General features: G+C 36.7%; 99 protein-coding genes, 5 pseudogenes and 1 riboswitch (2 of these 105 cut by a window edge). Of the genes and pseudogenes, 34 read left to right on the forward strand and 70 right to left on the reverse strand.

Translation table 11 applies throughout. The features are described 5' to 3' along the window. The 4 genes from pstA to MUA90_RS07930 form a co-directional block, all read left to right on the forward strand. Positions 1-498: the 3' portion of a phosphate ABC transporter permease PstA gene (gene pstA, locus MUA90_RS07915; RefSeq protein WP_262586157.1), read on the forward strand. It extends 435 nt beyond the left edge of the window; only the last 498 of its 933 coding nucleotides appear in the window; the start codon falls outside the window, past its left edge; the stop codon is at positions 496-498. A gap of 50 nt (positions 499-548) precedes the next feature. Then, complete coding sequence (gene pstB, locus MUA90_RS07920) at positions 549-1442, forward strand: phosphate ABC transporter ATP-binding protein PstB (RefSeq protein WP_262586158.1); 894 nt, start codon at positions 549-551, stop codon at positions 1440-1442. After that, positions 1442-2089 (forward strand): phosphate signaling complex protein PhoU, encoded by a 648-nt coding sequence (gene phoU, locus MUA90_RS07925; protein WP_262586159.1) that lies wholly within the window; start codon positions 1442-1444, stop codon positions 2087-2089. The genes pstB and phoU overlap by 1 nt, the downstream gene beginning before the upstream one ends. Before the next feature lie 245 nt (positions 2090-2334). Further along, positions 2335-3657, forward strand: coding sequence for an ISL3 family transposase (locus MUA90_RS07930; RefSeq protein WP_262586160.1), 1323 nt, complete (start codon positions 2335-2337; stop codon positions 3655-3657). Between the two features lie 108 nt (positions 3658-3765). On the opposite strand, the gene pepF is transcribed toward MUA90_RS07930, so the two are convergent. Beyond that, positions 3766-5583, reverse strand: coding sequence for an oligoendopeptidase F (gene pepF, locus MUA90_RS07935; protein WP_262586161.1), 1818 nt, complete (start codon positions 5581-5583; stop codon positions 3766-3768). Between the two features lie 181 nt (positions 5584-5764). Here pepF and MUA90_RS07940 point away from each other — a divergent pair, with 181 nt between their 5' ends. The 9 genes from MUA90_RS07940 to MUA90_RS07980 all read left to right on the forward strand — a co-directional run bounded on the left by MUA90_RS07940 (position 5765) and on the right by MUA90_RS07980 (position 13533). Then, a complete protein-coding gene (locus MUA90_RS07940; protein WP_262586162.1) occupies positions 5765-6112 on the forward strand; it encodes a hypothetical protein in 348 nt (115 codons plus the stop codon). A 206-nt stretch (positions 6113-6318) separates the two neighbouring features. Next, positions 6319-7803 (forward strand): nickel ABC transporter substrate-binding protein, encoded by a 1485-nt coding sequence (nikA, locus tag MUA90_RS07945; protein ID WP_262586163.1) that lies wholly within the window; start codon positions 6319-6321, stop codon positions 7801-7803. Then, the gene (nikB, locus tag MUA90_RS07950; RefSeq protein WP_262586165.1) at positions 7800-8789 is read left to right on the forward strand and encodes a nickel ABC transporter permease; all 990 of its coding nucleotides are present in this window, start codon (positions 7800-7802) and stop codon (positions 8787-8789) included. The genes nikA and nikB overlap by 4 nt, the downstream gene beginning before the upstream one ends. Continuing rightward, entirely contained in the window at positions 8786-9601 is an 816-nt protein-coding gene (nikC, locus tag MUA90_RS07955) for a nickel transporter permease (RefSeq protein WP_262586166.1), read from the forward strand. Before nikB ends, nikC begins: the two co-directional genes overlap by 4 nt. Beyond that, positions 9594-10385: an ATP-binding cassette domain-containing protein gene (locus MUA90_RS07960; protein ID WP_262586168.1), complete on the forward strand. Its 792-nt coding sequence runs from the start codon at positions 9594-9596 to the stop codon at positions 10383-10385. Before nikC ends, MUA90_RS07960 begins: the two co-directional genes overlap by 8 nt. Further along, positions 10372-11067, forward strand: coding sequence for an ABC transporter ATP-binding protein (locus MUA90_RS07965; RefSeq protein WP_262586170.1), 696 nt, complete (start codon positions 10372-10374; stop codon positions 11065-11067). Before MUA90_RS07960 ends, MUA90_RS07965 begins: the two co-directional genes overlap by 14 nt. Before the next feature lie 626 nt (positions 11068-11693). After that, positions 11694-11990 (forward strand): hypothetical protein, encoded by a 297-nt coding sequence (locus MUA90_RS07970; RefSeq protein ID WP_262586172.1) that lies wholly within the window; start codon positions 11694-11696, stop codon positions 11988-11990. Between the two features lie 125 nt (positions 11991-12115). Then, entirely contained in the window at positions 12116-12601 is a 486-nt protein-coding gene (locus MUA90_RS07975) for a hypothetical protein (RefSeq protein WP_262586174.1), read from the forward strand. A gap of 410 nt (positions 12602-13011) precedes the next feature. Next, positions 13012-13533, forward strand: coding sequence for an HdeD family acid-resistance protein (locus tag MUA90_RS07980; RefSeq protein WP_262586176.1), 522 nt, complete (start codon positions 13012-13014; stop codon positions 13531-13533). Positions 13534-13622: 89 nt separating this feature from the next. Here MUA90_RS07980 and MUA90_RS07985 read toward each other — a convergent pair whose 3' ends face one another. The 10 genes from MUA90_RS07985 to MUA90_RS08030 all read right to left on the reverse strand — a co-directional run bounded on the left by MUA90_RS07985 (position 13623) and on the right by MUA90_RS08030 (position 24410). Further along, positions 13623-14882, reverse strand: coding sequence for an aminoacyltransferase (locus MUA90_RS07985; RefSeq protein ID WP_262586178.1), 1260 nt, complete (start codon positions 14880-14882; stop codon positions 13623-13625). A gap of 26 nt (positions 14883-14908) precedes the next feature. Next, positions 14909-16165 carry an aminoacyltransferase gene (locus MUA90_RS07990; RefSeq protein WP_262586180.1) on the reverse strand — a complete coding sequence of 419 codons (1257 nt, stop codon included), beginning with the start codon at positions 16163-16165 and terminating at the stop codon, positions 14909-14911. Between the two features lie 299 nt (positions 16166-16464). Beyond that, complete coding sequence (gene trpA, locus MUA90_RS07995) at positions 16465-17220, reverse strand: tryptophan synthase subunit alpha (RefSeq protein WP_262586181.1); 756 nt, start codon at positions 17218-17220, stop codon at positions 16465-16467. Further along, a complete protein-coding gene (gene trpB, locus MUA90_RS08000) occupies positions 17213-18442 on the reverse strand; it encodes a tryptophan synthase subunit beta (protein ID WP_262586182.1) in 1230 nt (409 codons plus the stop codon). The genes trpA and trpB overlap by 8 nt, the downstream gene beginning before the upstream one ends. Further along, the gene (locus MUA90_RS08005) at positions 18432-19067 is read right to left on the reverse strand and encodes a phosphoribosylanthranilate isomerase (RefSeq protein ID WP_262586184.1); all 636 of its coding nucleotides are present in this window, start codon (positions 19065-19067) and stop codon (positions 18432-18434) included. The genes trpB and MUA90_RS08005 overlap by 11 nt, the downstream gene beginning before the upstream one ends. Before the next feature lies 1 nt (position 19068). Then, positions 19069-19848, reverse strand: a complete 780-nt coding sequence (gene trpC / locus MUA90_RS08010; protein ID WP_262586186.1) for an indole-3-glycerol phosphate synthase TrpC — start codon at positions 19846-19848, stop codon at positions 19069-19071. Next, positions 19832-20848, reverse strand: coding sequence for an anthranilate phosphoribosyltransferase (gene trpD, locus MUA90_RS08015; RefSeq protein ID WP_262586187.1), 1017 nt, complete (start codon positions 20846-20848; stop codon positions 19832-19834). Before trpD ends, trpC begins: the two co-directional genes overlap by 17 nt. Next, positions 20814-21416, reverse strand: coding sequence for an anthranilate synthase component II (locus MUA90_RS08020; RefSeq protein WP_232167465.1), 603 nt, complete (start codon positions 21414-21416; stop codon positions 20814-20816). Before MUA90_RS08020 ends, trpD begins: the two co-directional genes overlap by 35 nt. Further along, positions 21413-22822 carry an anthranilate synthase component I gene (locus tag MUA90_RS08025; protein WP_262586189.1) on the reverse strand — a complete coding sequence of 470 codons (1410 nt, stop codon included), beginning with the start codon at positions 22820-22822 and terminating at the stop codon, positions 21413-21415. Before MUA90_RS08025 ends, MUA90_RS08020 begins: the two co-directional genes overlap by 4 nt. A 547-nt stretch (positions 22823-23369) precedes the next feature. Next, the gene (locus tag MUA90_RS08030) at positions 23370-24410 is read right to left on the reverse strand and encodes a M42 family metallopeptidase (protein ID WP_262586191.1); all 1041 of its coding nucleotides are present in this window, start codon (positions 24408-24410) and stop codon (positions 23370-23372) included. A gap of 139 nt (positions 24411-24549) precedes the next feature. Here MUA90_RS08030 and MUA90_RS08035 point away from each other — a divergent pair, with 139 nt between their 5' ends. After that, positions 24550-25647, forward strand: a complete 1098-nt coding sequence (locus MUA90_RS08035; RefSeq protein ID WP_114603404.1) for a prephenate dehydrogenase — start codon at positions 24550-24552, stop codon at positions 25645-25647. A gap of 51 nt (positions 25648-25698) precedes the next feature. Here the strand turns inward: MUA90_RS08035 and MUA90_RS08040 are convergent, their stop codons facing one another. Then, positions 25699-26961: a Y-family DNA polymerase gene (locus MUA90_RS08040; protein WP_114603405.1), complete on the reverse strand. Its 1263-nt coding sequence runs from the start codon at positions 26959-26961 to the stop codon at positions 25699-25701. A 154-nt stretch (positions 26962-27115) separates the two neighbouring features. Here MUA90_RS08040 and MUA90_RS08045 point away from each other — a divergent pair, with 154 nt between their 5' ends. Beyond that, positions 27116-27301: a 2-hydroxymuconate tautomerase gene (locus MUA90_RS08045; protein ID WP_262586194.1), complete on the forward strand. Its 186-nt coding sequence runs from the start codon at positions 27116-27118 to the stop codon at positions 27299-27301. Between the two features lie 131 nt (positions 27302-27432). On the opposite strand, the gene MUA90_RS08050 is transcribed toward MUA90_RS08045, so the two are convergent. Beyond that, positions 27433-28446 carry an LCP family protein gene (locus tag MUA90_RS08050; RefSeq protein ID WP_262586196.1) on the reverse strand — a complete coding sequence of 338 codons (1014 nt, stop codon included), beginning with the start codon at positions 28444-28446 and terminating at the stop codon, positions 27433-27435. Between the two features lie 141 nt (positions 28447-28587). Here MUA90_RS08050 and msrA point away from each other — a divergent pair, with 141 nt between their 5' ends. Next, complete coding sequence (gene msrA, locus MUA90_RS08055) at positions 28588-29103, forward strand: peptide-methionine (S)-S-oxide reductase MsrA (protein WP_262586198.1); 516 nt, start codon at positions 28588-28590, stop codon at positions 29101-29103. Positions 29104-29198: 95 nt separating this feature from the next. On the opposite strand, the gene MUA90_RS08060 is transcribed toward msrA, so the two are convergent. From MUA90_RS08060 to parE, 10 genes and pseudogenes are all read right to left on the reverse strand, one after another. Further along, entirely contained in the window at positions 29199-30101 is a 903-nt protein-coding gene (locus MUA90_RS08060) for a homoserine O-succinyltransferase (RefSeq protein ID WP_262586200.1), read from the reverse strand. Between the two features lies 1 nt (position 30102). After that, positions 30103-31383: an O-acetylhomoserine aminocarboxypropyltransferase/cysteine synthase family protein gene (locus tag MUA90_RS08065; protein ID WP_262586201.1), complete on the reverse strand. Its 1281-nt coding sequence runs from the start codon at positions 31381-31383 to the stop codon at positions 30103-30105. A gap of 59 nt (positions 31384-31442) precedes the next feature. Further along, positions 31443-31540, reverse strand: a riboswitch (SAM riboswitch). A gap of 169 nt (positions 31541-31709) precedes the next feature. Further along, positions 31710-34235: a bifunctional lysylphosphatidylglycerol flippase/synthetase MprF gene (gene mprF, locus MUA90_RS08070; protein ID WP_262586202.1), complete on the reverse strand. Its 2526-nt coding sequence runs from the start codon at positions 34233-34235 to the stop codon at positions 31710-31712. Positions 34236-34381: 146 nt separating this feature from the next. Next, a complete protein-coding gene (locus MUA90_RS08075; protein ID WP_262586204.1) occupies positions 34382-35608 on the reverse strand; it encodes an AI-2E family transporter in 1227 nt (408 codons plus the stop codon). Positions 35609-35771: 163 nt separating this feature from the next. After that, positions 35772-37846, reverse strand: a pseudogene (gene ptsG / locus MUA90_RS08080) (glucose-specific PTS transporter subunit IIBC). A 118-nt stretch (positions 37847-37964) separates the two neighbouring features. Then, positions 37965-39992 (reverse strand): glucose-specific PTS transporter subunit IIBC, encoded by a 2028-nt coding sequence (gene ptsG, locus MUA90_RS08085; protein WP_262586206.1) that lies wholly within the window; start codon positions 39990-39992, stop codon positions 37965-37967. 131 nt (positions 39993-40123) lie between these two features. Beyond that, entirely contained in the window at positions 40124-40984 is an 861-nt protein-coding gene (glcT, locus tag MUA90_RS08090) for a glucose PTS transporter transcription antiterminator GlcT (protein WP_262586207.1), read from the reverse strand. Positions 40985-41194: 210 nt separating this feature from the next. Further along, the gene (locus MUA90_RS08095; RefSeq protein WP_262586208.1) at positions 41195-42658 is read right to left on the reverse strand and encodes a glutamine transporter AlsT; all 1464 of its coding nucleotides are present in this window, start codon (positions 42656-42658) and stop codon (positions 41195-41197) included. 284 nt (positions 42659-42942) lie between these two features. After that, positions 42943-45366 (reverse strand): DNA topoisomerase IV subunit A, encoded by a 2424-nt coding sequence (gene parC, locus MUA90_RS08100; protein ID WP_262586209.1) that lies wholly within the window; start codon positions 45364-45366, stop codon positions 42943-42945. Continuing rightward, positions 45363-47363: a DNA topoisomerase IV subunit B gene (parE, locus tag MUA90_RS08105; protein ID WP_105992867.1), complete on the reverse strand. Its 2001-nt coding sequence runs from the start codon at positions 47361-47363 to the stop codon at positions 45363-45365. The genes parC and parE overlap by 4 nt, the downstream gene beginning before the upstream one ends. Positions 47364-47654: 291 nt before the next feature. Here parE and plsY point away from each other — a divergent pair, with 291 nt between their 5' ends. Both plsY and MUA90_RS08115 read left to right on the forward strand, forming a co-directional pair. After that, a complete protein-coding gene (plsY, locus tag MUA90_RS08110) occupies positions 47655-48263 on the forward strand; it encodes a glycerol-3-phosphate 1-O-acyltransferase PlsY (protein ID WP_262586211.1) in 609 nt (202 codons plus the stop codon). A 207-nt stretch (positions 48264-48470) separates the two neighbouring features. Next, positions 48471-48782, forward strand: a complete 312-nt coding sequence (locus tag MUA90_RS08115; RefSeq protein ID WP_262586212.1) for a HesB/YadR/YfhF family protein — start codon at positions 48471-48473, stop codon at positions 48780-48782. 57 nt (positions 48783-48839) lie between these two features. Here the strand turns inward: MUA90_RS08115 and menI are convergent, their stop codons facing one another. From menI to MUA90_RS08130, 3 genes are all read right to left on the reverse strand, one after another. Continuing rightward, a complete protein-coding gene (gene menI / locus MUA90_RS08120) occupies positions 48840-49301 on the reverse strand; it encodes a 1,4-dihydroxy-2-naphthoyl-CoA hydrolase MenI (RefSeq protein ID WP_114603416.1) in 462 nt (153 codons plus the stop codon). Positions 49302-49421: 120 nt separating this feature from the next. Then, positions 49422-52127: an aconitate hydratase AcnA gene (acnA, locus tag MUA90_RS08125; protein WP_262586215.1), complete on the reverse strand. Its 2706-nt coding sequence runs from the start codon at positions 52125-52127 to the stop codon at positions 49422-49424. A 261-nt stretch (positions 52128-52388) separates the two neighbouring features. Continuing rightward, positions 52389-54023, reverse strand: coding sequence for a BCCT family transporter (locus tag MUA90_RS08130; RefSeq protein ID WP_262586217.1), 1635 nt, complete (start codon positions 54021-54023; stop codon positions 52389-52391). 377 nt (positions 54024-54400) lie between these two features. On the opposite strand from MUA90_RS08130, the gene mscL reads away from it, so the two are divergent. Then, the gene (gene mscL / locus MUA90_RS08135; RefSeq protein WP_262586218.1) at positions 54401-54808 is read left to right on the forward strand and encodes a large conductance mechanosensitive channel protein MscL; all 408 of its coding nucleotides are present in this window, start codon (positions 54401-54403) and stop codon (positions 54806-54808) included. Positions 54809-54852: 44 nt separating this feature from the next. Here the strand turns inward: mscL and sbcC are convergent, their stop codons facing one another. From sbcC to sosA, 7 genes are all read right to left on the reverse strand, one after another. After that, positions 54853-57888 (reverse strand): exonuclease subunit SbcC, encoded by a 3036-nt coding sequence (gene sbcC / locus MUA90_RS08140; RefSeq protein WP_262586220.1) that lies wholly within the window; start codon positions 57886-57888, stop codon positions 54853-54855. Further along, positions 57885-59012 (reverse strand): exonuclease subunit SbcD, encoded by a 1128-nt coding sequence (sbcD, locus tag MUA90_RS08145; RefSeq protein ID WP_262586221.1) that lies wholly within the window; start codon positions 59010-59012, stop codon positions 57885-57887. The genes sbcC and sbcD overlap by 4 nt, the downstream gene beginning before the upstream one ends. Positions 59013-59259: 247 nt before the next feature. After that, a complete protein-coding gene (locus MUA90_RS08150) occupies positions 59260-59727 on the reverse strand; it encodes a CcdC family protein (protein ID WP_262586223.1) in 468 nt (155 codons plus the stop codon). 180 nt (positions 59728-59907) lie between these two features. Further along, positions 59908-60138 carry a YneF family protein gene (locus tag MUA90_RS08155; protein WP_023015255.1) on the reverse strand — a complete coding sequence of 77 codons (231 nt, stop codon included), beginning with the start codon at positions 60136-60138 and terminating at the stop codon, positions 59908-59910. Between the two features lie 185 nt (positions 60139-60323). Next, positions 60324-62312, reverse strand: coding sequence for a transketolase (gene tkt / locus MUA90_RS08160; protein ID WP_262586224.1), 1989 nt, complete (start codon positions 62310-62312; stop codon positions 60324-60326). Between the two features lie 197 nt (positions 62313-62509). Next, positions 62510-62752 (reverse strand): DUF896 domain-containing protein, encoded by a 243-nt coding sequence (locus tag MUA90_RS08165; RefSeq protein ID WP_105992878.1) that lies wholly within the window; start codon positions 62750-62752, stop codon positions 62510-62512. 153 nt (positions 62753-62905) lie between these two features. Further along, positions 62906-63139, reverse strand: coding sequence for a DNA damage-induced cell division inhibitor SosA (gene sosA, locus MUA90_RS08170; RefSeq protein ID WP_262586226.1), 234 nt, complete (start codon positions 63137-63139; stop codon positions 62906-62908). A gap of 144 nt (positions 63140-63283) precedes the next feature. On the opposite strand from sosA, the gene lexA reads away from it, so the two are divergent. Both lexA and MUA90_RS08180 read left to right on the forward strand, forming a co-directional pair. Then, a complete protein-coding gene (gene lexA, locus MUA90_RS08175; RefSeq protein WP_262586228.1) occupies positions 63284-63907 on the forward strand; it encodes a transcriptional repressor LexA in 624 nt (207 codons plus the stop codon). 320 nt (positions 63908-64227) lie between these two features. Beyond that, positions 64228-64911 (forward strand): phosphoribosylaminoimidazolesuccinocarboxamide synthase, encoded by a 684-nt coding sequence (locus tag MUA90_RS08180; protein ID WP_262586229.1) that lies wholly within the window; start codon positions 64228-64230, stop codon positions 64909-64911. A gap of 47 nt (positions 64912-64958) precedes the next feature. Here the strand turns inward: MUA90_RS08180 and MUA90_RS08185 are convergent, their stop codons facing one another. The 5 genes from MUA90_RS08185 to rpsN form a co-directional block, all read right to left on the reverse strand. Further along, positions 64959-65480, reverse strand: coding sequence for an NAD(P)H-dependent oxidoreductase (locus MUA90_RS08185; protein WP_262586231.1), 522 nt, complete (start codon positions 65478-65480; stop codon positions 64959-64961). 223 nt (positions 65481-65703) lie between these two features. Beyond that, on the reverse strand, positions 65704-66639 hold the full coding sequence (locus tag MUA90_RS08190; RefSeq protein ID WP_398577339.1) for a CAP domain-containing protein: 936 nt from the start codon (positions 66637-66639) through the stop codon (positions 65704-65706). Between the two features lie 98 nt (positions 66640-66737). Beyond that, positions 66738-67715: a GMP reductase gene (guaC, locus tag MUA90_RS08195; protein WP_262586232.1), complete on the reverse strand. Its 978-nt coding sequence runs from the start codon at positions 67713-67715 to the stop codon at positions 66738-66740. 215 nt (positions 67716-67930) lie between these two features. Next, positions 67931-68524 (reverse strand): immunodominant staphylococcal antigen IsaB family protein, encoded by a 594-nt coding sequence (gene isaB / locus MUA90_RS08200; protein ID WP_114603431.1) that lies wholly within the window; start codon positions 68522-68524, stop codon positions 67931-67933. Between the two features lie 174 nt (positions 68525-68698). Next, positions 68699-68968 (reverse strand): 30S ribosomal protein S14, encoded by a 270-nt coding sequence (rpsN, locus tag MUA90_RS08205; protein ID WP_105992886.1) that lies wholly within the window; start codon positions 68966-68968, stop codon positions 68699-68701. 258 nt (positions 68969-69226) lie between these two features. On the opposite strand from rpsN, the gene rpmG reads away from it, so the two are divergent. The 3 genes from rpmG to MUA90_RS08220 all read left to right on the forward strand — a co-directional run bounded on the left by rpmG (position 69227) and on the right by MUA90_RS08220 (position 71544). Then, complete coding sequence (gene rpmG, locus MUA90_RS08210) at positions 69227-69376, forward strand: 50S ribosomal protein L33 (protein ID WP_001265708.1); 150 nt, start codon at positions 69227-69229, stop codon at positions 69374-69376. A gap of 262 nt (positions 69377-69638) precedes the next feature. Beyond that, positions 69639-71096: an amino acid permease gene (locus MUA90_RS08215; protein WP_262586234.1), complete on the forward strand. Its 1458-nt coding sequence runs from the start codon at positions 69639-69641 to the stop codon at positions 71094-71096. Between the two features lie 133 nt (positions 71097-71229). Further along, positions 71230-71544 (forward strand): hypothetical protein, encoded by a 315-nt coding sequence (locus MUA90_RS08220; protein WP_262586236.1) that lies wholly within the window; start codon positions 71230-71232, stop codon positions 71542-71544. 50 nt (positions 71545-71594) lie between these two features. Here the strand turns inward: MUA90_RS08220 and MUA90_RS08225 are convergent, their stop codons facing one another. Genes MUA90_RS08225 through MUA90_RS08240 form a run of 4 tightly spaced genes read right to left on the reverse strand, consistent with a single transcriptional unit; the run spans position 71595 to position 75723 of the window. Beyond that, the gene (locus tag MUA90_RS08225) at positions 71595-72398 is read right to left on the reverse strand and encodes a Cof-type HAD-IIB family hydrolase (RefSeq protein WP_262588822.1); all 804 of its coding nucleotides are present in this window, start codon (positions 72396-72398) and stop codon (positions 71595-71597) included. A 56-nt stretch (positions 72399-72454) separates the two neighbouring features. After that, a complete protein-coding gene (gene thrB, locus MUA90_RS08230) occupies positions 72455-73369 on the reverse strand; it encodes a homoserine kinase (protein ID WP_262586238.1) in 915 nt (304 codons plus the stop codon). Further along, the gene (gene thrC / locus MUA90_RS08235) at positions 73369-74436 is read right to left on the reverse strand and encodes a threonine synthase (RefSeq protein WP_262586240.1); all 1068 of its coding nucleotides are present in this window, start codon (positions 74434-74436) and stop codon (positions 73369-73371) included. The genes thrB and thrC overlap by 1 nt, the downstream gene beginning before the upstream one ends. A 6-nt stretch (positions 74437-74442) precedes the next feature. Next, positions 74443-75723, reverse strand: a complete 1281-nt coding sequence (locus MUA90_RS08240) for a homoserine dehydrogenase (protein ID WP_105992892.1) — start codon at positions 75721-75723, stop codon at positions 74443-74445. A 192-nt stretch (positions 75724-75915) separates the two neighbouring features. Here MUA90_RS08240 and MUA90_RS08245 point away from each other — a divergent pair, with 192 nt between their 5' ends. Continuing rightward, the gene (locus MUA90_RS08245) at positions 75916-77292 is read left to right on the forward strand and encodes an aspartate kinase (RefSeq protein ID WP_262586242.1); all 1377 of its coding nucleotides are present in this window, start codon (positions 75916-75918) and stop codon (positions 77290-77292) included. 90 nt (positions 77293-77382) lie between these two features. On the opposite strand, the gene MUA90_RS08250 is transcribed toward MUA90_RS08245, so the two are convergent. Together MUA90_RS08250 and MUA90_RS08255 are read right to left on the reverse strand one after the other, a co-directional pair. Next, positions 77383-77967, reverse strand: a complete 585-nt coding sequence (locus tag MUA90_RS08250; protein WP_262586244.1) for a hypothetical protein — start codon at positions 77965-77967, stop codon at positions 77383-77385. 98 nt (positions 77968-78065) lie between these two features. After that, a complete protein-coding gene (locus MUA90_RS08255) occupies positions 78066-78530 on the reverse strand; it encodes a sugar phosphate isomerase family (protein WP_262586246.1) in 465 nt (154 codons plus the stop codon). 195 nt (positions 78531-78725) lie between these two features. Here MUA90_RS08255 and MUA90_RS08260 point away from each other — a divergent pair, with 195 nt between their 5' ends. The 3 genes from MUA90_RS08260 (at position 78726) to MUA90_RS08270 (ending at position 81687) form a co-directional block, all read left to right on the forward strand. Then, positions 78726-79100 carry a transcriptional regulator, SarA/Rot family gene (locus tag MUA90_RS08260; RefSeq protein ID WP_262586247.1) on the forward strand — a complete coding sequence of 125 codons (375 nt, stop codon included), beginning with the start codon at positions 78726-78728 and terminating at the stop codon, positions 79098-79100. Positions 79101-79342: 242 nt separating this feature from the next. Further along, positions 79343-80203: a hypothetical protein gene (locus tag MUA90_RS08265; protein WP_262586249.1), complete on the forward strand. Its 861-nt coding sequence runs from the start codon at positions 79343-79345 to the stop codon at positions 80201-80203. 164 nt (positions 80204-80367) lie between these two features. Further along, complete coding sequence (locus MUA90_RS08270; RefSeq protein ID WP_262586250.1) at positions 80368-81687, forward strand: ISL3 family transposase; 1320 nt, start codon at positions 80368-80370, stop codon at positions 81685-81687. Between the two features lie 78 nt (positions 81688-81765). Here MUA90_RS08270 and MUA90_RS08275 read toward each other — a convergent pair whose 3' ends face one another. Continuing rightward, complete coding sequence (locus MUA90_RS08275) at positions 81766-82299, reverse strand: thermonuclease NucI (RefSeq protein ID WP_398577340.1); 534 nt, start codon at positions 82297-82299, stop codon at positions 81766-81768. A gap of 126 nt (positions 82300-82425) precedes the next feature. Here MUA90_RS08275 and MUA90_RS08280 point away from each other — a divergent pair, with 126 nt between their 5' ends. Further along, positions 82426-82620, forward strand: a complete 195-nt coding sequence (locus tag MUA90_RS08280) for a hypothetical protein (RefSeq protein WP_105992898.1) — start codon at positions 82426-82428, stop codon at positions 82618-82620. A 50-nt stretch (positions 82621-82670) separates the two neighbouring features. Here the strand turns inward: MUA90_RS08280 and cls are convergent, their stop codons facing one another. Continuing rightward, entirely contained in the window at positions 82671-84149 is a 1479-nt protein-coding gene (gene cls / locus MUA90_RS08285; RefSeq protein ID WP_262586251.1) for a cardiolipin synthase, read from the reverse strand. A gap of 299 nt (positions 84150-84448) precedes the next feature. Here cls and MUA90_RS08290 point away from each other — a divergent pair, with 299 nt between their 5' ends. The 3 genes from MUA90_RS08290 (at position 84449) to MUA90_RS08300 (ending at position 86787) form a co-directional block, all read left to right on the forward strand. Then, complete coding sequence (locus tag MUA90_RS08290) at positions 84449-84721, forward strand: hypothetical protein (protein ID WP_262586254.1); 273 nt, start codon at positions 84449-84451, stop codon at positions 84719-84721. A gap of 338 nt (positions 84722-85059) precedes the next feature. After that, a complete protein-coding gene (locus MUA90_RS08295; protein ID WP_105992901.1) occupies positions 85060-85425 on the forward strand; it encodes a MerR family transcriptional regulator in 366 nt (121 codons plus the stop codon). 21 nt (positions 85426-85446) lie between these two features. After that, a complete protein-coding gene (locus MUA90_RS08300) occupies positions 85447-86787 on the forward strand; it encodes a glutamine synthetase family protein (RefSeq protein ID WP_262586257.1) in 1341 nt (446 codons plus the stop codon). A 135-nt stretch (positions 86788-86922) separates the two neighbouring features. Here the strand turns inward: MUA90_RS08300 and MUA90_RS08305 are convergent, their stop codons facing one another. The 3 genes from MUA90_RS08305 to hflX all read right to left on the reverse strand — a co-directional run bounded on the left by MUA90_RS08305 (position 86923) and on the right by hflX (position 89742). Further along, a complete protein-coding gene (locus MUA90_RS08305) occupies positions 86923-87099 on the reverse strand; it encodes a hypothetical protein (protein WP_262586258.1) in 177 nt (58 codons plus the stop codon). A 141-nt stretch (positions 87100-87240) separates the two neighbouring features. Continuing rightward, on the reverse strand, positions 87241-88479 hold the full coding sequence (locus MUA90_RS08310) for a methionine gamma-lyase family protein (RefSeq protein ID WP_262586259.1): 1239 nt from the start codon (positions 88477-88479) through the stop codon (positions 87241-87243). Between the two features lie 6 nt (positions 88480-88485). Further along, positions 88486-89742 (reverse strand): GTPase HflX, encoded by a 1257-nt coding sequence (gene hflX / locus MUA90_RS08315; protein WP_262586260.1) that lies wholly within the window; start codon positions 89740-89742, stop codon positions 88486-88488. Positions 89743-89887: 145 nt separating this feature from the next. Here hflX and MUA90_RS08320 point away from each other — a divergent pair, with 145 nt between their 5' ends. After that, entirely contained in the window at positions 89888-90361 is a 474-nt protein-coding gene (locus MUA90_RS08320; protein WP_114603443.1) for a glutathione peroxidase, read from the forward strand. Between the two features lie 241 nt (positions 90362-90602). Here the strand turns inward: MUA90_RS08320 and hfq are convergent, their stop codons facing one another. The 10 genes and pseudogenes from hfq to mutS all read right to left on the reverse strand — a co-directional run bounded on the left by hfq (position 90603) and on the right by mutS (position 104320). Next, positions 90603-90818: an RNA chaperone Hfq gene (gene hfq, locus MUA90_RS08325; protein ID WP_105992906.1), complete on the reverse strand. Its 216-nt coding sequence runs from the start codon at positions 90816-90818 to the stop codon at positions 90603-90605. Further along, the gene (miaA, locus tag MUA90_RS08330) at positions 90815-91768 is read right to left on the reverse strand and encodes a tRNA (adenosine(37)-N6)-dimethylallyltransferase MiaA (RefSeq protein ID WP_262586262.1); all 954 of its coding nucleotides are present in this window, start codon (positions 91766-91768) and stop codon (positions 90815-90817) included. The genes hfq and miaA overlap by 4 nt, the downstream gene beginning before the upstream one ends. Before the next feature lie 10 nt (positions 91769-91778). Further along, positions 91779-92705 carry an alpha/beta fold hydrolase gene (locus MUA90_RS08335; RefSeq protein WP_114603445.1) on the reverse strand — a complete coding sequence of 309 codons (927 nt, stop codon included), beginning with the start codon at positions 92703-92705 and terminating at the stop codon, positions 91779-91781. 241 nt (positions 92706-92946) lie between these two features. Further along, positions 92947-94234, reverse strand: a pseudogene (ltrA, locus tag MUA90_RS08345) (group II intron reverse transcriptase/maturase). A gap of 558 nt (positions 94235-94792) precedes the next feature. Then, positions 94793-96463, reverse strand: coding sequence for a glycerol-3-phosphate dehydrogenase/oxidase (locus MUA90_RS08350; protein ID WP_262586266.1), 1671 nt, complete (start codon positions 96461-96463; stop codon positions 94793-94795). Between the two features lie 180 nt (positions 96464-96643). Next, a complete protein-coding gene (gene glpK, locus MUA90_RS08355) occupies positions 96644-98143 on the reverse strand; it encodes a glycerol kinase GlpK (protein WP_262586268.1) in 1500 nt (499 codons plus the stop codon). Between the two features lie 79 nt (positions 98144-98222). After that, complete coding sequence (locus MUA90_RS08360; RefSeq protein ID WP_262586270.1) at positions 98223-99038, reverse strand: MIP/aquaporin family protein; 816 nt, start codon at positions 99036-99038, stop codon at positions 98223-98225. Between the two features lie 166 nt (positions 99039-99204). Beyond that, on the reverse strand, positions 99205-99738 hold the full coding sequence (locus tag MUA90_RS08365) for a glycerol-3-phosphate responsive antiterminator (RefSeq protein WP_262586272.1): 534 nt from the start codon (positions 99736-99738) through the stop codon (positions 99205-99207). A gap of 13 nt (positions 99739-99751) precedes the next feature. Next, the gene (gene mutL, locus MUA90_RS08370; protein ID WP_262586274.1) at positions 99752-101683 is read right to left on the reverse strand and encodes a DNA mismatch repair endonuclease MutL; all 1932 of its coding nucleotides are present in this window, start codon (positions 101681-101683) and stop codon (positions 99752-99754) included. Between the two features lie 12 nt (positions 101684-101695). Further along, complete coding sequence (gene mutS / locus MUA90_RS08375; RefSeq protein WP_262586276.1) at positions 101696-104320, reverse strand: DNA mismatch repair protein MutS; 2625 nt, start codon at positions 104318-104320, stop codon at positions 101696-101698. Positions 104321-104601: 281 nt separating this feature from the next. Between mutS and MUA90_RS08380 the strand changes: the two genes are divergently transcribed. Beyond that, on the forward strand, positions 104602-105570 hold the full coding sequence (locus MUA90_RS08380; RefSeq protein WP_262586278.1) for a glycerophosphodiester phosphodiesterase: 969 nt from the start codon (positions 104602-104604) through the stop codon (positions 105568-105570). A 77-nt stretch (positions 105571-105647) separates the two neighbouring features. Here MUA90_RS08380 and thiW read toward each other — a convergent pair whose 3' ends face one another. The 11 genes and pseudogenes from thiW to MUA90_RS08435 all read right to left on the reverse strand — a co-directional run. After that, positions 105648-106145, reverse strand: coding sequence for an energy coupling factor transporter S component ThiW (gene thiW, locus MUA90_RS08385; protein ID WP_262586280.1), 498 nt, complete (start codon positions 106143-106145; stop codon positions 105648-105650). 31 nt (positions 106146-106176) lie between these two features. Next, positions 106177-106533 carry a YlbF/YmcA family competence regulator gene (locus MUA90_RS08390; protein WP_105992917.1) on the reverse strand — a complete coding sequence of 119 codons (357 nt, stop codon included), beginning with the start codon at positions 106531-106533 and terminating at the stop codon, positions 106177-106179. After that, the gene (miaB, locus tag MUA90_RS08395; protein WP_262586283.1) at positions 106533-108074 is read right to left on the reverse strand and encodes a tRNA (N6-isopentenyl adenosine(37)-C2)-methylthiotransferase MiaB; all 1542 of its coding nucleotides are present in this window, start codon (positions 108072-108074) and stop codon (positions 106533-106535) included. Before miaB ends, MUA90_RS08390 begins: the two co-directional genes overlap by 1 nt. Positions 108075-108195: 121 nt before the next feature. Beyond that, positions 108196-109093 (reverse strand): annotated as a pseudogene (gene opp4C, locus MUA90_RS08400) (oligopeptide ABC transporter permease). Between the two features lie 12 nt (positions 109094-109105). Further along, positions 109106-110071 carry an oligopeptide ABC transporter permease gene (gene opp4B, locus MUA90_RS08405; protein WP_262586285.1) on the reverse strand — a complete coding sequence of 322 codons (966 nt, stop codon included), beginning with the start codon at positions 110069-110071 and terminating at the stop codon, positions 109106-109108. Beyond that, a complete protein-coding gene (locus tag MUA90_RS08410; RefSeq protein WP_262586287.1) occupies positions 110068-111054 on the reverse strand; it encodes an ABC transporter ATP-binding protein in 987 nt (328 codons plus the stop codon). Before MUA90_RS08410 ends, opp4B begins: the two co-directional genes overlap by 4 nt. Before the next feature lie 12 nt (positions 111055-111066). Then, positions 111067-112046: pseudogene (locus MUA90_RS08415) on the reverse strand (ABC transporter ATP-binding protein). Positions 112047-112114: 68 nt separating this feature from the next. Then, positions 112115-113835: pseudogene (gene opp4A, locus MUA90_RS08420) on the reverse strand (oligopeptide ABC transporter substrate-binding protein). Positions 113836-114011: 176 nt separating this feature from the next. Beyond that, the gene (locus MUA90_RS08425) at positions 114012-114302 is read right to left on the reverse strand and encodes a thiamine-binding protein (RefSeq protein WP_114603454.1); all 291 of its coding nucleotides are present in this window, start codon (positions 114300-114302) and stop codon (positions 114012-114014) included. An 81-nt stretch (positions 114303-114383) separates the two neighbouring features. Next, the gene (locus MUA90_RS08430; RefSeq protein WP_262586288.1) at positions 114384-114902 is read right to left on the reverse strand and encodes a type II toxin-antitoxin system YoeB family toxin; all 519 of its coding nucleotides are present in this window, start codon (positions 114900-114902) and stop codon (positions 114384-114386) included. Between the two features lie 199 nt (positions 114903-115101). Then, positions 115102-115343: the 3' end of a 2-oxoacid:ferredoxin oxidoreductase subunit beta gene (locus tag MUA90_RS08435; protein WP_105992926.1), read on the reverse strand. 625 nt of this gene lie beyond the right edge of the window; 242 of the gene's 867 nt are visible here — the last part of the coding sequence; the start codon falls outside the window, past its right edge — the gene reads right to left on this strand; its stop codon occupies positions 115102-115104.

Below are 115343 nucleotides of genomic sequence, written 5' to 3' on the forward strand. Positions count from 1 at the left end.
CTTACTATCTTCGTACGTGGTATGGGAATTGACGCATTATCACTAGGAAATTCAGTAATTGCGGCAGCATTGACAATGTCATTACTGATCTTGCCGGTTATTATCGTATCAAGCCAAGAGGCAATTCGTGCAGTACCTAAATCAGTACGTGAAGCAAGTTATGGACTTGGCGGCAACAAATGGCAAACAATTTACAGAATTGTATTACCAGCTGCTTTACCTGGTATCTTAACAGGATTCATCTTATCTCTTTCACGTGCATTAGGTGAAACAGCACCATTAATCTTAATCGGTATTCCAACAATCTTATTAAAATTACCAAGCAGTATTTTCGATCATTTCCAAGCAATGCCGATTCAAATTTACAACTGGGCAAAATTACCGCAAGAAGAATTCCAGCACGTTGCATCAGCAGGTATCATCGTATTACTTGTATTGCTTCTAGCAATGAACGGATTAGCTATCTTCTTAAGAAATAAATTCAGTAAAAAATATTAAGTCAACACTTATAAAGCTCACGAATATTTTTAGCAAAGGAGTTTTGAAACATGGATAAAGTTCAAGACAAAAAACAAGGACAAGACAAGGCAGAACTTAGCAAAGAGTTGCAAGGACATGAAAATGACAACCACATTAGTGTCTCAGCAAATGTTAAGCCGCACGATTCAGGTATTGCTCAGCAATCTAAAGAAATCGTGTACTCTACACAAAATTTAGATTTATGGTATGGCGACAACCACGCATTAAAAAATATCAACTTAGATATTTTAGAAAACAATGTAACTGCAATTATCGGACCTTCAGGTTGCGGTAAATCTACTTACATTAAAACATTAAACAGAATGGTTGAACTTGTACCGGTTGTAAAAACTGCTGGTAAAATCCTTTACCGCGGCAACGATATTTTCAGCAGCAAACAATCTGTTGAAAAATTACGTACTAACGTAGGTATGGTGTTCCAACATCCGAACCCATTCCCTAAATCAATCTATGACAACATCACTTACGGTCCGAAAATCCACGGAATCAAAGACAAAAAAATCTTAGATGAAATCGTAGAAAAATCATTACGCGGCGCAGCAATTTGGGATGAATTAAAAGACAGATTACACCAAAACGCATATGGTTTATCAGGTGGTCAGCAACAACGTGTATGTATCGCTAGATGTTTAGCTATTGAGCCTGATGTTATCTTAATGGATGAACCAACATCAGCACTTGACCCGATCTCAACTTTAAAAGTTGAAGAATTAGTTCAAGAATTAAAAGAACAATACTCAATCATCATGGTAACGCATAACATGCAACAAGCAGCACGTATTTCAGACAAAACAGCATTCTTCTTAAATGGTTACGTTAATGAATATGATGATACTGACAAGCTTTTCTCTAATCCTTCTGACAAACAAACAGAAGACTATATCTCAGGACGTTTCGGTTAATGACTGTTATTCGTCAGCATTACGAAGAGCAGTTAAAAGACTTAATCCAAGATTTGCAAAATCTTGGTATTAAAGTCTACTACAGTATCGACAGTGCAGTGCAATCATTAAACAAAGATGATCGCAATTTCGCACGTCAAATCATTAAACGTGACTTAGATATTAACCAATTAGAAGATGAAATTAACGAAAAAGTAATTATGCTGATTACGAAACAACAACCTATTGCAACAGATTTAAGAATGATGATTGCAGCACTTAAAATTGCATCAGAATTCGAGCGAATCGGAGATAATGCAACAAGCATTGCGAGAATCCGCAAACGTGTTAAAATCACTGACCATTACATTTTGACACGTCTGAAAACAATGGGTGACTTAGCTTTACTCATGTTAAAAGATTTAAACACAGCATTTAAAAATAAGGATGTTACACTCATCCTAGAAATCATTGAAAGAGATAAAGATATTGACGACCTTTATAAAGATATCGTCAATACGACTTATCTGATTGATAATGATCCATTCGTTGCTGGTCAAGCACATTTAGCAGCAAGACACTTAGAACGCATGGGAGATCATATCGCAAATATCGCTGAAAATATTTATTACTATATTACAGGCGAAACTTACGAATCTTACGTCTAAAAATAAACAACTTTCAAATACAAACAGGGATACTGCTTACTCCGGCAGTATCCCTGTTCTTTTATGCTTATATTCTATTCAACAAATCATTTATGCTTATGCGTGTTCAATTTCTTTTGGCTCTATAATAAATTCGGTTGATGAGATAACCTAGCGGTTATTTCTCAATCGAATTTTTTGCATAAAAAGGGCGCAACCCCCTAATATTTAAGTTACCAACACAAATAAAGAGAGGAATTGCGCTTATGACACATTGTATAGCAAAAATACTTGATTATAAAGGGAAAAATATTACTTTTTCTGATGATGTTCAGGAAGTTTACTTTAACTTGGTAAGAACTTTACTATTTAAAGGCACTTTGACATACACACCAGATTGTTGTGAAAACTGCGGAGCAGTAAATGAAAACCATAGAATAGTAAAGAATGGTAAAAGAAAAACGATGATAAAGCTTATGAAGATTCAAGGTAGTCCCAGTTATTTAGAGCTCAAAAAACAAAGGTTCTTTTGTCGTTCATGCCATTCATCATTTGTAGCAAAGACGAATTTTGTGAAAAAACATCATAATTTCTGTAATAAATTAGCGCTGCATATTCTGTATCAAAGCCATGAGAATAGGTCTTGCAAAGGCATTGCTTACGATAACGATGTTAGTTCTGCTTCTGTAATACGTTATATTAATAAAACTGCAAATAGTGTTAAGTTAGGTCCATTTAATGAACTGCCCAAACATATCATGGTGGATGAATTCAAAAGTGTTAAAAATGTAGTAGGTAAAATGAGTTTTATATTTTGTGATGGTGATACGCATCAAATCGTAGATATTTTACCTGATCGTAGAAAGCGTGCATTATTTGCTTATTTTATCCGGTTTGATAGAGAAGTAAGAAAAAGAGTTGAAACAGTTACAACCGATATGTACAGCCCATATATTTCTTTATTTAAGCAGTTATTTCCAAATGCGAAAATCATTTTAGATCGATTTCACCTTGTTCAAGCATTAAATAGAGAACTCAATAGAGTTCGTATCAGGATAATGAATGAAAAAAGACATAAGGATGGCAAATACTATAGAAAACTTAAACATTATTGGAAGCTTATTCTTAAACCTTCCGAATCCTTGAATAGTACGCTTTATAAAGATAACAAGCTTTTCCCTGGATTAGAATCAGAAAAATCAATGATAAATTTTATTTTGGGTGAAAGCCCAGAGTTAAAGGATGTCTATGACAAAGTAAATGCGCTTCGTACATCAATAAAGACCAATGAAAATCATAAATTAACTCATCAAATTCTTAAATACCTTAAGGATAGAAATACTGATGGCGGACTTAAAAGAGTACTTAAAAGCTTTAGAAATTTTTTACCAGAAATTATGAATGCATTAAATCATCCTGGTCGCTCAAACGGCCCTATAGAAGCTATAAATAACAACATTAAAGTACTAAAAAGAATCGCTTATGGATACAGAAATTTCTATAACTTCAGAAATAGAATTCTAATCAAATTCAAGCTATTAGCTAAGAAAAAACATCGCTTCCATACCCCATTGCCTAAAGCAGCTTAAAATAAAAAATGCTCAGTTAGTAATACTAAATTCCATAGGAATTAAAGCAATACTAGCTGAGCGACATAGTTTATGGTAACTATAATATTTGATTTCAAATTTTATGCATCAACCGAATTTGACATAGAGCCTTTCTTTTGTTAAAGATTCTAATTCATCTACGAGACTGCTGATATAACTGATTGTTTCACGCAGCGGCGCATCTGTAGTAATGTCGATGCCTGCTGTTTTCGCTAAATCAACCGGTGATAAACTTCCGCCTGCTTTAAGTGTATTCAACCAATCTTCAACTGCCGGTTGGCCTTCATTTTTAATACGTTGAGACATCACTGTACCGATAGTTAAACCAGCTGAATATGTGTAAGAATAAAGGCCCATGTAGTAATGCGGCTGACGCATCCAAGTTAATTCTGCACCTTCAGAAATTTCCACAGCATCTCCGAAGAAGTCTTGATAGACTTTGCGAGTAATTTCATTTAACACAGGTGCTGTTAATGATTCGCCTTGATCCACTAAACGGTAAACTTCTCTTTGATATGCGGCTTCTAATAAGTGTGTAACCATATTATGATAATACGTTCTGGAAATGATAGATCCGATTACCCAGCGTTTGAATTTCGGATCATCGCTGTTTTTAAAGAGGTAATTCGACATTAGCATTTCATTTGTTGTAGAAGGTGCTTCTACAAAGTACATAGAAGCTTCTGACTCTAAGAAGTTTTGGTGCTGCTGTGCAAGATTAAAGTGGCCAGCATGTCCTAATTCATGTGCAAGCACAAAGGTTTCATTCATTTTGCCTGTCCATGAAATAAAGACATAACTATGAGAAGCAAATGGACTGGCACAATATGCGCCTGTTTCTTTGCCTTTATTTTGAGCAAAATCAATCCAGCGGTCTTCATAAGCTGCTTGTACCATTTTAAGATAATCGTCGCCTAAAATACCTAATGCATTATAAATATACTGCTTAGAATCTTCGATTGATATTTCAGGTTCAAAATCAGGGTCAATCGATACTTTCAAGTCTTCAAATTTCATATGGTCAAAGCCATGTACTTTTTGAAGCAATTTGGCATAGCGCTGCATCACCGGTGCTAAATCACTCATGATGACATCGATTTGACGGTCATACATTTCTCTTGTTACTTCTTGTTCTTCTAATAAATAATCAATAACTGAATCGTAACCTCTTAAGTCCGCTTCAATTTTCTCTTGTTGTACATGTGTATTATAAATTGCTGCTGTTGTATTTTGATATTTACGCAATGCATCGCTGAAGTATTTGAAGCTTTTACGTCTGAATTTTGTATTCGGATTATCTTCATATTCATTTTCGAAAGTAGGGTAGTCCAACGGATAAGTTTGACCATCTACTTCAAACGGTTCGAAATGAATATCCAGCATTTTAGTAATACCGTACATATCATAAGCCGCACTGAATGTCGGTGATAATGAAGCTAGTGTTTTTTCAACTTCATAAGAGAGTTGATAAGGTTTGCGATGTTTTAATTTTGTAAGGTAATGCGGATAAGGTGTTTCTGCTATTAATGTATCGAGCTGTTCATCAGATAACGCTAAAATCTCTGATTCCACAAATGCAAGCTGACTTGCAATTTTACCGTATGAAGTGCTGAGTTTCGCACTGAGCTTTTGTCCATCAGTATCAGTAGTATCCACACTTAAACGCATTTCTGCATAATTGCCTAAACGATCGATTTGAACTAAAAGCTCCACAAATTCAGGCAAAGCTGCTTTCACTTGCTCGACTGAAGATAGCTGATTTTCGTAAGATTCATTAAATGATGCTGTTGCTTGTAAGACTTTGTCTAGTGTTTGATAGAATGCTTCGTCATTCTCAAACAGATCGGATAAATCCCATTTCTCTTGCTTAGGAACATCTTTTCTTAATGGTAATCCTTGACTCATATAGAATTCCCCCTGCAAATAATATTTGATATAAGTTTATATAATAAAGTATACAACAAGCAAGATATGAACGCATCTGGTGCCCATTGTCTTTTAATTCACGTTCTTAACACTTTACTGTACAATAATAATAAGATAGACGATTGAATTCTCATTCGATTGAATTGAGAGGAGTTAGATTATGACGATTTTTGATATGCCGAACTTTCTATGGATAACGATTGCACTGGTACTCATCATTACTGCTTTCGGCGGATTAGCTTTAGGCAAATGGGTAGCACCTGCAGTCTTAACCTTTATTGTACTGGGCGTACTTGCATTCTTTATACCAAACTTTACTAAGATTACTTATCAGCCGTTATTAGGCTATGCTGCATTTATGGCCATTATCAGTTTGATTGAAAGTTTCTTGATTTGGTATTTCACACGCGATTTCAGACGCCGCAGATTAGAAAAACGCATGCAGAAGGAACTGCGCGAGCAAGAAGAGAGAGATTCGCGTGTTCATAGATCCCGCAGAAATAAATAACTATTTGTATTCTTTAACAAGTCTGGTTCATAACAGGCTTGTTTTATTTTATATTCTTATACAGTAACAACTAACTTACTTTCAAAATTATTGATGAAGTATTATAATTGAGCAGTAAATTAACATAGAGAGAGAAAGGAAGTGAACAGCATCTCAGTAAATAGCGCAAGTCTATTACATATCATGATTTCATCTGAGATGTCGCCATGAAAAAGTTATTTTCTTCAGTAGCCGTCGGCGCACTGCTGCTCTCAGGATGCAGCAACGGCGGAGGACATTCCGCTTCGAATACGGAACAATTAAATGTAGAACTTCCATTAAAAACTACTACACTCGCACCTTATGATACTGATGTTCCAGTTACAGTAGGGGCAGCTGAAACCTTATTTAAAACTTCAGCTAAAGGGGAAATCCAACCGCTTTTAGTAAAATCATATGAACAACCCTCTGATGACACATTGAAGTTGACTTTAAAAGATAATATTAAATTCCAAAATGGGCACAAGCTGACAGGGGAAGCTGTCAAAAGCAGCTTAGAACAAGGCTTGAAAAAGAGTGAGCTGCTGAAAGCGACATTGCCGATAAAATCTATTCAAGCTCATGGGCAAGAAGTTACAATTCAAACGAAAGAAGCTTATCCGGAACTTGTTTCAGAACTCGCAAGTCCCTATACAGCTATCTATGATACAAAAGCAGATACAGACATCAAACAAACGCCTGTAGGTACAGGTCCTTATGCCATTAAAGACTTTAAACGTACGCAGCAAATCAGCTTAAGTCAAAATAAAAATTACTGGCATGGCAAGCCGAAACTTAAGCAAATCAAAGTCACATTCAATGAAGACGGCAGTGCACGTACTGACCATGTATTATCTGGCAGAACAGATCTGACTAAAGATGTGCCTACAGATAAAATCAATTCTGTGAAAAAATCAGATAAAGCAAAACTTGAAACTGCATCCGGCTACAGAACTTCTTTCTTGCTTTATAACCATACAAGCAAGAAAATGACGAAAGACGTTCGAGCTGCACTTGATGCAGTGATTGACCGTAAACAAATCACTCAAAAGGTTGCACATAATTATGCCAAACCAGCAAATGGACCATTCAATACCAACTTAGACTTCATTCAAGACCAATCTGTACCATCGCAAGATATTGAAAAAGCTAAAAAATTAATGGAAAAAGCAGGCTACTCTGATAAAAAACCATTAACCTTGCGTGTATCATCCTATTCAGGACGTCCAGAATTAACAAAAATCCTGCAAGTGATTCAATCTGATGCAAAACAAGCACATATCAACATCAAGATACAAAACGTAGATGATATAGAAGGCTTCTTGCAAAACAAAAAAGACTGGGATGCTTCGATGTATAGTTTCGGCACATACCCACGAGGAGACAGCGGCTACTTCTTTAATATGGCCTACAAAAAAGACGGAGCTGTAAATAAAGGGGCTTACCATAACGCACAAGTAGATCAATTAATCGAACAGTTGAATCATACTGTAGATAAAAGTGAACGCGACCGTTTAACAAATGAAATACTGAAAGTCTCAAAACAAGATATTCCGAATAGTTATATCACTTATAACGACCAAATCAGCGCTATGAATCAAAAAGTCGAACATGTGAAAGTTTCACCAGAAGACATCTACTTAATAGATGAAAAGGTGGATAAGCAAGAATGATAATTAAACAAATTCTATCTAGAATAGGACAAATGATCTTAGTATTGTTTGTCCTTTCTACTATTACGTTTATTTTGATGAAATTGTCTCCAGGCGATCCGGTGAATAAACTGCTGCATTTAGATGTTGCGAATGTCTCATCTGAGCAAATCGAACAAACTAAAGCACAACTCGGATTGAATCAGCCTTTACTTGTGCAATGGTGGACATGGTTTTCACATATCCTTCATCTAGACTTCGGCACAAGTATACAGACACAAGAACCTGTACTGAGTGAATTGATTTACTTTACACCGCCGACATCGGTAATCGCATTTGGGACGTTATTTATTACACTCGTACTATCATTAACGTTAGGGACATTAGCTGCGGTATATTACCGTACATGGATTGATCGTGTGATTCGTGTTGTAACTTCAGCGTTTGTCAGTATCCCGTCATTTTTCTTAGGGATGTTGTTCATTTATGTATTCGCACAGAAACTTGAAATCCTTCCTGCAGCCGGTATTGATACACTTGCAGGTTATATCATGCCGATTATTGCATTAAGCATAGGAATGAGTGCTTATCACATAAGATTGATGCGTTCGACACTGATTGATTTATATAGAAGCAGAGAAGTAAAAGCTTCTCGTGCCAGGGGAATGTCTGAAAGCTATATTTTATTTAAAGACATATTCAAACCTGCTTTAATCCCGGTTATTTCAATTATAGGGATGTCGATTGGCGGATTGATCGGCAGTTCCGTTGTTATTGAAAACCTTTTTGATATTCCCGGCATCGGTTACTTTTTAGTAGAAAGTATTCGTTCTAGAGATTACCCGGTTGTACAAGGTGCTGTATTGATGATAGGTGCTTTTGTCGTCATCGGTAATACGATAGCAGACATCATTATTTTATTCTTAGATCCGACACAGCGTTATCAGCATTTAAAACACAAGCCGTTATGGAAGAAGAAAGCAGAAAGGCGCGTGAAGCAATTATGAAATTAACGAAAAAGAACAGCATCTTTTATGTTTTTGGCGCCTATTTAATATTGCTTATCATCTTGCAGTTTACTGTTACAACAAACCAAGCATTGACTGTACATTTAAATGAAGCTTTAGAAGGACCAAGTTTGAAGCACCTCTTAGGTACAGATGATTATGGCAGAGATTTATTTGCACGTCTTGTAATCGGTGCGCGCTATACATTGGCTATTACGTTACTTACAATTTGCATGATTGTACTTATCGGTGTCCCATTAGGTTTGATTGCCGGCTATCGCAAAGGCTGGATAGATACGATTATTATGCGCATCATCGATATTGGATTAGGTATACCTGACTTTGTGCTAATGATCGCATTTGCCAGTTTCTTTAAACCAAGTATTTGGAATTTGGTTATAGCAATCACTATGATTAATTGGATGACTTATACACGTGTTACACGTGCAATTGTCAATACTGAGATGAATAAGAACTATATCAAATTGGCGCGTTATTTCCATACGCCTAGTTATATCATTATTTTCAAACACTTGTTACCGCAAGTTGTGCCTTCATTATTTGTCTTAATGATAGTAGATATCGGTAAAATCATTCTCTATATTTCATCTTTATCATTCTTAGGTTTAGGTGCACAACCGCCTTCACCAGAATGGGGTGCTATGTTAGCTGCAGGCAGAGATTTCTTTACGGAACATCCGATTATGTTATTAGCACCTGCTGCACTGATTTCAATTACTATTTTATTATTCAATTTGGCAGGCGATGCATTACGTGACAGAATAGCAGAAAGAAGGGATATTCATGGCTGAACCATTAATGGAAATTAAAAATTTGAATATCACCGACAACTTACAACACACATTGATTAATCAGTTAAATCTTACTGTCAATGAAGGGCAAGTGAATGTGTTGATTGGAGAAAGCGGTTCGGGTAAAAGTTTGACCGCAAGTACATTGATTGGTCAAACTCCACCGAATCTGCATGTCAGTTATGATCAGTTTCTATTTAAAGGCGAACCTGTCACTGCATTTAAACATTTATTAGGCCATAAAATCGGTTATATCTCACAAGATTACGCACACAGCTTTACACAACATACATTACTCGGCAAACAACTCGTCGCAATTTATCGCACGCATTATAAAGTCTCTAAAAAAGAAGCACTCAGTCAAATCAAAAAAGCGTTAAGCTGGGTCAATTTAGAGCATACAGAAATACTGTCAAAATACCGTTTTATGTTATCAGGCGGACAGCTGGAACGTCTATATATTGCCAGTGTCTTAATGTTAGAACCGGATTTTATTATTGCTGATGAACCTGTCGCATCACTAGATGTGTTGAATGGACAACGTATTATGAAGTTGATTAAACATCTGGCAGAGGAACACGATACCACGTTACTGTTGATTACACATAACTTAACCCATGTCATACAGTATGCGGATACTATTAATGTAATAAGAAACGGTACGATTATTGAAAGCGGTGCTTTGAAGCATTTCAGAGAAGGGCAGACACATCCTTATACACAACAACTATTAAATGCGAGAAGCCGTTTAGTCAGAAAGGATGAAGTGCATGATCAAAATTAAGCATCTAAGTTTTGCGTATGATAAACAAAATGTCTTGCACAATATCAGTTTAAATATTCAAAAGGGCGAACTAATCGGAGTAATTGGTGAATCAGGTTCAGGAAAATCCACATTAATGAATTTAATCCTTGGCGATTTGCGGCCTGATCAAGGCGTCATTGATGTGAATACTGAACGTGTTTTACCGATTTTCCAACAAGCCACACAAAGCTTCAATCCGAAGTTAACACTCAGAACATCATTGAAAGAACCTTTAAAATACTATGCACACGCTGAATCCTCCTTTGATGCGATAGTATTGCCGTTGATGAAACAATTAAATCTCGAACAAAGACTGTTAGAGCGTTATCCAGATCAAGTCAGCGGGGGACAATTACAGCGTTTTAACGTCCTTAGAACAGTTATGTTGCAGCCAGATGTATTGATTTGCGATGAAATTACATCGAGCTTAGATGTAGTTGCTGAACAAAAGCTCATTTCACAATTAAAAGCTATTCACCAGCAGCAGCAAACTACAATGGTGATTATTTCTCATGATATCGCCATGCTGAATCAGATTGCTGATCGCATGATTGTATTGCAAAATGGTCATATTGTAGATGATTTTAATACACAAGATTTATTTGCGTCAACACGTCATGCATATACAAAAGAACTTATCCAAGCTTATGATGAAAACTAAGTCATAGTTCACATATATCCGGAGGCAAAAGGCCATCCGGATATTTTATTTTAATATTTTGGATTATGTAAACTAAAATCTCAGATACTAATCTCTATATACAACTTCTAATATTCAACTCAAATTATGCCTATAATTATTATCGTTAAACTTCATAACTGTAAATATGTCCGATATGTACGAAATGAAATACATAAAATACGTATTTTGGTTCAGAAGTCAGAACTATAATTTCTAAAACTGAATCACGTAACAAAGCTGCAGTATATGAATTACAAACCGCAGCAAAATTTATACAAACATATATAAGAGAGTATAGGTAAAAGGCACTTCTTCTGCTCAATACATAACTTCCTATAATATATATTATGTAAACTAAAAGAACGAAAATAAGATTTACATAGAGCTCTCTCGATTTTATGCCTATTTTCGACATCTGTTATACATTACTGACTTGCAATGTTTTAGTTACCATTAGCGATTCATTTATATGTTCAATTGAATTCTAGAACCTGATTCACAATTATCTCAGCAACCTCACTCGTTATAAACATGCTAATACTTAATCTGAGCTGGTAATAAAAAATCATAATCCTAAATTTGAAAAGCGTATTGATAGTCAATTTATGAATTTAAATGAAAAAATTGATGCATTAGACGCAAAAGTAAATGATATTCATCAATCACTGGATACTAAAATAGATGAACGCTTTAACACACTTGATGCTAAGATCGATGAACGTTTTAACACACTTGATAGAAAGTTTGACTATAAATTTAATACATTAGACGGTAGAATGACTAAGCTTGAAACTAAATTTGATGATTTCCAAAAAAATTCGAATACTCAATTCAAATGGCTTATCACAACAATGCTCAGCATGATTTTGGTCGTACTCGGTGTGTTAACTTATTTCATATAATGTTTTTTCTCCATTATATACTTATTTAAAGTCGCATATTTTCTCTTCCATTATTAATGGCAGGAAATGTTTCTAGCGAAACAATCAAACATTTTGTATAAAACTAAAGAAAAAAGGTGACAACTTTGAGCCAAGCATTAATAGTTAAAATCATTTTAGATCCTAACAAAAAACAACTAGAATTAATCAAACAATCATCACGCTTATATATTGATACCGTTAATACACTCGTTGCTGAAATGGTTGAAGTACAGACACAAACAATGAAAACCGCCAAGCATATTCATGTACCTTTAAACAACAGTGTCAAGAATCAAGCAATTAGAGATGCTAAGTCAGTTTTTAAACAAGCTAAGAAAACACAATATCAAAAGATACCTGTTTCAAAAAGACCTATTATTGTATGGAATAACCAAAACTATACAATTAATCATACAAGTATAAGCGTTCCATTTATTATAAAGGGAAAGACTCAAATAATTGAAATTAAAGCTCACATTTCGGACTACGAAAGAAATATAATTGAAAAAGCCAGTAAATTAGAAACGTTGCGTATCACCCGAAAAGGAACTGACTATGTCGCACAAATTGCAGTTGAAACACCTTTTTAAACTACCACTTAGGCATTAAAGTCATGGGTGTTGATTTAGGTATTAAAATTCCTGTCAACACAATATAGAAATCATCAAATTAGAAAAATTGGCCAACATCATATTATGAACTAGGATGGGGTATTGGCATACCCTCAGCTTTAGGCAAGTACAAACTAGAAATAGATGCGTACGTTTTGCACTAAAGAATCCCACTGCTTTAGCTATGGGAGTGTCAAATTTTAGTAATATTTCTCCCTTTTTCAGTAAAATATATTCCATTTATAATTACTTTAAACACCCTTCTATTATACAATTCATTTATTTTGTTGATTATCACCTTTTTATATCTATTTATAAGCGTTAAACACACAATTTTTCGCTAAAGGTTATATACTATTGTATATATTTCATGAAAGAGGTGTTAGAATTTGTCTACAAATCACATTAGATGGTCAAGTGTAATCATCGGCTTATTATTCTCATTAATTGGTATTTTAAGCGTAAGCTTCCCTATGAAAAATTTAGCAGTCATCACTTGGTTATTTGGTATTTTCTTCATTTTTAATGGGATTGCAGAATTATTCTTCAGACGTTTAACTAAATCCTTTGTTGGGGTTTCTAGCGGATGGTTAATGATACTTGGTATTCTAAATATTATTTTCGGTATTTTGTTCATAGTTTTTACTGATGTCGGCCAAGTCGCGATCGTGTACATGCTTGCATTCTGGTTTATCTTTGCTTCTATATTAGGTATCTTCACTGTGACACCGGCAGAGCAAACGAATAACGTATATCACTTTTTCTCAATACTCGTTAATATCATTGGTATTATCGCAGGTATCATCTTGCTGTTCAACCCATTCATAGGCGCTTATATCATCGCATTCTTTGTGGGTATCACTTTCCTCTTAATCGGACTGAACTATATCTTCGATGCATTTGCACACTAATTTAATCATAATAAAAGCGTGCTTTCCTCATAATTTTGAAGAAAGCACGCTTTTTAATTAACTTTAGTTAGTACTCTAATCCTTACTAACTATTTTTTTACTTTTTGGCGGATATTATTCAATGTATTGAAAATCCAGTATTTTACTTTTTGGATTGGTTTATAGAAATCTCCGATTAATTCTTCGATTTGAACATTGAAACCGCGTTTGAAACGATATACACCATAGTCTTCACTATCTTCAGTGAAGTCTCCAGATAAACCATAGAAGTTATAACGATCATAACCATGTTCGAAGCAGTAATTAATCATATACCAATGCATCATATAAGGTCCCATGTATTGGTTATATTTCTCTGAAGAACCGCCTGAGAAGTAGTTCACTTCATAAGCATTCGCAAAGTATACCCCAGCAGCTAAGTCTAATACAGAGCCGTCTGTTTGACGTAATTCGCTTGCTTTAAGCAATTCTTTTTGGTCATGTTCGATTTGTTTGTCTAACTCAGAGATTTTCTTCAATTGCTTATCTGACTTATTTTCTTTCGCCATCATTTGATCACGACGACCTTCTTTGTCATTGAGTGATTCTTGTAATGATGTAATATACTCATCTAAATCAATATAAGCTAATGGAATAAGTACTTTATCACCGTAATGTTCAATAAAGTTTTTAAAGTACTCGTCTGTTTTAGAAACAAAGCCTGCACGCTCTTCTGTTTCACGGTAAAGTTTAAGGAATTTATCTAATTCGTCTTCACCTAAGAATCTCACTTTAACGCCATAATTAATAGCTTTATTAATGTTACGTTTACGTTGGCTGTCGAATTGTTTCTTAAGCGATGCTGGTGTTTCATCTTTTAAGTCTAAAACCCCCATCCAACGTACTTGGCTTGATGTATCGTATTTTGTTGTAAAGCCATGGTGGTGATAACCATGTGATTTGAACAAGTTCACAATCGCATCATTTTTAGTACTGTCCGGCAGCGGATTAACATCTTTATCATAGATTTGATAAATCCAATAAGGGTCTATTTTAACGTATAAGCATTGATGCTGGCGCAAGTACTTCTCTAACTCGCGCAAGTAAAACTCAACCAAACCTAAATCACTGTAATCCATCACAGGTCCGCGGTTGGAATAATATACGTAACTACCCATTGTTGGAATTTTAGAAAATAAACTTGCTACTACGACACGATTGTCAGTGTCTTTAATTCCAAGTAACACAACTTCGAAACCATCTGCCTCTCTAGTTCCGATGTTTTCCTTTGTTTGGAAATAATGACTTTCGAGTGATGGATTCTGCACAAAATTGTCATATTCTTTAACTGTCAACTCTGTAAATTTCATTTCTTTATTTCCCTTCTACCTTATGTTTATCTATCTTTGATTTTCTTCAATGTTGTATAGAGTTTGTACATTGGCTTATTAATAGGTGCAATAAAGTCTCCTACATACTCAATCACATCTGCGTTAAATCCTTTTTTGAACTTAACTACTCCTGCATCTTCAGCATATTCTGTGAAATGACCGCTGATACCGTAGAAATTATAGCGGTTGATACCGTGTTGAATCGCATAATTAATCATTTCCCATTGCACTGCATAGCTGCCTGCAAAATGACGGTATTCATTAGATGTTCCGCCTGCGTAATACACTACTTCAAATGGATTGATAATAAAGAAGCCTGCTGAAATCGGTAATTCATTACCATGTTTCTGCTGCAAGTCGCGTGCTTCAGCAACTTTTTGATGATGTGCTTTCAACTGTTGTTCCAAGTTTTCTTTTTTACGTGCTGCTTTTTGATTATCAGGATTTTTATTTAAATCTTTCTCCGCTTTATTGATTTCTTTTTCTAAATTCTTCTCTTCAGAATTCAACTCATTAATATATTCCTCGAAATCAATATAAGCTAGCGGTACAAGCACACGGTCTTTATAATGTTTTAAACGATGGTAATAGAAGTCATCTTCACGATCATCGAAATCTTTCGCTTCTGCAGTATCTTCCATAAACTTACGGAAAATATGCATTTCATCTTCCCCTAAGAAACGTACTTTGACACCGTTGCGTTTTACTTTTTTAGTATTACGCTTACGCAAGCTGTCCATGCCTTTTAATACGTCTTGCGGTGTTTTGTCTTTTAAATCTAATACTGAGTGGAAACGAATTTGAATGATCGGATCGAATCCTGTTGTAAAGCCTTGGTGTTCGTAACCGAGTTGCGCCATTTTATCGAAAATCCAATCATTTCCTGCATTCCCTGTAATTTCCCCATCATGATTGCGGTATTGATAAGGTAAATATGGATCGACACGCAAATACAACGCATTATATTGTTTCACATATTTTTTAAGTTCTCTAAAGAAGTAATGAACTAATTCTTTATTTTCATAATCAATGACCGGGCCGCGGTTTGAATAGAAATATTTAAAGAACTTCATCACTGGCACAGCTGTGAGTAAACATGCTGCGATAACATTGTCATCATTATCTTTAACACCTACTAAGTGTGTTTCAGTACCTTCTGCAACTTTTAACTCATAATTGCCGACCATTTGTGTAAAATGGCTATAAGTCATTTTATCTGTAAATTCTCCAAATTCAGCTGTAGTTAGATTGGTAAACTTCATAATTTCAATAACTCCTAATTTGTATTCTCTATCTTTTATTTTGCTTCTAATTTCTAATTTCAATCTTCATTATTATACAATACCCAAAACGAAAACTAAAATTGAAACCTCTGTATCTGTTTCTTTATTATGTATGTTAAGTAAGATAGTACTTTCTTACAACTATTCTGGATAGTTTAAAATAACGTTCCCTAAATCTCCTTGCTTTACTATCATAACATGCTCTCCCCTTAGATAGTTATCAAAACCCCTGTACACAAAGCAAATCAGAGTCATTTCTGACTCTGATACATTTGCATTTATTTTAATTCGGCTTTCTCTTCACTTTCATTAAGTGCAGCTCTGATTCCTTGAAGATATTGTCTAATCGATGCAATATCATCTTCGGCAAATCGTTTCACAATTTCACTGCCGATGACCACACCATCAGCAAATCCGGCAACTTCAGCAACCTGTGCTTTGGTTCTGATACCGAACCCTGCGACTACCGGGACATCCGCTTGTTCTTTAATTAATGCAATTTTATTTTTCAACTCAGGATGGAAACCGCCATTATCTCCTGTTGTCGCATTCATCGTTACAGTGTAAATGAATCCTTCTGCGTGTTCTGCGATGTGTTGAATACGGTCGTTTGAAGCGGTCATCGCTATAAGTGAAATGATTTTTACTTTTCGGTTTTCAAAACGTTGTTTAAACTGTTCAGCTAATTCAAAAGGTAAATCTGGTATGATTAAACCATAAACCCCTGCTGCTTCGCAGTCTTGAAGAAATTGTGCCTCTCCATAATGAAGAATAACATTATAATATGTCATTAAAACATAACGAGAATTAGTCAATTCCTCTTTATGTGCTGTTAATGCTTTTAATATTTTACGCGCACTCATACCTTCTTTGATTGCCTGTTGCCCAGCTTCCATAATAGTCGGACCATCTGCGACCGGATCAGAGAATGGCAGACCGATTTCTACAATATCCGCTCCTTCTGCTTGCAGAACTTTTAAGTTAGCTATGAAATCTTTGTTTCCCATAATATAGGGTATAAATAATTTACTCATGGTCTCCACCTCTTTCTTGCATATAAGTGCGGATTGTATCCATATCTTTGTCTCCGCGGCCTGAAATTGTTACAACGATTATCTCGTCTTTATCCATTTTAGGTGCTAATTTTTCTACATAACTCAAGGCATGTGCACTTTCAATCGCTGGAATAATCCCTTCTGCTTTTGTAAAGCGGATTAAAGCTTCCATCGCTTCTTCATCAGAAGCATTCGGATATTCTGCACGTCCAATATCATGATAGTAGCAATGTTCAGGTCCGATACCCGGATAATCCAAACCTGCAGAAATAGAGTGTGCTAAACCGATTTGCCCTTCTTCATCTTGAAGCAGATACATTTTTGTACCATGCAATACACCGACTGAACCTTTACCGATAGCTAACGCATGTTTGCTTGTTGATGCTCCTGCACCAGCAGCTTCAACACCATATAATTTCACATCTTTATCTTGGACAAATGGATAAAATGTGCCAATTGCGTTTGAACCGCCGCCTACACATGCGACAACGGCATCAGGCAATCGCCCTTCTTTTTCTAAAATTTGTGTTTTAATTTCGTTTCCGATAACACTTTGGAAATCACGTACCATAGTTGGGAATGGATCAGGACCTAATGCTGAACCCAATAAATAGTGCGTATCATCCACATGACTGACCCAATATTGCAGCGCCTTGTTAACCGCATCAGAAAGTGTACCTTGACCTTCTGTCACGGATACAACTTTTGCGCCTAACAACTCCATTCTAAAGACATTTAAAGCTTGTCTTCTGATATCTTCTTCTCCCATAAAGACAACGAGTTCCATATCGAAGAGTGCTGCGACTGTTGCACTGGCTACACCATGTTGGCCAGCTCCTGTTTCAGCAACTAATTTCTTTTTGCCCATACGTTTGGCTAATAGCGCTTGGCCTAATGCGTTGTTGATTTTATGTGCACCTGTATGGTTTAAATCTTCACGCTTTAAATAGATTTTTGCGCCGCCTAATTGTTCTGTATAAGACTCAGCAAAAGTTAATGGTGTTGCACGCCCTACATAATCTTTTAAATAACCGTCCAACTCTTCTTGGAAAGTCGGATCCTCTTTTGCTGCTTCGTAAGCTTGTCTAAGTTCTTGAATAGCCGGCATTAATGTTTCTGGAACATAACGGCCGCCGTAACTCCCGAAAAATCCAAGTGCATCTGCTTCTGTTTGAATAGGTTGTGTTGTATTATGCGTCATTTTTATCTCTCTCCTCAATATAATTTGATATTGTTTTCATTGCTTGTGCATCCTTTTGACCAGCTTGTTCAATTCCGCTTGCGATGTCATATCCTGCTGCTTTGATTCCAAGTTGTTCGAATGCTTGAATCTTTTCTAAATCCATACCGCCAGCAACCAAGTAAGGAACATCCGGCAATTGTTTCAATTGATTCCAATCGAACGTTTGACCTGTACCGCCGTAATGAATCGAAGGGGTATCAATAATAAATAAATCAGTATATAGCCGATAAGTTTCAATCGCATCTGCTAACTTTCCATCTGCCGGCAATGCCTTATAAATCTGGATGTTAGGATAATGAGTACTGCACCATCGCAACAGTGCAGTATCTTCATGGCCGTGAAATTGAATGGTATCTATACTGGTTTCATTGATTAATCGCGAGACAATGGCTTTTGTCGGATTCACAACGACTGCCGCTTTATGAATCGAATCAGGTATGATTTTTGTCATTTGTGCAATTTCACTGATTCTTTGATGACGTTTGCTTTTTAAATAATGAATAAAGCCGATTGCATCTATATCATTTTTTATCGCCTGTTCAACATCTTTTTGATTTTGAAATCCGCAGTACTTTAAGAACATTTTACTGCTCCTTTTTTAGCTGCAGACTAGGTAAAAATTGCGAAAGGTCATCACATTTCATCAGCGATTCACCGATAAGTACACCATCAATACCAGAACCGACAACTTTTTCTACATCGGATTGTGTATGGATGCCGCTTTCAGATATATAATAGAAACCTTCTCTTTTATCTGCCAAAATTTCATTTGTATGTTCTACATCTGTTACGAAACGTGTTAAATCTCTATTGTTTACACCAATGATTTCTGGTGCTAATTGGTAAGCTCTTTCCAATTCTTGTTTACTGTGGACTTCTACTAAAACATCTAAATCCAACGCTTTTGCATATTGATAAAGTTCATGCATTTGCTGATCATCTAAGATGTTGACGATTAATAAAATCATTGAAGCACCTGCTCGATGTGCCACATCGATTTGAATCGGTTCAATCATGAAGTCCTTACAAAGTACAGGCAGTGTTGTTTGCTGTGTCAGTCGATTAAGACGTTCGTAACTGCCGCCGAAATAATATTCGTCTGTTAAAATTGAAATCGCCTGTGCACCATAAGTTTCGTAGTCTTTCACTTGCTGTGTTAAATTTCTTTCCGGCAATTTCTTAACAGATGGACTTTTAGACTTGATTTCCGCAATGACTGAGAGATGGCTTCGTTCAGATAATCGTTCGCTTAACTTCTTTTTATAACGTACATCTGTTTCAGGCAATGTTCTTAATAAGTCTTCATAATAGCCTTCTGCCAACAATTCTTTTTTATATGCTACGATGTCATCCAATATAGTCATACACTTGTCCCCCAGTCTTTTTATATTGTTCGAAGGCTTTTCCTTCGTCTATGAGTTGTTGTGCAAGTTTGACACCTTCTTGAATCGAGTCTGCTTTTTCTGCTGTATACAAAGCAATCCCTGCATTAAGTACCACAACATCGCGCTTGCTGGAATGATCTTTGCCGCTCAGAATATTGAGTGTAATTTCTAGATTTTCTGATGGTGTACCGCCTCTTAATGTGTCATTGCTTGCAGGTGTTAACCCCACATCCTGTGCACTTAAATGATAAGAGGTAATGCCTGTATCTCGGTTAACTTCGTAAATTAAGTTTTCACCTGATAAAGTCGCCTCGTCCATTCCATTTGCGCCATGTAATACGATTGCGCGTTTTCTGCCTAAGTCATAAAGTGTTTGTGCCATTGTTTTTACAAAATCTGGGTTGTATACACCAACAACTTGATAATCTAATTTGAATGGATGAATCATTGGTCCTAAAATATTGAAGATTGTCGGACCTTCCAGCATTTTTCGGATAGGTTGAATATGTTTCATCACTGGATAAGTATCAGTCGCATTTAAAAAAGCTAAACCTATTTCATCCATTTTCGCTTCAGCATCTATAACTTGTGTGCCTGCGATACCCATTTTGTTGAGTAAATCGGTGCTGCCGGAAGCGGATGTAATGCTTCGGTTACCATGTTTTAATACCTTAACGCCTGCTGAGGCAACCACAAATGCGGTTGTTGTAGAAATGTTGAAACTATTAGATTTATCACCGCCTGTTCCACATACACACATCGCACCAGGATAAACCGGTTGAATGGGATACATCGTTTGTATCATCGCTTGAACTAAATAAGTCACTTCAGTTTGATTCAAGGGGCGGGCAGTATATTCACGCAGTAATTCAGCTTTGGTATCTTGATCAATATCAGGATGGATTAAGGTTTGAATAAATTCATGGATATCTTGTTGTGTTAAACTACTGTGCTGTTGAATTTTTTGAATAAGTGTCATGGCTGCTAGCCCCTTTCTCTACTAATTTAATAAAGTTATGAATAATGGTTGCGCCTTGTTCAGTCGCAAACGATTCTGGGTGGTATTGTATGCCGTAATGCGGATAAGTTTTATGTTCATAAGACTGAATGCAATCTGTTGTCTCTCCCGTAATGATTAAATCTTTCGGAAATGTAACTGGGTCGCTGACTAGTGAATGATAACGCATGATTTTCAAATCTTTTGGTACACCCTCGTATAAAATAGATTCATGTGTTTGATGCATCGTATCGACTTTTCCATGCAATACACTAGCACCTTGAATCACTTTGCCTTTGTAATAACACGTTAAAGCCTGCGCACCAAGACAAATACCTAAAATCGGCAAATCATGATAATGGTCGATAATACGCGATAAATCATCTGTATCTTCTGGATGTCCCGGTCCTGGAGAGATAATCACCGCATCAGGATGCAAGTCATAAACAGTAGGATCATCCGGATATTTCACAACAACATCTGTGTATCCTGCCACAATGTTTACTAAGTTATAAGTGAATGAATCATAATTATCTACAATCAATATCATGGTGTAACCTCCAGTAAGCTTTTAGCTTTCAAACGTGTTTCTTCTAGTTCTTTTTCAGGGATGGAATCATAAACAACGCCGCATCCTGCTTCTACATCAACATATGTTTCATCAATCAACATTGTTCGAATGGCTAAGGCAAAGTCTAAATCGTGATTGCAGTTAATGTAGCCGACCCCTCCGCTGTATACACCGCGTTTATATGGATGTGCTTCGTAAATTCTTTCTATCGCTCTCAACTTAGGTGCACCAGATACCGTACCTGTTGGTAAAAGACTTGCGATAATATCCATCGGCGATATTTTCTCTTTTAACTGACCAGTCACTACACTAACAATGTGCATCACATGTTCGTACTTTTCGATTTCCATCAGGCGTTCGATTTTTGATGTACCTGTTTGACTGACACGATGGATATCATTTCTGCCTAAATCAACTAACATACTATGTTCGCTTAATTCTTTTTCATCGCTCAGCAGTTGTTTGGCATTAGCTTCGTCTTCTTCCGGTGTTTTGCCTCTTTTAATAGTTCCGGCAATCGGATTAGTCACAACTTCACTGCCTTTGACTTTCACAAAGCTTTCAGGTGAACTGCCTACTATAATCGGTTCATCAATATTCAAGTAATACATATACGGACTTGGATTTTGTCGTTTTAATTTACGGTACAGCTGATAAGACAGCGCATGTAATTTATCGCCGAATCCATGTTGGTATCGATAAATTCTTGAAGGTACAACTTGGAACATATCCCCTTCTGTGATTAACTGTTTAAATTTCGAAATAGTTTGAATAAACTGATTATCAGGAATATTCGGAATTATTTCTTTTTGAATCGGCACAAAAGATGTATCCGGTTGATATAATTTTATGTTTTGAAGTGCCTCCACTTGCTTTTTAACCTTATCTTCGATGGCTATTTTATTTTCTTTTGAGAATAAGTTCGTTGAGATGACATACAAATATTCTTTGTAGTGATCAAATACGTAAACATCTTCTATCATGTACAGATGCACATCGTTTTGTTCTGGTTTATCTTTAACAGCACTTCTTTTTAATACCGGAAACTCGTGTCGGACCAAGTCAAAGCTGCAATAGCCTATAAACCCTGAAATAAACGGCAAGTCTTTCAACTGTTCATCTTCTACCTCTGAATAATAACTTTGTACAAAGTCTTTCAGCTTTTGGTACGGATGGTTGGAAGTGATGGTTGTATCAAAAGGTGTTTTAATTTCTAATTGATCCTCTGTTAAAATCACTTCTCCATAAATATCCAGTGCCACGACTGAATAACGTCCTTTCGTTTTATTTTGGCTTGCACTTTCCAAGATGATTTTATGTGCTTTCAATTGTGCTAATGCTTCAGGGGTAATATCAGCATTCAGTCTTTCATAAACTACATCCATTTTTCTTATCGCTCCTCCCATAATAAAAAGCGCCCTTGTTTGTTGTAACAAGGACGCTTTTGGCGCGGTACCACCTTTGTTAGCAATCCATAAGATTGCTCACTCATGCTTTTATTTGATTGGCAGCTTCAAACAAAACCCAATTCATTAAACAGCGAGGTTAGTTTGCATCTACCACTAACTTTCTGAATCTGCTCACTCTGCTTAACTACTACCTTTTGTCTTATCACTGTATTTCTCTGTCTCTTCCAAATTAATAAAAGACACCACAATAACGCTTTACTCCTGTAAGGACGCGTTACCGTGGTGCCACCTTAGTTCAACATAGACATGTTCTTATTGATAAAAATTAAATTGTGTTCATGCTTGCTAAAAGTCCCAATTCACTTGATACGCTGTACTGATTTGCATCAACCATCAGTTTTCTGTTTGCTACATTTCATATAAGCTACGTTTACTTTTAACATCGTTCGCAATGTACTTTGAATTATACACTGCATTTTCAGCGATGTCAACACAAAAGTTAAACAACACTATATTTTTGGTTTTAATCTTCAACCATATCTGAGAAGAGATATGCCTCTAACAAGCGTTGTGTCGCTTTGATCGAATCAATATGTGTACGTTCCAATGCATGCGAAGATTCAATACCTGCCCCAAACAATCCGTGTTTGATATCTGCACCTGAACGCAATGCTGCTGAAGCATCTGAACCGTAATAAGGATAAATATCGACTTTATACGGAATCTCGTTGCTTTGCGCTAATTGTGTTAAATGCTGTCTCAATTTTTTATGATAAGGTCCTGAAGCATCTTTTGCACAAATAGAAACGGTATACTCATCAGAAGTTTGGCCATCTCCTAATGCGCCCATATCAAATGCAATATACTCTTTGACTTTGCCTGGGATAGAAGCATTGGCACCATAACCTATTTCTTCATTGTTAGAAATAAAGAAATGCGTAGTATACGGCAATGTTTTACCGTTTTCTTTCAGTTTTTCTAAAAAGTCCATAATCATCGCAACACTTGCTTTATCATCTAAATGACGTGATTTAATAAAGTCATTAGCTGTAAATACCGTTCTAGGATCTAAACTGATAAAGTCCCCTACTTCAATACCTAATTGACGTGTCTCTTCATCATTTCTTGTCACAGCATCAATTCTGACTTCCATATGTTCTTTATCACGCGGAATCGTATGATTGTCTTTGTATACATGTACAGATGTTTCGTGAAGACAAATCGTTCCTGTATAATCTTTGCCTGAGTCTGTATGAATAGTACAATATTCGCCTTCTATTGCGTTGAAAGCATAGCCCCCGATTAGTTCAATACCTAATCGGCCATCCTCTTTCACTTCTTTTACCATTGCACCTAAAGTGTCTACATGGGCAGTAATACAACGATGCTCTACATCATTGTCACCTTGTACGGTAATCATTAATGCCCCTTTATTCGTCACATATGTAGGATAACCTAAGTTCTCCGCAAACTCTCCCACATAATCAATCGCTTTGTACGCGTCGCCTGACGGACTTGGAATTTCAGTTAATGTTTTAATCGTTTCAAAAATTTTTTGTGCCATTAAAATCCCCTCCTTGTCTTTATTGTACCTATATTTTTCCTAAATAGAAAATCAAAATCTATTCCTTTAATACCTTGCGTCATTTGAAAATACACTCTATAATGTTTCTATTCTGAAAATTTAGACAGAGGTGAGTCTTTTGACTAAAAATATCCTTTTTGTTGGTTTAGGACTAATCGGCGGAAGCTTAGCTTCAAATTTAAAGTATGCGCAAAACGATGCACGTATTATTGCTTATGATTCTAACCTAAGTCAACTTGATAAAGCACTTTCGATTGGAATTATTGATGAAAAAGCAGTAGATTATGAAGCAGCTGTTCAACAAGCAGATATTATTATTTATGCCACACCTGTCCAACAAACGGTAAAATATCTCAAAACACTTACAGATATTCCTACTCAGCCTGGACTCATCGTCACAGATACCGGAAGTACCAAAGGAACGATTCAAGCCTTTGAAAAGCCGTTATTAGATGCCAAACAGATTCATTTAATCGGCGGTCATCCTATGGCCGGCAGTCATAAATCAGGTATCTTAAATGCGAAAAAGAACCTGTTTGAAAATGCGTATTATATTTTGGTACATTCTGAAAAAGAAAATGATCACGCATCAAAAGTAATTCAAGATTTGCTACAAGCTACACGTGCAAAAATCATCGCAACTTCACCAGAAGAACACGATTTTGTGACAAGTATTGTCAGCCATATTCCGCATATTGCTGCGGCGCTGCTTGTGAACTTAAGCCTGAATTACGATCAAGATTCTCCGCTGATTAAACAGCTTGCAGCAGGCGGTTTCCGTGATATTACACGTATAGCCAGCAGCAGCCCTGAAATGTGGAGCGATATCATGCACGAAAATAAAGACTTTATTCTTGCCGGCATTCAACAATGGAACAACCAGCTGTCTCACCTTGTTACACAAATACAAAACGATGATACTGAAGGGATTTATCAATTTTTCGAAAATGCTCGTGATTACAGAAATCATCTGCCCGCTAAGAAACCAGGCGCAGTTGCTAGTTCCTACGAACTTTACGTAGACATCCCTGACAAACCTGGTATGATCAGCAAAGTAACCTCTATTCTGAGTTTACATAATATTTCTATAAGTAACATAAATATTGTAGAAGTCCGTGAAGATATTTACGGTGCTTTGCGTATCAGCTTTAAAACACCTAAAGATCGCGAACTGGGAATTGAAGCGTTGCATGAATTTGATACGTATAGTCTTTAATAAGCATCAAAAGGTTCTGTAGATGGTTACAGAGCCTTTTTTAATGCTTATTTACATTTTATGACCTGCCATCAGGCCTAAACGACCATACTTAGTTCCTGCATCCGTATAAGAAATGGCTTTTGAAACAATACCTTTTCCATATTTCTGCTGCAAGCGATCAATTGTTTTCGCAAGAGCTTCATTGCGTTTTCTTTCATACTCATCCACAAATAAATTCAATTGCTGAATACCTTCAGGTACAAATTGCGTCAACGAAACACTGAGTGTACGATACAATAACGTTTGATCGCATAATTGGTCAGCCCACTTCTCTAATGTGGTCCAAATTTCTTTTTCTAAATTCGTCGGTTCTTGCAATGTAAATTGCTTATGCACACCTCCGCCATCTTTATAACCGAATGAAAAATGAATTGTTCTTGCGCGCATTTTACGCAATCTCACCCGCATTGCCACATCTTCAATCAACTCTTGCATAACGACTTTGGCATCTTCATAGCTGTAGTCGCGCATTAAAATCTGGCTCTTGCATATCGATGGATTAGTTGTTTTGTACTTCTCACGCATTTTGCTTTGATCAATTCCGTGTGCATGCAAATGCAGATCAATGCCCTTAATCCCAAAATCTCTTTTTAAATATTGGTATGGATAATGTGCTAAATCTCCAATCGTAAAAATACCGCGCTTATTCAATTTTTTCTCTGTGCGCGTATTGATGCCCCAAAATTTATGAAGCGGTTGTATTTTCCATAATTTATCAGGAACATTTTGGTAACGCCATTCCGCAATACGATCTGGATTATGTTTAGCTTCAATATCCATCGCAATTTTACTCAGCAGCATATTCGACCCTATCCCGACTGTGCAATAGATTTGTGTCTTATCATAAATTTCTTTCATCAGCTTAATACAAAACGATTGTACTGTACTGCTGAAGCGATGATAACTATCTGTTACATCCATAAAAAATTCATCGATACTGTATTGATGCAAATCTTCTGGCGGCACATACTGCAATGCAATTTTAGAAATCATAATAGATACATCTAAATACTTGCGCATACTTGGATTGATGATATAAATATCATTGCGATGCGGAATCTCAAATAAACGCGAACCTGTAGTAATCCCGATGGCTTTCAGCGGCGGTGTTGCAGCGAGTACCACTGAACCTTGACGTTTTGTATCTGCTACTACTGCTAATTTTGTCTTTAATGGATCTAAACCTTTTGAAATACAAGATACACTCGCAAAGAAACTCTTTTGATCTATACATAAAATATCCCTGTCCTCTAGTAAATGATAATCATACATATCATCACCCCCGTTATGTGATACTTTAAGTATATACGAACATTTGTTCTTATTCAACAATTATAAGAACAAATGTTCTGTTTCGTCTTATCGTTCATCACCTATTAACTTTAGTGGTATAATAAGGTTATATCTATCACAAGGAGGCGTTCTTATGCCAATCGTAAATATTAAATTAATTGAAGGTCGTACAGACGAACAACTTAAAGCTTTAGTTAAAGCAGTCACAGATGCAGTTGAAAAAACTACAAATGCTGACCGTAACGCAATCAGCGTTGTATTAGAAGAAATGAAACCTAACCACTATGGTGTAGGCGGCGTCAGAAAATCTGATCAATAATACATGAAACGAAGAGAAGCGGCTAACCCTCATTGGATTAACCGCTTCTCTTAATCTTTATTCTATTATTTTCATTCTATCCTTTTCACTCTATCTCTACATTCCTGCCATCTTTTGTATCCGAACCTAACTTATTGCTGCTGTTTGTCCGAATCTTTCTTATGGTCTTTGTTATCATTTAAAAACTCTTGAATCGCTTTTTTATTCGCTGGCTTATCCACTTCAAGTGCACTGCCGCTTTCAGCTGTTTGAATATCTTGGTATGTGCCTTTCATCGGAACCGTTAATGTTTTAACATCTTTATCACCGCGAATACCAAAGTTGACACCCGTTTGAATTAAAGCAGAGTCAGGAATATCCGTATTCAAGTAACCGCGTAAAATACCTGCAACTTTCGGCAATTTGAAAACAGCCCCTGGTTTTGTCATTTCCTGTTTTAATGCTTGAATCACTTGCTGCTGTCTTCTGACACGGCCGAAGTCCCCTTCAGCATCATGACGAAAGCGTGCATAACCTAACAGTTCTTTACCGTTTAAATTATGGTGCCCTTTCTTAAGCGATACGCCGATGAGTTCTGACATATCCTTTTCGACATCAATCGGAATACCATCAGGTGCCAGCTCATCAATCATTTTTTCAAAGCCTTTAAAATCAACTACCGCATAATACTCAGGATTAATACCATAGTTTTCGACTAATGCTTTACGCAATAACTCTGGTCCCCCTAGTGAATAAGCCGCATTGATTTTATAATCTCTGTAGCCTGGAATCTTCGCATAAGTATCACGCATCACAGACACTACTTTCATTTTCTTATGGATGTAATCGTATTGTGCAACCATAATAGAGTCTGTTCTCGATTTACCGCCGTCTGATTTGTCTGCCCCTAATAATAAAATAGAAATTTTACTATCATTTTTGACAGGACCGTTAAATTTTTCCACTTTCATATTCGGATTGTGCTTTTTCGCGTAATTAATACCGCTTCTATATCCCGAAACCGCATATACAATCAAGATAATAAAAATTATCAAGATGCCTAAAATCACAAAAGGCAACTTACGCATTCTTTTCTTTGTACGTTTCGGCAGAGGTTGTTCCCCGCTGCTACGTTTGTAATTGTCATTGTTTGTTTCTTTTGTCATTTTCATCAACCTTATATCTTCAAAATTAACAGCCTATGTAATATAATTAATACATACTAAAGTTATATAATTTCCTTTTAAAAATCAAGTATTTACCTAGCAAATGGTACTAAGGTCCCAGAAATAGAAAGGATAGATTGCATGAATATCAATACAGCTTATTTTGCCGGAGGGTGTTTTTGGTGTATGGTCAAACCCTTTGATACGTTTGACGGCATTGAAACAGTCACGTCAGGTTACATGGGAGGCAATGTTGACCATCCTACGTACGAACAAGTCAAAAGCGGAACTACCGGTCATTTAGAAACTGTTAAAATAGAATACGACGTCGCACTGATGTCTTATCATAAATTATTAGAAATCTTCTTTTCCGTGATTGATCCGACAGACGCTGAAGGACAATATCAAGATCGCGGTTCGCAATACCGTACAGCTATATTCTATACCAATGAAGACCAGCGTGAAACCGCAAATCAATATATTGAATCATTAAAATCAACAATTGATAAAGATAAAGCGGTCGCAACAAAAGTCCTGCTGGTAATGCCGTTTTATGAAGCAGAAGCATATCACCAAGACTTTTATAAAAAGAACCCAGAACGTTATGCAGAAGAAGCTGCACAGCGTGAAGCAATTAAACGTCAAAGAGAACAATAACAGATTGTATGTATCATAAAAACAATGCGCAAGCTATGCATCCTTAGGATGTGCTCGCGCATTGTTTTTTTATTTATTCAGCTTGCAAAGACAAGTTACTTATCAAGAATATCCGCTTCTTTTTCCTTCACTGGAAAACGGCACTGTTCCATCATATCCGTCCAGTTTTGAAAGAGCTGCTGACCATAAGGAATCCAATGTGCAGGAAGCGGTTCTAATGAATCTCCTCTGAAATAGTTTTTAGGTTTTGCGGCAGAAGCTGCATTCTTCTCACTATCTCGTATAAACTCATTTAACAACGTATTGCTTTCATATTCAAAATGGCCGCCGATATACAAATCCGATTGGTCTTTATTTGAAATGAAATCAACACCCGTATACGGACTGTAAGTAATAACATCTAAGTCCGCTTCTTCCATCAATTCAGCAGGATCCATATAAGAACTCCTAGATTGCGGAATAATATACTCTGGAATTTCAAACAACGCAGGATGCGCCTGTAAGATTTGATAACGATAAATCCCAGTCAGTTTTTCATTAAACATCCGTTTATGAATGCCGTAACGGTAGTTCAACGCAAACTGTGCGCCCCAGCATATAAATAAACGCTGTTTGACATGGGTATTCGACCAATCGTAAATCTCTTTGAGTTCCTCTATATAATCTACAGCAGAAAAATCAAGATGTTCTACAGGTGCACCTGTCATTATAAAACCATCATAATAATTATCTTTAATCTCATCAAATTCCTTATAATACTGCTCAGCATGTCGATTCGAAGAAGATTTAGGTTGATGAGTAACCGGATAGATAAAGTCGACATTAATGTCGTGACACGTCTGCCCAAGCAATCTTAACAACTGTCTTTCAGCATCTTGTTTCATAGGCATAAGGTTAACAATCAATAAATTCAAACCATTAGTTATCCGTTTATCTTCAAAATCGATGTGTTCCTGCTTTAATACAGGCAGAATAGGAATTCCATCAGTAAAGAGCATCTTAAATCGCGTCTAATCCTTTTTCTAAGTCATTGATGATGTCATCAATATGTTCAAGTCCAATAGATACACGGATAGTTTCAGGTGTAATACCTGCTTTTAATTGATCCTCTTCATTTAATTGCGCATGTGTTGTTGAAGCTGGGTGAATGACTAATGATTTCGCATCCCCAACGTTCGCAAGTAAAGAGAATAATTCTAATGATTCGATAAATTTAATACCTGCTTCATAGCCGCCTTTAACGCCGAATGTAAAGATTGAGCTTGCGCCTTTTGGAAGGTATTTTTGTTTTAAGTCGTAATATTCGCTTGAAGGCAAGCCTGCATATTTAACCCATTCTACTTTTTCGTGGCCTTCTAAGAATTTCGCTACTTTTTCTGCGTTTTCAACATGACGTTCTACTCTTAATGATAATGTTTCTAAACCTTGCAATAATAAGAAAGCATTAAACGGAGATAACGCTGCACCTGTATCGCGAAGTAAAGTTGTTCTGATTTTGAAAGCTAATGCAGCTGGGCCGAAAGCTTCAGTGAATACTAAATCATGGTAAGAAGGATCAGGCTCAGTTAAACCAGGGAATTTGTCATTTTGTGTCCAGTCGAAGTTACCGCCGTCTACAACGACACCGCCCATAGAAGTACCATGACCGCCGATAAATTTAGTTGCAGAATGCACCACAATGTTTGCACCGTATTTAATCGGATTGATTAAGTATGGAGAAGCGAATGTGTTATCTACGATTAATGGAATACCTGCTTCATGTGCAATATCAGCTAATTTTTCAATGTCTTCAACGTTACCTTCAGGGTTCCCTACAGTTTCAATGTATAACGCTTTTGTATTATCTTTGATTGCGTTTTTCACTTCATCAAAGTTTTTGCTGTCAACGATAGAAACATCGATACCGAATTTAGGTAAAGTATGTGCAAATAATGTATGTGTACCGCCGTATAAAGTAGAGCTTGCTACGATGTGGTCGCCAGCATCTGCTACAGTTTGAATTGCATAAGTAATCGCAGCCATACCTGATGCTACCGCAATCCCTGCAACCCCGCCTTCAAGTTCAGCAACACGTGTTTCAAATACTGCTACAGTAGGGTTAGTTAAACGAGAATAGATATTACCAAGTTCTTTTAAACCAAATAAGTTAGCTGCGTGTTGTGTATCGTCAAATGTAAATGAAGTCGTTTGATAAATCGGTACCGCTCTCGAATGCGAAGATTGATCTACCTCTTGTCCTGCGTGTAATTGCAACGTTTCGAATTTAAAATCATTTGTCATGTTCATTTCCTCCTTGAATATATAAAAAATGAGCCTACCTGAAAAAGATAGACTCGCTGGGCTTATCTTTCAGGTCTTCACCTGCTGGAATTAGCACCTAACTTAAATAGGTTGCCTGGTATCGTTGGGCCAGTCCCTCCACCATTCTGGATAAGTTTTATTAATTTATTCAGTAGTATAGAACTAATACAGCGTAATGTCAATAGACTATTCTTATTTTTCTGAATTTTGGCTTTAGAAATAATATTTCGTCAACAAAATTTACATGCATGTAAAAAAGCTGAGACAACGAATACGCTGCCTCAGCCTTGAATACAGTTATACAATTAATGTTTGGAGCGAATTACCCATAAAACTTTGTACATTCCTTGCCATAACGAACTATGACGCGAATATACTAAAAAGCGCGGTTCCCAATTCGGTTTGAATTTCTCTTTATATCTTCTTAAACCGCTGAAACGATACAATGTATTAAAGTTATCAAATACTTTTCCTGCTAAACGTTCATTCCAATACGAGTATTCATTTTGACCCACATTAGATAAAGTCGCCATACCCATATTAAAAGCTTGATACCCCTGTTCCTTGCTCCACAGTAGCATATGCAGATATAACGCATCCATCAGCGGTAAATCTACTTCCGGCAGCCAGCGGATCAAATCGACAGAAATAGCTTCATCATTATGAATCGGCATTAAGCTGCAAAAAGCAATAATTCGACCGTCCGCCTCTCTTAAAATACCGACGGGTGCCTTCTCTAAATAATCATGTGTAAAACGCCCGACTGAAAAATGCATTTCATTTTTGCCGTCCAGCCACGCATCACTGACTTGTTCTAACGCTTTCAGCAAATCTTGATTAAACGGCGGTTCGATAATTTCAAAACTGATGTTTTGTTCTTCGACTTTATTTAACGTAGCACGAAAACCTCTGCGTTTTTTGCCTGAAGTTGTAAACGTGCTTAAATCGATGACCGCTTCTTCCCCAAGCTTAAAGAACTGGTTCCCGAAATCATGATACAGCGGCATATAACGGTCTGTAGCTTGATAGAAAATAATTTCATACCCAACGTATCGGGCGTAATGATACAACGCTTCTAACAAGGCGTTAAAGCGGTTTTTATTACCAATCGGATCACCTAGCACAACTAAGCAATTGGCTTTCAGACGATACATAATAAAAGCCTCTTCTGATTCATCCATAAACACTTGTTTATCTCCGCTATGCAGCAAATGACTTAAATAGTTGCCGCCGTATTGTTCGATAATCGCTTCGCATTGTGCAATATCATTATCAGGTTTCACTTTTTTATATGCTTGTTCAAACAGCCATACGATAAATGTCACAATAACAATCACTGCTAAAATCGTCAGCCATAAATAATAGCGCAGCATCGAGTTGTCGACCTCAATGCGGTACGCATCGACTGCTTCTAATACAAAAGCAATGACAAAATGATTCAACGTTAACATCACAACCGAAATAATCAGCATTGACATCAAGTGGCGCAAACGAATCGGACGTTTGAGCACTTGTGCTTTTAAGAACGCATAAACCAATAAACCAAAGACAATGATCAGCCATGTAATTAATAAAAACGACGTATTGGTATAAACCGTAATCATAAAAATTAAAATAACAGAAATCATCGCAAATAAAATCGCACGTCGGCTTTGTTTGAAAATACCGCGTACATTCAGCATTAAAATCAAACATGCACTAGTATGAATCGTTACCACAATATAATAAAACATGTGATTCGGGTCATAGAGTCCGTCATAAATGATACTGACATTGTTTAATAAGAACATCATACTTGTAAACATAACGAGTACTGCTAAAGACAATGACGGAATCTTTTGCGTGATCATCTTTTGATAAGAAAACAAGAACGATGTCACTTCTTTTGCAGGGGTATAATATTTCGATTGTTCAAGGTAGCGTTTGGCTGAAGTCCCGAATTCAAACATTGATAAAATCAACGCAATGACAACCGGTACAATATAATAAGCGAAACGATACAGCATCAAGGCTAAAACAATCTTTTCTTCCGGCAGATTCAAATGTTTCAAACCGACTAATATCACGACATCAAATGCACCAAAGCCCCCAGGAATGAAACTGATCAAACCCGCAATTGCTGCAATAATAAAGATGCCGACAAATGAAGTGAATTCCACATTCAAATCAACGATACGCAATGCAAAATACAAAACCATACTCGCAGCAAGCCATTCAATACTTGAAACAATCGTCAAATAGACACCTGTAAAACGATGTGATTGCTGTACTGGCTTTTTAATCGTCACAAATACAAACACAGGCAAGAAGCACGCCACAACATATAACAAGACATGTACCACCGGATAGTCATCCAGCAAATGCTTGGCATTAAAGACATGTGTCACAACTAAAATAGATAATAAACTTAAGCCTGTCAGCATCGACAGCAGCACTAATGAAATATAGTGCAGCAAAGTCTTAGTGTCTTTTGTGTATTGTTTATATACCGATACACGCACACCCGCACCGATAAATCCTCCGAACCCGATAATCGAATTCAAAGCATTGATAATATAGCTGACACGCATGACTTTCATCATCGGCATTTTCAGTTTTAATGTACGTACCATTACCACATCATAAAAACTCAACAGTAAAATGGATAGTCCGCCAACCACAAGCAAGCTTGTCAGTTCCACGCGGTTTAATTTTTCAAAGAGCATAAACAATTTCTTAAAGTTAATAGTTGAGAGTTCTCGATATAACGTCATCACAACTATGATAAAAAGCACTGCCGCAAACACTGCTTTAGCACCTGTGATTAATCTGCTTTTCATTCTTTTCGACATATTTCCACTCGATTCTATTTATTCTGATAGCACAATCAGTCATGAAATCTTTTATAATATATGTAAATATTACCACATATCCTTGTGCATGTGACAAAAAATTAAGGCATCACACCTAACAAAAGTGTCATGCCTTAACCTTGTACTTATTTGATTTCATTGTTCGGATTATCTGCCCATTCTTCGTCTGCCACTTCATACGGACCGGAATCTTGACCGTAGTAGCGGTTGTATCTGCGTTTGTACATTCCGAATAAATGCATAACCAATACTTTGATAACTGCATAACCCGGAATGGCTAAGATAACCCCTACAATACCTAAAAGATTACCTGCACATAACAACACGAAGATAATGGTTAATGGGTGGATTTTCAATGTTTTACCCATAACGTTCGGAGAGATAAAGTGTCCTTCGATAAATTGCACTGCTGTCCATACGACAATCAGTTTGATCAGCATAATCGGCGATGTAATCAATGCCATAATAATAGCAGGAGAAATCGCAATCGTAGGTCCTAAATACGGTACGACACTCGTTACAGCTGCAATACATGCTAAGACTAAACTGTAATCCAAACCGATAATCGAGTAGCCGATAAAGAGCAAGACCCCGATACAAAATGATACAATCATTTGTCCTTGGATATAAGAACCAACTTGCATGCTCATACTTTCAATGATTTCATGAAAATCTTTACGGTATTTCGGCGGAATTGCTTTTGTCGCATTTTCTTTGAAACGGTGGCCGTCTTTTAAGAAGAAGAATAACACGAATGGTGTTGTAACGATAACGACACCGATGTTGACAACCGTATCAATAATCGACATAATTTTCGTTCCGAAATCATCAAAGAAACTTGAAACCATACCCGGTACTTTTTTCGCAATTTTATCTAATTGATCTTGTATCTGCGTATAGAAGTTCGAAACGCCAGGCAAGTTAGACCAGCTTGAAACTTGCGTAACCAGCTCATTGAACTTATCTGTATATCTTGGGAAGTTGTGCGCAAAGCTTTTGATTTGGTCGCTGATGACCGGAATCAATAAATTCACGACTAACGTAATGACTGCAGCCACCAAACAAAACAGAATAATAATCCCCCAAAGTCTTGGGATGTTATAACGTTCCATAAATCGAATAACAGGATCTAATAAGTAAAACAAAATCAATCCTAAAATGACAGGTGCTGCAATTGTGTTGAAGATAATTATAAAAGGCTGGAATATGTATGAGACCTTATCAAAAATAAAAATTGCCACACCAATCAATATCAGCATGATTAGGCCAAATAACAGATTCTTGCCTCCCATAAATTTCATAAACCTTGTTTCGCTTAATGAAAAGCGATGGGGTTTATCGTTATTTGCCATATAATTCACCAATCCTTGTAGTTAATTAACCATATTTTATCGCTATTTACTAAAAAAAGATACTTTTTATTGCAGCATTGCTTCAATGTAACTCAATACCCAAAGCAAGCTAAAAAGAAACTGATAAACATAGAATTTATGATTTATCAGTTTCAAAATACAATTATGATTTAATTTCTGCAACAGCAGTGCCGTGTTCTACTTGACCAAGATGCAAGACTTTAATATTTTGCTGATTCAGATTTGTCGCAATGATAGGTGTGATTGTGCTTTTTGCGTTGGCTTTAATATAATCTAAATCTACTTTCATTAAAGGTTGGCCCAGTACGATTTTATCGTTTTGGTTCACTAAAATTTCAAAGCCTTTGCCTTCTAATTTCACAGTATCAATACCAAAGTGAATCAATAACTCGATACCGTCTTTTGATTCTAATCCGATTGCATGTTTTGTCGGAAAGACCATTTTAACTTCACCGTCAAACGGCGCAAAGACTTCACCGGATTCAGGTAAAATCGCAATACCGTCACCCATCATTTTATCCGCAAACACTTTATCCGGAACTTCCGATAATTCCAATACTTTACCGGTCATCGGCGCATACACTAAAGCACCGCTGTTTGCTGAAACAGCTTTTGCTGCTTGATTTTCATCTTCTGTTGCAGCTGCTGGTTTCGGTGCGGTTACATTACCTTCCATAATCTGTTTCATTTCGTGTTTGATTTGATCAGATTTAGGTCCGAAGATTGCCTGCATATTATTGCCGACTTCAAGTACACCGGATGCACCGAGTTTTTTCAGTTCTGCAACATCCACCTCTGCTTTGTCATTAACTTCTACACGTAAACGCGTAATACAAGCATCTAAATGTTTGATATTGGCTTTGCCGCCCATCGCTTCTAACACTTTAAACGGCAATTCGCTGACAGAAACATTTTCTGTTTCCACTTCTTCTTCACGCCCTGGTGTTTTTAAATTTATTTTCTTAATTAAGAATGTGAATAAGAAGTAATAAACTACTGCATAACAAAGGCCTACCGGAATAACAAGCAATGCATTCGAACGATCCCATGAGAGTAGTCCGTATAAGATATAATCAATGAATCCTCCAGAGAATGTCATACCGATTTTAACACCTAGCAAATGCATAATTAAGAACGATGAACCTGCTAAAATAACATGTGCTACATATAAAATCGGAGCAACAAATAAGAATGAGAATTCTAATGGTTCTGTAATACCAGTTAAGAATGCTGTCAAACCTGCTGATAACATAAGTCCGCCGACAACTTTCTTGCGGCTTGGTTTTGCTTGGCGGTAAATTGCAAATGCAGCAGCCGGCAATCCGAACATCATGAACGGATATTTACCTGTAGTAAAGGCACCTGCAGTAAAATGCACGCCATCTTGATATTGCGCCATCCAAATACGTTGGTCTCCGCGAATCAAATTGCCCGCTTCATTCGTATAATGTCCGAACTCAAACCAAAACGGTGCATAGAAAATATGATGCAGCCCAAATGGAATCAATGAGCGTTCAATAATACCGAAGATAAATGTCGTTAATGCTAAGTTCTTGCCTAATAAGAAATTCGATAAAGCATTCAAACCGTCTTGAACCGGCGGCCAAACAAAGCTTAATACAATCCCTGTTACAATTGCGACGAGCGAAGTAATAATCGGTACGAAACGCTTCCCAGCAAAGAATCCTAAAAATTGAGGAAGCTGAATATTGTAGAAGCGGTTATAACACCATGCAGCAAGTGCACCGATAATAATCCCGCCGAATACACCCGTTTGCAATGTCGGAATACCTAAAATCAAAGCATGGGCAGGATCTTTAGCTGATTGGCCTAATGTTTTTGCCCCTTCAGCATATGAATAAATATCGTCAATTGTGACTCCCACAACTTTACCCATCGTAGCATTCATAATTAAATAACCGACTAATGCCGCAATACCTGCCACACCATCGCCGCCTGCTAAACCAAGTGCTGTCCCCATCGCAAAGAGCAGCGGCAAGTTATCAAAAATGACTTGTCCTGAGACTTCCATGATTTGACTGATTAATTGAATATAATGGCTCCCCATCCATGGTGCATAATGCAGGATTTGTTCATTATGCATCGCATTACCGAATGCGAGCAAAATCCCGGCTGCAGGTAAATTGCGACCGGCAGCATTAAGGCTTTGCCTATACGCTGCAATTGTCCGAAAAACTTTTTGAATAATTGTTTCATGATGACCTCCTTGATGTAAAAAAAGCGCGAACAAGCAACAGTTTCCTGCTTCCTTGTTCACGCTTATAACTATAACGCTATGTTATTTTTCTCTTGGATGCTGGTTCGTTGATGTCTATCATTTGATTAAAACTGCTTTATCGCCGTGGTTAATTTTACCATACTCTACAACATCTAATGTTTTATTGTTCAAGTTTGTTACGACGATTGGTGTAATTGTACTTTCTGCATTTTCTTTAATATAATCTAAATCCACTTTCATTAAAGGTTGTCCCAATACGATTTCTTCATTTTCTTTTACTAAAATATCGAAACCTTTGCCTTCTAATTTTACGGTTTCTAAACCAAAGTGGATCAATAATTCTGTACCGTCTTTTGATTCCAGACCTAATGCATGTTTTGTCGGGAAGACCATTTTGACAACACCGTCAAATGGTGCAAAGACTTCACCAGTTTCAGGTAAGATGGCAATACCGTCACCCATCATTTTTTCAGAGAAGACTTTGTCTGGTACTTCAGTAATCGGCTTTAATTCACCTGTAATCGGTGCGTAAATCACTGTATCGCCGGATTCAGCAATTTTTGTTGTTGTAGTGTCGCCTTCTTCTGAAACTGTTGTTTCTTCAGGAGAAGTGATTTTACCATCCATAATTTGCTGCATATTGTGTTTGATTTGATCTGATTTCGGTCCGAAGATTGCTTGCATGTTGTTGCCGACTTCAAGCACACCTGATGCACCTAAGTCTTTTAAGCCTTGTACATCGACTTTAGCTTTGTCATTGACTTCAACACGCAAACGTGTAATACAAGCATCTAAATGTTTGATGTTTGGTTCTCCGCCCATCGCTTCTAATACTTTGAAAGGCAATTCATTCGTTGATACTGTAGATGACTGCATTTCTTTGTCTTCGCGGCCTGGTGTTTTAAGGTTTAATTTTTGGATTAAGAAGCGGAAGATCACATAGTAGATTGCCGCATAGATTAAACCGACCGGAATGACTAGCCACCATTGTGTTTTGTTCGGCAAGATACCGAGTAAGAAGAAGTCGATGAATCCGCCAGAGAATGTATAACCTAAATGCACATCAAGGATGTATAGCACTAAGAATGATAGACCATCTAATACTGCATGAATAAAGAATAATAAAGGTGCTACGAATAAGAATGAGAATTCTAATGGTTCAGTGATACCTGTTAAGAATGAAGTCAATGCACCAGATAACATTAAACCTGCAACGACTTTTTTATTCTCTTTCTTCGCTGTTTGATAAATCGCAAGTGCTGCTGCTGGTAAACCAAACATCATAACAGGGAATTCCCCTTGCATGAATTTACCTGCAGTTAACGGTACGTTATCACGAATTTGTTCGATAAAGATACGTTGGTCACCGTGAATAATCTGACCTGCCGCATTTTTGTATGCGCCGAATTCAAACCAGAATGGCGCATGGAAAATATGGTGCAGACCAAATGGAATTAATAAACGCTTGATGAAACCGAATAAGAAGACAGCTAATCCAGTATTTGAAGCAAGCAAGCCTTCACTGAAGCTGTTTAATCCGCCTTGTACATATGGCCAAATAATCGCCATCGGGAACGCTAAAATGAATGAACATGTTGCCATCATAATCGGCACGAAACGTTTCCCTGCAAAGAATCCTAAATAACTCGGCAACGAAATATTATAGAACTTGTTGTAACACCAGGCGGCGAGTGCCCCGATGATGATACCCCCGAACACACCCGTTTGCAGTGTCGGAATTCCTAATACTGTCGCAAAACCTTTATCAGCTTTTGTTGCTAATTCAGGTGTCACATTTAAAAACATACCCATTGTTTTATTTAAAACAATGAATCCTACAAATGCTGCGATGGCTGCTACACCATCTCCGCCGGCTAACCCTATGGCTACACCGAGCGCAAAGATAATGGCTAAGTTATCAAAGATAATCCCGCCGGCACCTTCCATCATTTTAGCGACATTTTGTACACCTTCTGCTTTAATGAAAGGCAGCAAGCTTTGTAATGCATCGCCTTGAAAGGCATTCCCTAATGCTAACAGCAAACCTGCAGCAGGCAAGATTGCTACAGGAAGCATTAAAGCTTTACCAATACGCTGCAATTGACCGAAAAACTTTTTCCACATAAAAGTTTCCTCCCAAAATTATAAAATTGAATTGTAAAGATCATGCATCAACACAACAGCAAATAAAAAAGGCATGAGTAACAAAAGCTGGAAAGTATCCAACTTTTATGACTCATGCCTAATCGAATTAGTTACACGTTATGATTCTGATTATTATTTGCAAAATGATAGACATGCAACGTCAGATACGAAAGCTCCGCTTCATATACCGGAACTTCAAGATGCTGCTGCATCATCTTAATGATTTTAACAGCTATATTATAGCACACAGGATAATGCGCTTTCAACATGTTTCCGAAGTCTTCTTTAACTTGGATGGTTTCTCCTTTTTGAAGCCGTCTGATTAAGAATTGAATATGACGGATAAAGCGCTGGTACTGTATCGATTGCGTATCTACTTTGTACCCTAAATCATGTTCCATAATCTGTACACTTTTATTAATGATTTCATTCGTTAAACGCACTTCTTTTAACGTTAAATCATCTTTGCTGCTTGCAATATGCAATGCAATAAAGCCGATTTCATCTTCTGGAAAATCTATATCCAATAAGTCATTCAAGTGTTCAATTACTTGCACCGCAATCTGATAAGATTCTGGATACAATTGTTTGGTTTCAATCAAGAAAGGATTTTTAATAAATTGCTGCTGCTTGATTCTTTTATACGCAAATAAAATATGGTCTGTCAGCGCAATGACCAAATCATTATCATCTACAGTGCGATCTGCTTTAGTGATAATATCAATCGCTTCAATAATCGATTGCAATAAATCATCGTCTGCCATTTCAACCAATGCTTTATAATGCTCTTGTTCTGTTTTATGCTCCAGCTTATAAACTTTTTCTATCGTTGCTGTATCTGACAGCCGCATTCCTTTTTTCTTATTGAAACCGATGCCTTTACCGATAAGCACCACTTCATTTTGGTGAGTTTCATCTCTACAAATAATCACGTTATTATTCAGTGTTTTCTCTATCACGTAGCTGCTCATGATGACCACCTTTTCTCCTCAATACTGTGTCTCTCTTATTATAGCCTTTTTCTATTAGGATTTGTGCTGAATTAGAGACTATTTTACCACAACGTTTAATCAACTTGTTAACCTTTTTGAAAATCATGCGTTTTCATTCATTATTTATCAAAAAAATCCCCTTATCGCCAATACTTCATCGCATGGGATAAGGGAATTGAATGATTTGTATTATTTTTTACGCGTTAATTGTTTTGCCGGATCGCCCCAACATTCAATACCGAATAAATTGATTTCAAGATTCTCTGGTTTGAAGATAGGTTTCTTACCAGCTTTACGCTGAATTTGATAATCCTTCATTACGGCAAGTGCAATATTGGAAAGTGCGATAATCGAAACAATATTGACAATGGCCATTAAGCCCATGAATACATCGGCTGTACTCCAAACTGTTTCTGTTTTAATCACTGCACCAAAGAAAACTAATACTACAACAAGACATCTGAAGATGAATAGAATTGTTTTGTTGTAAGATAAGAATTCAATATTAGATTGTCCATAGTAATAGTTGCCGATAACAGAAGAGAATGCGAATAATGTAATCGCAATCGATAAGAAAATACCGCCGGCACTGCCTAAGTGTTCGTTCAATGCTGATTGTGTTACGGCTACACCTTGAGGTGCACCTTCACCGAATTTCAAACCGCCGTATAATAAAATAACGATAGCTGTAGCTGTACAAACTAAAATTGTATCAAAGAATACACCTAAAGATTGTAATAAGCCTTGTTTTACAGGGTGCGGTACTGCAGCTGTTGCGGCTGCGTTCGACGCAGAACCCATACCTGCTTCGTTTGAGAATAAACCACGTTTAATCCCTTGCAAAATTGCAGCACCTACTGCACCGCCTGTTGCTTGTTCAACACCGAATGCACTCTTGAAGATTGTCATAATCATCGGAATGATTTGGTCATAGTTCATCACTAAAATAACCAGTACGACACCAATGTAGATGATCGCCATAATCGGAACGATTAAAGAAGATAAAGTCGCTATACTTCTTACACCGCCGAAAATAATAATACCCGTGATTACAGCTAAGACAATTCCTGTAATGACAGGACTGATGTTATATTGTGTGCTTAATGATTCGGCAATAGTATTCGCTTGTACAGTATTAAATACAAATGCGAATGTGACTGTAATTAAAATCGCAAAGACTACACCTAACCATTTTTGGTTGAGCCCTTTTGTCATATAATAAGCAGGGCCTCCGCGGTATCCGCCTTCTTTATCTGGAACCTTATATACTTGTGCTAATACTGATTCTACAAATGCACTGGCCGCACCGATAGATGCAATGACCCACATCCAAAAGACTGCGCCCGGTCCGCCTAGTACAATTGCTGTCGCAACCCCTGCAATGTTCCCTGTTCCTACACGAGAACCTGCACTGATCGCAAAAGCTTGGAAAGGAGAAATCCCTTTTTCGCCGTTTTCTAAAGTTTCTGGTTTCTCAACTAATGCGCGCAGCATCTCTCTAAATGACGTAAATTGCACAAACCTCGAACTGATTGTAAAAAACAGGCCTGCTGTTAATAATAAACCAATCAGGTATTGAGACCATATCAAGTCATTCCCAACACCGATAAATGTTTTAAACCAGCCAGGCACTAAACTATCAAAATCTTTCATTTAATTACCTCATATCTTGTTTAATATTTATGTAGTCAGATACATATGAATGGAATATAACGCATGATACATTCATCTCCACTCAGTTTAAATAAAAAAATACCAAGAGGTTCAAATTCAAAAAGAATCCGCAACCACTTGTTATTCATTCACTCTACCTTATATTTTATCATCTTAACAATTGTCTGACTATATTTTTTTGAAAACACTTAGCAATCATAAAAAAGCTGCGGCAGAAAAAGTGTTCAAAACACTTCTGCAGCACAGCTTTGATAACTTTTATTTTATGCTTCTTCGATTGCGTATTGCGCGATAGTCATCGCTTGTACTTCACCGAATTCATCTATATCCACAACAAATGAACCATTCGTATATTGTTCTGTCAGATGAATCGCATTAACTTTGTCTGTATAAGTTTGTGTCTTAGAATACAATGTAAACTCTGACATTTGATTTGTGACAACATCAGCACCTACGATGCGATGCGGTTTGCTTTTCAGTTCTTTTAATAACTTGATACCGCGTTGTGCACGTTTGGCTTCAGTTAATACTTGATAGCTGATGCGTTTGACTGCACCGCGTTGTGTCGCCATGATAATCGTATCTTTCGGTTGAATCAATTGTGTCATCACAACATAATCATCATCTTTAAGATTGATTGATTTCACACCTGCAGCACGCAAACCGGTACTTGATAACTCATCTGTAGAATAAGTTAATGACATACCTGTATGTGTAATAATCGTCACATTCTGCGGTTGTTCGATACGCATGACATTAATCACTTCATCGTTGTCTTTAAGTTTCATTGCTATGAGCGGTTTATTGAAACGTGTTGTCTTGAATAAGCCTAACTCACTCTTTTTGATCATACCGTTGCGTGTCGCAATAATATAATCCGCTTCTTGCTTAAAGTCCGGTTCTGTAAACACATCTATGACATGCTCATCATTTTCAAGCGGTACAAGCTGCGAAATGTGCTGACCTAAGTCTTTCCATTTGATATCTGACAGCTTATGCACCGGCAAGTAAAGATAACGGCCTTGGTTCGTAAAGACCAGCGCAATATGCTGGGTATTGGTTTCGATATAGCGCAGCATTGAATCGCCGTCTTTGAGTCCGACTTCCTCTACTTTGTTCGCATTAAAGCTTCGAATGGATGTACGTTTGATATAACCATCTTTAGATAAACTCAAGATAGTTTCCTCACTTGGTACAATCACTTCTTTAGAAATTTTGATTTCTGAGATTTCTGCTTCGATACGAGAAAGACGTTCTGATTTAAAGCGCTGACGAATCTCTTTTAATTCATCTTTGATTACATTCAGCAATGCATCATGGTTATCCAAAATATTGCGCAATCCTTTGATTTGTTCTTCAAGTTCGCTGTGTTCGCCTTCTAGCGCAACAATATCTGTGTTAGTTAATCGATATAATTGCAAGGTTACAATTGCTTCTGCTTGTTCTTCGGTAAAATCAAATTCAGCGACTAAATTATCTTTGGCATCACGTTTATTTTTAGATCCTCGGATAATCGCAATCACTTCATCAAGGACAGATAAAGCTTTCATCAAACCTTCAACAATATGCATGCGTTTTTCAGCATGGAACAAGTCATAGCGTGTACGTTTTGTTACGACTTCGATTTGATGGTTCAGATAACTGTCGATAATTGCTCTGATACCCATCAGCTTAGGTCGGCCTTCACTGATAGCAACCATATTGAAGTTATATGAAATCTGCAAGTCTGTATTTTTATATAAGAAGTTTAAAATAGCTTCGCTGTTGACATCTTTTTTCAATTCAATCGCAATACGCAAACCAGTACGGTCTGTTTCATCGCGTACTTCGACAATACCATCGACTTTTTTATCTGCACGCAATTCATCGATTTTCTTAACTAATGAACTTTTATTCACTTCATAAGGAATTTCAGTAACCACAAGTTCTTGGCGGCCGTTTCTCAGTGTTTCAGTATCCACTGTTGAACGCACTACGATTCTGCCTTTGCCTGATTCGTAAGCTTTTCTAATGCCGTCAACACCTTGGATAATACCGCCTGTCGGGAAGTCAGGGCCTTTGATGTATTTCATCAATTGGCGCACTGTAATATCCGGATTATCAATGAATTTCAATGTAGCTTGAATCACTTCTCCTAAGTTATGCGGCGGAATATCTGTTGCATAACCTGCAGAGATACCTGTTGAACCGTTCACTAATAAATTAGGGAAACGTGCAGGCAATACCATCGGTTCGGTTGTTGTATCATCGTAGTTCGGTACAAATGATACGGTTTCTTTATTGATATCGCGCAGCAATTCTTCAGATAACTGGCTTAACTTTGCTTCTGTATAACGCATTGCTGCCGGCGGATCATTATCAATACTACCGTTGTTGCCGTGCATTTCGATTAAGACATGACGCAATTTCCAATCTTGACTCAGACGTACCATCGCATCATATACAGATGTATCGCCGTGAGGGTGGAATTGTCCGATTACATCACCGACAGTTTTAGCACTTTTACGGAAGTTTTTGTCGTATGTGTTGCCGCTTGAATACATTGCATAAAGGATACGGCGCTGTACAGGTTTCAAGCCGTCTCTGACATCAGGCAATGCACGTTCTTGAATGATGTATTTACTATAGCGGCCGAAGCGGTCGCCTATAACATCTTCTAACGAAAGGTCTTGGATGATTTCGCTCAATTTGCTTCCTCCTCATCATATTCTTCTTGATCTAAGATTTGGATTTCATCGTTTTCCAAGATACTTTGATCTTCTTGCATACCGAATTCAACGTGGCGTTCAATCCATTCACGACGCGGTGCAACTTTATCACCCATCAATGTCGTTACACGTTTAGAAGAACGCACTTCATCTTCGACTTGAACACGAATTAAAGTTCTTGTCTCAGGATTCATTGTTGTCTCCCATAACTGATCAGGGTTCATTTCACCTAAACCTTTATAACGCTGCAGACTGAAACCTTTGCCTAATTGCTTTTGAAGTTTTTCAAGTTCTTCATCTGTCCACGCATATTCAACTTTTTTCGATTTGCCTTTGCCTTTTTCAAGTTTATATAAAGGCGGTAAAGCAATAAAGACACGTCCTGCTTGTACAAGCGGCTTCATGTATTTGAAGAAGAATGTCAGTAATAGGACTTGGATATGCGCACCATCAGTATCCGCATCGGTCATAATGATCACACGGTTGTAGTTGCTGTCTTCAAGTTTGAATTCAGTTCCTACACCCGCACCGATTGTGTGGATAATCGTATTGATTTCTTCGTTTTTGAAGATATCATCCAAACGTGCTTTTTCTGTATTGATAACTTTCCCGCGCAAAGGCAAGATAGCTTGATATTTGCGGTCACGGCCGAGTTTAGCAGAACCGCCTGCTGAGTCGCCCTCTACAAGATAGAGTTCTTTCTTCTCAGTATTCTTGCTTTGTGCAGGTGTCAATTTACCAGAAAGCAATGTATCTTTGCGTTTATTCTTCTTGCCTGAACGTGCATCTTCACGTGCTTTGCGCGCTGCTTCTCTGGCTTGTTGCGCTTTAACTGCTTTTTTAACTAATGATTTCGATAGTTGACCTTTTTCTTCTAAATAGTAAGGTAATTTCTCAGCGATGACAGAATCTACAGCACTTCTTGCTTCTGCAGTACCTAACTTAGATTTCGTTTGTCCTTCGAATTGCAGAAGTTCTTCAGGGATACGTACTGAAATAATCGCTGTTAAACCTTCTCTGATATCATTACCGTCTAAATTTTTATCTTTCGCTTTCAATTCACCAATTCGACGTGCATAATCATTGAACACACGCGTCATTGCTGTTTTGAATCCGACTTCATGTGTTCCGCCGTCTTTGGTACGTACGTTATTCACAAAGCTTAAGATACTTTCAGAATATTGATCATTGTATTGGAAAGCTACATCCACTTCAATACCGTTTGCTTCACCAGAAAATGTTGTAACGTCATGCAGCACTTCTTTGCCTTCATTGACGTAACTTACAAATTCTTTAATACCTTCTTCATAATGATAGACTTCTTCTCGTTCTTTTCCAGAGCGCAAGTCTGTTAAAGTGATTTTCAAATCTTTTAAAAGGAAGGCTGATTCTTGCAATCGCTCGCTTAAAGTATCGAAATTGAACGCAGTCGTAGACTTGAAGATTTCAGGATCCGGTTTGAAAGTAACTTTGGTACCTTTCTTACGTGTCTTCCCTTTCTTTTCAAGTCCTGTTGCCGGCAATCCGCCGTTCGCAAAGCGCTGCTCATAAATATAGCCGTCTCTGTAGATTTCAACAACAAGCCATTCACTTAATGCGTTCACTACAGAGGCACCAACACCATGCAGACCGCCTGATGTTTTATAGCCGCCTTGTCCGAATTTGCCTCCGGCATGAAGAATAGTAAAGATTACTTCAACTGTAGGTTTTCCGGATTTATGGATACCTGTCGGCATACCGCGTCCATTATCTTCTATTGTGATACTATCATCTTTATTAATGGTAACTTTAATTTCATTACCGTAACCGTTCAATACCTCATCGACTGAGTTATCTACGATTTCATATACTAAGTGGTGCAAACCACGTTTATCGGTTGACCCAATATACATTCCCGGTCTTTTACGAACTGCTTCTAATCCTTCAAGTACTTGAATAGAATCGTCCGAATAATTTTGTCGTTTATTTGTTGCCAATCGATTCTTCGCCTCCTACAAACGTACGTTCGTTTATAAAACATTACAATAAACATTCTTACTTAAAATCAGCCAAATTGCAAGCCAGAAATTGATTTGAATATGATAACATTTTACAACGTTACTAAAAAATATTTCCTTCAATAAAAGTTTTTGTTACTATGAAAAGCGGACATTATCGCTTCAACACTGAAATTTATATTTGTATTGCAAAAATAACCGTACAATACACTTCAATCATATGGAGTGTGGTAAAATAACGTTATCATCAACAAAGGAAGTGTCAGGTCAATGATGATTGTACTAATTTTGCTGCTCGCATACCTAGTCGGTTCATTCCCGAGCGGTGTTATTATAGGAAAATTGTTTTTTAAAAAAGATATCAGACAGTATGGCAGCGGAAATACCGGTGCAACAAACAGCTTTCGTGTGTTAGGAAAGCCTGCCGGTTTTGCGGTTACCTTCTTAGATATATTTAAAGGCTTTATTGTTGTATTCTTTCCGCTTTGGTTCCCGATACACGCAACAGGCGCTGTAACTGAATTCTTTATGCATGGTCTTGTTGTCGGTGTATTTGCCATTGTCGGACATGTATTCCCTGTATTTCTTAAATTTAAAGGCGGTAAAGCCGTTGCGACAAGTGCAGGTGTCGTCTTAGGTGTTGCACCTATCTTATTATTAGTCTTAGCAGCTATTTTCTTTATTACTTTAAAATTGACGAAATACGTTTCATTATCGAGTATTATCGCTGCAATCTGCTGTGTAATCGGATCATTAATTATCCAAGATTATATTTTATTAGGCGGCAGCATTATCGTTGCAGTCTTATTGATTGTCAGACATCGTACTAATATCGTCAGAATTTTTAAAGGTGAAGAGCCTAAAATCAAATGGATGTAACAGCCTTGAACCGGGACATTTTTGTTCCGGTTTTTATTTTTTGCCATTTGTGACTGCTTTATTAAATACATCTACACATTTTTTGATTGTTGAAGCATTATTACTGTTAATATACATCTCATACCGGTTATACTCTAATGTATAATTAGTTATTGCACTAAAATTATTGCAATCTAATATTTTGTTGATAATGAGAGGAGTTTTACCATGGAATTTAACCTGACAGATAAAGCAATCGCGTGGTTCAAAGATGAATTCGATTTACCTCAAGAAGGCAAAGCTATCCATTTTATCGTACGCTATGGCGGCGCACCGCAAATCAAGCAAGGTTTCAGCCCTGCATTTAATATTGATTCGCTTGCAAACCAACCTGAAGAAATTGCATATGAAAACAATTTCGACGGTGTCAATATCATTATTACTGAAAATGACTTATGGTATTATCAAGATATCACATTAACAATAGATGTAGATGCGCAAGATGAAATTGTTATCAAACAAAATATTGAACAAGAATAGCATAGATAAACTGGGGCATGTAGAGCATGTCCCAGTTTTTTTAATCTTTGCATTCAATTATTGAAGACCGTCGACAACTTCAAACTGTTCGCCGGCTTTATTGCGTCTTTCTACTTCTTGATACACTTCATGCCAATCAGGGAAATGACGATCTAGTCGAATCGGTGTATGCGTATCTTCTGTCATACAGATTAATTCTGTAGTACCTGTTGTCGTAATTTCGCCTTTTTCATTGTATATTTCATACTTATACAATGAGCGTAAGCGCGAATAACGTTCCACCCAAGTTTTAATCTTTACTTTCTCCGGATAAGTTACAGGTTTGATAAACTTCATATCCAAATGTGTTACAGGAGAAATGATACCTCTGTCTTCCATATCCGCATAACTAAAACCTAACTTGCTGATATAGTCTGTACGTGCAACCTCAAACCACGTCGCATAGTTTCCATGGTAAATGAATCCCATTTTGTCTGTTTCTTGGTATCTTGCTTCTATCTCAGTGATACTGTATATCATTTTAACGCCACACTTTCTTTACTCATTCCATATAATATCATAGCACAAAATAAAGAGACTAAGACAGTTTCAAACCATCTCAGCCTCTTATTATCTATTGAGATAAGGGTAGATTTCCCCTTATGCAGTTGCTAATTTGTTACGTAATACAAGTTGTAAGATACCGCCATGACGGTAGTAGTCTAACTCAACTTGTGAATCGAAACGTGCGATAACATCGAATTCGATTGTTTCACCGTTTGATTTTTTAGCTGTAACTTTAACTTTGTCATGTGGTTTTACTGATTCGTCGATGTCTACTGAAATTTCTTCAGTACCATCTAATCCAAGGCTGTCAGCTGAATCGCCGTCTTGGAATTGAAGCGGTAATACACCCATCATAACTAAGTTAGAACGGTGGATACGTTCATAGCTTTGAGCAATAACAGTTTTAACACCTAATAAGTTTGTACCTTTTGCTGCCCAGTCACGAGATGAGCCCATACCGTAGTCGTTGCCTGCTAATACAACTAAACCTGTACCGTCTTCTTTGTACTTCATAGCTGCATCGTAAATTGACATTACTTCACCTGTTGGCCAGTATGTTGTGAAGCCGCCTTCAGTACCTGGCGCTAATTGGTTTTTAATACGGATGTTTGCGAATGTACCTCTTACCATTACTTCGTGGTTACCACGACGAGAACCGTAAGAGTTGAACTCTCTGATAGGTACTCCGTTTTCTTGCAAGTATTGGCCTGCTGGTGTATCTTTACCGATTGCACCTGCTGGTGAAATGTGGTCAGTTGTTACTGAGTCGCCGAATTTACCCATTACGCGTAAATCTTTAAGCGGTTCAATCTTACCTGGTTCTTTAGATAAGCCTTGGAAGAATGTTGGGTTTTGGATATAAGTTGATTTAGGATCAAAGTCATATAATGGTTGATCCGTAGTTTCAATTTCATTCCACATTTCGTTATTAGTGTAAACATCTGAATATTCTTCACGGAATAATTTAGGTGTTACAGTGCTTTCAACAGTATCTGCAACTTCTTTGATTGATGGCCAGATGTCGTTTAAGTAAACGTCATTGCCGTCTTTATCTTGACCTAACGGATCATTTTGCAAGTCGATATCTACAGTACCTGCTAAAGCATATGCCACAACTAATGGCGGAGATGCTAAGTAGTTACCTTTAACTAATGGGTGGATACGACCTTCGAAGTTACGGTTACCAGATAATACTGAAGTTACAAGCAAGTCTTCTCCTGAAATTGCTTTTTCGATTTCTGGTAATAATGGACCTGAGTTACCGATACATGTCGTACAACCATAACCTACTAAGTTGAAGCCTAATGCATCTAAGTACTCTTGCAAGCCTGAATCAGCTAAGTAGCCAGTTACAACTTTTGAACCTGGCGCTAATGATGTTTTCACGAATTCAGGAACTTTTATTCCTTTTTCTACTGCTTTTTTCGCAACTAAACCAGCACCTAACATAACGTATGGGTTAGATGTGTTTGTACAAGATGTAATCGCCGCAATTGCGATGTCGCCTGTAGTCATTTTAGCAGTTCTGCCGTCTTCAAATTCGATAGTAGCTTCTTTATCGAATTCAGATTCATCGAATCCAAAACCTTGGTTGCCAGCCGGAGCTGTTACTGCTTTTTCGAATTCTTCTTTCATGTCGCCTAATTTAATTAAGTCTTGAGGACGTTTAGGACCTGATAAAGAAGGTTCTACAGTAGATAAGTCTAATTCAAGAACATCTGTGTAAGAAGGATCTTCTTTTTCAACGTCGAAGAACATGTGGTTTTGTTTTAAGTATTCTTCAACAAGTTCGATTTGTTCTTCAGAACGGCCTGTTAAGCGTAAATATTTTAATGATTCTTCGTCAACCGGGAAGAAACCGCATGTTGCACCATATTCAGGCGCCATGTTTGCGATTGTTGCACGGTCAGCTAATGGCAAGTGTTGTACACCTGGACCATAGAATTCTACGAATTTGCCGACAACGCCTTTTTTACGTAATTCTTCAGTTACGCGTAAAGCTAAGTCAGTAGCTGTTGCACCTTGAGGTAATTGGTTCTCTAAGCGCACACCGATAACTTCTGGAATTGGGAAGTATGAAGGTTGTCCAAGCATACCTGCTTCAGCTTCGATACCGCCGACACCCCAACCTAATACACCTAAACCGTTAATCATAGTTGTATGAGAGTCAGTACCTACTAATGTATCTGGGAATGCTACTGTTTCGCCGTCTACGTCTCTAGCATGTACAACGTTTGCTAAATACTCTAAGTTAACTTGGTGAACAATACCAGTTGCTGGCGGAACTGCATTATAGTTATCAAATGCTTTTGTTGCCCAGTTTAAGAATTGGTAACGTTCGAAGTTGCGGTGGAATTCTAATTTCATGTTTTGACGCAATGCATCTGGATTTGCGTAACTGTCAACTTGTACTGAGTGGTCAATAACTAAGTCTACAGGTACTTCTGGGTTGATTTTGTTGATATCTCCCCCCACATCATCCATTGCTTTACGTAATGATGCTAAGTCTACAACTGCTGGAACACCAGTGAAGTCTTGCAAAATAACACGTGATGGTTTGAAAGGTACTTCACCATCGCCGCCATTACCGAATTTTGCTAATTGTTCAATGTGATCATCAGTGATTACGAAGCCATCTTCTTGTCTTAATACTGATTCTAGCAATACTCGAATTGAGTATGGCAATTTGTTGATTTTAGTTAAACCTTGTTCTTCTAATGTCTGCAAATCGTAATAAGTATACGTTTTGTCGTTTAAAGTAAACGATTTTTTTGCTTGCTCTTTAATGTTAGAAGACATGTAAATCCCCCCTGATTCAATATTATGCCTTTAATTAGATTGTATATGGGAATGATAGCGAATACAACTGATATTCATTAAAAATCAGAAGTTCACCGTTTTTGTTTTATAATCAGTATGTATAAGAATTGCTTATCACATAAGGTTCGTGTAATAAGTATCTTTTATTGATTGAGAATTATTTTCATTTAATCCGCTGTTTTCTGTTAAGTATAAAAAAACGCTGCCCTTCATGATGAAAGACAGCGTTTCGTAATTTAATTATGAGTTTGAGTTTTGTATTTCTCTTCGTGATTTGCGTTTTTCTAAAATATCTTCTTCATAATCTTGTTGAGAATATTTAACATATTCTTCTAGTCTGTGTTTATTCGGCGTTAATGTTAAGCCTAAGAATTTACGTTCTCGGTTCGCATCTTTGTAAAAGGCTATCATCATCATGATAACGATAATGGAGAATGGCAATGCACTGATAATCGCCGCACTTTGAAGTGAGTTCAATCCAGTATCCCCGCCTGAGAATAGCAAGATGAATGCGATTAATGATTGTGCAATACCCCATGAAATCTTAATATATGAAGATGGATTAAGTGAACCGAATGATGTTTGCGTACCTAATACGAATGTTGCTGAGTCGGCAGATGTGATAAAGAATGATGCGATTAATAATAATGCAACAATCGATAATACAAAGCCTAACGGCAAGTGATTGAACACTGCGAAGAGTTGTGTCTCAGCTGACATATCGAAAATTTCTTTATGTTTTTTACCAGTTTCAATACCTAGTACACCGAACACACTGAACCAGATGAAACTTACAATAGCTGGTACTAGAAGTACACCTGAGATGAATTCACGAATTGAACGTCCTTTAGAAACACGTGCGATGAACACACCTACGAATGGACTCCAGCTTAACCACCAGCCCCAATAATATAATGTCCAGCCTGACATCCACTCACGTTTATCTGAATTTAATGCTGCAGTATCAAAACTGTTAGATAAGAATGTATTTAACAAGCTGCCTGTTGAGCTTGTAAACATATCTAAAATTAATACTGTAGGGCCGATAATTAACGCAACTATCATTAGGATTGTACCTAAACCAATGTTCAAGTTACTTAAATATTGGATACCTCTGCTCAGACCAGACCATGCTGATGCGATGAACAGAACTGTTACAATCACAATGATAATACCTTGTACCCAAACATTGTTTGGAATACCGAATAAGTAATGTAAACCACCATTGATTTGAAGTGCACCCATACCTAGTGATACAGCTACACCGACTACAGTAGCGAATACTGCTAATACGTCAATGATTGTACCGATAGGTCCGTCTACTCTATCGCCTAAAATAGGACGTAAAGTCTTAGATAATAAACCTGGTTCTCCCTTTCTGAATTGAGCGTATGCTAGTGCTAATGCTACAACACCATATACTGCCCAGGCATGGAAGCCCCAGTGGAAGAAAGTAGATCGTAATGCTTCTGTATAAGCTTCTGCTGTTTTAGGATCCGCTTCTGGCGGTGCTGCAAAGTGTCCCATTGGTTCTGCGGCACCATAGAAAACAAGTCCGATACCCATACCAGCACTAAATAGCATCGCAAACCAAGAAATCGTATTGAATTCCGGTTTGTCGTTCGGTTTCCCTAACTTCAGTTTTCCGATTGGGCTGAAGATAAGGAAAATACAGAAGAATACAATGATTGTAGTTAAAATTAAGTAATACCAACCCAATTTATCAGTAATCCACAGTTTGATTGTATTTGTTACAGCGTCAAACTGGCTAGGAAAGATTGCACCGGCAAGTACTACGATCAGAACTAATATCGAACCGTATATAAATACCGGGGATAATTTCTTACCATTCTTACTGTGTTGAGAAGAATTCATAATCAATTACTCCCTTTCTATATATTTTATTGTCAAAAAATACAACAGATATTTTATAACAAAATATCATATTCGCGAAAAACCAAATACTAGCATAACAAAACTATGAAGCATAATCAAATGTACAAAAAATGATTATACAATCTCAACAAAATAATTTATACCAAAAATAAGTTGTTGAAAATTCACAACTATTGTTTGGTAAGACAACACATTACTTTAATATACCCAAAAACTTGATTTTAAAAGGAAAATATTAGATTTATTAGTATCATTCGTTGTATTTTTAAACACTTGTGAAGATTTTTCGAAAAAAACGGTTTGCTATGCCAACCACTTACGGTATACTAAACTTAGCAAATTTAGGAGGAAACTAAATGTTTAAAGAATTTAAAGAGTTCGCATTCAAGGGGAATGTATTAGACTTAGCTGTTGCTGTAGTAATGGGTGCTGCATTCAACAAAATTGTAACGTCATTAGTTACATACATTATCATGCCTTTAATCGGTTTGATTTTCGGTACAGTTGATTTTGCGAAAAACTGGTCAGCATTCGGAATTAAATACGGTTTATTTATTCAATCTATCATCGACTTCATTATCGTAGCCTTTGCATTATTCTTATTTGTAAAAGTCGCAAATACTATGATTAAGAAAGAAGAAGTTGAGGAAGAGCCAGAAGAAAACACTATTTTACTGACAGAAATCAGAGACTTGCTTCAAAAACAAAACGGTTCATCCGAAAAAATAAAAAGCTATTGCAACGTTTTAGCCGTTCAACATTGAAGCATGAAAAAGCAATGCCGCAAGATTTTTGCAGCATTGCTTTTTTATTGAAACTTGAATTCAGTTGTACTTTGATAATTGTTTGATTGAACTTCTAAGATAATCGGAATACGTTGTTTAAGCTCGCTGACATGAGAGATAATTCCGACCATACGTCCTGATATTTTAATATTCAGCAATGTATCGAGTGCTGTTTCTAATGTTTCTTGATCAAGCGTACCGAAACCTTCGTCAATAAAGATAGATTCTAACGTAATACCGCCTGATTCTTGCTGAACTACTTCACTTAACCCTAATGCCAATGCTAAAGCAGCTTGGAAAGATTCTCCGCCGGACAATGTTCCGATTGGACGCGCCTTATTCGAATGCATATCAAAGACTTCGATGTCTAAGCCGCTGTATCCTTTCCCGATAGCTTCGCTTCTGACAAGTTTATAGCGATTATTAGTCATTTGATAAAAGCGCAGGTTCGCATTTTGAATAATTAAATTCAAATAATGAATCAATACATAGTTCTCTAACGTCAATTTTTGATCGTTTTTACCAGATAGTATTTCAGACAGACGGAAGATTTCTTCTTGTTCTTCTAATTCTTGTTGAAGTGTTGTGATTTCTTGTTTCAATTCTTTAAATTGTTTTACATTCGTTTCCATTTTGAATTCATGGTTGTTAACCAGACGAACATATTCATTTAATTGAGTTTTCGCTTCGTTGACTTGTGCTTCTATTGTTTCTAAATCCGGTTTTTCTTGCTGATTCACTCTTTTTTGCAACGTTTCGATGTGACTTGAAAGTTGAATTTGTTTTTTACGGAATGCCTCGACTTCCGCCTCAATCTCATCTTTTCGATCCATTTGTTCTAATACTTCTTTGACCGCTTCAGGCGACGCTATTCCCAGCGTTTTCATTTCTGCTTTTGATTGAGATTGCAGCTCTGTCATATGTGTATCATTCTCTTTGATTTGTTCTTGAACATTTGTCTGAGAATGCTGAAGTAATTCTGCTTGTTGACGCAACTCACGCAATTTTTGTGTATGTGTTTCAAGTGCAGTTTCATACGCTTTGGCTTTTTGTTCTTTCTCTTCGTAATCTAATTTGAATGCATGCGTTGTTTTATATTGTGTTTGTGTTTCGAATGTTTGAATCAACTCTTCTAATCGACTAAGTTCTGAACGTTTATCTTTCAGTGCTAATTTCAGTGATTGCACTTCTTCATTGATTTTAGTTTGTTTTTGATTTAATGCTTCAATCGCTTTATTGCGTTTTTCTTGCTCTGATTTTTTAGTCTCAGCTGCTTGATATTTTTCCTCTAGTTCAGGAATCGATTTGATTTCTTTTGCACTGTCTTGTTGTTCAAACTTCTCGATTTCCTGCTGCTCAATCGCAGCTTTCGTTTTTAATTCCGCTGCTTCAGACTTGATTTCATCTCTTTGCTGTTGAAGCTGATTTAATTGTTCGCGATGCGCACGTAACTGCTCATAATCTACATGGTCTGATAACGATTCGATTTCATTTCCGCAAATCGGACATTTATCTCCAGGTTCTAACATAGATTGCAGCTGTTTAATCATTGCTTCTTGATTGTCTAATTCTAAATGATGTGTATTGAATTGATTAATCTCCGCTTCTAAATCTTCAAGCTTTTGATGATTAGATGTTAATGATTTTTCCAATTGCTGTTTCTTTTGCTTTCTGCCTTCATACTGCTCAACTTCTGTTTGGTACTGTTTAGTCTCTTTGATATCATTCTGCAGTTCAAACAGTGCTTTAGTTAATTGATTGACTTGATCGTAATCCGGCTTTTCATCTTTGCTTTCTTTACGAATCGACTCAAGTTCTGTTTCTTTTGTTTCAAGGTTTTTTTGATGATCTTCAACCTTTTCTTTTACTGCTTCAATTTCTTGATATGCTGCTGTGAATTGTTTTAAGTTGCGATAGAAATATTGTGTTTCACTGATAAATGCTTTTTCTTTTTCATACGATGCTTCTTGTTTTTGTAAGGTATCCAATTTTTCTTGCTCGCTTTGAAGTGCATTTTCATTTTCTTTAATTTTTGCTTTTAAGTCTTCAGCATTTTGATTGAGCTTATTATGCTTTTGCTGTGCAGTATCTAATGATTTCAAAATCTGATGCAGCGGTCTTACCTCTCTAAGTTGTTTCACTAATTGTTCTAATTGTGTAATACGCTGTGCATCTTCATTGAGTTGATGATATTCTGCTTGAACCTTTTTTAATGCTTCGATATCTTGATCGAGTTCTTGTGCTTTTCGATAAGTACTTTCAACTTTATTGAACTGCTGTTCTTTTTCTTCTTTTTGTTTTTTCAATGTTTCTAACAATGATTGCGCTTTTTCTTTAAATTGAGGCATCAAAGTTAAAAGCTTATCTGTCTGCATACTTGGTGTTGTTTTCAACTCTTGCAGTACTGCGTCATCGAAATCTTCTACATCATTCCAAAGCTGGTCAATTGTTTGATAACGCAATTCGATTTGATGTTTTTCTTCTTTGATTTCTTCATACAATTGTTTTTGCAACTGTTCAAAACGAACAGTATTAAAGAGCGTACGTAAAATGGTTTGCTTCTCCGAACTTTTTGAGAAGAGGAATTTTTTAAATTCACCTTGCGGTAAAATGAAAAGCTGTCTGAATTGGCTCGCATTTACCCCTAATAATTCTTTAAGGTACGTCTTGCCTTGTTTCACACGGCTTTCAATTAATTCAAAATCATCGTTGACCCATTCAAAAATTCGTGCATCGCCGCCGGTTTCTGTTTTGTTCCCTTCTTTGATAAATGAAGGTTGGCGTATTACTTTAAAAATTCTGTCCTTTAGTTGGAATGTAAACTCTACTACCATCGGTGCATCTCCATCCGCAAAATGGCTTCTGAAGTCTTTGCTTTTTCTGGTTTCGAGTGAACCTTCATCGAATAACGCAAACACAATAGCATCGAAAATCATTGATTTGCCTGATCCTGTTTTACCGCTGATTAAAAACAGCTCATTGCCCTCAAGTTCGGTAAAATCAATCGTTTCGTCTAAGAAAGGTCCGAAGTTTTTCAAATGAAGTTTTAATGGTCTCATGCTTCGCCGCCTCCTATCATACGATCTAACAATGTATTGATTTTATTCACTTGTACTTCGCTTAATTTATTTTGAGTCATATTAGAATAAAAGTCTTCAATGATTTCTTGATCCGTCATTTTCTTGATTTCTTTTTGTTCGTACGTACTTGTAAATGTTTGCGATTCATTGGTTAATGATAAGACATTTGGATAAATTTGTTTTAAATTCAGCATCGGGTCATTGATATGGGATAAGTTGGTTAAGTTGAAGTGAATATAGTTGTTGTTATTTTTTACTTCTAGTCTTTCTTGAATCGCATCTTCATAAGTGCCTTGAATAACTTCTAATTGACGTAATGGTTGAAGCGGCACAAAAGTAATTTTAATATTTCCGCTGTCGTCTATATTTACAGCACGGTAGCCTTTAGATTGATTCGTTTCAGAGAAGGAGTATTGCAATAATGACCCGCTGTAAAAGACAAAGTCAGATTGAATACTGAAAGGATGATGCAAATGCCCTAACATAACAGAGTCGAATTGCTTCATAAAGTTTTGCGGAACTTGTTCTACAGTACCAATTGATAAATGACGTTCGGAATCAGAAGTAATTCCTCCTGCTACTGTGAGATGCCCGACTAAAATATTCGTTTGTTCTTTATTCAGCTGTTCAGACATACGTCTTAAGCAGCATTCAATGCCTTGTTCATAAGTTTGAATGTCTTCATCCTTAAAGAAATGCTGCAGCTCTCCTATCGTCGCATAAGGCAAGGTATAAAAATTAACACCGTTGATTGTTATCGGATCGTACATAGATTCAAGACTGGTACGGATATATAGATTGCTGTGTTCAAACCAATTCGAACCGTAATTCAAACGTGTTCTGCCATCATGATTTCCGCTGATAATCACTATAGGCAGGCGCATTTTCAGGTTTAACTCTGCTATAGTTGCTTCTAATAATTTCACTGTGTCTTTATTAGGCGTAGAATTATCGTACAAATCACCCGCAATCACAATGGCATCTGGTTCTTCTTGTTTCATCGCTTCAATAAATCGATTCAGAATATAACGTTGATCTTCTAAAAAGGACTGTCCGTTTAATATTTTGCCTAAATGCCAATCGGCAGTATGTATTACTTTCATTGAATCACCTCTTGCATAAAGTGTAATATGAAACGCCTTTCTCATTATAGAGAAAAGGCGCACAATGTTTATTTTTTATAAAGTTTTTGAAAAAGAGAGAATGTATATATCATTCCTGCAATAATTGCTCCGATAATACCTAAGACATGTTTTAACTTCATTATAATCACCTTTCCTTCTTTTTGTTTTACCCCAAAAAAAGTAAACGACGCCTTTCAGTTTTATTGAAAAACATCGTTTATCACTTTTATCTTACAATTTCTCTTTTCAACTTTTTATATTTCAATAACATCGCGATTCTCCAAGGTACAATCATTGAAAAGGCAAGCAAGAAGAACATGCCGGCAAGTTGACCTGGATGAATCTGACTGCTGATGACAATTTTCATAACAGTTCTGATGATTAATAGTGTAATTAAAATAATCGGAAACGCTTTTGAACGTTTCATATATATATTTGAGCCCTTCACCTCAAAGCGAGAAGTCCAAATCAGTACGGTTGAAAATAAAACCCCTACAATCATAGATTCAAGGATTTCCATACCTGTTAATCTAAAATAAGGCACAACAAACATTAAAGCACCCGTAGACATAAATATTGGCGGTAAAATGAGTTTCTTCTCATTGACTGGAAACTTTTGCGCCTTCATTCTCACTATGATTACGGCAGCGCCCATTAAAAATGCTATACCGATTGAAAATATAAGATATAACACAGTGACACCTTCTTTTCGTCATTAAGTATATTCATAGAAATCATTTTATAGTATATCATTGCACATACGAAATGCCATACAAAATGATTAAAATATGTAAATCCTTCCAGTATTTGCTTTACTATAAAACAAAAGAAAGCCGTATGTTCAACCCACACAGCTTTCTTATTACAGATACTTTTATTTCATTTTTTGATCCATGTTTTTGTTCATCATCGTCATCATTTGATTGATTTTCTTTTGAGATGGTTTTTGGCCCATTTGCATCATCATCATACGTAACATCTCTTCGTTAATCGGAGGGTTCTTTTTAAGATAATCCATCATATACTTTCTCGCTAAGAAGAAACCACCTACTAAACCGATGATTAGTGCAGCAATGATTAATAGAATTGCTATCCAAGTTGCCATTGTCTCACCCACTTTCTTTATCCTTTAGCATTTTACTAAAATAACTTTATCATTTCAAGTTGTATTTTAACTATGACTGACTCTATTCACAAGAAAAAGAGCTATTCCAAGCTCCATTAAAACATGATTATTAATAACTGTTTTAATTACCGGAATAGCTCTTTCGTTTATTGCACTATAAAATTTTATAGATTGTTTAATAATTTTAATACGTTTTCTTTAGTGAAGCCGTATTTTTCAACAACTAAACCACCTGGTGCACTTGCGCCGAAACGATCGATTCCAAGTACTTCGCCTTGTAAACCGACATATTTGTGCCAACCTAATGAAGAAGCCATTTCCACTGCTAAACGTTTTGTGATTGTTGGAGGAATTACTTCATCTTGGTAAGATTTAGGTTGTTGTTCGAATGCGTGCCAGTTCGGCATAGATACGACACGAATTGAATTGCCGTTATCCGCAAATGTTTTAGCAGCTTCTACTGCTAAGCTTACTTCTGAACCAGAAGCTAATACAAGGTATTCTGGGTTTTCATCAGATTCGTAAACAACATATGCACCTTTACGTACACCTTCTTCAACTGTTTCTTTTGAAACATCTAATACTGGAAGGTTTTGACGTGTTAATACTAATGAAGTCGGTGTTTGTTCGCTTTCTAAAGCAACTTCCCAAGCAACACGAGTTTCGTTACCGTCTGCTGGTCGGATAACGTTCATGTTAGGGATTGCACGTAAACCTGGTAACTGTTCAATAGGTTCGTGTGTAGGACCATCTTCACCAACAGCGATAGAATCGTGTGTAAAGATGAATGTTGAGTTAAGACCCATGATAGCTGAAAGTCTTAATGCTGGTTTTAAATAGTCGCTGAATACGAAGAATGTTGCACCGTAAGGATTAACACCGCCGTGTGCAGCCATACCGTTAACAGCAGCAGCCATCGCAAATTCTCTTACACCGAACCAGATGTTTTTACCTTCTGGTGTATTGCGATCATAATCTGATGCATCTTTAACGTTAGATTTGTTTGAACCAGCTAAGTCTGCTGAACCGCCGAAGAATGAAGGTACAGCTTTGCTTAATGCTTGAATAACTTCACCAGAATCAGCACGTGTTGCACTTTCTGAACCTACTTCGAATTCAGGTAATTTTGCTTCGTAATTATCTGGTAATTTACCAGCAATTGCATCTTTGAATTCTTGCGCTAACTCAGGATATTCTTTTGAATATTTTTCAACTAATGCTTTCCAAGCATCTTCATTTTCATTTGCACGTTTCAACATTGTTTCATTGAATACGTCATAAACTTCATCTGGAACGTAGAAACGTTTTTCAGGATCAAGTTTATAATTTTCTAAAGTTAAAGTACGTTCATCTTCACCAAGCGGTGCACCATGTACGCCATGTGTACCTGATTTGTTAGGTGAACCGTAACCAATCACTGTTTTCACTTCAATCATTGTTGGTCCGTTTTGTTCTTTAGCTTTTTCAATTGCGTTATTGATTTCGTCTAAGTCATTGCCGTCTTTAACTAAGATATGGTTCCAACCATATGCTTCAAAACGTTTTTTGATGTCTTCTGAGAAAGCTTTATCTAAGTCGCCGTCTAATGAGATATCATTTGAATCGTAAAGTACGATTAATTTATCTAATTGCAAGTGGCCTGCTAATGAAGCCGCTTCATGTGAAATACCTTCCATTAAGTCGCCATCAGAAGCTAACACATAAGTGTAATGGTTAACGACTTCTGCGTCCGGTTTATTGAATTTGCCGGCTAAGTGGTTTTCAGCCATTGCCATACCAACTGACATTGCTAAACCTTGTCCTAATGGACCTGTTGTTACTTCAACACCTTGTGTATGTCTGAACTCTGGGTGTCCTGGTGTTTTAGAATCCCATTGTCTGAATTGTTTTAATTCCTCTAATTCTAAGCTTCCAGATACATGCAGCAAGCTGTAAAGCAATGCTGAACCATGTCCTGCAGATAAAATAAATCTGTCTCTGTTGAAATATTCGTTTGAATTAGGATTGAAATTCAAATGACGTGTCCATAATGTGTACGCCATTGGTGCAGCACCCATAGGTAATCCAGGGTGACCAGAATTTGCTTTTTCAATTGCATCAATACTTAATGCTCTGATTGTATTAATTGCAAGGTCGTCTCTTTTATCGAACATCAATATAACTTCCTTTCTATACAGCATGATTTTATGCCATTATACATTATATTCTTGGCTTTTCACATTGATTGTTCTTATGAAATCGCTATCAAATAAAATATGATGAAAAATCTTCAAATATAACAAAAAATGAGCTCTCAGAACATAGGTATTTTGTTCTAAAAGCTCTTACTCATAGTTTAATATAATTTAAATTATTTTCTTTTATTTTGCTCACGTTGTACTTGTTTTAATTTTTCAGGTGTTACATCGTTTCCTTCTGGATCTAACACTTTTGTATTTTCAATTTGCTGTTTGAAACCTTCACGGAAAGTTTCCAAATATTTTTGATGTAATTCTGCTCTTTCTTTTGCTTCTTCTTTAGTTAAGCCTTCAGCTTTTTTCTTTTTAGAAAGTTCATTAATTCTATTAATAGTTTCTTTATGTTGATCTGCCATATTCTTGACCTCCATTAGTCTGATGATTATTCATATTAGCAAATAATTGTTTAAAACAAAATGAATATGCTTGTTTAACTTTTCCCAAATGCGTCGCTTTTACACAATGAATAACAAGAAAATGATATGACAATTTTATGAATTACTATTTATTTATCGAACAGCTGCGACAATCGGTTTGCTGTTCTGTTCGTCTTTTTCTATATATCGCTGTTCTTGTTCGGCTTTTTGTTCTGTTTTAGCTGAAAGTGTATGATCCGTCATTTCGTACACTTGTTCCTGATTCCCTGACTGCTCTGCACCGATTAAAAACGCTGAAACCAACATGAAAGACATTAACAATACTGCTGTGTATAGTAAAAAACTCGTTTGATATTTCTTAATCATAATTGAACACCCCCTAGAACATTTGTTTGTATAAACACAATATCAGAACGACTGTTCGGTGTCAATACTTTTACGAACAAATGTTTGTAAAGATATTTTTAACATGCTATAATAAGAACAAATTAGAAGAGGATGTGCATATATATGACTGAACTTACGAAGCGTCAAAGCGAAATTTATGAATATATTAAATCAGTAGTTCAAACAAAAGGTTATCCGCCTAGTGTCAGAGAAATCGGTGAAGCTGTAGGATTAGCATCAAGCTCTACAGTTCATGGCCACTTATCGCGTTTGGAAAGCAAAGGTTATATCCGACGCGACCCTACAAAACCAAGAGCAATTGAAATTGTAAGCGATCAAATAGAAGATTCTGCAGAAATCGAAGGTACTATTCATGTTCCTGTCATCGGTAAAGTTACTGCCGGCATTCCAATTACAGCAGTTGAAAACGTTGAAGAGTACTTCCCATTACCAGAACACTTTACTTCAACGCACAACAGCGACATATTTATTTTGAATGTTGTCGGTGACAGTATGATTGAAGCAGGTATTTTAGATGGAGATAAAGTAATTGTCAGAAGCCAGACAATTGCAGAAAACGGCGACATTATTGTTGCTATGACTGAAGATGATGAAGCAACAGTAAAACGATTCTATAAAGAAAAACACCGTTATAGACTGCAACCTGAAAACAGCATAATGGATCCGATTTACCTTGAACATGTAACAGTATTAGGCAAAGTTGTCGGCCTATTTAGAGAACTATAAGCTGTCGCCTCTGTTCATAGGCATATCATCTCTTCTTAATTATCGTTCGTGATTAAATGAATAAATCTAATCTTTTTTAAATATAAGCATGCCTTAGTGTCCTCAACTTATAGACATTAAGGCGTGCTTTTTTGCTATTCTATATTTTGTTTTTACTTTCTTTAACATATTAAGCTTTGTATACTGCTAAAAGAGACCAAAAAGAAAAGTAAGCAATTAATCTCATCAATATTTTCTTGCTGGTTTCATAGTTTGATATTTATATAAATCGAAAATTCTCTTATAATGAATATAAGTATAACTTTAGGAGTGAAATGAAAATGGACTTACTATACAAAGGTAAAACGAAAGATGTATATCAAGACAAAGATGGTGAAGTTGTTTTATTCTTCAAAGATGATATGACTGGTAAAGACGGAGTGTTTGATCCAGGTGAAAACCAAGTAGGATTGACTGTCGAAGGTTCAGGAAAAGCTGGATTGAAAATGACAAGCTATTTCTTCGAAAAAATTAACGCTGCGGGTATTCCAACTCATTATATTGATTTTGACCTTGATGAACGCCAAATGCGCGTTAAAAAAGTATCAGTGTTCGGTAATGGGTTAGAAGTCATTTGCAGATATCGTGCTGTCGGTTCTTTCATCCGCAGATATGGCGACTATATTGAAGACGGTGCACCGCTTAACGGTTATGTTGAAATGACTTTAAAAGATGACGAACGACAAGATCCTCTTATCAACAAAGCAGCTCTTGAAGCCCTAAATATTTTAAAACCCGGCGAATATGATGAAATTGCTGATTTAACAGTTAAAATTTCTGACATCATTAAAGATGAACTCGCACAAAAAGGTTTAGAGTTATACGATATTAAATTAGAGTTCGGTCGCGATGAAGCAACTGGCGAAGTATTGCTTATTGATGAAATTTCTGGAGGCAACATGCGTGTCTTTGATAAAGACGGTAAATACATTGAACCGTTAGAATTCGGAAACTACCTATTTTAATTTAAAAAATGCCGGAATTGAAAATTTCAGTTCCGGCATTTTATTTATTAAATAGACTTTATGAATGCGATATACTGTTTGGTCCCCTCGAGCAAATCATCATAACTCGCATGATTTACAGTACCATACTGTGCAAAGTGACCCTTATATTCAGCCCCTATATAATTAAAAGTCGCAATGAATGGCGATAACAATGTTTCTAATGCAAATCCATTCGAACCTTCTTTAGAATAATCTTCTTCTAAACTGCCTACTGTCGTTGCAATCGCAAACTTTTTATTATGAAGTTTCGTTCCTTCTGGACCAAACGCAAAATTATATAAGAACACTTCATCCAGATACTGTTTTAATAACGGAGGACTGCTATACCAATAGAGCGGAAATTGGAACACAATTGTATCGTAATTCAATAACCTTTCTTGTTCGCGCGACACATCTATTTTGCTGTCAGGATACAGTTCATATAATTCAACCATATCAATCTGTTCACTAACCACAGCATCTCTCCACATACGATTCACTACTGAGTGCTTCATATCCGGATGTGTGATGATAACTAATGTATGCATAATAACGCCCCTTTGAATTAAGTTATAATACATAAAACATGACTATTTCATCGACTATAATTACAATATACACTACCTTAGCAGCTTATTCATTATTAATAATACTGACACAACATGAGATCAACAATAATTTTTCCATAAAAAAACTGTTAACCACAGTTACAATATGTGATTAACAGTTCATCCATTATTTCGGTTCTTTTATTATTTAAAATACATTTACTTAACTTGTATAATTTTCAGTCCAGAATGGTTGTCTGTCTTCATTAAAGTCGACACCCACACCTAAGTTTTTAAATCCTGACTGTAAAATGTTTTTTCTATGTCCTTCTGAGTTCATTAATCCTTCGTGTGCAAAGATACTGTTCTGATGTCCGTACGCTAAGTTTTCACCTACACTGTTATAATCAATGCCGTCTTTTTTCATACGATCAAAAGGAGACTCTCCTTTAGGGTTTGTATGATCAAAGTAATGATGATCTGCCATATCTTTACTATGTTTTCTCGCAGTATTCGAAATAGCATCACTGTATTTCAGAACTGACAGTCCTTTTTGTACACGTTCTGCATTTACTAAATCAAAGTTTTGCATTTCAAAGCCGTATGTTAAAGAAGTGGATGGCGCACCATATTGTTTAGTGAGTCGATTTTCCATTTCTTTGCTGATTTGCATAATACCTGTTACTTGATTATTTTCATGCTTATCATAAAAGACTGTCGTATAAATACCGTCTTTATCGAACGTATCGTACTCATCGCTTTCGATTTGATATTTATAATTACCTTTGGTCATAGATGTAATCGGATCGCCTAAACGGCTTCTGACAGCAGTTTTAGGTGAACCGTATTTAATCTTCGACTTAGAAGAGATTACATTCTGGTTGCTGTAGATACCGTTAACTTTGCCGTCGATATAACTCACCATGACAAATGATTGATAATCATCGTGGTAAGCGTACCATTTCAAACCATATTCATTTGAAGTCACACGTTCAGGTTTTCCAAGTTGTTGTTCAACTTCTGATTGTGTCATATTCATTTGTATGTTCCTAAATGCAAAGTCTTGCTTATCAGGAACTTTAAGCGGCTCTTTAGAAATACTTTCGTTTGCGGCTAATGCTTGAATCTTAGCTTTAGTCTGATTTTGCAAATCTATCATAAAAGATGTTTCTTTTATAGGAATACATAATGCCAAAAGCAAGAAAACAATTGAAAAACCAAATACTCTTTTAATCGCCTACACCTCCAGGCAATATCTTAGTCTCTGTCACCATTAAAAATAGAATTTCTAACAATAACATAATCTACTTTTCTTAATGAACCTAAATCATTGCCTCCGGCGTATGAAATAGAACTTTGCAAGTCTTGCTGCATTTCTTTCAGCGTATCTGCTAATGTTCCTTTATGTTCTACAAACATCTTTTTGCCTTCAACATTTTTGCGTTCGCCTTTTTGATATTCTGAAGCACTGCCGAAATATTCTTTATATAACTTGCCGTCAAGCTCAACAGTTTCACCTGGTGATTCTTCATGCGCTGCAAATAATGACCCGATCATAACCATTGATGCACCAAAACGAATAGATTTAGCGATATCGCCATGAGTTCTGATACCACCATCCGCAATAATTGGTTTACGTGCTGCTTTACTGCAATGATTGATTGCGGCAAGTTGCCATCCGCCTGTACCAAATCCTGTTTTGATTTTAGTAATACATACACGTCCTGGTCCGATACCTACTTTTGTCGCATCTGCACCGGCATTTTCTAATTCTCTGACACCTTCTGGTGTCCCTACATTCCCTGCAATTACAAATGATTCAGGTAAATATGATTTCAAGTGGCGAATCATTTTAATAACTTGATCAGAATGGCCATGTGCAATATCAATCGTAATATATTCAGGTTTTAAACCTTCTTTTGCAATTTCTTTTACAAATTCATATTCATTATCTTTCACACCTACAGAGATAGAAGCAAATAATCCTTGATCTTGCATCTTTTTAATAAAAGGAATTCTTGCTGCTTCATCAAAACGGTGCATAATATAGAAGTAATCATTTTCCGCAAACCATTCAGCCAATTTTTCATTCATCACTGTCTGCATATTTGCTGGAACAACCGGCATTTTAAATTTACGCGGGCCGAATTGAACTGTCGTATCACATTCTGAACGGCTTTTTACAATACATTTATTAGGAATCAACTGTACGTCTTCGTAGTCAAATATTTTCATATATAACACCTTGCCCTTATTGTTTGCTTATTATCAAAAGTCCAACATACATCATACTACTTCACAAATAAATTTGCCATTAAGAACATTGTAAAATAAAAATGTAAATATTATATAGAAAAGAGGCACCTCATAATATATGAAGGCACCCCTTAAAATTATTCATAAAATATCGTTAGTTTAATGGTTTTCCAAGTATATTATTGACCATGCAATTAACTACTGATTGTAATTTCATTTAAATAACCATTATGGTCAAAGAATGCGGTATAAGACCCTGCTTGTGTCGCATATTTAACATATGTTCCATCGCCATTACCTAATTTTCCTTCATTTAGAATCGTATTGGATTGATGCGCTTGTTTAAACACTGCTTTTGTTACACTGTTGGGTTTAGTAAAAAATGTGAGCTGTACCACTTGATTATTCGTATTAAGCTGTACTGAAGTATCATATACACGTTTAGAATAAGCAAAATTATTCACAGCATTAGGGTTTACTTTGTAACCATCAATTGTGACATTGTCGTATTTTAAAGCACGAACAAAATTATAATCTTGCGTAAATGAAGCATCATAAGTTGTATAGCCATTATAATTGTACCAAGGTGTCACACTGCTCAATTGAGTCGTATCAGCTTTACGATTAGCATCTAAAGTACCCGAACCGCCTTCACCATGTCCCCATTTTTGAGTTTGCTCTGCTGCTTTTGCATCTGTATTATTCGTCGTGACATGTGTTGCCGAAGTTCCTAAGACTAGTGTCGATATAACAAGCGTTGCAATACTTAACTTACTTGTTCTAAGCATAATACATCACTCCTTATAATATAGTCGTGTCCCAAAAACAATGTAAATGTACACTTTTAGTATATACATAATTATAAAATTCCGCAAAACATATCATTGAAAAATTGCAAAAAAAAGAACACATTTCAATGAAGAAATGTGTACCTTAAATGTTATCGTCGTTAAACTATCGAATTACCAGCTTGCTTTTCTTACGCCTGGAATTTGACCTTTATGTGCGTGGTCTCTGAAAGCAATACGTGACATTTCGAATTTTCTCATTACACCACGTGGTCTTCCAGTAACTTTACATCTGCGAGTTAAACGAGTTGGTGATGAATCTCTTGGTAATTTTCTTAATGCTTCGTAGTCACCTTTAGCTTTTAACTCTTGACGTTTAGCGTAATATTTAGCAACGAGTTCTTCTCGTTTTTGTTCTTTAACAACTTTAGATTTTTTTGCCATTAAAGTTCCTGCCTTTCTTTATAGTAATAGTTCATAATCGTAATTATTACGATTTATATCATAACACAAATTGGAGCTTTATCAATACTTTTTGCTCATTTTTTAGGCAAAGTTATTTACTAATCGGAAGTTTTTCTATAAAATAGAATACATTGAGCTTATGTTGCTTATTTTTAAACAATCTTGCACGAAATGCATGATTATGGTAAATTTAAGTGCGTAAGTATTGCTAATAACTTAATAGAAAGGGTGTCTACATTGCGCGTAAACGTAACTTTAGCTTGCACAGAATGCGGCGATCGTAATTATATTACTACTAAAAACAAACGTAACAATCCTGAACGTATCGAAATGAAAAAATACTGCCCAAGATTGAACAAATATACATTACACCGCGAAACTAAATAATGTATTGAAACTACGATAGTGAACTTGCCTATTTTTAAGGTAACGTTCACTTTTTTTATTGAATGTTTCCAATATACACCTCACATTTACATTTGTCTATGGTACAAAAGCTAAGTATTTACCCTATTTCTAATAATGAGTGCATATTTTCTGAATTTTTTAAAAATATTCGCTTTAAAGTGCTAAATTCCATTGATTAGTTGTCAGAAAACTATTAGAATAGAGTACATATATTTTAATTTAAAGATTAGAGGTAACGCATATGGATGAAAACAAAATGAATCGAGGACTCAGTTCTCGCCATATATCAATGATTGCAATCGGGGGTGCAATCGGTACAGGTCTCTTTATCGCAATGGGCGGTGTCATTTCCCAAGCAGGACCTGGCGGTGCGATTGCAGCGTATTTAATCATTGGTGTTATGTTATATTTCTTAATGTCATCAGTCGGAGAACTTGCAACCTTTTACCCTGTATCAGGTTCCTTCAGTTCCTATTCAACACGATTCGTTGACCCTTCCCTTGGCTTTACAGTCGGTTGGTTATACTGGATCATGTGGACACTTGTTACAAGCGTAGATGTCATTATCGCATCAAACGTATTATACTATTGGGACACATTCAAGTTCTTCTCTCCACTTACTTGGAGTTTAATATTTATTACATTCTTACTATTATTGAATATCTTCACGGTAAGAGCCTTCGGTGAAGCGGAATTCTGGTTGGCAGCGATTAAAGTCGTTACGATTATCGTTTTCATCGTTGTAGGTATATTAACTATTTTCGGTATTCTTGGCGGCCATACGTATGGTTTCAAAAACTTCACAATCGGTGAAGCACCATTTGTAGGCGGTATTGCTGGATTCTTAAGCGTTCTGTTGATAGCCGGATTCTCCGTCGGTGGAACGGAAATCGTCGCAGTCACAGCCGGTGAATCAGATGATCCTAAAAAATCAATGCCAAGCGCAATTAAATCTGTATTCTGGAGAATTTTATTATTCTATGTACTATCAATCGCGGTCATTTCAGCAATTTTACCTTATAATGAACCGTTATTACTTAACAAAAGCGAATCCGTTACACAAAGTCCATTTACGATAGTGTTTGACAGAGTCGGCATCGCTTTTGCGGCATCTGTAATCAATGCGGTTATTTTAACGTCATTATTATCAGCCGCAAACTCCGGTATCTATTCAACAAGCCGTATGCTGTTCTCACTCAGCACAGACAGACAAGCACCGAAGTTCTTAAGCTATTTGCACGGTAAAACAAAATTGCCTATTGCTGCGATTTTGACGAACTTTATTATCGTAGTCGCAGTTATTATTTTAGCGAACTTCCATCCTAATGCTATCTTTGCATTGCTTGGTATTATCGGACAACTTGTTATTTTCGTATGGGCAGCCGCAATCTTTTCTCAAATTCGATTGCGCAGCGGTTTAAAAGCACAAGGCATAGATGTCAATGGACGGTTGCCTTATAAATCACCATTGTATCCGTTTGGACCTATTTTAGTTTTATCAATACTTGTTTTCTTATTAGTCGGCGGATCATTCGACAACATCGTTCATTTGAAAGTCGGAGGATTAATAAAAGACTTCGCACCAATTGTCGTACTCTTCATTATTTTCATTGTGCATAAAATCGTTAAGAAAACAAAACCTGTTAAATTAAAAGAAATGGATGTAAGAAGTTTCGAAGAATTTAATAAAGTAAAATAATAATTTCACACTGACAGATTGGCTTTTGCCAATCTGTTTTTTTATTCATTCTTTTCTCTTTAAAGATTTTACCGACTATAGATATGTAGTATAATAAGAGTAATAAGAAGATCAGAAATTGAGGTGTTGCAACTTGGTAGGACAAACAAATTTATTTGACGATGTATTAAAAGAAGATGAACGCTTTGTCATCGTAGTTCAATCTCTTGAAGAAAAACATGGGAGACTCGTTAAACGTACTTTAAGAGAATATCCAAGCTTAAAGCATGATCAAATGGTACCTCTGTTTGAACACTTAAAAGATGTCTATCTGAGCGAACCATTTGAAACTGGGCAATCTGCCTTTATCATCACAGTCTATACTAACCTAGACTACTCTGCAGACAATATTTATGCATTGGTTAAACGCAACCACGGCATGCATGAATGGACACACACAGCAAAATAAACGCACGCAAATAAAGGATACTATCTGCCCGATAGTATCCTTTATTGCATTTATAGTAATTCTTTTAGCGCATGGACAATACCGTCTGAATTATTGTCTAACGTCACAAAATCAGCAATTTCTTTTAATTCATCTCTTGCATTACCCATCGCAACAGCACAACCCGCTTCTTTCAGCATAGAATAATCATTCATACTGTCTCCGAACGCAATCGTTTTCGAAATTGGAATTCCTTCTTTTTCGCATAATGCATGCAATGCATTGCCTTTAGAAACACCATGCGGAATGAATTCGATAAAGAACGGCTTACTTGTTGTTACATCAATTTTCGAACTGAATGAATCGCCTAACTCACTCATAATTTTATTTACATGCGGTACATAATCTACACCCAGCACTTTAGCTACAGGGTTTTGAATGAAGTCTTTCAAATCCTCTACTTTGTGCATCGGCAATCCTGTCAACTCGGATTCGATATTCATGTATTCATGTGTGCCGTCATAAATAATATGACCATAATGGTAAGTTAAAGCAAAGATATTTTGTGCTCTGCAAAAATCAATAATTTTATCAAAATCTTCTTTAGATACACTTGTTTCATCTTCCAGTTCTCCGTCTTGCACACGTGTCGTACGGCTGCCGTTAAAGCTAATGACATAGCTTTCATGTTCATTCAGCTTTAAATCTCTTGCAATCGGAAGCATACCTTCTGTAGGACGTCCTGAGGCCAATACTACACGGTAGCCTTGTTCTTGCAACTGAATTAAATAGTCTGCTGTGATCGGACTAACTTCATTCTTAGAATTGAGTAAAGTATCATCCATATCCATTACAATCATTTCATATTTACGCATTTGATGTTTCATGCTCCTTTCAAGCTATTCCCATCAAATTATACATTACTTTGTCATTATTCATAGACTTTTTCAACTATAATCCCGCTTTTATTCACTGAAATTAATTCTGATTCACAATCTGGCAGTTCTTTATTTAAACGTCTTACTAATTTACCGCTTTTTGACGGATCAATCAGTGTTAAAATTGTCGGACCTGCCCCGCTGATAACTGTCGCATAAGAATGATATTCTCTGCCGACTGCTTTCACATGTTTGAATTCCGGAATTAAATCCTGACGATAAGGTTCATGGAACCCATCCATTTCCATCAGCATACCGGCTAATTGATAATCATGCTGCATCAAAGCACTCAGCATCGTATTGCTGATGGCGCTGTATTGCACCGCTTGAGAATGCTCAAATGTTTTCGGCAGCACTTGTCTTGAATCATGTGTTTTCAATTCATATTTTGGAATCGTAATAACTAAATTGACATAAGGAGGCTCAATCGACGAAATAAATGTTTGTTTCGTGTCATGGTTATAAAAACCTGCAATCATACCTCCATAGATCACCGGCGCTACGTTATCTGGATGTCCTTCTATTTCTGTTGCCGCTTCAACCATCTCAAACTCTGACAGCTGCAGATGTCCAAAGAAATCTGCTAAATAAATTCCTGCTACTAAAGCAGAAGCCGAGGACCCTAGTCCTCGAGCTAATGGTATTTCACTGCGCATTGTAACGCTTAACGGCGGAACGTGCACATCAAACTTTTTTTCTAAAAACTGAACGACCTGATAGATTAAGTGGTTGCGATCTGTAGGCAAACCATTTAAATTATCGCCTTTATGATGAAAATGCCACTCATCATCATCGCTCAGCTTAGCATCTACGTACAAAAATTTATTTAATGCCAGACCAATTGAATCAAAACCTACGCCTAAGTTGGCAGTAGAAGCGGGAACTTTAAGTTTTAAACTTTCTCCCATTAATACATTGCTCCTTTGATGTATTTAATAATGCTTTCTTTATCATTTGGTAATGATTGAATTGGATTATCTAATAATGAAATTGCTGTATCAGGGTCTTTTAATCCATTACCTGTTAAGACAGCAGTAACTGTAATGCCTTGCGGTAATTTTCCTGCTCTGTGCAGTTTGATTAAACCGGCAATTGAAGCATTACTTGCAGGTTCAGCGAATACTCCTTCTTTAGAAGCTAATAATTGGTAAGCTTCTAAAATTTCTTCATCTGTCACACTATCGATTAAACCGTCTGATTCTTTTAATGCAGTCACAGCTTTATCCCAGCTTGCAGGGTTTCCGATACGAATTGCAGTCGCAACGGTTTCAGGTTTTTTGATGACTTTATTTTGAACAATCGGTGATGCCCCTTCAGCTTGGAAGCCGAATAATTTAGGCAAGCCTGTTTGACGTTTGTCGTTGAATTCTTTAAAACCTTTCCAATAAGCAGTAATGTTGCCGGCATTTCCGACTGGAATTGCTAATACGTCCGGTGCTTTACCGCCTAATTGATCGACTACTTCGAATGCACCTGTTTTTTGACCTTCAATACGATATGGATTGATTGAGTTGACTAACTCGATATCGCCGCCTTCTCTGGCAACTTCTTTTACAATTTCAAGTGCTTCATCGAAGTTGCCTTCAATAGAAACAATTTCCGCACCGTACATTACTGCTTGAGACAATTTGCCTAAAGCAATTTTACCTTCAGGAATTACGACGATTGCTTTTAAACCAGAACGTGCCGCATAGGCTGCAGCTGCAGCTGAAGTATTTCCTGTAGAAGCGCAAATCACTACTTTTTTGCCTTCTTCTTTAGCTTTAGTTACTGCCATTACCATACCGCGGTCTTTGAATGAACCTGTAGGATTGGCACCTTCGAATTTAACAAATAAATTAATACCTAACATTTCCGATAATGTGTCGCAATGAATCAACGGCGTATGGCCTTCATTTAAAGTTACATTCGGTGTATTTTCATTGACTGGGAGATATTCTTTATACTCTTGTACTAAACCTTGCCATCTTTTCATATTTAATTAAACCCCTTCTACTGGATAAACTTTTTCTACTGGATATTTGCCTTGTGCTAGTATTTGTTCAACAGGCACATCTGTACCTTTTACGACTACAGCGGCTGTGTCGCCGTTTCTTTCAATAACATTGAGTGATTTGTGAAGCGGAAGCTGTGCTTTCACTTCTTCTTCAACACGTTTAACCGGTGCGCCGTTTGTTTTTAATACGATATAGTAATTGCTTTTTTCTTTTAATTTTGTCGGTTCATCAGCATCAATCATTTCTTTCGCATGTTCTGTTTTTAATTCAAAATGCGGCGGTAATGTATGCAGATTAGATTCAAATTGTAGTGAAACGTTCAATAAATCGCTGACTACAGCACTGCCGGTAGCTAGGCTGCCTGCACCCTTACCATAGAACATTGTTTCTCCTACTGAATCCCCAATAACGTAAATTGCGTTGTATTCATTTTCTACAGAAGCCAATTGATGGGCTTCATCAATTAATGTCGGTGCAACAGATGTTTCGATAACTCCGTTTTCGAAAGTACCTTTACCGATTAATTTGATTTTATAGCCTAATGCTTTAGCAGCATTAATGTCATCTACAGATACTTCTGAAATACCTGTCAATTTTACATCTTTTAAGTTGATGACTCTGTTAAATGATAAGTAAGTAACGATGACAACTTTACGTGCAGCATCTACACCTTCCACATCGTCCGTCGGATCTGCTTCTGCAAAACCTAAACGCTGTGCTTCGTCTAATGCTTCTTCAAAGCTTGCGCCTTCTTGTGTCATCTTTGTCAAAATAAAGTTGGATGTACCATTCAAGATACCCATGAATTTACTGATATTATTCGCATTCAATCCGTTGTTGATAGCATTGACGATAGGAATACCGCCTGCAACACTGGCTTCGAATTTTAATGCTACTTTGTTTTCTTCTGCTAAATCTTCTAATTCACGCAGATGCACTGCTAATAAGTCCTTATTTGCAGTAATGACATGCTTGCCCTGCTGCAATGATTGTTTCAACCATTCTACAGTCGGCTCGATTCCGCCCATAACTTCAATCACGATATCTACTTCATCGTCATTAAGAATTTCATCAACATCTTCAGTAAGATGATACTTGCTGATATTTAAAGGACGTTTTTTTGTTTTGTCTCTGACAAGAATATGTTTGATTTGAAGATCTTTGTGAATCGTATCCTTTATCTGTTGATGATTCTCTTCGATAATTTTAACTACTCCTGAGCCCACTGTTCCCAGACCGAGCAAAGCGATGTTTAACTTCTTCATAAATACATTCCTCCGTTTGTTCGTTCTAAAAAAACACCTGTACTATTGAAAAATACTTGATTATGGTTTAGTATAAATTCATTCATCAAAATTGTAAAGTTCAAAAAATTTGGAATATGTTGAAATTTTAGCATTTTTTACCAAAAAAACAAAGCAGTAATCTATTAAGATTTAAAGAAAGGTTGATTAAATATGAAAGTAGCTAAATTCGGCGGCAGTTCCGTCGCTTCAGCAAGCCAAATTCAGAAAGTATTAAACATCATCAATAGCGATGACGAGAGAAAAATAGTCGTTGTTTCCGCTCCTGGTAAAAGACATTCTGAAGATATTAAGACAACAGACTTGTTGCTTAGGCTATATGAAAAAAGCGTAGCAAATTTAGATTATCAAAATAAAAAGCTAGAAATCATCGAACGTTATGCAGATATCGTACATGACTTAAACATGGATGCTGCAATTCTTGATACATTCGATGCCATCCTTGAACAACGCATTGCTGACAACAAAAGCAATCCGCCTCGATTAAAAGATGCATTGCTCTCTTGCGGTGAAGATTATAACGCTCGATTAATCGCACAATACAATAACAGTCAAGGAATCAAAACAACGTATGTTTCTCCGTTAGATGCAGGGATTACTGTGACAAACACACCTCAATTCGCCCAAATTTTAGAAGAATCTTATGATAAAATTTACAATTTGAGAAAAATCGAAGGCAAAATCATCGTTCCTGGTTTCTTCGGTTACTCAAAACAAGGCAATGTCGTGACATTCCCGCGCGGCGGTTCTGATATCACAGGTGCCATCTTAGCACGCGGTGTGCGCGCCTCAATTTACGAAAACTTTACAGATGTTTCCGGTATTTACCGTGCTAACCCGAACTTGATTAAAAATGCTGAAATTATGCCTGAAGTGACTTATCGCGAAATGCGTGAACTTTCATATGCAGGATTCAGTGTTTTCCATGACGAAGCGTTGCTTCCAGTTCAGCAAGAACGTATTCCAGTTGTCATTAAGAATACTAACCGCCCAGAAGATCCAGGTACATATATCAGACACGATCGCGAAATCCAGCCAGATCACCTGATTTGCGGTATCAGCTGCGATAAAGGCTTCACAGTTATCAATATCCGCAAATATTTAATGAACCGCCAAGTCGGCTTTACACGCAAAGTATTATCCGTATTAGAAGACAACAATATTTCATTCGACCACATGCCTTCAGGTATTGATAACGTCAGCATCATTATGCGTACACACCAAATCAGAGGCAAAGAGACAAAAGTGCTGAATGAAATCCGCAAACAATGTGATGTAGATGAATTAGGTATCGATAATGATTTAGCCGTCTTAATGGTTGTAGGCTTAGGCATGAATCAAGTAGTCGGTACAGCTAATATGATTACATCATCTCTTGCAAAGGCTGAAATCAACTTGAAAATGATCAACCAAGGTGCATCTGAAATTTCAATGATGTTCGGTATCAGTGTTGATGATGCAGATGAAGCAGTACGTGCTGTTTATGAAGGCAGCTGCCAGCATTTAAAAGAAAAACTACAAATTAAATAATCTGAATACTAACAATTTTTAGTAAAGAATATTAATTATAAAAATAAGCGTGTTGTCATTTTAGGCAACACGCTTATTTTAATGATTGTTTCAAGACGTTTGAATCGCATCATGCAGTTTATCTTCGCCTACTACCACACGCAGCATTACAAATTGATAATAGCTTAATGCATCTATCACAGTTTTATTATTAATGTCTGTACCGTGTACTGAAGGTCTTAATAATTCATACATCAGAACGATTTCTGGTTTAATGTAATCTACACCCCACTGTAATGAGTGGAAATAAATGTGTTTTTCAGGCAAGCGGATATTATGATTAAATCTGAACATCCATTCTTCGTTTTGCACATCATAGATATAAATCGTCATAATCTTTTGATGATGAATTTCTACTTCTAGGTGTGTAAGTTGAGAAAATTTTGTATCTCTTAATTTATCTTTGATATTCCCATATGTATCTATATACCGGATACTATAATCATTCGGAATATATTTTAATGCTTTCGTTAGATCTTTGCGTTTAACACAAATATCAACAGTATCATGAATAATAAATTCGTTCTTTAGAAATAATTGTTTTGCTGTTTCACCAAAAAACTTAACCTCATTATTAGCATTTTCTACTAATCTATCAACCAAGAAATTTAAATCCTTATTATTAGATTTTTGCATTCTGACACCTCCTACTAGTAAGCGCTTACAATATTTAGTATAACCTATTTCTCTCTATTCATATACATTTTAGCTTGACTCTTCTCTCTTGTCTATAATTATTTGAGATTGCCGATTTGCCAATATAAATGCGGCGTTTGCGTTAAATCCGGAAAGTTGATCAAGAATGTTTCATCCGCTTGCTGTACTAATACCTTTTGTATCTCCGCAACATCCGGATGGCTTTGGTACAGCTTATCCGCTTCATCTATGTAACTCGCTTGGCAAAAATAATAATGAATATGAAGCGTCTTGAATTGTTCTATCAGGGCATTGCCAGTCATGATATGCTGCGCTTGATCGACTTTGCCCGGCGCAAAGATAATATTGAAATGTGTGTTTCGACACACAAATTTCATAATATCAGTAGAATAAGTAACGATAGAAACATGTTGATCTTGCTGTTCAAGAAATTCCATTAAATAGTATGAAACTGGATGATTATCTAATGCAATCGCCGCATTAGATTGCATTCTGCTGTAAAATTCCATTAAATGGTTATTATCTTTAAAATTAGGCGACAATTTGTTCAAACTCCTTTTATAACACCAACTAATCCTATTGGAATTGTATCATTTATTTTTATTGCGTAAATGGTATAAATAAAATTAAAAACATAAATTTTACCTTAAAAGAAAGAAAATCCCTTTCAATCGTATAACTTTTTTATTATAATAATGTATGCGAAAGAACTTATTACACAACGTAGAGGTGAGAAAATGCAATCAATACAAAGACAGACCTTAGAATCCATTTTCTATTATGAATTGCATCGTAAACAACTAATCAAAGAACTCAAGAACGAATTTAACTTACGCTTTAATGATTTACTGTTTTTACAGCATATCTTAAGCTATAAAAGAAGTTCAATTCCCCTTCTTGAAGTCAAAAAAGGAATGAATTTTAGTTTGATGGAAATTCATAAATCCTTCAGCACATTAACAGAAATGAACATTCTCGGTAAACAGCGCTGTACCGATGATGAACGACAAGTATTTGTAACAATTACTAAAGCGCAAGAACAACAAGCCGAAAAACTGCTCGAATCCTTCAATGAATTACAAATGTCAGTTTTGCAAGGCTCAGTAGAGTAGCTTTCAATTAGTTATTTAACTATTTTCCCAAGCACTCTTTAAACAAAACACAACCTATGTTAAATTTACGCCTTAAAGATTCAGACACATTCCCTTCATGTTTGTCTGAATCTTTTTTAATATGGTCATAATCCCTTCTTAATACTATCTTAAGACTTTATGATTGATTTTTAGCGATAAGAGTTAGATTATTAGGGTATGAATAACTTTAACGACTCATTATTTAGTAAGGAATGATTGATATGTATTTAACGTTACTGCTCGTTGCGATTATCATCATCTTGGTTATAGCTTTGATTATATCAAGAGGATTGATGCAGCATCGACTAGACACAGAGATTTATTCTAAGAACCAGCTGGTAAGCAAAGTCAACAGCTTGCGTTCTGAGATCACATCATTAAGAAACCAAATCATTAATGATGGCTCCCAACAACATCACTATGGTGTAAGAAAAGCTAAGCAAGCATTAAAAAATGTCATGCAAAGCTTTAAAGATGAAGGAAAGATTGAATTCTTCCACATTGTTTCAACAGGCAATGTTGCGGTGAAACATCCTTTATTCAACTTCTTACGCACATTTGACTATGTTGTGATTACAAACAAAGGGTTGTTAAATATCGACGTCAAAAATTGGAAAGAAAAAACATTTTATCATTTCAGTGCAGAACCTGAAAAAGAAATAGATACAAATGTAGAAGATATCAATCAGATTGTCGGACATTATATTGCAGATCAATATCAAAGCCAGTTCCAATCTACACGTGAAGATATCTACACATTTACTGAAAAAGTCAAAAGTAATAGTGTGACATTCGATTTCTATGATTACGATCCTTATTTAACAGCAGCGACAAACTCTAAAGAATTAAAAGATGCCTACGAACAAAACTTCAATAAAAAAATCTCTAGTGTAGGTCTTGTTTACTTCAATGACGGTTCTGTCAATATCATTGACGGCCCGACTGAAAGACAAAAATATGTCGCAACTGCTACTTCTAAGCATCACCTTAAAGATGCAATTGAAGGCATCATCGCACAATCTAAGCATGAAATTACAGAGAAAGATTGCGAAATCATTTTAGATTATATAAATCAAAGATAATGTTAAATACCCGGCATGCGAAAAATGCATGCCGGGTATTTTTAAGGTTCTTCATCTTTTATGGTGGGAAGGTAAAACTTCCCGCCTTTTTCGATACACAAAAAGCGCAATTGCCTCTATAATTTAAAGTGACCAAACCCAAATTAAAGGAGACAAGTGCGCCTATGTGTAATGATACATTAGAAATACTAAGAATAAAAGATAAAAATATCAAATTTGTTAGCCAAGATATTGATGTAATAGTAAAAGGAAAGAAGTCTACGGTTGTTAATGCTGTACTTACGTATAAGCCTTCGGCTTGTCCTTGCTGCGGAATTAAAAATGAAGGACAAATTCATAAGCATGGTAAACGAGTTTCTCGTATTACCTTGCTTAAAACTCAAGGCTATAATACATATCTAAACTTAGCAAAACAGCGCTTTAAGTGTTTAGAGTGTAATACAACTTTTACTGCTGAAACTGATGTCGTAGATAAGACACGATTTATTTCTAATTATGTGAATCAAAAAATAATTGAAGAAGCCACGAAAGTCAAAACAGAAATAGATACTGCAGAAGACAACTGTGTTTCTCCATCTACAGTACGTCGTATTCGAAATAAAGCAGTCAATACTTTACTTATCAAGCCTTTCGATAATCTACCTGAACATTTGGCAATGGATGAATTTAGAAGTGTAAAGAGTGTGACTGGCTTAATGAGTTTTATATTTATTAACAATGACACACATGAATTTCTAGATGTCTTAGAAAACAGAACTTCGGGTTATTTAAAAGCTTATTTTGAACGCTTTGATCGAAAAAATAGACTTAAAGTTAAAACAATTACCATTGATATGTTTGAACCCTATTTATTCTTATTTAAAAAGCTCTTTTTTAATGCATCTATAATCTTTGATAGATTTCATATCGTTCAGCACATGAATAGAGAGTTAAACTTCTATCGCAGAGAAGTAATGAATCGTTATAAAGACAAAGAAGGAAGGGAATACCCTGTTTTAAAGAACAAATGGAGACTTCTTTTAACAGACAAACGTAAACTCTTCATGATGGATGGTATTTGGGATGGTTCCTTTAGATGTTATAAAAAAGGTTATGATCTAGTGAATTTTATGCTTCAAACAGATGAAAAGTTAAAAAATTCATACGAACTAGTACATGATTTACGCGAAAGTTTAAAATTATGTAATTGGAAAGATTTTATCAATCGTTTGAACGATGTTGATAAAAACTCAATCAGTAAAAACATATGGAAAGTAGTAACATTTTTTAGAAAGCACCAAGAAATACTTCGAAATACGATTTACAATCCCTTATTAAATAACGGTGCAATAGAGGGTATTAACAATAAAATAAAGTTAATTAAGCGAATTTCATATGGATACAGAAGCTTTAATAACTTAAGAAACCGTATAATGCTGGTATTTAGTTTATTTAAAAACAAAAAGAAAAAGACAACCAGACCCGTACATCGGATGGTTGTCTAAATGATAGAATTCGAAGAATTCCAATCAAAATTAAGTTCTTTAAATTATTTACCCACCACAAATGGTGGAGAACCATTTTTAACTCCAAATATTCAAATGCTGCTGTTTTGCTTGTTGTTCAGCCTTTTTAAAGACATCTCGATATTTACCGTTCGGCGCAAAGTATTTTTCTCTCGCTAATCCTTTTTTAACCAATTCTTCATTAAACATACGGTCTTTATCTAACCAAACATATGCTAAATAACGGCCATATTGATCTTTTGGTTCTTTATCGAACTCTAAATAGACTTTTTGGTTATTCAATGTTTGCTTTGTATATTGAGAAGCTTCTTTGCCATATGGCTGAACAGGCGTATTCGGTTTAACAGTTTCAGGTGTATCCATCCCTATCATACGCACTTTAATTTCTTTATTATCTTTATCTGTTGCGATGAAAGTGTCGCCGTCAATGACTCTTTTCACTTGAACTGCTTCTTTATCACCCATTGACGTGGAGGCACTTTGACTGCCGCTTTGTTTGAATGGTCCCGAATGATTAAAGTATTGGAACCCTATTACTACTAATGCAATTATTGCGACTACAATGATTGTCGACATCGATTTTCGTTTCAAAAATTTCACCTGCTTCAAAAAATTGTTCACCGGATTATCATACCTATCTTTTATGAATGGCGTCAATTCTCTAGATTCAAAAAATTTGATATGATGAAGATAAGGAATAAATTGAGGAGGCACGCTATGCAAGCCATTAAAGAAAATATTGTAACAATCATCGCAGTTGCCGTTGCAATTATCGTAGGCTTGATTTTGCAATATGTATACGAATTTCCATTATTAGTGACCGCTGTTATCGGTGTATTCATGGGTATATTCGTCGGTTTTATTTTATTTATTATTCAGCAGAATCGAGAAAAACATAATAAGAAAAAGTAATATAAAATACCCTCGGAAAAGTACATCGCTTCCGAGGGTATTGTTCTTCGTTATAAAATCGGCGTGATTAATTTAGAGAAGCCTTCTTTCATCTTAATCCAAAATGAACGTTCTTCATAACGTGCTGCCGTCAATTGTGTCGACAAGGTCACATCATGTTCGAAAGCTTCACGTAATTGAACCGCTATGTCTTCATTATACATAAACGCATTAATTTCAAAATTCAATTCAAAACTTCTAAAGTCCATATTCGCTGATCCCACACTCGCCACTTGATCATCAACGACCATCATTTTCGAGTGAATGAATCCATTGTTATACATATAAATTTTAACACCTGAATCAATCAATTCAGCCGCATGATAAAAAGTGGCCCAATAAACAAACGGATGGTCCGGCATATCCGGAATCATTAAATGCACATCCACACCCGAGTTTGCGGCCATTTTCAATGCATTAATGTATGAATTATCCGGTATGAAATAAGGGCTTTGCATGTAAATCGATTTTTCAGCAGAATTAATCATTTTCGTATAGCCGAATTCAATTTCATGCCAATTATCATCTGGACCGCTAGAAGCAATCTGCATTGCGACGTCTCCGTTTTCTTCTTTAACCGGGAAGTACTCTGGTAAATATTCAAGACGCTCCCTTTTAGATTGAGAATTCCAATCCAGCATAAAACGAAGCTGCAGTGCATCTACGGCTTTTCCTTCGACTCTGACATGCGTATCTCTCCAGTAGCCGAACTTCTTATTCAAGCCGAGATAGTCGTCTCCGACATTAAAGCCGCCGACATAACCGATTTGACCATCAATAACTACGATTTTTCTGTGATTGCGGTTATTAATTCTGAAGTTGACCAATGGCAATTTATTCGCAAAGAAAGCTTCAACTTGTCCGCCTAATGATCTGAAACGCTTAAATTGTCTCATAGTCAGTTTTTTCGAACCGATATCATCATACAGCAGCAGCACTTCCACGCCTGCTTCAAGTCTTTCTTCTAATGCATCAATAATACGGTGTCCTAACCCATCCAGTTCAAATACATAGTATTCTAAATGAATATGGTGCTTAGCTTGTCGAATATCTTCAATCATCTTGTCATATAGCTCATGACCATCTACGAAGATATCTGCATCATTGCCATCCGTTAAAAATGCTGGTTGTCTTGTTAAAAGCATATTAACTAAATCGTGATGCTGATTCACCACTGGATTCTCGCTTTGTATTTTACCTTCTTGGACTTGATAGCGTTGTTCATTAATTATGTCGTCAAATTGTTCAATGTCCTTACGATAATGTTTATACAGTTTGCGTTTTGAGACGCCTCTTCCAAAGAAAATATATAAGAAGAAGCCTAAAACCGGTGCGATAAACAAAATAAATAACCATGCCCAAGTAGAACTTGTAGACCTATCTTTAATAAAGATGATATTGAAGGCAACTATCAAATTTAAAATTGTAAATATGATAAAGATACCAATCAAAATATCACCTAATAACCCAGGTATATAAAAGGCAATCATTTTCTCAACTCCTAACACTATGCCTGATTCTAACATGATAACCAACGTTAACATACAGGTTCGAATCACTTTTACATAAACTTTTAATATTAAACTATTTTATCATTAATGAACTTACCATGAACAATGAAAGATTCACACCTTCTTCAACAAACTATTAACAGAAACTGACATATCGCCTTCTGATACAAGTACATAGCTGCACTAAAACTACTACTGTCCATTTTTCAAAATACATGAAATTAAATGTTTATGTCTCACTCAATATAGGTATTACTTTTATTAAGGAGTGGTGATAAATGCCAAACAAACAAAAAGTTAAAAGCTATTTGAATGAAAAAGTAGAATTTATCAATGAAACTTTTGATGATGTGTACCAGAACACAATCAACCCGAATCATAAAGATATTTCAAAACCACAAATCATTTTAGTAAACGAAATTTTTGCGACATTAGAATCTGTAGATAGTTTTGTATCTACACACGATGATGTCGAAACTTTAGAATTTAAATCTTATGCACGCGAAACACGAAAATTTTATGATGAGCTTGCGAAGTTGGCAAGCGGATAAAGCGAAGACACTTCTCATTTAGCAGAGGAATATGAAAAATACCTTTCTAAATATGAAGATGTCGTCGCAAAAATCAATCAACTATAATGAAGTAAGATTAACCGAAGCGGCGAAGGTTATGACTTTCGCCGCTCCTTTAATGATTTAAATCGGAACGAAAATTTGAACTTTTTTTGAAATGTTCGTGTTTAACTCTATCAAAAACATTTCAAAACATGCTTCAAACCCTTACTACTTCTAGGTTTAACGACTAATGTCAGAAAACCTGACATATTTTTGTAATTTCGTCTTATTTATGCTAAATTAATTACAAGTTCAAAAATAGAGGTGATGGGTGAATGTCTAATGATGCAATACGCAGAAACATGGCCGTCTTCTCTATGAGTGTCGTAAATCAATTGACTGAGCTAACACCAAGACAGGTACGGTATTACGAATCACATGGACTCGTTAAACCAGAGAGAACACCCGGTAACAAAAGAATGTTTTCAATGAATGATTTAGATCGCCTGTTAGAAATCAAACACCTTTTAGAGAAAGGGTTTAACCTTAAAGCAATCAAACAAATCATTCATCAAGATGAGCAGCATTTATCTACGGATGAAAAAGCGCTTAGAAAACATGTTATCGTCGAAGCAACACAGAAACCGCAACAAGAAGCTATCCCGATAAATCGAGGCGACTTATCTCGCTTTATCAAATAATTCACTGGAGGATTTATAAACATGGCAAAACGTACATTTACAAAAGAAGACATCCGCAGATTTGCTACAGAAGAAAACGTAAGATATTTACGCTTGCAATTCACTGACATTTTAGGAACAATCAAAAATGTTGAAGTACCTGTAAGTCAATTAGAAAAAGTATTAGATAATGAAATGATGTTCGACGGATCTTCAATCGAAGGTTTCGTACGTATTGAAGAATCAGATATGTATTTACACCCTGACTTAGATACTTGGGTTATCTTCCCTTGGACTGCTGGTCAAGGTAAAGTTGCTCGTTTAATCTGTGACGTTTACGGTACTGACGGCAAACCATTCGCTGGCGACCCTCGTACTAACTTGAAACGTGTATTAAAAGAAATGGAAGAATTAGGCTTCACTGATTTCAACTTAGGACCTGAACCAGAATTCTTCTTATTCAAATTAGATGAAAAAGGCGAACCAACACTAGAATTAAATGACCACGGCGGTTACTTCGACTTAGCACCAACTGACTTAGGTGAAAATTGCCGTCGCGATATCGTATTAGAATTAGAAGACATGGGCTTTGACATTGAAGCCAGCCACCACGAAGTAGCACCTGGCCAACATGAAATTGACTTCAAATACGCTGATGCAATCACTGCTTGTGATAACATCCAAACATTTAAATTAGTAGTTAAAACAATCGCTCGTAAACATAACTTGCATGCGACATTTATGCCGAAACCATTATTCGGTGTAAACGGAAGCGGTATGCACTTCAACGTTTCTTTATTCAAAGGTAAAGAAAATGCATTCTTCGATCCTAATGGTCAAGATCAAATGACTGAAGAAGCTTACCAATTCATCGCAGGTATCCTTAAAAACGCTCGCGGTTTCACAGCTGTCTGCAACCCGCTTGTTAACTCATACAAACGTTTAGTACCTGGATACGAAGCACCTTGCTACATTGCTTGGAGCGGTAAAAACCGTTCACCATTAGTACGTGTCCCTACTTCACGCGGTTTATCAACTCGTGTTGAAGTACGTTCAGTTGACCCTGCTGCTAACCCTTACATGGCTTTAGCCGCAATCTTAGAAGCTGGTTTAGACGGTATCAAAAACAAACTTAAAGTTACTGATCCTGTTAACCAAAACATCTATGAAATGAACCGTGACCAACGTGAAGCAATCGGTATTGAAGATCTTCCTTCAACACTTTACACTGCTTTAAAAGCAATGCGCGAAAACAAAATTGTTAAAAACGCATTAGGACCACACATCTATAGCCAATTCATCCACTCTAAATCAATCGAATGGGATTACTATAGAACACAAGTTTCTGAATGGGAACGCGAACAATACATGAAATTGTATTAATCTAAGCGCCTAAGGTGCTAAACATTGGGATATTAAAAAGAGGCCATGCGGCCTCTTTTTTTAATTCTATTTTCTTTTACAATCTCACCTATCTATTTCAAATACCATTTACCTCTTTTATCATACATGTCCCTATTATCTTAATTTCTTGTTCTTTTTAAGCTTGCCGATTTTATAGAATAAATAGGCGATTAATACTACATAAAGTGCTAAGGCACTGTAAAACAACACTGGGTTCAGTGCTATTCTTTTAGAGATAATTGCTAACATGGCTAGACAGATTATAAACAAATACGTTTTATATTTAAGCATTCTTCTTCACTCCATACTCTTGTTGTTATTGATGCTTGTTTACCGCTTCTTTATCTCTATTATAATATGAAATCCAGTCTTTCAGTCCGCAAACATATAAAAACTGACGCTTTTGAATAACGTCAGTTAAAATTGATTAAATTAAATAAGTCCTTCTTCACTCATTTGTTTCACAGCTCTTGTGACCGCTAATTTCACATGCTCATAAGTTAATCCGCCTTGTACATATGCTTCATAAGGCGGTCTGATAGGACCATCTGCAGAAAGTTCAATCGATGACCCTTGTACAAATGTGCCGGCAGCCATAATAACATCATCTTCATAGCCAGGCATATAACTCGGCTCTGGACTGAAGTGTGCATTAATTGGCGATGCGGCTTGAATACATTGGCAAAAACGAATCATCTGTTCTGCAGTATCGAATTGTACTGTTTGAATTAAATCTGTTCTTGGTGTATCAAAAGCAGGTACTGTATTCATATTCAGCTTAGTTAAGAATAAGCTTGTAAATAAAGCACCTTTCAAACTTTGGCTTACGACATGCGGTGCTAAGAAGAAACCTTGATACATACTCGGCAATTCGTTGAGCGATGCGCCCGCTTCTTTACCGATACCTGGTGCTGTTAAACGATAACCGCAGCGTTCGATAACATCTGTTCTGCCGACGATATAACCGCCGATACGTGCTAATCCGCCGCCCGGGTTTTTAATCAGCGAACCTGCTGTTAAATCTGCCCCGACTTCACTTGGTTCTTGATCTTCCACAAACTCGCCGTAACAATTATCCACAAACACAATAACATTTGGATACTGTGCTTTAATGGCTGTAATCGCTTGTCCGATAGCACTTACCGAAATAGACGGACGTTGATCATAACCTTTTGAACGTTGAATTGCGACGATTTTAGTTTTATCGCTCATCGCATTTATCACTGCATCCGTATCAATCTGTCCTTCCACTGTCAGGTCTACTTCATTGTAGATAACACCATTTTCTTTCAAACTGCCGATGCCGTTGCCATTTACACCAATCACCTCAAGCAGCGTATCATAAGGACTGCCTGTAATATAGAGTAGTTCATCTCCATATTTCAAATTGGCTTGCAGCGCAAGTGTAATCGCATGTGTACCAGATATTATCTGCGGTCGCACTAATGCATCTTCAGTTTTAAAAGTATGCGCATAGATTGCTTCTAAATGGTCGCGTCCGATATCATCATAGCCGTATCCTGTCGTCCCCTGTAAATCTGACTCAGAGGCTTTGACCGCATGGAAAGCATCTAATACTTTAGCTTGATTGCGATAAGCGCACGCTTCTATTTCTTTAAAATAAGGTTGTAATTCTGCTTCTGTTTCTGAAATGATTTGTTCTAAGTTCATTTATGCTTACTTCTCTCCGTTTTCTTCTGCTTTTCTTCTGTAACCCTCTACATCATAACTTTCTGTTGATTCATTAAATACTAATGAATGAATCAATGTATGACGTTTTAAGAAGTACAAGCGATCTGCATCATCTGCAGGTACTGTTTCTTGATAAGGCTCCATCTGCTTTTCAACTTGTTGAATCAATAGGCGGCGCACTGCTGCTTCATCTTCTTCATTACGTGCTGACACAAAGACGTTCGGCAGTTGAGACGCAGGTGCTGGACCTTCACTTAAATCTTTCTTATTGAAAATAACTGCTTGCGGAATTTTATCCATGTCTAAATCACCGATAATACGATTAACCGTATCATACTGCGTTCTGTAATCTTCATTGCTTGCATCAACAACATGCAGCAGTAAATCCGCATCTCTTGCTTCTTCGAGTGTAGATTTGAAGGCCGCAATCAGTGTTGTCGGCAATTTCTGAATGAAGCCGACGGTATCTGAAATAATTAAATTATAACCGTCATTAATTTGGATTTGGCGTGTTTTCGGATCTAAGGTTGCGAACAATAAGTCCTTTTCATATGTGGATTCATCCGCAAGAATATTGAACCATGTTGATTTGCCTGCGTTGGTATAACCTACCAATGCGACTTGGAAGACATGATTTTGTCTGCGTTTGCTGCGGTAGCGCTCACGATGTTCAACTACCGTTTTCAATTGGTGCTTGATTTCATTCATACGACGGCGGATATGACGACGGTCTGTCTCAAGTTTCGTTTCACCCGGACCTCTGGTACCGATTCCCCCGCCGAGACGAGATAAGCTTTTACCATGTCCCATTAAGCGCGGCATCAAGTAATCAAGCTGCGCTAATTCTACTTGAAGCTTACCTTCTTTACTGCTCGCACGCATCGCAAAGATTTCTAATATCAATTGCGTTCTATCAATGATTTTTACTCCCAAATTGTCATTTAAGCTTTTAGACTGTGCAGTCGTCAACTCATCGTTGGCTACTACTACATCGACATCATACATTTCGACGTAGTCTTTAATTTCTTGCAGCTTGCCTTTGCCGACATAGGATTTATCTTCAATACGATCTTTTTGTTGTGTAATTTCGCCCAGCACTTCTAAGCGGCATGTTTCTGCCAATGCTTTAAGTTCATCCATTGTTGCTCTGAAGTCGAATTCTTTCTCATCGTATGCATCGACACCGATAAGCAAGGCTTTTTCGATTACTTCTTCTGTATCAAATATTTTATCTTGAGGCAAATAGAATATCCTCCTTTAAATTGTTTCACTGTTAATTTGAATAATCATTCAATATATGAGTTATCTTCCTCATTTTATCATAGTGCATAATTAAAGACTATCTAGGCGGAATGTGATAATTTGGATTTAGTGAGGTGAATAAATTATGAGTATTTATGATATAGAAGTGAAAGATGTTGATGGAAAACCTTATCAACTTGATGAATACAAAGGTAAAGTCATGTTAATTGTCAACACTGCCAGCCAATGCGGTTTCACGCCGCAATTCGAAGGCCTTCAAAAGCTTTACGAAGCTTATCAATCACAGGGATTTGTCGTTTTAGGCTTCCCTTGCAACCAATTCGGCAAACAAGAACCGGGCAGCGGACATGAAGCCATGCAAAACTGCAAAATCAATTACGGGGTAACCTTCCCGATGCATGAAAAAATTAAAGTAAACGGAGAGGAACAACATCCCCTCTACCAATATTTAACAGATCAGCAAGACGGCTTTTTCAACAGTAAAATCAAATGGAATTTCACCAAATTCTTAATTGACAGAGATGGCAATGTTGTTAACCGATTCTCTCCGCAGAAAAACCCAAGTCAGATTGAATCTGATATCGAAGCATTATTGTAAAAAACAAAGAATAAGAACGTATTTATTAGTGATTTAACAAATACTAATAAATACGTTCTATTATTTTACTTAATTATTTAAAAAAGCAACTACCTAACGTTAAGTTGAAATGCTTAACATTAGATGCTGCCTTTTATCATAGATTATTAGATAGTTATCAACAAGCATGCACATCTGTAAGAATGATCAATGACGTGAAGTTGTTTCCTGATGTCTATTCTAACTACAAACTACTTTCTTATTATTCAACAACTGATGGTTCTTGAGTGAATGTGCTGATTGCATGTTTGTAAATCAAGTGGTTTTTTCCTTGAGAATATAAATTAACGACGCTGTCATCATAATCAACGATTGTTCCTTTCATTTGGAAACCGTTTAATAAAAAGACCGTTAATTCTTCTTTGCTTGTTTTAAAGCCCTCTAAGAAGTTTGTTTGAATTGTTGTTGTGTTACTCATTGTTGATTGCTCCTTTTCTTTATTTGGGCAGAGATACTTTCTAATATTACTGGAAGCGGCTCTTTCTCTCTATCAAACCATTGCACATTCATTTTGTTCTTGAACCAAGTCATTTGACGTTTTGCGTAATTCCTAGAATGTTGTTTGAGTTTATCAACGGCTTGGTCGATCGTAATGTCTTGATTGATAGCCGGAATCAATTCTTTATATCCTATTGCTTGCATGCTTTGGCAATTTGAATATCCTTGTTCCAATAGTTGCTGAACTTCTTCTAATAAACCTGCATTCATCATGACATCAACACGATTATTTATGCGTTGATACATTGTTTTGCGCGATGTTTCTACCCCTATTAATAATGTATCATAATTTTCTGTATATTGTTGAACTTTTTTACGATTACTTAATTTTTTTTTCGTTTTCAAGTAATATTCTACCGCTCTCAATACTCTTTTACGATTATTAGGGTGAATGTCCTCTGAAGATGCCGCATCAAAACTTGCTAAATAGTTATGAAGCTGTTCATTGGAAAGCGTTTCGAGTTCTGTCATTTTTTGACGCACTTCTTCTGCTTTCTCTGGTGAGATTTCTTCTTTGTCAAAAGGATAATCATAAATCAATGATTGAATATAAAGTCCTGTGCCGCCAGCGATAATGGGTATTTTGCCTTTACTTATAATTTTTTTAATTTGTGCTTCTGCACGTACTTTAAAGTCGTATGCAGAAAATGACTGGTCTGGATTTAAGATGTCAATTAAATAATGAGGGATATTCTGCATTTCATCAGCTGTAGCTTTTGCTGTTCCGATATCCATACCTTTATAAACTTGCATAGAATCCCCGCTGATGATTTCACCGTCTATCGCTTTAGCTAACTCAATACTTAATTCTGTTTTTCCTACAGCAGTAGGTCCAACGATAACCACTAACAATGGCTTTGTACTACTCATATAAATCCCCCTATTTGTATTTATTTAGGATATTTTTCTTAATCCAGTCATACATGTTATTCCATGTATGGACATAATCATCTTCGAAAAGAATTTCATGTCGTTTATTGCGGTACAGCTGCACTGTAATGTGCTTAACGCCATTTTTCTTTAACATTACACCTAATCTGCGGATACCTTTTCCGTAATCTCCGAAAGCATCCTCTTTACCAGATATCAATAGAACAGGCAAATCTGCATTCATCTTTTTAATTTCCTTTGGAGAACTAGTTACAAGCATTTCATGCAATGTGCTGTAGATTACTTGGTTGGAAACTGAAAATCCGCTGTACGGATCGGCGCAATACTTATCAACTTCCTCTCTCTTTGTTGATAACCAATCATTTTCTGTGCGTATTTCTTTGATACGACGATTGAAAGGCTTAAATGCAAGACGGTTTAACCATTTAAGACGTGTGCGTTTCCCAAGTACAATCGTGATTAATTTCAACGCAGCAGCCGCGAGTTTCGCTTTGATTTTGGGGAATTGCCCTGTGCCTGTTAAGATCAGACCTTGTGCGATGTCTGGAAACATTTCGACATACTTGCGTGCAATAATCGATCCCATTGAATGGCCCAACACGATATAAGGCATGTTTCGGCGTTCTGGATATAAAGTCTGAGCAATTTCATATGCATCTGAAGCGACTTGTGCGACGCTGTCAAAATGTCCTCTTGTTTTCTCATTGATATCCTTGCCGTGACCGCGATGATTATGGCGAATCACATCATAACCTTGCTGGTTAAGCGATTCGACAAATACATCATAACGCCCCATATGTTCTGCCATCCCATGAAAAATATGTACAATACCGATACGCGTTTTATTCGCTTTATCTAATTTCACTTCGATATTTGTTCCATCTTCGACTGTAACTTTAAATGTGTTTGGACACATTTATTACACCTCCGCCAAGCATTTTAATTCATTCATGTTCTAAGTTGTTGTTTCGTGATGTATTACATATACAATCATACCAAGCCCTTTTTAGAAAAGGCAATAACATTTGGTTGACTTAAAATGTCAATTTAATGTAATAAAACGTTTTCATTATGCTTTTTAATCGAGTAGGAGAGTAATCATTAATTGAATACTCGTCCTCTCACACCACCGTGCGTACGGTTCCGTACACGGCGGTTCAATATCTTGCGTAAGCAGACTCTGCGAGTCGGGCTAGTGGTACTAGACCCCACTTGTAGAGTCTATTTGTTGTAAGCGCATGATGAACCTCATGCGTTTTGGAAAACCTCCAATACTTCTTTCTTGAGTTCGCAATACGCATGGCACCATTGTGGTCTAATCCGTATTTTCGAAGCATTTTGTATTTTGTTTTGACCTTCTTCCATCGCTTTAAAATAAGTTGTCTGATTCGATGGTTCAACCACTCTTGCATTTCGCGGATAAATCCTTTAACAAAACCTCTGCCAAAATAGTTTATCCAACCTCTAGTAATCGCGTTGATTCCTGTTATAATGTTCAGTAAATGTGCCAGGTCTATTTCTTCTTGTGACCCACTTTAATTTGGCTTTTAAATTTCTTTTTGCTTCCATAGTGGGTCTGAAACGACAAGTGCCATTTATTTTCGTTATCAGACAACTCAAGAACTTTAAACGTGTGGGAGAGCCTACCTTACTTTTATCTTTATTCACTGTTAATTTCAGGTCCTTTTCGATAAAGTTTGTGATACTCTCCATAACACGTTGTCCGGCACGTTTTGATTTAACAAAGATGACGAAGTCATCTGCGTATCTCACAAAACGATGTCCGCGCTTCTCTAATTCTTTATCCAGCTCATGCAAATAGATATTACACAACAAGGGAGATATAACCCCACCTTGAGGGGCGCCTGTCTTTCTTTCTGCGTATTCGCCAGACAGGTCTGCAGACCCGCTTTGTAAACTTTTGCGGATAAATTTAGAGATAGCTTTATCTTGTATAAAGCGTTCAAACAAGTACATCAATTTGTCATGGTTCAACGTGTCAAAACATTGTTTTAAGTCACAGTCTACGACTGTGTGATAACCCTCCTCATAGTATTGGATACATTGTTTTAATGCAGTACCTGTACTATGATTTGGTCTAAACCCATGACTATGTTTCGAAAACTGGCGATTTATCATCGGTTCGATAACTTGTTTGATTGCTTGTTGGATAACTCTATCCCTTGCGACGGGAATTCCAAGAATTCTCTTTTTGCCATTCGGTTTTGGAATGGCTACTTTCTTAACTGCTTGCGGTTTATACGTACCGTTAAGCAGTTTTCCTTTTATCTGTGGATAGAATTCTCTGAAGTGAGCATGTAACTCTTTAACCTTCATCCCATCGATTCCAGGAGAGCCATTATTTTTAACAACTTTCTTGATTGCTTTCTCTATGTTGTTCTTTCTTACAACAAGTTCCATCAGTGATGGAGTCTCACGATACATTTCTTTCATATCAACTAAGATTTACTGTACACATCTGCTTATCTTTTTCGTTCCACTACTTATCTTCCACAGACTGCCAATTTGCATTGTTTTCGGTACTTCGTAAATCTATAACCTCCATTCTTTACTTTGTATTTAATATTGTTCAGTCCTTCGGTACATTTTCCCTACTATGACTTCTGCTGACTTCTCATAATTCGTTGTTACTACGATTCGAAGAATCGCTTATGAGACCTCCTCGGGTAAGATTAACCACTTTCCACTCATGTCATTGCATCATTTACTCATACGAATTCGGGCAGTATCGGACTTTGTTTTGTTAAGCAAACTCATCCGTTCGCATAAGCCTTGATATGATGTTTCTATTCGTCAATGCGAGTGTTTGCGTCCGACTTCCTTCAGATTCCACCTCGCGATGGACACCCTTGTCTTTCGCTAACAGTTCCTACTGCCAAGCCTGTAATGGACTTTCACCATCAAGTTGCTAATCATGCCGAGCGCACTTAAAAAATAGGCTGAAATTCGATGGAATTTCAACCCATTTCTTATTTTTATCTATTATTTTTCAGCTGGTTGATCATTTCCTGTTCTTGCTTCATCAATTGCTTCATTCAATTCTTCTGTAAATAAAGCACGTTGTACTGTATCGTAATTCAATAATTGTGCCAGTACCTCTACTACTGCGTCTTTATATTTTAATACGTCTTCAATATCAAAGTATAACATACCTGTTCTGCGGATTAAGAAATCCGTCGGTTTATATACCATTTCATTTTGAATACCGTAAATCAATTCTGCATAAATTGCTAACGGCAAGCCTGAATTTTGATATTGTGCAGTGTGTGCAATTTTGTACAGTTCATCAGCATTTGAACCGTAACGTCTTGCAATTGCTTCAGCTGTTTCAGCATCTAATTGATACTTCGCACCTTCGGCTGTTTTTTGTTCGACAAAGTTTTCGAAGTTAGCGCTGCCGCCGACATCGCCGCCTGAAATTGTAAGATGTTTCGTTTTGCATGGACCGAATTTCAAACCGAAGTCTTGCTGCAAGCGTTTAGAAAGCAAGTCAACAATACCTTTTGCCATGTGTCTGTAGCCTGTTAGTTTACCGCCGGCAATCGTTAACAGACCTGATTTGCCTTCCCAAATTTCATCTTTACGAGAAATTTCAGATGGATCTTTGCCTTCTTCTAAAATTAACGGTCTTACACCTGCCCATGATGATTCGATATCTTTATCTGTAATATCAAGTCCTGGGAACATGTAATTAACTGCATCAATCAAGTAGTCGCGATCATCTTGTGTTGGCAGCGGTGATGTTTTGTCATTGTTATAAAACGTATCTGTTGTTCCGATATATGCTTTGCCTTCTCTAGGAATTGCGAAAATCATTCTGCCGTCTTTTTCAGTATCAAAGTAAACTGCTTGTTGTAAAGGGAATTTAGATTGATCAATAACAATGTGAACCCCTTTTGTTAAGCGTAATTGTTTATTATTTCTAGAGTAATCCGCACTTCTGACCTCGTCTACCCAAGGACCGCTTGCGTTGATTACTTTTTTCGCATGAATCGTATATGCTTCATCTGACAGCATATCTGTCACTTGGATACCATTGACTTGTTCTTTATTATCGTACGTAAAGTTGACTGATTTTGTGTAGTTGACAATATCTGCCCCTTTTTCAGCTGCACGTTTCATCACTTCGATTGTTAAGCGTGCATCATCTGTACGATATTCAACATAATAACCGCCGCCTTTAAGACCTTTTCGTTTTACAAGCGGTTCTTTTTCTAATGATTGCTGTTTGTTTAACATTTTCTTGCGTTCAGACTTTTTAACTCCTGCTAATCGGTCATACATTGCTAAACCGATAGAAGTTGAGAACTTGCCGAATGTACCGCCTTTATGCATCGGCAGCAGCATCCATTCAGGTGTTGTAACATGCGGACCGTTTTCATATACAATCGCACGTTCGCGGCCTGTTTCAGCTACTACCCCGACTTGCAGCTGTTTCAAATAACGCAAACCGCCATGGACTAATTTAGTCGAACGAGAACTTGTACCTTGTGCAAAGTCTTGCATTTCTACAAGTGCGACTTTCATTCCGCGGTCTGCCGCATCTAAAGCGACACCTGCACCTGTAATACCGCCTCCGATAATCACTACGTCATATTCTTGATTCTTTAATCTTTGTTTGATTGCTTCTCTGTTCAATGTTGATAAACTCATTGATAACGCCTCCTAATAAATTCTGATATGAATGCATGAGACAAGTCGAAATGTGAGTTTTACAACCCAATAGATTAAAAAATGAGAGACCTATCCCATACATTTTATAATGGTGTGAACAGTTCTCTCATTCTCGAGTCATAAATATTAACTTATTAAATAGTATAACATAGTTTGCAATTAATCGTCTAACTTGAATACTTGCGTTGCTTCAACGGCTTTTTTCCAGCCTTTGTATAATTTTTCGCGCTCGTCTTCATCCATTTGCGGTTCGAATGCTTTTTCTAATTTCCAACGGTTTGCGATTTCTTCTTTGCTGTCCCAGAATCCAACAGCCAAACCTGCAAGATAAGCTGCACCTAATGCTGTGGTTTCATTGATTTCAGGACGTTCTACCGTGATATTTTGAATATCTGCTTGAAATTGCATTAAGAAGTTGTTCTTCACTGCACCGCCGTCTACACGGATACTGTCTACGTTAATACCAGAGTCTTGCACCATCGCTTCAACCACATCACGTGTTTGGTAACAGATGGATTCTAAAGTTGCTCTGATAAAGTGTTCTTTTTCAGTACCGCGTGTAATGCCGAAGACTGCACCGCGTGCACTTGAATCCCAATAAGGTGTACCTAAACCTACAAAGGCAGGCACCACATAAACACCATCCGTAGATTCAATACGGTTCGCATAATTTTCTGATTCAGGCGCAGAGTTAATCATTCTCAACCCGTCTCTCAACCATTGAATTGCTGAGCCTGACACGAAGATTGAACCTTCTAAAGCATAATGCACTTCGCCGTCTAATCCATAAGCGATAGTTGTTAATAAACCATTATCAGATTGAACCGCTTCTTTTCCCGTATTCATCAGCATAAAGCCGCCTGTACCATACGTATTCTTCACATTGCCTCGATCGAAACAAGCTTGTCCGAATAATGCAGATTGCTGGTCGCCGGCAATCCCTGCAATCGGTACCTCTTGACCAAAGAAGTGATAGTCTTTTGTTTTGGCATAAATTTCGCTTGACTCATGTACTTCAGGCAGGATTTGTTTTGGAATATCCAGAATTTCCAACAATTCATCGTCCCATTTCAAGTCATGAATATTATAAATCAGCGTACGGCTGGCATTCGTATAGTCTGTAACATGAGCAGCACCGCCGGATAATTTCCAGACAATCCATGAATCGATTGTACCGAATAATAAATCGCCTTTTTCTGCTTTCTCTCTTGCACCCTCTACATGATCTAAAATCCATTTGATTTTTGTGCCAGAGAAGTAAGGGTCAAGCACTAATCCTGTTTTTTCGCGGAAAGTATCTTCATAACCTTGGTCGCGTAAAGATTGAACGATATCTTGTGTTTGGCGGGATTGCCACACAATCGCATTATAAATCGGTCTTCCTGTATTTTTATCCCAAATTACAGTTGTTTCCCTTTGGTTGGTAATCCCGATACCTACCACTTGTCTCGGATAAATATCATCATCATTTAAAACCGTCGCAATTACTGATAACACAGAAGTCCAAATCTCATTGGCATCGTGTTCTACCCAGCCTAAATTTGGAAAATGCTGTGTGAATTCGCGTTGCGCTGTAGAAACAATTTCCCCTTCTTTATTAAATAAAATGGCACGTGTACTTGTTGTACCTTGGTCTATTGATAAAATGTATTGTTCCATTTTGAACAACTCCTTAATCATGATAATTACAAAGCAAATGGCTTTGTCCCCAAAAATAAATCTCGAATTGTCTTAATCTCTAATATATCGTTTCGATGTCTTTCTTATCAACCTTGTTCAATACCAGACCTAAAACTAAAGTGATTGCTGTCAGGACAATGGCTGCGACTGAAAGCATATCGAATGAACCTTTGTATGCGGCTCTGTAAATACAAGCCCCTAACATACCGCCTGCAATCGGACCTAATACCGGTACAATCGCATAGGACCATTGTGAATTGCCTTTGCCTGCAATTGGTAAAAGCGCATGTGCAATTCTCGGGCCTAAGTCACGTGCCGGATTAATCGCATAACCCGTAGGTCCCCCTAAACTGATACCGATAGCAACAATCAAGCCCCCTACAATAATCGGGTTCAAACCATCTGTAAATTTATTGATACCGATAAACATCAAACCTAATGTCAAAGCAGCGGTACCGATAATCTCACTTAAAAAGTTGGCATAATAATTTTTAATACCTGGTGCTGTACAAAATACTGCTAGCTTAGCACCTTGATCATCCGTTGCTTTCCAATGCGGCAAATACATCAGCCAAACTAATGCACCGCCGACTACACCGCCTAACGTTTGGCAAATCATATAGCCTGGTACTTTAAACCATTCTATACCGCCATCCATAGCAAAAGCTACCGTTACAGCCGGATTCAAATGTGCGCCTGAAAATGTGCCTACTGCATACACCCCTAATGTCACAGCAAGCCCCCATCCAAGCGAAATATTAATCCAGTCGCTGCCGAAACCTTTTGATTTAACAAGGTTAAGGTTCGCAACTACACCGCCCCCGAATAAAATCAAAATGGCAGTGCCCAAAAATTCCGCAAAATATGGACTCATATAACTTCCTCCTTAAAAGAAGACAAAAAGACTCCTACATTTATCGCGTGAATGTAGAAGTCTCCTATCTCTATCGTAATTTATATTAACTTATTAACAGAATATCTTTTTATGAAAGCGTTGTCAATGAATATTCATATTTTCACAAAAATACTTTTGCAACAATTTACCATAATGTTTTATTGCTGGTTGTAACATATTCCGCACCGCTCGATACCGCTGCTGCTACTTCTTCTGGCTGATCAATCAACCCGCCGGCAATAACTGGTGTCTTTGTTTCATCGTAAACCTTTTGAATCACCTTGCTGGCAACACCTGGCAGTACATCCACAAAATCAGGCTGTACTTGCTTGATTAAAGCAATACTGCGATTGAGTGCATGGCTGTCGATGACAAACACACGTAAAATCGTAGTCACCTTTAATGTCTTCGCTTTTTTAATAACTTTAGGTTTCGTTGACACTATTCCTTCAGGTTTGAAGCTTTGAATCAAATATTCGCATCCGAATTCATCATGTGCGACACCTCTTGTCAAATCCACATGAATGTACGTCTGCATTTTATGTTGTTTCAACAAGTCCATAATACTTTTCAAATGACCGATATGGGCATCTAACAATACACATCTTTTATAGTCAGTCTTCACCAACTTTTCTAAATCTCTCATCTCACGAATTGCCGGTAAAATATGTGGCTTCACGCTCATGTCTCCTTTACTGAATACGCTTGAATAAACGTTCCATTTCATAGTTTGAAAAGCTGATGATAATCGGGCGACCGTGCGGACATGTGAACGGGTCTTCCATTTCCCGCAATTGGTCAATCAAGTCGGCCATTTCTTGATTTCTTAAATAATGGTTGGCTTTAATCGACTTTTTGCAACTCATCATAATTGCTGCTGCTTCTCTGATTTTTTTAATATCTACTTTCTTATGTTCTAAAACATATTCCACCATATCTTGAATAATCTCTTGTGCTTCTTCTTTAGGGAACCACACAGGATAGCTGTTGACGATATAATCATGACTGCCGAAAGGTTCTAAATGTACCCCGACTTTATCCAATTCATCTTTAAACTCATTAATAATCATTTGTTCATCTTTAGAAAAGTGGAATGTCATCGGCAGCAACAGATTTTGTACTTCATTCGTAACTTCACCGATTTTATCTCTGAAGTATTCGTATTTAATACGTTCTTGTGCTGCGTGCTGATCAATCATAAACATACCTGTTTCATTTTGCGCAATGATATAAGTACCATGCACTTGACCTACTACTTCCATATATGGCACTCGGTGTTTCGGTTGTGCATTTTGTGTTTCTCTTACATCTTGTATTTGTGCCGCTTCATTTTCATTATCATCTTCAGCCTCAGTATCAAAATCATTAGTCTCATAATCATCCATATCCGATAAAACTGCTTTTTGCGCATTTTGATAATCTGTACTGTCATTGGTTTCTGCAACGTGCGAATCATTTTGTCCTGCATTATGGTCAGTTGCTGCATTATCGTTTTGACTTTCATTTGTACTATCTTCTGTATTGTCATCAGCCTGCTGCTCAGCTTGGCGCTTTTCAAAGTCCAGTTTTTGCTGCTCAAAAGTTTCCAATACTTTATTTTTCTTATGCAGTTTATTTTCATCATTATGCGGAATTAAAATTTTGTCTTTAAAGGCATCTTGAATTTTTTCAACAATCAATTGATACAGTTGTTCTTCTTTTGATAAACGGACTTCTAATTTTGTCGGATGTACGTTGACATCTACAAGTATCGGATCCATTTCAATATTGATATAGCAGATTGGATAGCGTCCGATAGTCAGCAACGTATGGTAACCTTCTAATATTGCCTTATTCAAGATGAAATTTTTGATATAACGTCCGTTGATAAAAATAGAAATATAGTGTCTGTTGCTGCGGGAATGTTCAGGCTTGGCCACGAACCCTTCCAGATGATAGTCGCTGGTATCGCCTGTAATATGCACTAAATCTTTCGCAACTTTCATGCCGTATATTTCTACCATGACTTCATTAGTACGTCCTGAGCCATTGGTTTTGATTAATGTTTTGCCGTCAGATACCAATGTAAAGCGGACATCTGGATGACTCATCGCCATACGATTGACAATATCTGTAATTTTTCCAAGTTCTGTATACAGACTCTTAACATATTTCAATCGTGCCGGCGTATTATAAAATAACGACTCGACTAAGATATCGGTGCCTTGTTTGGCTTTTGCAGGTTTTTGATTGATAATCGCACCATCTTCCGCATAGATTTCATGGCCGTTTTGACCATCTGTGCACGTACGCAATGTGACTTTTGCGACAGAGGATATACTGGCTAATGCTTCTCCTCTGAAACCTAATGTACGGATATGGAATAAATCACTGTCTTCATTCAGCTTGCTAGTCGCATGGCGATGAAAGACTAGATGCAAGTCATCTTCTTCGATACCTGTACCGTTATCGACGACACGAATCGATTCGATTCCGGATTGTTTAACTTCAATATTAATTTCGCTTGCTTTGGCATCAAGGGCATTTTCCAACAATTCTTTAACGACTGATCCCGGACGTTCAACTACCTCCCCTGCCGCGATTTTATTGGCGAGGGAAGTCTGTAATTCTTTTATTTTGCCCATGATTGTTCACCTCTATTTTAATTGGTTTTGGAGTTCGCTGAGTTTGTTGAGTGCTTGAAGCGGTGTCATATTAGATATGTTTAATTGTTTTAATTCCAATTCGACTTCGCTTTCTTTAGGTACAGTATCAAACAAATCAAATGTTCCTTGTTGGAAACCGGGTTGCTGCTGTTCTTCTGGTGCATTTTTATCTTCTTGAGATTGGTTTGTTTCAGAGACTGCTGCTTCATTCTTTTCTGCACCTTCATAACTAGGAATTTGCGGTTGTGATTTATCGTTCGCTTCAAAGGCATCTAAGATCACCTGAGCACGTTCAATCACTTGATCCGGCAAATCTGCAAGTTTTGCGACTTGAATACCATAACTGTCATCTACAGCGCCATCTTTTACTTTATGCAAGAAGATAAGTTCGCCTTTATATTCATTTGCGGCAACATGTACATTTTTCAAACATGCCAATGACTGATCTAATGTCGTAAGCTCATGATAATGTGTCGAGAATAACGTCTTCGCATGAGATGTTTGTGCGACATATTCAATCATTGCTTGCGCAAGAGCCAGCCCATCAAAAGTTGATGTGCCGCGTCCAATCTCATCAAAAATAATCAAGCTGTCTTCTGTCGCATATGTTAAAGCTTTTTGTGCTTCCAGCATTTCAACCATAAAGGTACTTTTACCAGATACTAAGTCATCTGCAGCACCGATACGTGTAAAGATTTGATCAAAAATCGGCAGTACTGCTTCGCTGCATGGTACATAAGCGCCCATTTGCGCCATAATACTGATAATTGCGATTTGGCGCATATAAGTAGATTTACCTGACATATTCGGCCCTGTAATCAAATAAATGAACTGTTCATCATCTAAGCGGCAATCATTAGGAACATAATCATTATAATCCATGACACGCTCTACTACAGGGTGGCGGGAATCAACTAAGTCTAATGTTTTATCATCGCTGAATTTTGGTCTGACATAATTGTATTTTTGAGCAATTTCCGCAAAGCTTTGCAGGCAATCAATTTCAGAAATTAATTTTGCTTGTTTTTGAAGACGCTCAGTATACACTTTGACCGCTTCTCTTAATTTCACAAAAAGCTGATATTCAAGTTCTACTGCTTTATCTTCAGCCCCTAAAATCAAATCTTCTTTTTCTTTTAATTCATCCGTAATAAAACGTTCTGCATTCGATAATGTTTGTTTACGTGTATAACCATAGTCTGAAGGCTCAAAGCCTTTTAAGTTTGCACGTGTAATTTCTATAAAGTAGCCGAATACTTTGTTAAAGCTGATTTTCAGCGAACGAATACCTGTACGTTCTCTTTCTTTCGCTTGAAGCTGTGCCAACCATTGTTTACCGTTGATTGATGCTTCTAAGTATTCATCTAATTGTTCATTAAAGCCCTGTTTAAACAAGCCTCCGTCTTTCACTGAAATCGGCGGTTCCTCAACAAGACTATGTTCCAACAGTTCTAGCAAATCGTTTAAAGGTTCCAACTGTCTGAACTGTTCTGGCAATTGGTCATCAAACGCATCTAATAATGCTTTGATATTCGGTATCTCAGCAATTGAATGTTTAAGCTGAATCAAATCACGCGCATTCACATTACCGTAACTGACACGTCCGACTAATCTTTCAATATCATACACTTGGTTTAAATAATTGCGCAGTGTATCGCGTTCAATAAAACGATCAATCAATTGCGACACAGCATCTAAGCGTTCATTGATGGCTTGTTTATAGATTAATGGTCGGTCAATCCATTGTTTTAAGCGACGTGCACCCATTGGTGTCTTCGTTTGATCCATCAACCATAACAATGTTCCTTTTTTAGATTTCAAACGAATGCTTTCAGTCAATTCTAAGTTGCGTTTAGCGTAATAATCCATTTTCATATAATCGACAGCTTCATATACTTTTGCGTCTTCAATATGTTCTAAATTACGCTTTTGCGTATGGTGGATATAATCTAACAGTACTTGTACCGTATGATGCATTAATGTATCTTCTACTTGGTTCACAGCATAATTTTCATTGCTGATGTCATCCACAACCGTTAATGTTTCTGTAGCCAATGACATTTGCTGCTTCAACGATGCTTCTACTGCTTCAGCAGTGACAATCTCATTAGGATTAATCGTTGTAATCTCATTCAGCAGCATACTTTCATCATTGAAATGCGTCACCTTTAATTCACCCGTCGACACATCACAATAACTTAACGCAATGTTGTCCGCTTCTCGAATGAAGCTCAAAATATAGTTGTTTTGTTTTTCGTCCACGCCGCCTTGGTTCATAATTGTTCCTGGTGTAACTACACGGATTACTTCTCGGCGTACCATACCTTTTGTAACTTTCGGATCTTCCATTTGTTCGCAAATGGCTACTTTATATCCGTTTTCTATTAACGTTTCAATATAACTTTCTGCAGAGTGGTAAGGCACTCCGCACATTGGAATAGGATTTTCTTTTTTCGCATCCCTTTTTGTCAGCGTAATCTCTAATACTCTAGAAGCCACTTTCGCATCTTCATAAAACATTTCATAAAAATCGCCTAATCTGAAAAACAGTAAGCAGTCTTGATATTGAGATTTTATTTTTAAATATTGCTGCATCATCGGCGTTACATTTGTCATGATTTTGAATCATTCCTTCTAATTTTAGGTTTATTCATTATAAGTGATTGTATAAGAATTTCATATCCATTTCACTTTTCTTAACTCATCTATTTTAACAAATTATAAGTGGTTAAACGAGTGTCTGCTTTTTGTAAGGCTAATTTTAAATTCCTAATAAAAAGATTAATTCAGTATATATTATCAGTTAAATACTATTAAATTGTCGTAAAAATCAGAATGTCATACACCTTTCTCTGATATATTGAAATTAATTTCACAAAAGGAGAGATTTACGCACTATGAAACTAAAAAAATCAGTCATTACTTCATTAGCAGTATCAGTTACTTTATTAACCGGTTCTCAAGCAGTACTCGCTAGCGGAGGCGGCGGTATCGGTCCTGCTTCAAACGGCCACAGCAACGTTAACAAAGCTACATCGCACAAACCTCAAAACATTCTTAACAAAAATGTCGCAATTGCACACCGCGGCGCAAGCGGTTATGCACCTGAACATACTTTCTTCGCTTACGATAAAGCCAAAAACGAACTCAATGCAGACTACATAGAGCTAGATTTGCAGATGACAAAAGATGGCAATTTAATCGCAATGCATGATGAAACTGTTGATCGTACAACAGGCGGTAAATTCCATGGACCTGTCAAAAACTACACCACTGCTCAATTGAAACAAATGGATGTCGGTACTTCATTCAATGTTGCGAATCCTCAATATGCCGACCCTAAATACAGCGGTGCTAAAATTCCTACATTAGATGAAATCTTAGACCGTTACGGCAAAAACACAAACTACTATATCGAAACAAAATCACCAGATGTGTATCCTGGTATGGAAGAAAAATTGCTTCAAACTTTAAATAAGCATGGATTATTGACACCGAATAAACTTCAAAACGAACAAGTCGTCGTACAATCTTTCTCACAAGAAAGCTTGTTGAAAATGAAACGTCTCAATCCGAATGTACCGTTGATTCAATTGACAGATAAAGCACAATTAGGCACATACACAGATCAAGACTTAGATTATATTGCATCATATGCTAAAGGTGTCGGCCCTGAATATCATGATGCTACAGCAGCAAATGTAGAAAAAATGCATCGCCATCATCTGTTAGTACACCCTTATACTGTCAATACAGTCCCTGAAATGCAACAATTAATCAATAACAATGTTGATGGTGCCTTCTCTAACTACATCGATCAATATGTAAAACTTAGAGACCAATCTCAAAACAAAACAGCTTACTAAGTTTAAATAAAATAGAACAACAAGAAACATCCCCATCCTCTTCTTAATTAAAGAAATGAATGGGGATGTTGTATTTATCAGTCTTTCGGCAGCCATCTGGACAGCTTGCCTTTTTTAAATAAAATCATAAGCAGTACATAACTAATGGATGCACCTAAAGCACTTGATGCGATAAATGCGGCCATTAAAGGTTTAATGGCAATCCCTTGCAGTCCTAAGACAAAAGCCAAAGGAATACACATAAAACTGCCGATGAAACCTGTACCGATGACTTCGCCGATTGCGGCCATAAACAAATGTTTACGGTAACGATACAACAAGCTCGCTAGTAATACACCGATCATACTGCCGGGAAATGCAAATGCTGAACCTGTACCGAACATCATGCGAATGACTGAGGATAGAAATGCTTGAGCAAGTCCGAACCACGGTCCTACAAATACAGCACATAACACATTAATCATATGTTGAATCGGTGCCGCTTTAATAGGTCCGAGCGGTATAATAATCAGACTGCTTAAGACAACATTAATGGCGATGAACATAGCAGTTATAGTAAGTTTTCTTATCTTCACAACTCAAACGCCCTTTCACTTAGATTTAAAGTTACTGCTTGTGGTGCGCTGCGTTCAAACGATCAGCCATTGTGTTAATCATCATTTGCAGCAAATCATTCGCATCAGCTTGCGATTCGCGAAATTCTGTGACGATAGGCAACGCATTGATTTTCTTTTCAAGCTCTGCTATCTCTGCTTCACTTCGCTTATATGCTTCTATCTTGCCATAGTTCTGCAAATTCACAGATTGCTTTTGTCTTTGTTTTAAATCTGCCATCCAATCATCAATATGATGGTTGCGATGAATTTGTGTTTCAACACGCTGGTAATCTTTAACAGTATCCAAAGCTTTGATTTGCGCACTCAGTTTTTTAGCTTCTTCGATGATAGCCGTTTTATCATACATTACGCTTTCACCGCATTGCTTTCATGAACATGCAAGAATGTACCGTTTAGTGAATACTGTTTCGCTTCGTCGATTTTCACATCAACAAGTTTGCCGATGACTTCTTTAGGTCCTTTAAAGTTAACTAATTTATTTTTATCAGTGTAACCTGCTAATACCGTGTCGTCTTTCTTACTGCTGCCTTCGCATAATACAGTCACAACTTGACCTTCATAAGCTTTAAGTGCACGTTCAGAATAATAACCGACTTTTTTATTTAAGCGCTGCAAGCGTGCTTTTTTAACGTCTGTTGCTACGTTATCTTTCATTCGTGCAGCCGGTGTACCATCACGCTGTGAATAAAGATAAGTATAAGCATGTTCGAATTCAACTTCATCATATAATGATAATGTTTCTTCGAATTGTTCTTCTGTTTCATTCGGATAGCCGACAATAATATCAGTTGTTAATGCAACATCAGGAATTGCAGCTTTAATACGATGTACTAAATCTAAATAACTTTCGCGTGTATATTTGCGTCCCATAATTTTCAATACAGCATCATTACCAGATTGAACAGGTAAATGGATGTGCGGTACGATATTGCCGCCCTTAGCAATTACTTCAATCATATGATCTGTAAAGTCCCATGGGTGGCTGGTAGTAAAACGGACACGCGGAATATCGATTTTAGAAATCGCTTCAAATAAATCGCCTAAACCATAATCCATGTCTTTTAAGTCTTTACCGTATGAGTTGACGTTTTGACCTAATAAAGTAATTTCTTTATAGCCTCTGCGAGCTAAATCACGCACTTCATCAATAATATCTTGCGGACGGCGACTGCGCTCTTTACCGCGTGTAAACGGCACAATACAATATGTACAGAACTTATCGCAGCCATACATAATATTAACCCATGCTTTGAAATAGTCGTCGCGGACTTTCGGAAGGTTCTCGATAACATCGCCTTCTTTAGACCAAACATCAATGACCATTGCTTTAGATAAATATGCTTCTTCTAAAATCTCTGGTAATTTATGAATATTGTGCGTACCGAAAATCATATCCACATTTTGGAATGACTTCAATATTTTATTCACGACTGATTCTTCTTGCGACATACAACCGCAAACACCGATTAGGCAATCTGGACGATCGCGTTTCAAGTGTTTTAAATTACCGATTTCACTAAATACTTTGTTTTCCGCATTTTCACGAATCGCACAAGTATTTAACAAGATTACATCTGCTTTTAACATTTCATCTGCTAATGTATAACCTAAAGCTTCAAAAATACCTGCCATTACTTCAGTGTCGTGCGCATTCATTTGGCAACCATACGTTTTAATAAAGAACGTACGGCCTTTACCCATGTTTTTATATTTCTCATCTATTTGGAAATCACGATTATAATGCACTTCTTCTTTACCGCGTTTTTTAGCTTCTTTTAAACTAGGAGGCTGGTAAACTGTTTCGAAGTATTGACTATAATCTTTCTCTTTCTTGTTTCGGTGTGCAATTACGTCCAAAGAACCCGCTTTTCTTTGTTCTTCATTCACTTCGCAAAATCCTTTCTATATCCCCGATTAATCATTATTTCATTATATATGGTTTACGTTAAAAGTGCAAAATGAATCTTGTCTGAAACAGAAAAAAAGCCAGTCAAAGACCGGCTTCATTTTAGTGTTTGGATTTAGGATTCAATGCATCTTTCAATCCTTCACCCACAAAGTTGATACATAAAATTGTCATTGTAATAATAATTGCCGGCGGCATCCAAATCCAAGGTTTGCCGCTGAGTACATCCGCTTCTTGTGCATCTGAAAGCATATTCCCCCATGTCGGTGTTGTTTTCGCAATACCAAAACCAAGGAAACTCAAACCTGCTTCAGCTACAATTTGTACCGCAAATAATAAAGTTGCTTGTACAATAATGACACTTAAAATGTTCGGTAATAAATGTTTGAACATAATTTTATATACAGGTGTACCAATAGATACAGCAGCTAAGAAATATTCATTTTTTTTCTTGCATCACTTTACCGCGCGTCAATCTCGCAATTCCGACCCATGACAGCACTATGATAACGGATGCCAGAATAATTGCTGAGCCGTATGGATTTTTGATTTTATCGCTGAAAGTCGCATTTAATACGATTGCGAATGGAATGAATGGGAACAACATTACAAATTCAGTAAAACGCATTAAAATTGTGTCGATTTTACCGCCGTAATAACCAGATATCATACCTACAATGATACCAATAATTAAAATCCCTGCTGTTGTTGTAATCCCGAATACCATTGAGACACAACCTGAATACAATAATCGACTTAAAATATCTCGACCTCCAGCATCAGTGCCCAGCCAATGTTCCGGAGACATATCACCTTTGATATTCACAAGGTTTTGCTCGTTCGGATCAAAGGGTGCGATAAGCGGAGATAACATAGAAATCGTAAATATCGCGATGAGCACAAAAAGTGCAGTCATTGCTAATTTATTATGCGTGAAATGAATCAATGCACTTTTTAAAGGTGAATAACTCTCATTTTTAGTTTTTGATTTTTTAGCCATTGTTGCGCCTCCTTAGTTGCTCTTAATTCTAGGGTCGACGATACTATATGTGATATCAGAGATTAAGTTCGCAAGCAGTCCTGAGAATGCGAAGAATAATAGTAACGCCATCATGAGAGGATAATCTTTACCGCTGATTGCTTCAATCAGCAATTTACCGATTCCTGGATATGAAAAAATCGTTTCAATGATTACGGCACCGCCGAAAATAGAAAGCACATCTCCACCGAAGAATGTCACAATAGGGATAATTGAGTTTCTTAAAATATGTTTATTATAAATTTTATTTTCAGAAATCCCATTTGAACGTGCTGTTCGGACATAATCTTTACGTGCATTTTCAATCATATCGTTACGCAAGAATTGTACATATCCAGCCGTAGACATTACACCTAAAATCAATGCCGGCAATAAAGCATGATAAAGTTTACTCATATAATAAGCAAAAGTGCCTTCTTCTAATCCCATCGTTACAGACCCTTGGAATGGGAATAAATTCAATTGGAATGCGAATAAATAAATCGCAAAGACACCTGCCACAAATGAAGGCAATGCCAACAAGAAATAGTTAGCAACTTGTATCGAGTAATCTAATGGCGAATAAGGTTTTCGTCCTGATAAGATACCAAGCGGAAAAGCTAAAATATACGTAAATATTAAGGTTAATGTTCCAAGTCTAATCGTATTAGGCATTCTTTCTTTAATTAAATCGATTACAGGTCTTTTAAATCGGACTGATTCGCCTAAATCTCCATGTACAATATGTTCTGCCCACTTGATATATTGCACATGAATCGGTTGGTCATAACCTAATTTCTTTCTTTGCTGTTCATAATATGCTGAAGAACTGTCAGATGATGATGCTTGTCCTGTAAATGCATCACCCGGTTGTAATTTAGAGATACCGAAAATCACAATTGAAATCAAAAACAGTAACGGTATCATCAATAATAAACGACGAATGATTAACTGAATCATTTTTCCACCTCTTCCTCAATCAGCAAGCAAGATACAAAATGATCTTTGCTGACTTCTTTATATTCGGGTTGATTAATTTTGCAAGCTTCTTGCGCAATCGGACACCTTGTATGGAAAGGAAATCCTGTCGCAGGATTTGCAGGTGAAGGTAAATCTCCTGTTAATAAAATTCTCGTTTTTCTTTTTGTCGGATCAATTTCCGGTATTGCTGAAATCAAAGCTTGTGTATAAGGATGTTTTGGATGATTATATATTTCGTCTGCCGGTCCTTGCTCAACAATATGACCAAGATACATCACACCGATATAATCACTTACATGCTTAACGACACTTAAATCATGCGCAATGAATAAGTAGCTGAGGTTAAATTCTTTTTGCAAATCATCTAATAAATTCAGTACTTGAGATTGTACGGAAACATCTAACGCACTTACAGGTTCGTCTAAAATAATTAATTTAGGTTTAAGCGCTAACGCACGTGCAATACCGACTCTCTGTCTTTGTCCGCCTGAAAATTCATGTGCATATTTATAATAATCCTCTGGGTGCAGTCCTACTTTTGCTAAAAGTCCTTTTACTTCTTTTTCTAATTCTGCTTTAGACAGCTTATTATAGTTTTTTATCGGTTCACCGACAATGTCTCCTACCATTTGCAGCGGGTTAAGCGAAGCATAAGGATCTTGGAAAATCATTTGAAATCCCTTGCGCGCTTCTCTTAGTTTATGCCCTTTAATATGCGTAATATCTTCGCCATTAAAAGTTACTGTACCGCCCGTAGGTGTCTGCAACCTCAAAATACTTCTCCCAGCAGATGATTTACCGCAGCCTGATTCTCCTACGAGCCCCATAGTCTCTCCTTCATTAATTCTAAAACTGATACCATCTACCGCTTTGACTTGTCCGACTGTTCTGCGAAAAAATCCGCCTTTAATTGGATAATATTGTTTAAGTTCATTTACTTCTAAGATTGTCTTTTTATCCATAATTTTCCTCCATTACATCTCATCATATAAATGACAAGCTACTTTATGTTTTGCATCAATCAATTTTAGAGGGACATTTTCTTTTTTACAGATATCCATGACATGAGGACATCTATTCGCAAACTTGCATCCTTGTTTCGGTATATTGACAAGAGAAGGAACACTACCTTCGATAACTTCTAATTTTTCAGGATTTCCTTCAAGTTTCGGAATAGATCTGATTAATGCTTGAGTGTATGGATGTTTAGGAGATTGGAAAATTTCATCTGTTGTTCCAGTCTCGATAATATTACCTGCATACATGACAGCTACACGATCGCATAGTTCTGAAATCACTGCTAAATCATGTGAAATGAAAATAATAGACATATTATTTTCTTTACGGATCTTTCTTAATAAATCTAATATTTGCGCCTGCACCGTTACATCTAGAGCAGTCGTAGGTTCATCTGCGATTAATAAGTCCGGGTTGCACGAAATCGCTAAAGCGATCATTACACGCTGCCTCATACCGCCAGAGAGCTGATGCGGATAATTGTCGATGACTTCTCCAGCTCTTGGAATACCGACTTGATTTAATAAATCGATGGCTTTTCTCTGGATTTAACTTTATCCAATTTTAAATGCAGCATGATCTTCTCAACTAATTGATTTCCAATCGTGAAAACCGGATTCAGTGCAGTCATCGGTTCTTGGAAGATCATTGAAAGTTCTTTTCCTCTGATTTTGTTATAGTCTTTTTCACTGATATTATCGATACGCTTGCCTTTAAATTTGATTTCGCCTTCTTCAACATTCGCAATTTTTTCAGGCAGCAGCTGCATCACTGATAAGCTGAGTACTGATTTCCCTGACCCCGATTCTCCTACTATTCCTAGAATTTCGCCTTCTTCTACCGATAAATTAATGTTGTTAACTGCAGAATACCATTCGTTTTTTATGTAAAAACTGGTTTTTAATTGTGTTATTTCTAATATATTTTTAACTGGCATTTTCAAACACTCCCCTGCTTTTTTACTTAGAAAAAGCCTCGAAAATAATCGAGGCTTTTAATGCAAAATTATTTTTCTACAGTCCATTCATTAGAAGGGTTAGATCCTTTGAATGATACGTTGAAGTTTTTAACTTTGTTGCTGACTAATGTAATGTCTTCAAGCTCTACAAGAGGAATAACTGGTACATCTTTATTCCAAAGTTTTTGCCATTGCAAGTAAAGGTCTTTACGTTTTTCTTTGCTGTTGCCGACGATATCGTAGTCAGTTGCTTCTGCTAATAATTTGTCTGATTCTGGGTTGTTGTAACGAGATTCGTTCCATAATGCATTTGATTTATACAAGCTTGATGGATCTGGGTCTGCCCCTTGTTGCCATCCTCTGACATAAACTTCAGTGCTTCCGTCAGCTTTTTCTAAGTCTGCATTATATTTACTGAACTCAACCATGCTGACTTTAGTTTTCAAACCAACTTTTTCCCAATAACCTTTAAGTGCTGCAGTTCTTGGTTCGAATGTTGGGTTTGTACCTGCATAATGTTTTAAGTTGATTTCGAATTTTTTACCTTTCGGATCTTCTCTGAAACCGTCGCCGTCACGGTCTTTATAACCTGCTTCATCTAATAATTGTTTTGCTTTTTTAACATTATATTTGTAATCTGTTAAGCCTTTATTACCTTGAGAAACCCAGTGGCTTGTTGGGATTAATGAGTTAGTTGGTTTAGCATAACCATACATGAATGCTTTAATCCATTCGTCTTTGTTAATCGCATAATCCATTGCTTTTCTTAAACGGACATCTTGGTATTTAGGAAGCGGTTCGCCCACTTTCATTGCTTTTTTATCGTATTTATTTAATACGAATCCAAGAATCATGTATTGTGTTGATGGTGCTGTTAAAACTTTAATGTTGTCTGCTTTAGCGTCTTTAACTTGTTTTGCCATAGGTGCAGTAGCTTCGCCTACCATGTCGATATCACCGTTTTGAAGTGCTTTCACCATAGCGTTTTGGTCAACTACTTTTAAGTTGATTTTGTCTAGTTTAGGTTCACCTTTCCAATAGTTTTTATTTTTCTCGAATTGAACTGATTCGCCATCAACGATTTTTTAACTTTGAAAGCACCATAACCGATTGGGTGTTTACGTACTTGTTCTGATTTAGCCATTTGTTTAACAGGAATATCTTTAAAGATTTTTTCGCTTAATAAATCGCCGCCGTAGATTTTCAACAAGTTATTAACTTTCTTTTCTTTAAATGTAATTTCTACATTGTAGTCATCAATTTTTTTGATACCTGAAATTGTATCAGCTTGACCGTCATGTTTCGCTTTCGCACCTTCGATACATTCTACAGTGTTGAAACGAGGACCTTCATAATCAGGACTAGCTAATGTTTCTAAAGTGAAAATCCAGTCATTAATTGTTAATGGGTTGCCGTCTTGCCATTTAATACCTTTTTTCATAGTGAATTTGTATTTCTTAGCTGGTTCTAATTCTTTCCATGAAACAATGTTTGGTTCAATTTGCAAATGATCATCCATTTTGAATAATCCGTCACTGAATAAGCCGATTACAGCTGAGTCAGATGTTGAACTTGCAAAGATACCTGAGAAGTTGCCTTCTGGCGGTGCGCCAGTACCGATATTAAGTGTACCGCCCTTTGCATTACTCTTACCTGTGCTGCTTGAATCTGTCTTACCGTTATCAGCTGACTTTTTACTGCCGCATGCTGATAAAACGAGTAGAAGTGATAGTAGAACTATCGCTAGTTTAAACCATCGTTTTTTCATAAAATTCCTCCTCATGATGTTATCTCTATGCCGTTTATATGAAAATATTATATTAATATTCTGACTATTGTGTCAATGATGCATTTATTAATTATTTTTCTTATAGATAAATTATTTGATATACGCAAAAAAGCACTCCTGAATATTAGGAGTGCTCAAAATTGATAAATCATAATTTAATCGTATTTAGCTGTTAAATCATCCATAGTAATACCTGTAGGCACATGGTAGAATTTCACTTGGCTGATGATACTTGGAACTTTTAATTCAACCATTCGATCATTGATATTTTGAATTAATATCAAGCATTCGCTCATCGTTCCTTGTACAGTAGTTTCTAAAGGATTAACACGAAACTCTAAGCCTGATTGTTCGATAATCGCAATTGCTTCATCAACATATGGAATAACGTCTTCGCCATTTGGTGTTTTCGGTATGACTTGAATACTCATTAAAGTGTCTTGCATGTCAAAGCCCTCTTTTCCCTTGTTATTAATTCCACTGTATCAAAAATTGTCCTATTCGCCTACTGATGCTGCTTCATTGCGTTAAACTGTATGATAATAACAACTGATGATGATTAAGCGATGGCCGATTTCTTTATATACAAGTCGATGAATTTCATCCAGTTTCAAAACTTTAAAGCCGCCTTCACTGATTCTTTTAACATATAACGGAACAGGGTAATTATCTTCATCAAAAGGGATCTTGCCTTTAATTTGTTGAATCGCTCTGTTGAAGTGTGCAATCAATTGACCATTTAAGCTTTTAAAGTGGGTATGGTCGTTATTTGCGGTTTCAGTAAAATCGATTAATTGCTGGTCGTTCACGAGGACTTTAACCAAGTGTCCATTGATGTAATCTCTGATACAATGTGCCAAATGGCTGCGGTTCGCTTCATTTTTAAGTAAATACATGCGTGCTTCATAACCTTTTTGTGTTTCAGCTTCATTATTATAGTGAATGGAAGGATCCACTTGCTGCCCTTCTAAATAATTATGTGCAATTTTATTTAATAATTGTTCTTGCCTCGTCGCTTTATCAACTTCTTTTTTCTCTTTCGTCATTTTGTACACCTCTTAATTACGACTTATTAAGACAATACCCTTATAAAGCGGTATGCCAAACTTTTATTTTAATTTTTAATAACCAACAACTAATTAGGTGTAAACAAAAGATAACTTAAGAAACAAAAAACAAGCCTTCTATTCTCTCATATAACGTATACCCGTTATTTCGAGGTTAAGAAGGCTTGTTTCATATTTTTTAGATAAATTGTTTAGTTAATTCGTCAAATTGTGCTTGATCAATACTGATATCTTGTTTTGCTAAAGGTTCGCCGCTCATAGCTTCTACTTGAGATTCATATGAAGGTGTTTCTTTATCTTGATAAACAATTCCAGTCAGTAATGATTCGTTTTCAATGACTGCTTGTGTTGCTTTATTTTTATCTGAAGGGTCAAAATCTTCTAAGTCATCTACTGACACAAGATTTTCTTTAAACCAAT

It is taken from the genome of Staphylococcus sp. IVB6181, from assembly GCF_025561445.1.
Classification (GTDB): Bacteria; Bacillota; Bacilli; order Staphylococcales; family Staphylococcaceae; genus Staphylococcus; species Staphylococcus simulans_B.

Bases quoted from the DNA above. Each gene is read 5' to 3' on its own strand.
- sbcC (WP_262586220.1), bottom strand. From the start codon at position 57,888: ATGAGACCATTAAAACTTCATTTGAAAAACTTCGGACCTTTCTTAGAC.
- MUA90_RS08310 (WP_262586259.1), bottom strand. From the start codon at position 88,479: ATGAACTTAGAACAAATCATTTCAGAAACAGAAGCAGAATTACAACCT.
- rpsN (WP_105992886.1), bottom strand. From the start codon at position 68,968: ATGGCAAAAAAATCTAAAGTTGTTAAAGAACAAAAACGAGAAGAACTC.
- MUA90_RS08165 (WP_105992878.1), bottom strand. From the start codon at position 62,752: ATGGCAGATCAACATAAAGAAACTATTAATAGAATTAATGAACTTTCT.
- MUA90_RS08335 (WP_114603445.1), bottom strand. From the start codon at position 92,705: ATGTGTCCAAACACATTTAAAGTTACAGTCGAAGATGGAACAAATATC.
- MUA90_RS08045 (WP_262586194.1), top strand. From the start codon at position 27,116: ATGCCAATCGTAAATATTAAATTAATTGAAGGTCGTACAGACGAACAA.
- MUA90_RS08245 (WP_262586242.1), top strand. From the start codon at position 75,916: ATGAAAGTAGCTAAATTCGGCGGCAGTTCCGTCGCTTCAGCAAGCCAA.
- MUA90_RS08390 (WP_105992917.1), bottom strand. From the start codon at position 106,533: ATGTATGATAAAACGGCTATCATCGAAGAAGCTAAAAAACTGAGTGCG.
- MUA90_RS08305 (WP_262586258.1), bottom strand. From the start codon at position 87,099: ATGCTTAAATATAAAACGTATTTGTTTATAATCTGTCTAGCCATGTTA.
- cls (WP_262586251.1), bottom strand. From the start codon at position 84,149: ATGATTGCCTTTTATATACCTGGGTTATTAGGTGATATTTTGATTGGT.
- MUA90_RS08020 (WP_232167465.1), bottom strand. From the start codon at position 21,416: ATGATATTGATTGTAGATAATTATGATTCATTCACTTATAACTTAGTA.
- MUA90_RS08265 (WP_262586249.1), top strand. From the start codon at position 79,343: ATGTATTTAACGTTACTGCTCGTTGCGATTATCATCATCTTGGTTATA.
- MUA90_RS08115 (WP_262586212.1), top strand. From the start codon at position 48,471: ATGGAATTTAACCTGACAGATAAAGCAATCGCGTGGTTCAAAGATGAA.
- ptsG (WP_262586206.1), bottom strand. From the start codon at position 39,992: ATGTGGAAAAAGTTTTTCGGTCAATTGCAGCGTATTGGTAAAGCTTTA.
- nikB (WP_262586165.1), top strand. From the start codon at position 7,800: ATGATAATTAAACAAATTCTATCTAGAATAGGACAAATGATCTTAGTA.
- sosA (WP_262586226.1), bottom strand. From the start codon at position 63,139: ATGATTAAGAAATATCAAACGAGTTTTTTACTATACACAGCAGTATTG.
- MUA90_RS08155 (WP_023015255.1), bottom strand. From the start codon at position 60,138: ATGGCAACTTGGATAGCAATTCTATTAATCATTGCTGCACTAATCATC.
- MUA90_RS08320 (WP_114603443.1), top strand. From the start codon at position 89,888: ATGAGTATTTATGATATAGAAGTGAAAGATGTTGATGGAAAACCTTAT.
- MUA90_RS07940 (WP_262586162.1), top strand. From the start codon at position 5,765: ATGACGATTTTTGATATGCCGAACTTTCTATGGATAACGATTGCACTG.
- MUA90_RS08290 (WP_262586254.1), top strand. From the start codon at position 84,449: ATGCCAAACAAACAAAAAGTTAAAAGCTATTTGAATGAAAAAGTAGAA.
- MUA90_RS07985 (WP_262586178.1), bottom strand. From the start codon at position 14,882: ATGAAATTTACAGAGTTGACAGTTAAAGAATATGACAATTTTGTGCAG.
- opp4B (WP_262586285.1), bottom strand. From the start codon at position 110,071: ATGATTCAGTTAATCATTCGTCGTTTATTATTGATGATACCGTTACTG.
- MUA90_RS08130 (WP_262586217.1), bottom strand. From the start codon at position 54,023: ATGAATTCTTCTCAACACAGTAAGAATGGTAAGAAATTATCCCCGGTA.
- MUA90_RS08360 (WP_262586270.1), bottom strand. From the start codon at position 99,038: ATGAGTCCATATTTTGCGGAATTTTTGGGCACTGCCATTTTGATTTTA.
- MUA90_RS08250 (WP_262586244.1), bottom strand. From the start codon at position 77,967: ATGCAAAAATCTAATAATAAGGATTTAAATTTCTTGGTTGATAGATTA.
- MUA90_RS08350 (WP_262586266.1), bottom strand. From the start codon at position 96,463: ATGAGTTTATCAACATTGAACAGAGAAGCAATCAAACAAAGATTAAAG.
- guaC (WP_262586232.1), bottom strand. From the start codon at position 67,715: ATGAAAATATTTGACTACGAAGACGTACAGTTGATTCCTAATAAATGT.
- pepF (WP_262586161.1), bottom strand. From the start codon at position 5,583: ATGAGTCAAGGATTACCATTAAGAAAAGATGTTCCTAAGCAAGAGAAA.
- MUA90_RS08050 (WP_262586196.1), bottom strand. From the start codon at position 28,446: ATGACAAAAGAAACAAACAATGACAATTACAAACGTAGCAGCGGGGAA.
- miaA (WP_262586262.1), bottom strand. From the start codon at position 91,768: ATGAGTAGTACAAAGCCATTGTTAGTGGTTATCGTTGGACCTACTGCT.
- nikC (WP_262586166.1), top strand. From the start codon at position 8,786: ATGAAATTAACGAAAAAGAACAGCATCTTTTATGTTTTTGGCGCCTAT.
- hfq (WP_105992906.1), bottom strand. From the start codon at position 90,818: ATGAGTAACACAACAACAATTCAAACAAACTTCTTAGAGGGCTTTAAA.
- MUA90_RS07960 (WP_262586168.1), top strand. From the start codon at position 9,594: ATGGCTGAACCATTAATGGAAATTAAAAATTTGAATATCACCGACAAC.
- acnA (WP_262586215.1), bottom strand. From the start codon at position 52,127: ATGTCTTCTAACATTAAAGAGCAAGCAAAAAAATCGTTTACTTTAAAC.
- mprF (WP_262586202.1), bottom strand. From the start codon at position 34,235: ATGTCGAAAAGAATGAAAAGCAGATTAATCACAGGTGCTAAAGCAGTG.
- MUA90_RS08280 (WP_105992898.1), top strand. From the start codon at position 82,426: ATGCAAGCCATTAAAGAAAATATTGTAACAATCATCGCAGTTGCCGTT.
- MUA90_RS08410 (WP_262586287.1), bottom strand. From the start codon at position 111,054: ATGGATAAAAAGACAATCTTAGAAGTAAATGAACTTAAACAATATTAT.
- thrB (WP_262586238.1), bottom strand. From the start codon at position 73,369: ATGGGAGAAAGTTTAAAACTTAAAGTTCCCGCTTCTACTGCCAACTTA.
- MUA90_RS08185 (WP_262586231.1), bottom strand. From the start codon at position 65,480: ATGCATACATTAGTTATCATCACACATCCGGATATGAAGCACTCAGTA.
- MUA90_RS07990 (WP_262586180.1), bottom strand. From the start codon at position 16,165: ATGAAGTTTACCAATCTAACTACAGCTGAATTTGGAGAATTTACAGAT.
- MUA90_RS08240 (WP_105992892.1), bottom strand. From the start codon at position 75,723: ATGAAGAAGTTAAACATCGCTTTGCTCGGTCTGGGAACAGTGGGCTCA.
- isaB (WP_114603431.1), bottom strand. From the start codon at position 68,524: ATGCTTAGAACAAGTAAGTTAAGTATTGCAACGCTTGTTATATCGACA.
- MUA90_RS08300 (WP_262586257.1), top strand. From the start codon at position 85,447: ATGGCAAAACGTACATTTACAAAAGAAGACATCCGCAGATTTGCTACA.
- MUA90_RS08295 (WP_105992901.1), top strand. From the start codon at position 85,060: ATGTCTAATGATGCAATACGCAGAAACATGGCCGTCTTCTCTATGAGT.
- tkt (WP_262586224.1), bottom strand. From the start codon at position 62,312: ATGTTCGATAAAAGAGACGACCTTGCAATTAATACAATCAGAGCATTA.
- MUA90_RS08190 (WP_398577339.1), bottom strand. From the start codon at position 66,639: ATGATAGATTTGCAAAATCAGACTAAAGCTAAGATTCAAGCATTAGCC.
- lexA (WP_262586228.1), top strand. From the start codon at position 63,284: ATGACTGAACTTACGAAGCGTCAAAGCGAAATTTATGAATATATTAAA.
- trpB (WP_262586182.1), bottom strand. From the start codon at position 18,442: ATGACGCATAATACAACACAACCTATTCAAACAGAAGCAGATGCACTT.
- MUA90_RS08030 (WP_262586191.1), bottom strand. From the start codon at position 24,410: ATGGCACAAAAAATTTTTGAAACGATTAAAACATTAACTGAAATTCCA.
- msrA (WP_262586198.1), top strand. From the start codon at position 28,588: ATGAATATCAATACAGCTTATTTTGCCGGAGGGTGTTTTTGGTGTATG.
- mscL (WP_262586218.1), top strand. From the start codon at position 54,401: ATGTTTAAAGAATTTAAAGAGTTCGCATTCAAGGGGAATGTATTAGAC.
- MUA90_RS08270 (WP_262586250.1), top strand. From the start codon at position 80,368: ATGTGTAATGATACATTAGAAATACTAAGAATAAAAGATAAAAATATC.
- mutL (WP_262586274.1), bottom strand. From the start codon at position 101,683: ATGGGCAAAATAAAAGAATTACAGACTTCCCTCGCCAATAAAATCGCG.
- MUA90_RS08380 (WP_262586278.1), top strand. From the start codon at position 104,602: ATGAAACTAAAAAAATCAGTCATTACTTCATTAGCAGTATCAGTTACT.
- thrC (WP_262586240.1), bottom strand. From the start codon at position 74,436: ATGAAAAGATGGCAAGGTTTAGTACAAGAGTATAAAGAATATCTCCCA.
- pstB (WP_262586158.1), top strand. From the start codon at position 549: ATGGATAAAGTTCAAGACAAAAAACAAGGACAAGACAAGGCAGAACTT.
- MUA90_RS08065 (WP_262586201.1), bottom strand. From the start codon at position 31,383: ATGACAAATGATTTTAAATTCGAAACGTTGCAATTACACGCAGGACAA.
- menI (WP_114603416.1), bottom strand. From the start codon at position 49,301: ATGATATACAGTATCACTGAGATAGAAGCAAGATACCAAGAAACAGAC.
- glpK (WP_262586268.1), bottom strand. From the start codon at position 98,143: ATGGAACAATACATTTTATCAATAGACCAAGGTACAACAAGTACACGT.
- trpC (WP_262586186.1), bottom strand. From the start codon at position 19,848: ATGACTATATTGGATGACATCGTAGCATATAAAAAAGAATTGTTGGCA.
- glcT (WP_262586207.1), bottom strand. From the start codon at position 40,984: ATGAGCAGCTACGTGATAGAGAAAACACTGAATAATAACGTGATTATT.
- MUA90_RS08215 (WP_262586234.1), top strand. From the start codon at position 69,639: ATGGATGAAAACAAAATGAATCGAGGACTCAGTTCTCGCCATATATCA.
- phoU (WP_262586159.1), top strand. From the start codon at position 1,442: ATGACTGTTATTCGTCAGCATTACGAAGAGCAGTTAAAAGACTTAATC.
- MUA90_RS08260 (WP_262586247.1), top strand. From the start codon at position 78,726: ATGCAATCAATACAAAGACAGACCTTAGAATCCATTTTCTATTATGAA.
- MUA90_RS08075 (WP_262586204.1), bottom strand. From the start codon at position 35,608: ATGGCAAATAACGATAAACCCCATCGCTTTTCATTAAGCGAAACAAGG.
- MUA90_RS08005 (WP_262586184.1), bottom strand. From the start codon at position 19,067: ATGTTCTTAAAGTACTGCGGATTTCAAAATCAAAAAGATGTTGAACAG.
- nikA (WP_262586163.1), top strand. From the start codon at position 6,319: ATGAAAAAGTTATTTTCTTCAGTAGCCGTCGGCGCACTGCTGCTCTCA.
- MUA90_RS08425 (WP_114603454.1), bottom strand. From the start codon at position 114,302: ATGCAAGACACTTTAATGAGTATTCAAGTCATACCGAAAACACCAAAT.
- MUA90_RS07970 (WP_262586172.1), top strand. From the start codon at position 11,694: ATGAATTTAAATGAAAAAATTGATGCATTAGACGCAAAAGTAAATGAT.
- mutS (WP_262586276.1), bottom strand. From the start codon at position 104,320: ATGACAAATGTAACGCCGATGATGCAGCAATATTTAAAAATAAAATCT.
- MUA90_RS08025 (WP_262586189.1), bottom strand. From the start codon at position 22,822: ATGGATGTAGTTTATGAAAGACTGAATGCTGATATTACCCCTGAAGCA.
- MUA90_RS07930 (WP_262586160.1), top strand. From the start codon at position 2,335: ATGACACATTGTATAGCAAAAATACTTGATTATAAAGGGAAAAATATT.
- MUA90_RS08060 (WP_262586200.1), bottom strand. From the start codon at position 30,101: ATGCTCTTTACTGATGGAATTCCTATTCTGCCTGTATTAAAGCAGGAA.
- MUA90_RS08225 (WP_262588822.1), bottom strand. From the start codon at position 72,398: ATGCGTAAATATGAAATGATTGTAATGGATATGGATGATACTTTACTC.
- MUA90_RS08180 (WP_262586229.1), top strand. From the start codon at position 64,228: ATGGACTTACTATACAAAGGTAAAACGAAAGATGTATATCAAGACAAA.
- trpD (WP_262586187.1), bottom strand. From the start codon at position 20,848: ATGACACTTATTCAAAAAATTCAACAGCACAGTAGTTTAACACAACAA.
- sbcD (WP_262586221.1), bottom strand. From the start codon at position 59,012: ATGAAAGTAATACATACTGCCGATTGGCATTTAGGCAAAATATTAAAC.
- MUA90_RS08095 (WP_262586208.1), bottom strand. From the start codon at position 42,658: ATGAAAGATTTTGATAGTTTAGTGCCTGGCTGGTTTAAAACATTTATC.
- plsY (WP_262586211.1), top strand. From the start codon at position 47,655: ATGATGATTGTACTAATTTTGCTGCTCGCATACCTAGTCGGTTCATTC.
- trpA (WP_262586181.1), bottom strand. From the start codon at position 17,220: ATGAGTAAATTATTTATACCCTATATTATGGGAAACAAAGATTTCATA.
- MUA90_RS07965 (WP_262586170.1), top strand. From the start codon at position 10,372: ATGATCAAAATTAAGCATCTAAGTTTTGCGTATGATAAACAAAATGTC.
- MUA90_RS08430 (WP_262586288.1), bottom strand. From the start codon at position 114,902: ATGACGAAAGAGAAAAAAGAAGTTGATAAAGCGACGAGGCAAGAACAA.
- MUA90_RS08040 (WP_114603405.1), bottom strand. From the start codon at position 26,961: ATGTATGATTATCATTTACTAGAGGACAGGGATATTTTATGTATAGAT.